The sequence below is a fragment of the Legionella impletisoli genome (assembly GCF_900639875.1).
Classification (GTDB): domain Bacteria; phylum Pseudomonadota; class Gammaproteobacteria; order Legionellales; family Legionellaceae; genus Legionella_A; species Legionella_A impletisoli.
On the sequence record NZ_CAAAIA010000005.1, the window covers coordinates 2,501 to 117,843 of the forward strand.

Below are 115,343 nucleotides of genomic sequence, written 5' to 3' on the forward strand. Positions count from 1 at the left end.
TATTGCGTTAGCGCGTAAATGGCGACCACGTAAGTTTTGTCAACTGGTTGGCCAAGAGCATGTCAACAAGGCACTGATCAAATCGCTGGCTGCACAGCGCGTGCATCACGCTTATCTCTTTACTGGAACACGTGGCGTAGGTAAAACCAGTGTTGCGCGTCTACTTGCAAAATCATTAAATTGCGAACAAGGTGTCACCCCCGAACCTTGTCTAAGTTGCGATGCTTGCGTTTCGATTGAACAAGGTCGTTTTCTAGATTTAATTGAAATTGATGGCGCATCGAAAACCCGCGTTGAAGATACGCGCGAGGTGCTTGAAAACGTACAATATTCACCAACGAATGCACGCTACAAGATTTATCTCATTGATGAAGTGCATATGCTTTCCCAGCATAGCTTCAATGCATTGTTGAAAACATTGGAAGAACCGCCTCCCCACGTAAAATTTTTACTAGCCACCACCGACCCCCAAAAGTTACCCATTACTGTCTTATCACGCTGCTTACAGTTTCATCTTAAACCCATTCAAGCTGAAATAATCATGAGCCAGTTGCATCACATCTTAAATGAAGAGCAACTTGCTTTTGAGGAAGCGGCCATTGCTATTTTGGCGAAAGCTGCCCACGGCAGCATGCGTGATGCGTTGAGTCTTCTAGATCAAGTCATTGCCTGCAGCGATCAGACAATAAAAGCCGATGATGTTAAAAGCATCTTAGGCTATACCCGTCAAGATTATGCACTTTCGCTATTACAAGCCTTAGCAAATGCGGATTTGTCCCACATACTCACTCTCAGTCAACACATCGCAGCAGAGGGCGGAAACTTTCAATACGTGCTTGAAGAAATGATGGATGCCTTGCATCAAATCTCCATCACCAAGCAGTTGGGAAGTAATCATCCTTTCCTTGCTCCAAACCAGGAAATTATTGAGCTTAGCCAAAACATTTCGACTGAAGATGCGCATTTGTTTTATCAAATTGCTTTAAAAGGGCTTGAGGAAATTCATTTTGCCCCAACAACGGCCATTGGCTTTGAAATGACTTTATTGCGTATGCATGCTTTTCAGCCTGCCACGCCAGTGAAGCGACCAGCATTGGTTCATGAAACCGGTTCTATTAGAGCACCATCGCACGATAAACCCATTACATTACCTGATGAAAAACCCCATTCTAAACCCAATGGTCAAACTGAACTCACACCCGATGAGGTTTCGCCGCCAGCTATTTCCGTTCATACAACGCAGGCATCTGTACCAAGCATTACTCCACCCGTAAATCAATCAATATTGACTGATCCTCGCGGTGATGAGCCAACCAACTGGTCGCTTATGCTCGGTCACATGAAATTAACTGGTTTGGCATTAAGCGCGGCAGAGCATGCAGAGTTTAGCCAAAAAGAAGGAGGGCTTGTGATTTTGAAAGTCGCAAACGGCCATCTTTCCTTGTTTACCCCAACTGTCATTCGTCGTATCGAGAAAGAATTAAGTGATCATTATAAAGAGCCTATAAAATTGAAGCTAAACTCTGACGATAAGGTGGCTTCATCGCCCGCGCAACAGAAAAAAGTGGCTCAGGAAAAACAAAAGAGCGAGGCCGAGCAGGCGTTACAAACTGATCCATTTTTCCAAGCCCTGCAGCAAGAATTTTCTGGAGAGCTGGTCAAAGATTCTATTTCATCCTTAATAGAGGATCTATAATACATGAGTACGCACGTCGTTTGTGATCATTATTTGGACAATAATCTGAATGATGATAATATGCTCCGATTCTAATAAACAACGAGAGGATCAACATGGATATTAATCAAAACTTAAACAACCTGATGAAAGAAGCGCAAAAAATGCAACAGCGCATGCAAGAAGCCCAACAACAATTGAGTCAGTTGATTGTTACTGGGGAATCAGGTGGGGGTATGGTCAAAATCAAAATGAATGGTCGTCATGAGCCTGTGGAAGTCAAAATTAACCCTTCTATTTTAGAAGAAGTAGAAATGGTTGAAGATTTGGTGCTGGCTGCCTTTAATGATGCCGTACGAAAAGTGGAAAAAGCATCTAAAGAAAAAATTAGTCAATTAACTGCCGGTTTAAATATTCCAACCGACTTGATGCAAGGTGGCCAAACAGGCGAGAAAGAATAAGTATCTATGGATGCATTATCTCGTTTAATTGAGGCGCTACGGTGTTTACCGGGCGTCGGCCCTAAATCGGCTCAGCGCATGGCGTTTCATTTGCTGCAACATCATCGCCAAAAAGGACAGCATTTGGCGATGTGCCTGGAGGATGCCATGCAAAACATTGGCCATTGCATCCGTTGCAACAATTATACCGCATTAGAGATTTGCAACATCTGCCAGAACAAAGAGCGCGATCCATTAACACTATGCGTTGTTGAAAGCCCAGCAGATGTTGTAGCGATTGAACAATGCTGTGCCTATAATGGTTATTATTTTGTCTTAATGAATAAAATATCACCCTTAGATGGCATTGGTCCAGAAGACATCGGCCTGCCGAAACTCGAGGCGTTGATTCTGAAAGAACCGATTAAAGAGGTGATATTGGCTTTAAGTCCTTCAATCGAGGGACAAACCACTCTCTATTTTATCCAGGAATTGCTTCGCCCCCATGCTGTGAATATCAGTCAATTGGCCCACGGAATTCCCTCTGGCGGAGAACTTGAGTACTTAGACAGTAATACCATCGGCAGCGCGCTTCGAAACCGCGCGAAATTAACCTCCACTGCCTAATAAAACGTGAGAAAAACGGTGAATTTTAAACTTAAATTAAGTTTTCTAATTGGCTGCCTATTGATAAGCCACGTTGCCATGGCTTCGTTTAATAAAAATCTTTGGCCAAAATGGGAGGTGACAAATCCCGTGTCGCACAAAGTGATTTCGCATGAAGAATGGCAAACGTTTTTGAACCAGCATGTGACAACCAATCAAGAAGGGATTAACTTAATTGATTATCCCAGCTTAAATGAAGAAGACCGGATGCTTTTAAAGCAATATATTACCCGAATGTCTGGCATTAATATTCATGATTATAATCGCCGGGAACAACTCGCTTATTGGCTTAACCTTTATAATGCCTTAACCGTTCAAACCATTGCCAGCTATTATCCCGTCGAAAGCATCCAAGAAATCAACATTTCACCAGGACTTTTTAGTATCGGCCCCTGGGGCGCTAATTTGATTACAATTGACGGAATTCAGATGACGCTGGAAGATATTCACAATCGCATCATCCGACCAATTTGGAACGATCCACGTACGCATTATGCGTTAAACAATGGCAGCATTGGCGCGGCCAATATTTGCAAACACGCATTTCAAGGGGCAACGCTTGATCAACAACTCAATCAAGCGGCCATCGAGTACATCAATTCACTTCGGGGTGTACAAGTTATTGAGGGGAAACTCATTGTCTCTAAAGTATATGAGTGGTTTTCTGAAGACTTCGGGGGCACCGAAAAAGACATCCTATATCATCTTAAGCAATTTGCTAACCCGTCTTTGCGCCAGAAATTAAACACCATTGAAGAAGTCAACACCTATAATTACAATTGGCACTTAAACACTACCGTGGATATCGCTTAAAGTCTTTAGGTCATGGATTCCAACTGTTCAAACAACTGTTCGATCTGGTCGTTTGGCTTAATTTCTTCATTGCCATATAGCGTAATAATGCGCAGTAACGCTTCGCGGTTTCTTCTGCCAGGCGTTAGTGTTTTACTAAGATTTAAATCATGTTTATAAGGTTGCGTTCTGATGTGACGTTCTTCAAGTACTGCTCTTAAAGCATTCATCACACAGGTTATGGCTTCATAGACATGCTTAATCGCCTCTCGTTCGCTTTCTTTTAACTCGGGGAGCCACTCAAATTGCCCACCATTTTTCACCAGAATTAGCGTCCATATAAAATAATTGCTGTCTTTATTACTAAAATAACCATAAAGATCCAGACACTCGGTGGTAGACATACTTTGATATAAGTGCATGATGTATTGATAAAGCGCATCCAGTGGTTGTTGTTGTGGATTTTGCTTCATGAGCTTAAGTTGCAAATTCATGATTGCATCAATTAAGCGATTAGGGTTAAACCAAAATTTATACGCACGAAAGAGTTCGTGCAATTGGTTTAAACTGACTTTAGATTCAATCAAGGTTGCCTTGATCTTCCAGGTTTTAATTGCGTTTAAAATAAGATCATGGCAATTTCTATCGGCTTTTATTTCAATCCCATAAGGAAGCAAGTCATCATGCACTAAATAATCCTGATGACTAGGGAAACCCCTATGAATTAATACCTGCGATAATGTTTGATAGAAGGATTCAATAAAATCATATAATAACGTCAATCGTGTTTTCACTGAAATCAGTTTTTCTGGATGAAGACTCTGTTCAAACAAATTCTCTGGGTGTAATTTATAAAATAAAATAGCGTGAATCAAATCAATATAATCCGATTTCGCAAACGCTTGAGACAGTGCCGTGAGTTGGTTATCATTTAAACTATTTAATTGCGCCAAAAGCTCTTGCAAATTTAATCCTGCTTGCTCATTGGCAAAATGAACCAACGCTTCTAGCCATTGTGTACGATTTTTTGCTGCAATAACAGGAGTCAAGGTGGTTTTTATTTCATCATGAGCCACATTGGCGGGGAGGGAATTGCGACTTGAAAATAAATCCACCCATAATTGATATTTTTGCTGCAACTCCGCAGCCAATGATGCTTCGGTAGATGATTTAATAGGTCCAAAAAAGCGCGTGCTCAGTGTTTGAATTTCAGTAAACAGATCCTGCCAAGTAATCAGAAGAACATCCCCAGTTGGCACACTTTTCTTTATGCTCTCTGCATCAATTATTGTAAGAAATTCTCCATATTGCTTCGAGAGTTGGCTACAAATCTTAGTCGCTTCTGTTCCAGGATCTTCGGATGCAAGCAAAAGTCGAAGTTGGCATTCTAGCCGTTTAATCTCAAACCGCTTTTGAGCTTTTTGACGATTTAAATCACTGACAGCCCAATCTAAATTCAACACGTCCATGTCAGCTTCCTTTTTTAACGCACGTCCTAATAGACAGGATAAACGCTTAAGCCCTGTGGTGTAAACTAGCTCGTATATTTGACCAACATTAATTCTCCCTTGTCATCCAAAATTACAAAATAGAAGACCATGTTTAGAATTCATATGCCTACCGACTACACGCTGCGACTTATTCCTAAGAGTTCCACACCTACTTAACCCGCTTATCTGAGCCATTCTTCAAAACTACTTGACCTGGTTTATCCGGGCCATCCTCCACAACTGCTTAACCCGCTTATCCAGGTCTTCCTCCACAACTCCTTAACCCGCTTATCCGGGCCATCCTCCACAACTGCTTAACCCGCTTATCCGGGCCATCCTCCACAACTGCTTAACCCGCTTATCCGGGTCATCCTCCACAACTGCTTAACTCGCTTGTCCGGGCCATCCTCCACAACTACTTGACCCGGCTTGTCCGGGTCATCTCTAATAAATCAATTAGCCAGAGCCTGCCAATTTTTGTAATCCAGAGCCAGATACAGTGCATCATAATGTCCATTAGATGGCCTGGACAAGCCAGGCCAAGTAGGTCTGTGAATATACTGAATTACAGTGTAGGCATCAAAGCTACTTGTTCTGCTATTTAACACTAGACCACACTCAAATTGTTCACTATCCTGGAGAGCGTAATGAAACGTTTATTAACTCAACTATTCGTGTGGCACTCTCTGGGACAGCCCGGGGAACGCAGGTAGGTCGTGAGTTTCGTCTTTGGGAGAAGTACTGGTAAAGAGTTTGCTAACTCTTCGGCTTACGCTAAACTTAAGATAAACGTGGAGGAAACAATGGCAAATCGTAAACCATCTGTCCCAATGACAAAACCCACTTCATACCTACCCTTCGATGTCTTTTTAAGTCGAATGGTGAAAGACCAAAAGTTAAATCCTGAGCTACTCAGCGAGGCTTTAGGGGTAGAAACGGCAAACCGTATTCTTGATAATGCCAATAACTGGATGGGAAAGCCAAGTTTGGGTCGTGGTACGGCTGTGGTGTTGCAAGGGCAATTGCATTCTTATGCCGGGGCAATCGATGATGTCAAAGCAAGGATAGCCAAACATTGGGAAAAAGTACTTGCACACCAGCAACCATTAACTCCAACGCCCGCTCCTAAACTAAGCCCCAAAGAAGAGCCTACGCTTAAGCATTGGCCCCCAAAACCAGGACGTTAACGCTTTTTGCTGTTTTTAATCATGCGCACACTTTTGATGGTGTTTTCCCCTACCTTTAAAATTTCAATTTGATATTGTTCAATACGCAAGCAACAATCCGCAGGCGGAATATACCCTAAGTATTCAATAATGGCGCCACTTAGTGTGCGTGGGCCTAACGACGGAAAATTCCAGCTTTGCAAGCGATTCAAGTTTCGAACAGTGAGGCTTGCGTCCACAATCACTGAGCCATCTTCTTGGGGGATGATGTCTTTGCTTAATGCGGCAATATCGGTTGTAAATTCACCCACCACTTCTTCTAAAATGTCTTCCATGGTGACCAACCCTTGCAAATCGCCGTACTCATCCACCACAAAACAACTGCGTCGCTTCATCTTTCGAAAATTTAATATTTGTACGTTCAATGGGGTGGCTTCTGGAATAAAATAAGGAGATTCTGCAATGTTGAGTAAATTCTCCATATCGAGTTGCTCTTCAAGCATGAGATTAAGCACGTTTCGTAAATGAACTAGGCCGACTAAGTTATCAATCGTATCACGATACAAGGGTAGGCGCGTATGTTGGGCTGTTTCCAGCTGATGAAGCAACTCATGCCAGGGTTGTTCCAGATCAATTCCGACGATATCGGATTTAGGCACCATAATGTCTTCAACGCGCGCTTGCTCTAAATCGAGCAAACTGATCAACATACTTTTATGCTCTGTGGGCATGAGCCCACCTGCTTCATGGACAACGGAACGAAGCTCTTCCCCAGAGAGCGCTTCTTTCTGAGCTCTATCAATTGAAATACCGCAGAGACGTAAAATCCCGTTGGCAATCCAGCTCGTTAATCGAACTAAAGGAGAAAAAATTTTTTGTAAAATCATGAGTGGGAAAGAACACGCAAAAGCTACCTGCTGTGGATAAAGAGCTGCTAAGGTTTTGGGGGTCATCTCTGAGATAACCAAGATGATTAACGTCAAAAAAATAGCCGCTATCGCAACCCCAGCATCGCCATAAAGACGCTGCCCTATCAACGTGGCAATCATAGAGGCCACAATATTAGCAAGGGTGTTACCAATTAGAATGACACTTAGTAACCTATCTGGCCGGGATAAAAGCTGATTAACTCGGATAGCGCTTTTATGATTTTGCTTGACCAAGTGTCTTAACCGATAGCGATTTAAAGACATCATACCAATCTCAGAGCCTGAGAAAAAACCTGAAATAAAAATCAAAGCCAGCAAGACGATAGAAAGAGTCAGTAAAGAGGTTTGCACTGCTTATCCTTAAATTAATCATTCAAAAAGAGCTTATCATAGCTTGAAACGACTGCAAGATTAATCAACTTAATTAGTCTCAACAGGAAGGATGCTCGAAAATCCCAGAAGTGAAAATTTGACTGTTTATGAAACCAGTTAAATTCGCTTAAAGTTGACATCGTTTAAAAAACATTTAAAAATCGCTGCTGGAAATATAAGGCGTACTCAGGGAAGACCATGAAACCAACCGCGGGTGCGGGCTTATCTGCATCACTTAAGATAGGCTCATATCGACACTCCATATTATCTTTTTCAGGCAAGGAAGCGATGAATGAACCTTATTCATTTAAGCTTCGATTAGAAAGTAACACCCTGCTGACAGCGGAAGCGGTGCTTGGACAAGGTTGTCAGCTTGAATTGGCCTATCAAAAGTTAGACCCAAGCGAAACCGACTGGCCTACCTTTCGCATCATTCCAGGAATCATCACGAAGCATCTCGTGCTAAACCCTTACCAAGATTCCTTTCTTGTTGAAATTGAAATCCGCGCGAGACTTTATTTACTCACCTTATCCGGTTGTCCGCGTGTTTACCTCGACCAAACGGCAAAAGACATCGCCACCTTAATCTTACTGCAACATGGCTATCAAGCCTCGCTATTGCAATTTCATGATAATAATCAGAAAAATCACTTAAGAATTTATCCGCACTGGGTGCAAGCAGAAGGCGAAAGCGATTTAGCGTTTTTAGAGCGTGTTTTAGCAAGAGAGGGGATTTCTTATGCTTGGTCGAATGTTCAGACTGAACAAGAGCAATTAGATTTTTACGATTGCTGGTATCTACATCCTGGGAGTTCCTCTTGTTTTACCCTGGCTGAAACGGATGGATTAACTTCGTTACGCATGGACGCGCTCTACCATCTGAGGCTATGCCAAACGCCGACCTCAGTCCGCGTAGAATATCGAGACGTCGATTATCAAAACCCCGATAAAATCTTAAAAGCCAAAGCAGGAACAGGCCATCATCGTGTTAACGTACTAGGATACGGTGCAGAATCGCTTGACCATTTACAAGAAGCGGCTCTTCACCATTTAGAACGCATCACCATGAACGAGACGACCTTTACAGCCAAAACGCTTAACCCAGCCATTTTATGCGGGCAAGTGTTTTCAATTAAGCATTTACCGAATTGGATAAAAGAAAATGCGTTTCTGCTTTTATCCGTTGAACATACCTTTGAAGAAGGTTTTTATTCGAATCAACTCACGTTTATCCCCAAACACACGCAAATTCGCCCCAATGTAAAACGCCAAAATGCAGGGCAAATCATTCATACAGCTGTAATTCACAGCGAGGATGATGCGCCAGGGTTAGATAGCATCGGTCAATATCATTACTACACGCACGTGCATGAGGCAAACACCCCTACCAAACCCATTCAAAAAGCGCTTAGGCTAGTCCCTTATGGAGGAAAAGGAGCGACGCATCCCATTGGCATGCACTTTCCTTTGCAAAGACAGGCTGAAGTGCTGGTGATGTATCTTCATAACGACTTTAATCAGCCTATTTTACAAAATAGCCCTTCGAATGGCTTAAACCATGCCCCCGTTACTTCTGATAACGCTTGGAGTACTATAATTAAAACCGCCTGGGGGCAATACCTAGAATTTGTTGATCAAATAGGTCAAGAAAGAATCACCTTAGCCAATGCAGCTCGTCGCAACCGTTTATCTTTTAACACGCAGCGAGATAAACAACACATTCTATTAGCCTGCGATCGCGGGTCGATTTCTCTTGAAGCCAAAACCCAACAAACCATTCAATCGCAAGAAATGACAGCGACTATTGGAAAAGAATTGGTAATACAAACCAATCAAAAAGCTCATTTCACCGCCAACGATATCCACTTACAGGCTGAATCCTATCAGCTTTCCTGCCAAACACTTTCTTTTGAATCAAAGCGCCATCTTGAGCTCAGCGGGCAAACCATGCAATTAATGAGCGAAGGTGATATTACCTTAAATGCCTCAGGCGATCGTTTCCAATTTAATTTGCCTAACGGTGATTTAGTCTTAGAAGCGGATGAGATCGCATTAAAAGCACGTGGGGCCCTTTATCTAACCACACCAACGGCTGGAATAACCCTTTCTAATGCAGGCATTATCATGCATGGAAATGGCATTCAATTTAGCGGCACACCGGTGTTCAATGCCCCCATTGCAGACACGTCAACTCAAGTCCCCCCCCTCATTACGCCACCGCTTCCAAACCCGCCCATATTAAAGCCCGTTCGACAATTTACGTTTCAAAAAGCAAAAGTCATTTACCCCCCTAATTGGGAAAAGCCCTTTTATCAAAGTGACGAAACCGCCTACATTGAGGTGGATGTAAAAGGGTTTACTGGTGATGAATCCATTAAAGCGACGATTGTGAGCTATCATCATTCGGATTCATTAAAACCCTTGCCTTTAAATCCGAAACTAGTAGCAATTAAGAGCAAAGAAGTCGATACCATTCAATATTCCCTAGGAGATAAGGCTTTATACCCTTTCGAAGAACAATTCAGAGAAACCCCGGGAACTGCCACCTTGAAAATTCCTTATCCATTAAATAATCTCCTTGCCCAATCGCAAACTAAAGCCTCTAAGCCTTACTATGTCCGCATCGACGTTGGCGATGTGCAAGGACAATTCTATTCGAATGCGCTCGTACTCCTAAATCAGGCTACCTTGACCATCATTCATGATAAAAAGAGGCCTTATCATGAAAAACATGCCATTCTCACTGTTTTTCGAAGCTTACCGGGCTGTGTGAAAGCACACCCCCAATGCCCACTGCTGGGTGAGTCGCGTTTTTACACGGATCCTACGGAAGTAGATCGCTTGCCTATTGGAACTCAAAACTCCGTTAAGCTTAAAGAAAAAGGACGTTATCAGGAGTTGTTAAGTCAAGATTTTACAATGCCTTTACCTGAACAACGGTTTGAAGTGTCAGAGCGTTCAAATGCCGACACCACCCTCGTGAGACTCATGCCGCCCATGATTATCGATTTACGCGATGCAACGCTTCAAGGAAATGAGGTGGTATTTCATTCCGAATCCCCTAACGCACGAGTTGATTTAACGGAAGAAGAAATCAACTACATCAAGGCCAACGGTAATAATTTAACCGTATTCATTCATGGGTATAATGTTGAGTTTGGCCGCTTTAGTAAACACCTTGAAGCCATTCGAGAGCAAACGAAGATAACGAGCTTACCCCTTAATTTCATGGTCGCACCGGAACAGGTGATTGACTACAGCGAGGTCGATGCCACCATTTATCGCGATGAAGCGTTCATTAAGCGCCAGTTTCAAGACGATGAATCCCAGCATACATTACCTTTTGTCCAAGAACCTTCATTCAATGGCGAGGGGGTTTGTGAATGGGTCGTTCATTTCGAAAACAACTTAAATCGCGCAGCCGGTTTTGATGGCGTAGATTATCAGAAATTCACGCGCTGCTTATTCATCATTTGGCCAGGAAATCCTGATTCGCCTATGGATTATATTCATGCGGTTTACGAATCGGCCCGTATGGGCCCTATTGTGGCCAAGGTGTTTAAATCACTTAAAACGCATATCGAAGGTTTGAAGTTACATGTCATCGCCCATTCTCAAGGCAATGGGGTGTTATTGCATGCTCTCGAACACTTAGGAGAAACCGGACATCCAGGGGTTGATCATGCGATATTTTGGCAAGCAGCCATTCCAAATGACGCGTTATCCGATAGAGGGGTTGGTAATGCGCCTCCTAATCGTGAAGCCATCGCCAAAGCTCAGGAAAAAAATCTCTGGTATTGCCCTTACGCGCATCAAGGTGCCTCGTTGATTACGGTGTTGCATTCTCAAAATGATAATATCCTTGGGCCATTATTACGACAAGAAGAACAACCCAAAGGGATCTCTTTAAAAGAAGTTTGGGGGCGCAAACCTAAAAAAGAACTTCAATTTGCCCTACTTATCGAAGCACTTGGTTTAAAAAGCCTTTATTTGGTTGCCATCTGGTTAGATACCCCAGTCTCTTCTTTATTTGACCAACAGTTAATTCATCATTACTGGAATCGATGGCGAGCAAAAAACCCCCAATTCAAAGTCCGGCCCGAGGGGCCATGGATGATGTGCGCAGCAACTCTAGAGGAACAGTACCAGTTGCTCAAGTTACACCAAGCTGATGTATTAAGTCATGCTTATCGAAAGCTCGTGAAAGAAGGAATAACCAAAGTCCACGCCCTGCTCAAAGAGCGTTTTGGCTCGCTTTCTGTCTTAGAACGAAGCGGGTATGTTCTTATCTCAGGATTAGATGCCTATAAACCTTTGTATAACGCTTTATTTGAACTCGTAAACCGATACGATAAACAATTAGACACAGAACCGAGTTTTCTCGATCGCATCACACGATGTCTAGAAACGCATCATGAACCGTTTAAGCATCTGTTTACTTTATTTCAAACCTCCGTTTTATTGACTGGTGTGGGGACAAAACCCGCTTTGGGGTATGAGGGGCCGGATTTTGCAGATAAATTTATTGATCAGCTAAAGCAGAATAAAAAATTAAAACATCAAGATACAACTAAATGGTTATGGCATCATTCCGATATGAAAATACCAAGTAACAAGGTTATAAAAAACATTTATAAAAAATGGATAATTAATTCGAAAAAAGGAATTCAAGCTTTTGGAACCTATTAACGCTAAGCGACCCGATCGCATTACAATAAAATTAGCCTCTGTTTTCATTTTTATACTGTGTGTCTTTTTATGGAATATATTTTTTGAGGGTAAATCCACGTACAGCGGCACCACCATGCTCTCCGTCTCGTCCGATGGCCGCTACGTAATTTCGGCGCATTACGGCCGTTATTTGATTCTTTGGGACATTGCAACGCAAACGAAAACCATTCTTAATCGCAAGTGTAATATTTATAGTCCCTTTTTTATTCCAGAAAGCCACCAATTTATATGGCAAAACGCCAAAACGAATGATGTGGTGTTGCAAGATGTGCAGGGCCATGTGATTAAAACCTTTAACCCTGGGTTTCAAGTCTATGGTCATTTGATAAATCATGCACTCACTCATTACGTGGCTTCTACAATCAACTGGGAATTACATCATTTTAACCAGGGAAAAGAGCGAATCATTCGGCCGGATACCGACGGAGAAACGGCAACAGCGCAACTGTTAAGATTATCTTTAGTTGAACCCTATTTTTTAAGCTCAGGGAACGGTGACGAGGATAGCGCCTATCCAATTAATATTGGAACTATGCAAAGCGATGTTAAACCCGACATACCTAAGTCCATTGATTACTCATTATTGGATGGTGTGGTGTTATGGGATTTAGAAACGGGCAAACCAATTAAAAAATTTGTAGGAAACTCTGGTAAAACCTTATCGACCATTAGCCCTAATAGACAATATATTATTGCAGTAGATGAAAGCATTTTTACCAACCTTTGGGACAGCAAAACCGGAAAACGATTATTCAATTTAGAAGATCCAGTGAATCCCAATATGCAATGCTGGGGAAATCAACAATGTCTGAAAGAATTGGCTGAGGACATTAAAAACAGTAAACCACTGCCTAAAGACTTTTACTCCCACCCCTGGGCCAATGGTCCACGTTCAGTGGCTGTGAAATTCATCGATGAGCAAGGGCACTTCATCCGTTTTATTAATTCGGTGAACTATGGGATCCTTTATCACGTTTCGTCGCCTAAGATTTTAGAGTTTTTGGATTTCGGCAAAAACCCACAGCCTCATACCTTCAGCGTGTTTGAAAACGCCAATACTATTGCCACAGCGCCCAAGGCCAATATTTTAGTCATGGGGCAAACCACGGTGGGAGACGGGGATAATATTGGGAATGGCTCGGGCATTATTGTTTATCGCTTTGATGAACAAACGAAGCGACTGATTCGCCTTTGGGCGCCTGATGGGCCAAAGGATCATTGGCGGGTGGTAAACCCTGAGAATGATTATGAGGGGTAAAGGCTATAAAAAATAACCCCTGCGATGATGATCGCAGGGGTCTGGCATGTCTCGTATTACACCCTTTGAATTAAGCTAATTGCGCGGCCCTTCTTCCTTAGAAACTTCTTCTTGGACCGTGTGTTCTGCACGAATCGATTTTTCAAAAACATGAACCGCTTTCAACGCTTCTGAGGCTTCTGGCTTGAAAAAGGCGTGTACTTTTCCAAACGTCACCATCTTAAGCAATGCATTGCCGACTTCTTTTAAGAAATTAACAAACAACACACCCAATCTTGGTTCTTGTGCTAAAACATCCCTTTTATCTGCAACGGCTTTTTGACAAGCATCGATAAATTCTGCTTCGTCCATTAAACCCGTTTTAAAATTTTCAATGTGTTGTTCCAGTGCGCTGGTTAGCGCAAGCACCGCCGGCTCAAAACTTGCTTTATAAGTATGTTTGGCAAATAAACTTCCTAATTTACGATTTAGTTCGTTATATGCATGTTCAATTTTAGTCACAGCATGATCAAACGCGTCTATTCTTCGTTGGCGATTCATTTCAGTTTGCTTAGAAGCTTCCCTATTTAGAGCAATAATACACTCAAGATTTTCTTTCGCAAGTTTAACCGCATGCTCTTGCGCCTCTTTTTGGGCTTCTAGTTGTGGAATAAGAACGTCTTTGATTTTATTATATAAGCATCGGGCTCCGTATTTCGAATTATCCACTTCCAAATCCCCATGCTGATATTTGAAGCTACCCATAACCTCGAGATAATGGCTCATCGCTTCTTCTAACGTTGATATCGCACGAGCATACTGCTGCTCTTGACTCAACTGTTCAGAAATTTTGATTGATTTACGTAACTCTTTTTTGAGTGTATTCAATATTTCTAAGGATGTAGACATAATTAACCTCGATTGGATTTGCATTAAAACAAGTACGCTTGAGATTTATATTTAAACATAGTGATTAATTAATGTCAATTGGTTTATTTTTTGAACTCATTTTTTACCCTTGTTCCGTGGAATTTTCTCCTGCATACTGAGTGATTCTGTAGTAAGTGATAATTAAAAAGGAGTTTAATGATGCGTCTTACCTCAAGCATTCTTGCACTAAGTCTTATGTCTTTAACGAAACTTGGGTTTGCAAATGAAGCAGATACCGTGCGAGTCATTGTCAAATACAAAAACCCCAAGGCTGCATTAGCCGTTGTTAAAAAACCGATACGACAAGCCGCCACACTACCGATTACTGAAGCTCAACCAATGGCCGGTGGCGCTTATGTTTTAACCCTAGACGCTAAGCCTTTAAAAAAATTAGGCATCGTACAAGCTCAAAATGCAACCACGTGGGCTATAAAACGCCTGCAACAAGATCCAAATGTTCTTTATGCCGTGGAAGATCGCAAAGGCTATTTCAAACCCCTGCCGCCTCTTTCTGAAGATCCTATCGCACCACGTTTATCCCATGAAATCCAATGGGATGAATTTGCTCGCCCAGGAGGAATTATGTTGGAATCTGCTCCTGGCAAATACGATGGCGCCTGGTCTTATACGACTGGTGACTCATCGCCCTCAGTGGTGGTTGCCGTATTAGATACAGGCGTCGAAGATCACCCAAGCTTAACGGATAATTTATTAAAAACGTCAAAAGGAAAAATTTTTGGCTGGAATTTTGCCGGAAATAATGATGACCTATCCGATGAAACGGAATCCTACCATGGAACCCACGTATCCGGAACCATTGCAGGCTATGGCGATACCATCAAAGGGATGGGTGAGCATTTAAAAATTCTAACGGTGAAAATTCCCGATGAATCGGGGATGTTTTATGAAAGCGCTGTGGTGAATGCGATGCGTTGGGCCGTAGGGGATCACATCCCAGGAGTGCCTGATAATCCTTATCCTGCAAACGTGTTAAATATGAGCTTTGGGGTAGATGAGCGGCCAGGCAAAGAAGTCGATCATTGCGATGAAGCCTTACAAGAGGCCATCTTTTACGTTCGAAAACAAGGTGCTGTGCTAGTCGCTGCAGCAGGAAACGATAACCGCTGGGAACATTTCAATGCGCCTGCGGTGTGTAATGGTACCATCAAAGTGGCCGCAACTGGCCCTGAAGGTCTACGAGCCTATTATTCAAACTTTGGCCCCTCAGTAACTTTAGCCGCACCAGGAGGCGATTTAAGCAGCCGTCATCAGGAAGATGGCATTCTCTCAACGGTTAAACCAGGAGCGGGATATAAAGGCTCGGGTTTTGATTTCTATCAAGGAACCAGCATGGCCTCCCCTCATGTAGCTGGAGTAGCGGGTTTAATTTATGCAGTCAGCAATGATCATATTTCCCCACAGCGCGTGGAGCAAATCCTTTATGCCACCACGCATGAATTTGGCGAATCCAAAGATCCCAAGCGCTCTTGTGTCGGTGAAGTTCCTTGTGGACATGGCATTCTAGACGCTGAATATGCAGTAAAAGCCGCTTACATGCACTACGATGAGTTATTATCCGCCCCAAGTCTAAAGAAAATGGACTCTTTGACCACGCCTAGTCCGTGGATTCTTTTAAGCAACATCAAAACATTAGGTCCTGCCTCGTCATTTCCTTATGTCAAACAAGATAAAGACGGCAAGATCTACGCATTTTCTGGATATCAAACCTTTCAATTAGATGAGAATGCTTATCAATACTGTGAAGTAATTGGTTATGATGGCGTGGGGTGTTATCGCTAAAGCTTCTGCGCATCAAATATTGCGGACAGGAAACGCATCTAATAGCAAAAAGATCGACTGGATGCACTGTGTAAAGCAGAGCAGGTAGGCAAAAAAAGCGTGTAATGTTCAAAAACCAGATGCGTTTGACCTGTGTTGCGGGGCATTTCATGCCCCTAATTGGCTAATAATCTATACTTGTTATTAGAGCGCCCTATTACGCTTTAAAGTCGAATCGGATTTTCCAAAAAGTCTATGGTATACTTCACGCACATCCTAATTTGCGTTTTTTTTCGTCATTAGATTACGAGTGAGAACATGTTTGAAAATTTAACTGAACGCTTAACCAGAACGTTTAAAAATTTAAGCGGCCAAGGACGTTTGACCGAAGAGAATATGCAGCAAGCACTTCGTGAAGTCCGTTTGTCTTTAATTGAAGCGGATGTAGCCTTGCCGGTTATTAAAAAATTTATTGACGACGTCAAACAAAAAGCCTTAGGTCAAGAAGTCATGACCAGCTTAAAACCAGATCAAGCGCTGGTAAAAATCGTTAATGACGAGCTAACGCACGTCATGGGTGATACCAAAGCGGATCTGAATTTTAAGACTCAACCTCCTGCTGTTTTTTTAATGGCCGGTTTACAAGGCTCGGGTAAAACAACCAGCACTGCTAAATTAGCCCGTTATCTTAAAGATACTGAGAAGAAAAAAGTAATGATGGCGAGTACGGACGTTTATCGCCCCGCAGCCATTCATCAGTTGAAATTGCTCGCCGACCAGCTTGATGTAGCCTTTTTTCCAGCCGAAACGCATGAAAACCCCGTAGAAATTGCCAAAAAAGCGCTGGAAGCTGCCAAAAAACAATATATTGACGTGCTCTTGGTTGATACCGCGGGTCGACTACACATTGATGACGAGATGATGACTGAAATCAAATCGTTGCATAAAGCGGTTAATCCCATTGAAACCCTATTCGTCGTCGACAGCATGACTGGCCAGGATGCAGCCATCACAGCGCAGGCCTTTAATGATGCCTTACCGTTAACGGGTGTTATCTTAACCAAAATTGATGGCGATGCCCGAGGCGGTGCTGCCCTATCGGTACGTTACATTACCGGCCAGCCCATTAAATTCATGGGAAGCGGTGAAAAAATTGATGCCCTAGAACCCTTTCACCCTGAGCGCGTTGCCTCTCGCATCCTAGGAATGGGCGATATTTTATCGCTCATTGAAGACGTTCAGCGCAAGACAGATAAAGCCGCCAGCGAAAAGCTAGCCAAAAAAATCAAAAAAGGGAAAAGCTTTGATTTAGAAGATTTTAAAAATCAACTGTTGCAAATGAATAACATGGGGGGCATATCCGGCTTAATGAGCAAACTCCCTGGCATGAGCCAAATGCCGCCACAAATAGCGGCTCAAGCGAATGAAAAAGCACTGGCTCAAACCATTGCCATTATTAACTCCATGACCATGAAAGAGCGACGCATCCCTAAATTGATTGTCGGCTCTAGAAAAAAGCGGATTGCAATGGGATCGGGAACGCAAATTCAAGACGTAAACCGTTTATTAAAACAGTTTACTCAAATGCAAAAAATGATGAAAAAATTTACAAAGCCCGGCGCCATGAAACAAATGATGCGCGGGTTAGGAAATATGCCCGGCATGAAAGGGATGTTTCCGGATGAATTTAAGTAGGCCGCAGAGATTTAGTAGCGCCTTTATTAAAAAGGTTTGATGCAAAAATCTACCAGGACACGAGAATTACGAAAAAAGTAATATTTACACTTCCAATACTAAGTTAATTTTCGTACAATACACGGCATTTTTACGTAACCACTCTAAAAGCAGAGGAAAATAATGGTCGTTATACGTTTATCACGAGCTGGTGCAAAAAAGCGCCCTTTTTACCACATTGTTGTAACGGACAGTCGTAGACGTCGTGACAGTAACTACATTGAGCGCATTGGTTATTACAACCCAGTTGCTCGCGGTGCCGAAGTCAAGCTTCATCTTGAGCTTGAAAAACTGGAGCAGTGGATAAAAAACGGTGCTAAGCTATCTGATCGCGTGGATTCTTTAGTCAAAGAAGCCGCTAAAGAGAGCCGTGCAGCCGCTTAAAATGAGTCAAGCCAACGATTGGGTGATTGTTGGGCGCTTTGGGCGTCCTCACGGGATTAAAGGGCTTATTACAGTCAACTCATTTACTGAGCCTCGTGAAAATATATTACGATACACCGATTGGCACGGATTCATCAATGGACAATGGCAACCTTTACCATTAACTCAAGTTGAAATGCAGAATAAATGCATTCTGGCGCGTGTTGAAGGGTATGCAGAGCGAGAACAAGTTGCTTCGTTAACCAACGTCGATATTGGCGTACGAAGCGAAGCCTTGCCAGTACTTCCGCCAGGAGAATATTACTGGCATCAGTTAATAGGACTTAACGTTGTTAACAGCCAAGGGCTTCATTTAGGCTTGGTGACTGAAATTATGCCGACCGGATCGAATGATGTGTTGGTTGTGGTCGGCCAAAAACGCCACTTGATTCCGTACTTGCCAGAACGAGTCATTCTAAATGTGGATGAGCAAAACCGCGTGATTACGGTAGAGTGGGATGAGGATTTTTAAACGATGATGCACTTTGGCATCATCAGCATACTGCCAGACATGTTTTCCTGTCTACAGTATGGAATAACTGGTCGGGCTCTTGAGCAAGGTTTGGTGCACCTGGCGTGCTACAACCCAAGAGACTGGGCAAATAAGCCGTATCGTCAAATTGATGATAAGCCTTATGGCGGCGGCCCAGGTATGGTCATGATGTATGAACCGCTAGCAAAAACCATACAGCACGCTCATACCAAACTTCCGGCTAATTGTCGGACGATATATTTAAGCCCGCAGGGCAAGACCCTGGCGCAGCATGAGTTAAATCAAATTGCAGAACGCCAAGAGTCTTTACTGTTTATTGCTGGACGCTACGAAGGGATCGATGAGCGAATCATAACTCAGTACATAGATGAAGAATGGTCGCTCGGTGATTTTGTTTTAAGTGGCGGGGAACTGGCCGCGATGGTATATATCGATGCCATTACCCGCTTATTGCCAGGAAGCCTGGGACATAACGAGTCTGCTGCACAAGACTCCTTTATGAATGGACTGCTGGATTATCCGCACTTCACCAGGCCCGCTGAGATTTGCGGCATGAAAGTGCCGGAAGTATTACTCAGTGGAAACCATCGCGATATTGAGCGCTGGCGAAGAAAACAGGCTTTAGGAAAAACATGGCTTAAACGGCCAGATTTGTTAAACCAGTTGCAATTAAGTACCACGGACCAAGCGTTACTTGATGAATTTAGAAGCGAACACGGTGAATTCTGAAGGATTCATTTGAAGCCATAAGTAACACCGATTTTAGGAGTGACCATGACAAATATTATTGATGAACTCAATGCTCTGCAAATGCAAGGCAAAGAAATCCCTGAGTTTAATCCAGGGGATACCGTGCTTGTGCAAGTTAAGGTTAAAGAGGGGAACCGCGAGCGTTTACAGGCTTTCGAAGGCATTGTGATTGCAAAGCGTAACCGCGGCTTAAATTCTGCGTTTACCGTTCGAAAAATATCTCACAACGTGGGGGTAGAACGTGTCTTCCAAACTTATAGCCCTGTAGTGGCTAGTATTACGGTTAAACGCCGTGGTGACGTACGTCGTGCTAAGTTATATTACTTACGTAACTTGGCAGGCCGTGCTGCACGTATTAAAGAGAAGTTAGCGGCTAAGAAAGACTAATAGCGATGCAGCTCATCGTGTCTAAGTTCACAACACCAATCGGCGTGTTGACTATTATTCACGATGAGCAACACATTCATCAGTCTTATTTCTGTAATGACGTTATACCAGAGCCATACCGCTCTGACATAAACCCATCCGATACCGTTCATCACATCGATGGCACTTCGACGCCTTATACCGTAAAAATCGCTACAGAACTCTCACACTATTTTGAAAATCCCAACCATCGTTTTCAATTACGGCTTAAACCGCAAGGAACGAATTATCAAAAACAGGTATGGAATAGCTTACTAGTGATCCCTTCTGGTAGAACGATGACTTATGGCGAATTGGCTCATAAATTACAAACCAGCCCCCGGGCCATTGGCCAAGCCTGCAAAAAAAATCCTCTCACTTTATTCATTCCTTGTCATCGTGTCATTGGAAAAACCAATATAGGCGGCTACATGGGCCGGCAAGATGCCTTGAGCTATAAACACGCCTTATTAACACATGAAGGGTTAATATTCTAATTAAGCTTTATCCTCAAACTTACATACCCTCACACCTACACCCGGCTCGATCCCCACAAACCTACGTTCCTGTCTCTTCGACACATCGTTGAAAACCCAGTCCAACGCTACTCTTCAACATTCCATGACTTATCCACGGAATCCAGTACTGTGCTAAAACACTGGACCCCGCTGTCGAGCCGCGGGGCGTAGGCAGAGATGCTATCAAAAGACAGGACTTATTCGAGGTATCCACCTACACACCTCCGACTTACTCTAACCCCCACCAACCTACCCCGACTTACTCTAACCCTCACCAACCTACCCCGACTTGCTCTAACCCCCACCAACCTACCCCGACTTACTCTAACCCCCACCAACCTACCCCGACTTACTCTAACCCCCACCAACCTACCCCGACTTGCTCTAACCCTCACCAACCTACCCCGACTTGTTCGGGGTATCTACAAGCACCTAGTAACAGCGTGTCGAAACTTGCAGTCAAAGCCAATACATGATCAAGTCCTGGACTCACTAAAGAATTCTTAATAGAAGTCGATACTCATTACAATAACAAGAATAACTGGAGTGGATATGAACAATCGGGTGATTATTCTCGTTTTAGCCTTATTGCCCTTAGGAAGTGCATTTGCAAGTTGCGATATCACTCGTTTTCGCTGGGAATGTGATATCCCCGTCCAGGTTAAACCCAAATCAAGCGCACATTCTTTAATTTATTGTGGAAATATTCCTTTATATGTGACAAAACCCCAGTATGAACTCATAGCCCGTTATCAGCGTGCGAACATTAATATGATTTTGACTGTAAATGGAGAGTACATCGATAGTCCTTGTGTCCCCGCAGGCCGATATGGTCCACAATACTTCTAGGGTCTGCCTCTAATTCGATAAAGGCACGAAGGAACTCAAAACTAAGGCTTCAATTCCTTGATTTTTTAGAATAGTTTGGGCATTAAAAATAATGTGTGGCGCTTGAAATTGAATAAAACCCTGATGAAGACTTAATTGTGAGGCATTATTTTGAATGACGAGATGCTGCTGTGAGGTTAAGGTCAGCTGATGACCAGAATTTATCTCAGCGGCATGAGCATGTAAGGTGATCCCGCAGCCTTCTATTGCCATGATAGGGCTTATAAATTCGATTGTCTTCGTACTACTTAAGGCAACTAGACCTTCCATACACTGAGCTAACCAATCCTGCTCGGCTTGCATGGTGATTCGTTTTGCATTGAATGTAAAAGTTTTAAGCGTTGTAAAACTCATATCCGTTTTCGCATTCAATAAAGCGGTTTCACTTTGTAATGTTACATTAGCCCCAGAATGTAACATCATCTCGTTCATGGCTTCCAAGTCTAAACCGCCTAAGCTTTTGGCCAGAACGCTCTCCTCTTCACCCTGTTTTGTCATCCATAGACCATGTTGCTTATCCTGAGTATATAGGGCGCATTGCTGCGTTTGCTCGGTATCCACAAACGCCATGGTTGCACCAGAAGAATTGCGAATTAGTGATTGGGTACGGTTTGCTTCTGTAACTGGGGAACGTTGTTTGGGATCGGGTAACACCCCCATAATAATGGGTTTATCTAATCGATTATAAAGACATGCCAGTACCACACGCGCTCCAGGTTTCAAAGGAAAATGCATGCCAGAATGCGCTCCAGCAACTGGCTGCAATTGTCGAACTGGATGGCTAATCAACGGTGTATGGTCTAACGAATCAAGCAAGCGTTTAACCCGGTATCGTCCTTGTTCATCAAGCAATGTTTGGTTTTTATTGTCGCCATAGATTTCTGCTAAGGTTAAGGATGGTAAGGCAACCATTATAGATTGCATTAATCCCGGCGGTGGCTCACCATGAATTTCATGTTGCCAAGGCATCACCGTGTCCGGTTGAGGCAGAAGATAGTTGCGCTCTGATGTAATTAAATAGGCGGTGGTTTTAGCAGGGTGCGAGAAATTAGACTCTGAACCATCCATACTCGCACATACATTGAGGACACGAAACGAACGGTTTAAAATTGGTGCAGGATGATTTGTGATCATGACACGATCACCCGCCTGAAGCGCTAAACCAACAACTTCAGTTTTTACCCATTCTCGTTGCCAATCGAGCTGATGTTGCAATTGGTTTGCATAACGCACACAGTCTTCTTGACTCTCAAACCCGATTGGATAATTTAAATGAAGCGAGCCATGCCCAACAATAGAAGTCTGATTGGTTGTTTGATGATGAAATACCACATCTGGGTTTCCTTCTTGGCTGCCTTTCAAGCAAATCATTTCGGGAAGTTTGACTTGCCAATAACGAATGGAAGTCATGGTGTTTTTGCTATTGACCAAGCCATTTCCTGGATTAAAGACAAGCTCATGGCATTCTTCATGATACGCATCATTCGTAAAGTGTAAGCGGGCTTCATGCTGGTCGTGACGATAATAAAAAACGATCCCATGCATCATGCAAACATGCAGTAAAAAATCATAATCACTTACATCTCCTTGGACGGTGTAGGGCAATCGGTATTCAAGATTTTTCAGATTAAACTTTGCTTTAATATGATTGGTTTTACAAATAGCTTGTAGAATTTCAACTGGACTTTGATCTATAAATACAGCATGGTTAGCCGCATGCCTTAAGCGATGAAGCGAAGAGGCTAGTTGAAGTTTAAAATGCGCTTCACCACGATCGCTCACCTCCTGTTCTAAGCTCACCAACTCCCCATGATAAACCGCGGAAGTATCAACCACATGAACCGTACAGTTTCGAAAATGACGAATGTCCAAGAAAGAGTGGGTTACACCGGTCAAAATAATGGTATAAGGAGAATTTAAGCCTAAATGAATCATCTGCATCGATTGGCAAAGCAAAATATGACCATTAAGACCTTCCACCTTCACTGGCGAGCGTGCTTGCTGCATGCTTTATTCCATTTAGAGAGGACTTTTAGGGGATTTGATATTAAAAAATTCATTACTGAAATACAAGGGTCTTTACTTCATCGGTACTGCGCTAAAACACTGAGCCACTCGGTCAAGCCATGCGGCGTAGGCTTAAGATGTGTTAATGAGACAGGCATAAAGCAAGGCAAGTAGGCTAAAAAAGCGTGTAATGTTCAAAAAATTAGATGCATTTGCCCAATATTGAACCCTAAGAAAACTTGCTATTGTGCCCATTCAACCGCAAAATAACATGCAATTGCCATTTTTCTCCGCTCTGAATAGGAACACCAGTCACGATGGATTCTCTCCAAGACAAAGAATATGCTTTGGAAATACGGCAGCTTTATAAAACCTACGCAAATGGCATCGAAGCGTTAAAAGGGATTGATTTAACCGTTAAATCTGGCGATTTTTTTGCCTTACTCGGCGCCAATGGCGCTGGAAAATCAACCACCATCGGTTTAATTGCGACGTTGTTAACCAAAACCGCCGGGACCATTCGAATTAATGGCTATAATCTTGATACTCAAACTGAACAAGCCAAATCGTGTTTGGGGCTAGTGCCCCAAGAATTTAATTTAAATATTTTTGAAACGTGTGAACAAATCTTATTAAATCAGGCCGGCTACTACGGGATTACAAGACAAGAAGCCACCCCTATAGCTGAATCGCTTTTGCGTCAATTGGGTTTGTGGGAAAAAAGAAAGTCCATCGTACGGCATTTATCAGGTGGTATGAAACGACGATTAATGATTGCTCGCGCACTCATTCATAAACCTAAGGTCCTGATTTTAGATGAGCCAACGGCGGGTGTAGACATTGAAATTCGACGAAGCATGTGGGACTTTTTAACCCAGAAAAATGCGGAAGGTACTACGATTATTTTAACCACCCATTATCTTGAAGAAGCCGAGCAATTATGTAAAAACATTGCCATCATTGCTCAGGGAGAAATTATTGCTAATACGTCGATGAGTGCGTTATTACAAAGTCTTCATCATCAAACATTTGTATTCAATACCCTTGAACCCTTTGACGAATTGCCCACCCTAGCGTCTTTTGATGCGCTTAAACTGGGTAATGACACATTCGAGCTTCGAATGGATAATCGATATTCGTTAAACGATGTGTTCACCGTATTGTCAGAACACGGGCTTAAAATACGAAGTATGCGCAATAAAACCAATCGACTAGAAGAATTATTTTTGGATCTGATTAAACATGATCATCAATAAGCAAGCCATCGCAGTATATACCCTAGTGCGGCGTGAAATGGTTCGTATGTTTCGCATTGCATCCCAGGTGTTTTTACCCCCGGTAATCACAACTTTATTGTACTTTTTAATTTTTGGAGCCGTCATCGGTGATCGAATTGGACCGATTGAAGAAGTAAGTTATTCGCTATTTATTGCTCCAGGATTAATCATGATGTCGGTCATTACGAACGCTTATGCCAATGTGTCTAACTCGCTTTTTAGTATCCGATTTCAAAAAAACATTGAAGAGATGCTCATTAGCCCTATGCATTATAGTTTGCTGTTATTAGGGTTTACCCTGGGTGGGATCTTGCGTGGCATGATTGTGGCATTGCTCGTTTATATAGTTTCATTTTTTTTTGTTGATTTGGATTTCTACCATCTACCCTTAACTCTGCTGGTTGTGATCTTGGTTTCTGGATTATTTTCTTTAGCTGGTTTCACCAATGCCATGTTGGCTCGCAATTTTGACGACGTAGCCATTGTCCCCACGTTTATCCTAGCTCCATTAACCTATTTAGGTGGCGTATTTTATGGGGTGGGTATGTTGTCTCCTTTTTGGCAAAAACTCACTTATTTAAATCCAATTTTTTATATGGTTAACGCGTTACGTACCGTTATGATTGGCACAGAGGAAGTGAGTTTATTTACAGCCTTAGGCATTATTGGTGCTTTAATAATTGGATTGATGTTATTAAATTTAGTGCTATTGAAAAAAGGGGTAGGAATTAGAGATTAAAAAAAATAGACAGCAGAATTGAATCAGTCCTAGTAGCCTAGGTGGATGCCTCTGGAATGCTTTAGGCTTCTTAGTTTTACTAAGCTTGCACACCACATTCTCTATCTGGCTTCCAATTTGATAATGTTGGCTGTTCAATTTCTTGCTGCCTATCTGTTCTTAATAATAGTTTATCTTGCTTTGTGATTCCACCTTCAACGTCTCTTTTTTTGCAAAGTTTGTGTTAAGTTTGGGAGGCATGTTTAATGCGCGTGTTATTTTTTTATAAAACCAATGGCTTTTAAGCGCTCTTCCAAATTTGGATGCGTTGAAAACGCGTTGTTGAATGATTTGACGGGGTCCAAATCAGACGGGTCGAAGAGATAAGAAGCTTGACGCAATTGCTCATGTGCGGTTTGACCGTATGCTTCGGCATATTCTTCTGCATTTTCTTGATGGTCCTGATTAATTTTAATTAATGCCCGGGCCATCGGCTCATTATCACGCATTAACTCCACCGAGCCAGAATCGGCCATGTATTCACGGGTACGACTTAAAAAGAGTGCTAATACGACCGTAATAAGAGGCAAAATGTATCTTAATGCGATAATCACAAATACCAGACGATTATCCTGTCGTCGATTATTTCGATTGAAAATCACTGAGTAAAATAATAGATCGATGACAATCAGTAAAATATTACTTAATACAACAACCATTAACGTTAATTTAATATCATGATGGCGAATATGGCTTAATTCATGGGCCATAACCGCTTGCATTTCCGCTCTATCAAGCTTCTCCATAAGCCCACGCGTAATAGCTACCATCGCCGACTTCTCACTATACCCGCTTGCAAAGGCATTCATGTAATTCGCTTCAATCAGATACACTTTAGGCATATAACGAAGTCCAGCAGAGACTTTCATTTCTTCGACCACATTATACAATTGTTTTTCTTTTAACGTGGTGGCGGTATCTGGTGTAATTTCGCGCGATTCGGTTCCTAATAGCATAATGCGATCATACATGGCATAGGTAATTAAAAGAGAAATGGCGCCTATCCCTGCCATAATTAAGGTGGCGTATGGGATAAAACGAAAGGTAATTAGAGCGAAAAGGCATTGACTAATCGAAGCGTTAGGGTACTCCGCTTGGAGAATAAACACATCAGCGATTAAGCCCACTCCGATATAAATAGCCAAAAACGTTAAAATCACATAGCGCGTTTTACGCTCATTTTTTCGAAGCGCTTCTCGCCAATCGGCTGTCGTTGCATGATAATCCGATAAACCCATGGTTTAGCCTGCAAAGTTATAGTTTAACGGTATAATCTTCCCGAGCTTGGATTTGATCTTCTGGTAATGACCAATAGGTAAAATCTTTATCCAGTTTTGAGGGGAAAATACTCACCACCATGGATTCAAAAAATGATTTTTTCTTAGCATTATATCGCTCCAGGCTGTCGTTATAGGCCTGTTTTGCATAGGATAATTTATTCTCCGTATTGACAATCTCTTCTTGGAGTTGAATTACGTTTTGACTGGCTTTTAAATCTGGGTATTGTTCAAAAACCACATTCAAACCCGAAGCTATGCGTGAGATCCCTTCTTCAGCAGCAATTCGTTCCTTTTCATTCCCTGCTTCTTTAGCCGCCTCAGCTTTATTACGCAGTGCCACTACGTCTTTGAGCGTGGTTTTTTCATAATCCATGTATTTTTTCACGGACTCAATTAAAGATTGAAACACCTTAAACCGGCGATCCAACTGAATATCAATCTGGCGTTTGTTATTATTAATGGCCTCAATTAAAGAAATGAGCTTGTTATAGACACCAATAATCCAGAAAAATATAAGAACAACGATAATTAATACTGCGATTAGAAAGGTACTCATGATTATATTTCCTTAAGATATTATAAGTTAAGTAATAAACCTAAAGCATTGAAAATGCAAACAAATAAGACATTTGATTTTAACCTGACATTCTTCGATTTTGACCGTGAAGCTTTGACCGCAGTATCCTCATTACGTCTACCTACTGCGACTTTCACCGCAGTATCCTCATTACGCCTACCTACTGCGGCTTTGACCGCAGTATCAACCGATCTTGATAGCTTCTAGCATGGATGCTGTGCTTAAAGCACAGCACGTAGGTTGTACGGTAAAAACCAACTTCACTACGTCTACCTACTGCGACTTTCACCGTAGTATCCTCACTACGCCTACCTACTGCGGCTTTGACCGCAGTATCCTCACTACGCCTACGTACTGCGGCTTTGACCGCAGTATCCACCGACCTTGATGACTTCTAGCATGGATGCTGTGCTTAAAGCACAGCACGTAGGTTGTACGATAAAAACCAACTTCACTACGTCTACCTACTGCGGCTTTGACCGTAGTATCCTCATTACGCCTACCTACTGCGGCTTTGACCGTAGTATCCTCATTACGCCTACCTACTGCGGCTTTGACCGTAGTATCCACCGATCTTCATCGGTAGTACGTGAGCGTTAGCTTAGTAAAGGGCGTAAAAATTGACCCGTATAGGACTCAGCACAGGACGCCACTTCTTCAGGCGTGCCGGTAGCGATAATTTCGCCTCCCTTACTGCCTCCTTCAGGGCCTAAATCGATAATCCAATCCGCTGTTTTGATCACATCAAGGTTGTGTTCGATGATTAAAATGGTATTTCCTTGATCACGTAAACGAGTCAGTACCTTTAACAATTGTTTTGTATCATGAAAATGTAGTCCGGTAGTAGGCTCATCCAAAATATACAAGGTGCTTCCCGTTCCTCGTTTAGATAATTCACGGGCTAATTTAATGCGTTGTGCCTCACCCCCGGATAAGGTGGTCGCACTCTGACCTAAGGAAATGTATGATAAACCCACATCGATTAACGTTTGGCACTTTCGCGCAACTATTGGGATGGCATCAAAAAATTCGCGCGCTTCTTCAACAGTCATTTGCAGCACTTCGTGAATGGTTTTTCCTTTATAGTGAATATCAAGCGTTTCACGATTGTAGCGCTTTCCTTTACAAACATCACAAGTCACGTAAATATCAGGTAAAAAGTGCATTTCGACTTTAATTAATCCATCGCCTTGGCACGCCTCACAACGCCCACCCCGAACGTTAAAACTAAACCGTCCTGGTTGATATCCTCGCGCTCTTGCCTCTGGCGTATTAGCAAAGAGCTCGCGAATTGGTGTAAAAATCCCAGTATACGTTGCTGGATTTGAACGAGGTGTTCGTCCAATTGGGCTTTGGTCAATATCGATGACCTTATCGCATAATCCAAGTCCCGATATTTCTTGGACTTCACCGACCTTTTGCATACTGGCTCGATTCAATTGATTGGCTGCTAAAGGATATAACGTGTCATTGATTAGACTTGATTTTCCTGAGCCAGACACCCCCGTGACACAGGTCATAACCCCTAGAGGTATCGTCACGTCAACTTGGTTTAAATTGTTGCAAGATACCCCTTTGAGTTGAATCACTTTTTCCGGATCTATCGCAATCCGTTGTTTAGGCACTTCAATGCATAACTTACCAGACAAATATTGTCCAGTTAAAGAACGCTCTTTTTCCATGATCTCGCTAGGTGTCCCAGATGCAACCACTTCACCACCATGCACACCAGCCCCAGGGCCAATATCTAAAACGAAATCTGCTGTTCGGATCGCGTCTTCATCATGCTCTACCACGATCACGGTATTCCCTAAATCACGAAGTCTCGTTAACGTTTTGAGTAAGCGATCGTTGTCTCTTTGATGCAGTCCAATCGAAGGCTCATCCAAAATATACATCACCCCAACCAATCCCGATCCAATTTGACTGGCCAATCGAATTCGTTGTGCTTCACCACCTGAAAGCGTTTCAGCACTGCGCGCTAGGGTTAAATAATCAAGCCCCACATTAACCAAAAAACCTAAACGCTCGACGATTTCTTTATTAATTTTTGCAGCGATTTCTCCGCGACTTCCTGGAAGGGTTAACGCGTTAAAAAATTCATGCGCATTTTCAATGGATAAAGCGGTGATTTCAGGCAAACTTTTTTCGGCGATGAACACATTTCTCGCCTCGACCCGCAAGCGCGAACCATGACAAGAGGGGCAAGGACGAGCGGATAAATATTTCGCCAATTCTTCACGAACCATGTCCGAATCCGAATCGCGATATCTTCGTTGCATGTTGGGGATAATGCCTTCAAACGCATGGCTTTTCTGAACAAAACCACCCCGAGGACTTTGATAATTAAATTCGATCACTTCTTTCCCGCTTCCATAAAGTACGAGCGAACGGATGGTGTCGGGCAAGTCACAAAAAGGCGTAGCGACTGAAAAATCATAGTGCTTGGCCAAGGATTCAAGCATCGTGAAATAATACGTTGTTTTCTTATCCCAGCCCCTAACAGCACCATCAGCAAGGCTTATCGTTTCATCATGAACCACACGTTTTGGATCAAAAAACTGATCAACGCCTAACCCATCACACGAAGGACATGCCCCCATCGGGTTATTGAAAGAAAACAGTCGCGGCTCAAGTTCACTTAAACTGTACCCACACTCGGAACAGGCAAATTTCGACGAAAAAACTAACTCATCAAACTCGCTATCAACACCTGCAAGAACAGCCAATCCATCGGCAAGATTTAGTGCGTTTTCGAATGACTCACTTAAACGTTGTGATAAATCGTCTCTCACTTTAAAGCGATCAATCACGACCTCAATGGTGTGTTTTTTTCTTAGTTCAAGCTTAGGTGGATCGTCTAACTCATAAAGATCTCCATCAATTCTAGCGCGCACATACCCTTTTGCTTGAAGCTGTTGAAATAATTGAACAAACTCGCCTTTTCGTTCACGAACGACCGGCGCTAAAATCATCGCTTTACTCTCTTTGGGCAACGCCAAAACCTGATCCACCATTTGACTGATGGTTTGCGCATTTAAACTCCCACCATGAGTGGGACAACGTGGATCGCCAACACGGGCATACAAAAGCCTGAGATAATCATAAATTTCAGTTATAGTACCAACGGTTGAACGTGGGTTATGTGAAGTTGCTTTTTGTTCAATGGAGATGGCAGGGGATAGCCCTTCAATGGAATCAACATCTGGCTTTTCCATCATAGAGAGAAATTGACGAGCATAGGCAGAAAGTGACTCTACATACCGTCTTTGCCCTTCAGCATATAAGGTATCAAAAGCGAGTGAAGACTTACCTGATCCCGAAAGGCCTGTTATCACAATAAGCTTATCCCGAGGTAAGTCAATATTGAGATTTTTCAAATTATGCGTTCTTACCCCTTTAATACTAATCATGACTGACTCACTCGATCTGACTTAAAAAAACACAGATTATATCTCTGCTATACTAATTAAACAAACAATGAAGCAACGCTAACTCTTATTAGTGTATACAATAAAGGAATAAATGATGAGTCGCCGAACAATTTTAAGTTTGTTTCTTGTTGTTCCTCTATTATGTTCTTCTTTAAGTTATGCAAATGATCCTGGGGTGAGCGATTGGACTCAAAAGACGTTACTTGAAACCTTAGCCATTGATTACACTGACAATGAAGATTTATATCAGCGAATGCGGCCAAATTATACCTACAATGCCTGGAATGCTTTAGGTGACTTTTTGCAAAACTACATACAGATTGTCCAAGCCAATAAGCTTGTTTTACATCCAAAAGCCATTGGCCCTGCTACCATTTTAGAGTCTGGCGTAGTGAGCAAAAGTAATTTTTTTGCAGGAATTCCTTATTGGCGAGTTCATCAACTCATACGCATTCCCGAATTGAATTTAACCATAGATTTTACGGTCTTAGTAATTGCCAATGCGCAAGGCAAATATATTATTCCCACCATTAATATGGCTCTTCAATAGCGAACATGAGCCGTAATTAATTCACGTTAATTATCCACAATTTCTGTGGATATCTCTGTGAATGGCCTGGCAGTTATTAAATAGTCAATGTTATACTTGCTCTCATGGGTCATTGTATAGAACAGAATCATGCGGCAATTTCTTTCTTTCATTTTAGCCTCAACGCTTGTCTTGTTGGTCTCACAAGTCCAAGCCGCTGAGCTCAATAACATTAAGCAGCTTGAGCAAGAAATCAGTGACGCGGTCATTACCACAAAAATCACGGCACAATTTACAAAAAGCAAAAATCTTAATCCCTTGAAACTATCCGTTTCTACCGATCATGGCGTTGTAACGTTGAGTGGCCATGTTAAAAATAAAGAAGCCTTTGTTTCTGCTCTTCGCATCGCCAAAACAACGAAAGGCGTTAAAAGCGTCGATACGGAAAATTTAGACATTAAACGCGTCAATACGGCTTTTACAGACGCATACATTACGGCCAAGGTTGAAGCTGCTGTTTTAAAAGCGAAGGTGTTGGACGATGAATCCATTCCTTTGGTTGGTATTAATGCTACTACGGATAATGGCGTAGTGACCCTAACTGGCACGGTGAAAAGTGATAAATCCATCGCTGCGATTTTAAAACGAGTGAGTGCCATTAAAGGCGTTAAAAAAATCATTTCAAACTTAAGCGTTAATGAAACCACTGAGAACAAAACGTGAAATCGCTCACAAGGTTTAAATTTTTTTTATGGATTTTTGGACGCTTAAACGTGCCGATGATAGGGTATACTAGGCCCCGATTGGTTCATTTATCTGATACTGAAATCGTCGTTAAGCTCCCTTTAAAGAGGCGCACTAAAAATCATCTTCATTCCATGTATTTTGGTGCGCTAGCCGTAGGGGCTGATATTGCTGGAGGGTTACATGGTTTTTATCATGCAAAGTCCGCTAACGTCAATGCATCCTTAGTCTTTAAATCTTTTCAAGCCAATTTTTTAAGTCGTCCTGAATCCGATGTTTATTTTGTCAGCACCATGGGAGAAACGGTCAAAGCCATGATTCAAGAATCCATCAAATCAGGCGAGCGAATTAATAAGCCCATTAAGGTAACCGCTTTTACGAATTATACCCATCCTACAGAGGCTCAAGAAGTTGCCCATTTTGTGCTTGAGCTTTCTTTGAAAGTCATTCAGTAACCACGAAAACCCGCCCAAGCAATATGGGAAAAGCAATTGACAAAGCTCACCAGGCATTCTAATTTAAAAATAATGTACGTGTAGCGCTGACTAGTAGTACTAACCGCTTTTTTGCGAATGCTAACTCATGATTGATCTTAAAATTAACACGCAACCTGACGACGAAACCTGCGGACCAACCTGCTTACATGCTATATATCAATACCTTGGTCTAAAGATTACTCTAGAGCAAGTTATTGCGGATGTTGAACGCTCTTTATCGGGGGGTACTCTTGCTCCTTTGCTTGGAAAGCATGCGCTAGCCAAAGGATTTGATACAACCATCTACATTAATAATTTAGATGTATTTGACCCTACGTGGTTTAAAAATGACGAGGCACGAAGCGATATTCTTATCTCAAAACTTGATGCCCAAATGAAACATAAATGGGATAAAGGCATTATCCAATCCAGTATCGCCTATCAACAATTTTTGGAAATGGGCGGAAAGGTCCGCTTTACCACCATCAATGTGAATTTACTCAAAGAATATTTTTCACAAAACATTCCCATTTTAACAGGATTAAGCGCCACCTACTTATACCGAAGCCCAAGAGAAATTTATACTACCGATGGAGTAGCGCATTATGATGATGTACGTGGAACTCCTTGCGGTCATTTTGTGGTGCTTTGCGGCTATGATGAAAGCAAACGCCATATCATTGTGGCCGATCCACACCGTGAAAATCCCTTGTCTCATAATAATTATTACAAAGTAAGTAGCAATCGTTTAATTAATGCTATTATGCTCGGCGTTCTAACCTATGATGCCAATTTACTAATAATCCAACCCAAAGGTGATAATAACTATGCAAACCGTGTTGGTAACTGATGACCCCCAGAGTTGGGAATTCATGGGGCCTTCCACTCCTGTTGTTCATGCATTCGACTATTTATCCAATGAAGAATATTATCAAAATAAATCCATGCGGATTATTAATCTTTGCAAGTCTTACAATTATCAAACGATTGGTTATTACGTTTCGTTATTAGCGCATGCTCGTGATCATAAAACCATTCCCTCTGTATTAAATATCCAAGATGTTTTAAGCACGAGTCTTAGCAAACAGATCTCGCAAGAAATAGATGAGGAAATTCAGCATAGCCTACAAAATATTAAAGCAAAAGAATTCGTCTTTAGTCTTTATTTTGGGCAAAACATGGCAAAAAGACACGCGGCTTTAGCCAAAAAGCTGCATGGTCTTTTTCCTTTGCCCTTGATTCGATTTGAATTAGAAAAGAAAAAACATTGGTGCATTAAAAAAGTTACACCGTTATCCATGGCTGACGTGCCACTTAATCATTATGATTTTATGCGTGAATCCGCTGAAGCATATTTTGCTAAAAAGCGTTTTCATCAATGGCGAAGAAAACAACGGTATCATGATTTAGCGATTCTAGTTGACCCAACAGAAGAAAATGCCCCTTCCAATCAAAAAGCCATAGAAGCCTTTGTTGGCATCGGTGAGTCGATGGGGCTCAATATTGATATCATTGATAAAAATGACAGCAAATCTATCGCAGAGTATGACGCGCTCTTCATTCGAGCAACCACCGCCGTGGATCATTACACCTATCGTTTTGCCCGTCGCGCTGCTCAGGAAAACCTGGTGGTCATCGATGATCCCCAGTCCATCGTCAAATGCACCAACAAGGTATATTTAGCTGAGCTCATGCGCAGCCATCAAATCTTAACGCCAGAAACCTTATTTATCAGCAAGTATGATACGGTGTTGCCCAACATAAAATTTCCCTGTGTATTAAAAAAACCCGATAGTGCATTCTCACACGGAGTAATTAAAATCGAAGATGAAAAATCTTTACAAAAATCCCTAGCACAATTTTTAAAAACCTCCGATCTTATTTTAATTCAGCCTTTTATTCCAACAAAATTTGATTGGCGTATTGGAGTACTGGATAATCAGCCTTTGTATGCCTGTCGATATTATATGGCGAAAGATCATTGGCAGATTTATAATTGGAACTCCACAAAAGAAGACGTTGAAGGAGAGTTTGATACCGTTCCTTTGGACAAAGTCCCTGAAGGCGTTATCAAAACCGCCTTGAAAGCCACCAAGCTGATAGGTGATAGCTTGTACGGTGTCGATATTAAAAGCGTCAAAGACAAGCATTACGTTATTGAAGTCAATGATAACCCTAATATTGACTTTGGTGTGGAAGATCAAGTCATGGGTGAAGCTTTATACCAGAAAATTATGAGTGTATTTTTACAGCGTATTCGCAGGAAACATGGTTATGTCTAGTTATCCTATTTTTTCCGTCTTAGGCATCGAAATTGAATACATGCTTGTCGACCGAGATACTTTAGCCGTACAACCCAAAAGTGATGCCATTCTTCATATGCTTGCAGGGGAATTAGTCAATGAGGTCCCCCTAGGAGAAATTGCAGCCAGCAATGAATTGGTCATGCATGTACTTGAATTAAAAAATTATGGCCCCAAAGCCCCCAAGACCCCTATTGCCGAGCAGTTTCAACAAACGATTTTAGAGTTGCAGCCGCGCCTGCAAGAACTCAATTTGCAGTTTTTACCGACCGGAGCACATCCTTGGATGGATCCTCTATTAGAAACACATCGTTGGCCCCATGGGGATAAGAGCATCTATCAGCAATACGATGAAATTTTTAATTGCCAAGGTCATGGTTGGGCGAATTTACAAAGCATGCATGTGAACCTGCCCTTTTCAAACGATGAAGAATTTGCTCAATTACACAACGCAGTACGTCTGTTGTTGCCTTTGATCCCGGCTTTAGCGGCAAGCACACCTTTTCTAGATGGCAAACCTACCGGCTTACTTGATTCAAGACTTGATTTTTATGGTCGCAATCAACAGCGGATCCCCTCCATCAGCGGGCAAATCATTCCCGAATTCATTACCTCAAAAGCACAATATGAAAAAGAAATCTTAAATCCGATGTATGCCGATATTCGAGCGTTTGATCCCAATGGCATTTTACAATATGAATGGCTAAATTCCCGTGGCGCTATTGCAAAATTTGAAAGCATGGCCGTAGAAATTCGTATCATTGACTCACAAGAGTGCGTTTATGCTGATATTGCCATTGCTCATGCCATTCATGCCATTTTAAACCATTGGCATCAAAACTCAGCACTCTATTTAGAAAACATTTGTCCAAGCGAGCCTTTAAAGGCTGTTTATGATGCCAGCATGAAATATGGCTTAGCGGTGGAAGTTGATGATTCGAGGTTATTAGAGCAATGGCAATTGCCTCCTCGCCGCATGAGTTTACGAGAAGTCTGGACTTTACTCATTGAGCGCATCAGCAGTGAGCTCAATTCAAACAGTCAACTTGCATTAGAACATATTTTGAGCCATGGTAATCTTAGTGAGCGAATTTTACGCGCCTGTCAAAATAACTATAATCGCGACACATTAAAACAGGTCTATCGCCAACTGGGCAATTGCCTAATTGAGAATAAGTTGTTTAAAGCGTAAAGCGATTTTAAGCAGGCAGAATTAAAATGAAATCCACCGTTTTGGTATTAAGCTCTGAGCATGGAGGCAATGAGGTTCCAGAACCTTATCAACACCTTTTTGCCGATCATGAAGATATTTTAGAAACCCATCTTGCGTGGGATATTGGCGCATTAGGGATTGCCAATCATCTCCATTCCGTATTGGATTGCGATTATTTCAAAACAACAATTACACGCTTATTGATTGATTGTAATCGCAGTTTAAAGCACCCCAAATGTTTTTCAAAGTTCACAAAATCATTGCCCAAAACCCAAAAAAACCAGATTATTGAGGCCTATTATCATCCTTATCGCGATCGAGTCAGCGGAGCCATACAACATCATATAGACAAAGGAAATCAAGTTTTACATTTATCCATTCATACTTTTACCCCTGAGTTAGCTGGGGTTACCCGCAAAGCAGCCATTGCTCTACTCTATGATTCAAAACGACATGGCGAAAAAGAAGTGTGCCGTATTTGGCAAAACTTAATGTTTAATCACTCACCTCCTTATCGCATACGACTCAACTACCCCTATACCGGCTCAAGCGATGGGTTTACTGCAGCGCTTCGTAAAAAACATTTAGAAAATGATTACTTAGGCATTGAAGTGGAATGCAATCAGGCGTTGGTGAATGATGATGATTCCTTGAAAGCTCTTTATTCTACCTTAAGTGATAGCATCACCCAGTTAATGAAAATCATATGACCGCAAAAAATTGTTCAAAACAAGAACAAAACAGGCTGGTTCCAGTATATAATTAATTAAGCCCCCTGCGTAATTTAATGGAGCCAAGATGTGTAAGTTATCGCAACTGGAAGGCATCGGCGTCAAATTCATCGCGTTACTGCATGAAGCTGGAATTGAAGATCAAGATCAATTGTTAGAAGCGTGCAGTCAACCCAATGAACGGCAACAATTGGCTAAAGCCACTGGGATAAACTCGAAACTTATTTTAAAATGGACTCAACAGGCTGATTTATCAAGAATTAATGGAATAGGTGAAGAGTATGCCGAACTGTTAATTCATTGTGGCGTGGGCTCTGTACAACAACTATCATTATGTAACCCTGAAAAGCTCATGGCACTCATGCAAGAATACAATGAGCAGACCAAACTGGTTCGGGCGCTACCTGGGAAGACTAGCATTGAAGACTGGATAGAACAAGCAAAAACAATCCCTGTTAAGCTAGAACCTTAGCGGCCTTTTTTCTGACAATCAACACACAGTCCGTAAATATTAAGGGAATGATCCGTCATTTTAAATTGCGCGCGTTCTGCTATCATGGCTTGTCGCTTTTCAATAATTTCATCGAGAAACTCCTCAACTCGCCCACATTTAACACAAACCAAGTGATCATGATGCTCACCCTGGCTTAATTCATAGACCGAATACCCACCCTCAAAATTATGTCGATGAACAAGGCCTGCACTTTCAAACTGACTTAACACACGATACACTGTAGCCAGGCCAACGTCTTCTCCCATGTCCAATAACGCTTTATAAATCTCTTCCGCACTCACATGGTGATCACGAAACTGCTCAAGGATTTGCAATACTTTTAACCGAGGCATTGTAATTTTTAACCCAACCTCTTTGAGCTGTTGACTTTCTTCCACCGTAACTCCCGATATGAACTGAGTAAATCACAAGGCAAGGATTGATTGGAAAGACTCAGATGAATTTATCAATATTGCGTGGTATTATGGCCGGATTTTACCAAACAGGCAAAAAAAATGCGAATAAGAAACATTCTCATCTTTCTCATAACTTTTCTTTTACTCTCAGGTTGTGCGTCTTACGATTTTCAAAAACGTGCTGTACAACAAGGAAATTTGTTACCCGACTCGAAAATTGAGCGTTTAAAAATTGGCATGAGTAAGCAAGACGTTGCCATCTTAATGGGAACCAGTCTATTGAGCCCCGTATTTAATACCAATCGCTGGGATTATGCCTACACTTGGCGAAAAGGAAACGTAGCAAACGAAGTGCGAAATATCAGTTTATACTTTAAAAACGATAGGCTGGTTCGTATTGAATACAACCCAAGGTAAATCCGACATTTCGCACCACAGTATTTTTTAGATAAAAAGACACCCGTGCGGGATGTCGGGTAAATTAAATCAATTTTTGAATTAGCATGGCGAGGCCGAGAACAATACTCGTTAAACCGATCACAATTTTTAAATGAACGACCCGACTAATTTTTACCACGTAGGTGGCTGGTAAAACAGCCAAACCGCCACCAATCAACATCGAGACAGCCAAAGTCCAATTGATGTGAACTCTGGAAAATAAAAAAAACGTAGCAAAACCAACCAAACTAACCACCCCTTCGGCTAAAGCCGTAATGCTGACCGATTGCTTGTTTAAAATACCGGATAATATTTGACCACTGGTTAGGATTGGCCCATAACCACCTCCAGACATGCCTTTATTAAAACCAGCTACTAGGCTTACAAAACCAAGTTTTCGCCATGAAAACAAAATGGGCGAACGCCTAAGGATAACGATAACACCAAGTAGAACAATTAATACCCCGATGTATAACTCCAGGAGTTTAACGGGCATAAAGACAGCCACCCCAACACCGACGACAATGCCTATAAGCCCTAATAAAATCGTGGTGCTAACGATTTTTAAAATCAAAGGCTCAGTAAAAGAAACATTTTCAAACCAATGATGAAAAAAAGCGGCGGATAAACCAAATAGGCAGGACAAAAGCAACACAGGAGGAATAATGTCTAAAGGTTGATACTCTAAAAGAATGAGAACGGGGGTTATCATGCCAAACCCCATGCCAGCATAAATATCTAAAAATTCCAATAAAAAACTAATGATGATGATATCAAAGGCAAGAAATTCCAGCATCGAAGTTCCGTAGCGTTTTTTTTCTTTGGAGGAGTAATTAGTATAGACCTACTTCTTAATGTGTCTAGAGAAATTATTTGAAGCGTTGAACTTCTTATAGTTACCAATTAAATTGACGGATGCGTGTCATCATGGCTTAGAGATCCCATGGCTTCGATTCTTTGAATCTGTGTTGCATCAAGAGCTGACAAAATAGGATTCATCTCATTTTTCCGCTCAGATTGATAATCAGCGCACAATATATCCTCTAAGTCATCAAAATGAGTTCTCACGCATTGCGATAGCGCATCAATGGCGTTTTCTTCCCCTAAGTAATCTAGTAAAAATAGGGCTTGATATACTCGTTTTGGATCATCATGGGATAACGTTAAGCTAGGCTCAGGAGCATAATATTTCCCAACCAAAAAAGCAGTCAAACCAACGGCCATTGCGATCGCTGCAAGAGGAAGAAAAACACAAGAGGCTAAAGCAAGACCCGCTCCAAATCCTGCCATAGCACTCACCGCAACGGTATAAGAGAAATAAATGACTGGTAACAACACACTAAGCAAAGCAGAGCCAACGGCGGGTAATGAAAGACTTATCATAAGACAAAGTGATGTAACCAGGATATCCGAAACAACTAAACAAAATGCGCATAAAATCCAGTAGGGAATAAAACCCATTGCAATCAACAATGCGCCTACTAAGCTGTTTAATCCTAGGTTTAAAGGCTTTTTATAAAGTTGCGTCAACGATTGCATCTCTTGATAATTAACCTGACGTTGGCGCTTATGGGTTAAAACAATCGCTCGAAGTGATTTAGAAATTGGATAGAGCTGATTGCGATATCCCCTTAATTCAGAGGGTTCAAACGAATCAAGATGTTCAGTCAAAAGCATTAAGAGATTTCGCCGACAATCCAAAATATACGTTGAAAAATACGAAGCATTTTCTTCAGGAATCAATGACAGCGCTTCTATGTAGGTTTTTAAAGATCGCTTAATGTCATTTTGTTGCGCCGCTTTTTTAGCCGAAGCCATGAGTACTTTTATGGCATTTTCTCGTGAACCAACATCGGTAGGCCGCACGTTTTGTGCGGTAAAAAGACCCCAATTCAATGTCATGGCCATAAACTACATTCCCAACAAAAAAATTGAGCGGATTCTATCATGCCGGATGATAATGGTCAATTTGTTTTCAATAAGATTGACTATTGTTCGAAATAATTCGAAAAAGTAAGCAATCTATTCTATATTTTTAATAAAGGACTATTCATTTTATAAGGAAATTATCATGGACCTGCTCTTTTTAATTATCTTAATTCTTATTTTAATTGCAGTTTTACCCGCATGGCCATATAGCCGAGGCTGGGGCTATTATCCGACGGGTGGTATAGGATTATTACTTCTGATTTTAATTATTGTGATGCTTGTTTGATCAAAAGACCAAGAAATTTGAACAATTTTAGATCATCCACTATACTTTATACTGTAGAGCATGAACACCACTTTTGATGAATGTGGTTTGTTCGCTCTCAGCAAAAGCCACCAATGCGTGGCTTTTGTCATTTTGGCAACTGGATGTTAATGGAGCGGGTCTTGCCGGTAGAACTGCGTGAGTTGGTGGTACACATCTGGATACTGTTTAGCAAGAACTTTTGGGTTTTCAAAAAAATACTCTGACAACACCGCAAAAAACTCACCGGGCGAAGTCGCAGCGTATGAGTCGATTGGTCCAGGACTCGTTAGCAAACCCTCACAAAAATCATGATATGCATGGGTGAATGCGTCTGCCCATTGTTTAATGGACATGTTTTTATGAAGCGGTGGCAGGCCATTGGCTTGCCCATTGAGCATATCCAGTTTGTGAGCCAACTCATGAATAACGACATTTCTTGTTTCAAAACGGTGATCAAATTGTGCATCTTGCCAAGATAGGACAACCGGTCCACGCTCCCATGACTCGCCACTTAAACTGGTTTTACTCTCGTGAACAACCCCACATTCATCGACTTCCATTTGTTCTTTAGCAAACGCACCGGGATAAATAACGATAGACACCCATCCTTCATACCACTCTAAACCGAGTTTTAAAATCAAAAGGCAGGCTTGCAATGCGATGATGAGCTTCATAGGTGTTGTCACCTCAATGCCAACCCCTTCAAGGGACTTATAATGAAGAAATAATATAGCAAGATGTTTTAGTTGTTTTTGTTCATCCTGGTTTAATCGTTTTAACAAAGGCAAACGTTGAAATGCTGCTTGCCACTGATAGTCGGTGACGTTGGAGCGATGAATAATTCGTTCATGATGCCATTGTTTAATCCATTTAAAAATCACAAACGTTATAATTCCTCTTCTGGAGCTAAAAGAGAAACGGAGTCTCCTGAGCTAACATTTTGCAACTTGAGCACTTCCTCTCTAGGAATATATATTTTAATTTTAGTGCCATCAAAGGTTTCTAGATACATAATAAGGGGATTAATTAGCACCGTCTGGGTGCTTGGTGGCGTGATTTGAGCATAAGCCATGTTAGCTATCCATAATAAAACGGCCATAACCGTCACTTGAACTCTCATAGATCGTCTCCTTGATCTGTTCTATCTAATATTAGCCCGTATTCTCTGAGCTGTCATTTTAAGAACTTCCACTTGCATAGGTAAACGCATCTAATAGCATTAAAGAAAACAGAATGTCTACGTTCCTCGCTTTATTTAAGATTGATCCTACCTCCTTCTGATCCTGCTCGAATACAATTTCCCTATACGGCATGATTTTTCCGAATTATTAAAATATTTGAAATATAGTAGTTAAACTAATCGTAAAAATTGATTATTTATTGAAATAGAAAAATTAACCACATTTATTAACCATTTCTTTGTTGAATTTTCGTTGGTTGAAAGGGTATGGCAGAGGAGTAAAGAAAACCCTCATTTAAATTACTTGGGAAAAGGGAAAAGCTCAAAAACCATCCATCAGGGAAATCATTCGGCTTATTGTTTTCACTTAGACGAGAACTTCTTCAAAGGTTTCGAAAATAATAATTATGTGTCAATTTGATGGTAAAATAAAATTACTGTATGGATCACTAGCAGGTTATTGCATAGAAAGCTATGACTCTATAAAATCCGCTTATCAGATAAGCGGGATGGAACAAACGCTTTTCATCAGAACACACATATGGAATAAGAGTACAGATGAAAAAAAACACTAGAAAATGGTTTTATCTAGGAGCTATAGCAGGGTTCTCCACAGCATTCATTAGCTTTATCATGTTAATGACTCACCATCACCAAACAAATGAAGGGATTAATTATCATGGATTGCCAGTTAATATCCAATCCCAATAATACCCAAAAACTTTTATCATTTGCACTTGGCATTATTATGGGCTTGGGTCTCTGGGTTTTATTATTTTTTATCCTATTGATTCTAAACTAATAAATGAAATTCTTTAGTATTTTTGGAATATAAGTTCACTCGCAGACTAAATGGAAAAAAACAAGGAGTATCTGTGAAAAAATTGTTGTAACTGGAATTTTATTATCTTCATTCGCACAGTGTTATGCTGGAATAAATGCTACTACCGCTCATAGTAGAGCCAATTGTATGAATAATGAATCTATTACTTGGTATTTATGATGGTTGGTGGGATTATTAAAGATTAATAGGATTTTTAACATGAAAAAAAGTAATTTAGCGTTGTTATTTTTAATGAGCACTAGTGCATGCTTTGCACAAGATAAAACATATACAAGTAGAGAAGATTTGAATGAGCAAATAAATCAATACTTAAACTCTCAAAATTTACCTTTACCGAATTCTGGAATTCAGATTATTCCTGTAGCAGAGCTAAGCGGTTCAATCGAAGATGAAGATAAAGAAATTAAAATGCTTAAAGAGCAAAAGAAAAATGGATTTATTAAAGTAGATAATCCTAGAGCTAAAGAGCTAATGGAATTTCGCCACACTGCATCACATCAAATTCAGAAAAACTCTGATAACTACTTAGCTCAAGGTACTCATTTAAGAAAATCAATCCATGAGCTTAATATGGGATATACATTTTTAGGCGTTCCTGAGTCTCTTATGACACATAACCTAGGTGTTGCACCTTATGGTGCTTATCATGAAAATGGATGGGATGGTGCTATACAGTTTTTTGAAAACAAAGAAATTGGCACGTGTGCATTTGCTGAACATAGCATTAAGCTCAGCAGGGGAGGGGTCCGTTTGGCTAAGGAAGCTGTGACATTTGAAATTAATGATAAGCCAACTTTGATACATGTTAAGGGTAACTATGCATCTGGTTACGTATATAACATCCAATGGTATGATAATGATTTTGCTCGCTCAATAGAATGCGCCCATAAAAATTATCAGCCTTCAATTACAAACAATGTGATTGGCTTGGCTAGAAATATAGATAGTAATTCTTAGTTTGAGTGTTCTTTCGTAAAAAAACCTAAAGTCAAACTTTTTTAGAAAAAGAAAATTTACCACAAGGATGTGGGTAAACGCTGTTTTCATTCCAACAAAGTTATTTGCTATTTCAGATCAATAACTTTAATGATCTTACCTCGATTAGCCGTGCATCTTGTTTAAGAGATATAATCTCATCAGCAAGGAGTAAAAATGGTAAGAAATGTCTATACAAAAGAGTTCAAAATTAAAGCTATTGAATTGTTAGAGCAAAGCGATAAGACTTTAAGACAAGTGGCAAGAGAGCTAGGTGTAGCAGAAAATAATCTCTATAATTGGCATAAAAATTACAGAATCAACCAAGAAAATGCTTTTCCGAATCACCCAAAGCTCAATGAAAAAGACTTGGAATTGAGACGATTAAAAGCGCGCATTGCTGAACTTGAAGAAGAGCGAGAAATCTTAAAAAAGGCAGCAGCGTTTTTCGCCAGGGAAGGCCGGCGAAATACGCGTTAATTAAAGAGCAGAAATAAGGACACCCGTTTGCGAAAAATTATACCATATTTGAACTGCAATGACCAACTGTGATTGGTGTCTGTGATTGGTGTCTAATAAAATTACAATGCGCCATAAATGCCTCTTAGGCCATAGTATAAAATAAAATATTGAGTTTTATATATAGATTTACACCAGAATCATAGGATTATAAATCCCCTGTTGTGCTATTTTTGCTAACTTTGCTTTACATTGTTGAAATTATGGATCCATCTAATCGCATTAAATAAAACAAAATGTCTACCTTCCTCGCTTTATGCGAGGAATCCAGCTCCAAACTTCATTCAAGCTTGACGGTTTGCCTACATAAAGCAGGACAAGTAGGCAAAACATGCATGTAATGTTCAAAACATTAGATGCGTTTTCCCTGCTTTCCTTTGGCAGTGGTTTTGAAATTATGGATCAATGTTGTTATTATTCGCCGCTTTGACTGAAAAAAGCTCAAACTTCAATTCACTTTCTGGCTGATTGAGTAAAATAAAACCTAGAGAGGTACCATGAGACCATCCATTCGTTTGGAAGACACCGTTGATATAACCTATGGCCGCTTGGTTGCTCGTAATCTTCCTATTCGTCATGTATTACAATTAAGTGGTTCGATGAAGCTTGAAACCGCTCAATCTCTTATCCGTGCTTTACCAAACGCCAGCGTTGTATTACTGGACCCAAGTACTACAGTGGATTTGGCTGTTGCTATTGCGAGTGCCATGCCACTTCAAGGTTTACTCATGCTAGAACCAGGAGTATCTGTCGAGGTCGCAAGAGGTATTGCAAAAACATTGCCTACAGATCGAGCCGTTGGAATCGATTCCCAAACTCCATTCTCTATTGCAGAAGCAATTGTATCCTCTTTATCCAAGGGTACTGTGCTTCTAGACCCTGATTTGTCAGAAGAAAACCTCATAACCTTGGTGGAAAAGTTAAATCCCAATGCCGAGCTCTATCTCTCTGCAAAAACTCCATGTGAGAAGGCTGATTTAATGATAAAGCATTTACCTCAGGGATGCTCGCTTTTACTATCCGAACATATTAATCTTGAAACAGCCATACGAGTTGCAAGCCTGATAAAAACAGGTAGAGGTATTCGAATTTCAGAAGAATTTTCTTGGGGTTTTTCAAAAATCCTGTCCATTGCAAAATCATTACCGGAGGGATGTTGGTTGGCGCTCCCTAACACGCTGCTGCCAAAGCAAATCACAGCACTTCGCGAAGAGCCTTCTATTCAATGCTTGATTAACACGTCAGAAACGGCTGAGAGCCCCTCAGTCTATGCTGCGCGTTTAACTCAGTTTGGCTTGCTCAGTAAGTCAGGAAGTAGTGTCCAGCTTGCTTCAAACTCTAATTTATGCCACCCCACTCTGTAAAACCAGCAGACAACCCATGAATTAGGCGGCAATCGAGTTCTCAAACGATATGGATTAATCGACAGCCACAAAAAACAGCCCGTCAATATTATATCATTACATCATCCGGTAGACGGCTCAATAGCTCTCTTACCAAATATAAAGGTAATCCCATGACTGAATAAAAACAGCCGTCAATTCGATAAATAAATTGACCAATATAGCTTTGAATTCCATAGGCTCCGGCTTTATCTTTGTAATCTTCCAGCGCAAGGTATCGATGAATTTCAGCATCAGACATACGAGCAAAGTAGACGGTCGTGATGTTGATCTCGAGCTCTTGATGCTCAAAATATTTAATCCCAACACTAGTCATTACCTCATGACTTCGGCCTGAATAGTGTTTCAGCATGGAGAATGCATCCTCGTAATTTCGAGGCTTGCCTAAAATAACACCATCACAAACCACCTCCGTGTCTGCGCATAATATGGGCATTGGTGGCAGATTATCCGTTACCATTTTATCCCAAGCAGCGCTTAATTTTTCATTTGTTATTCTCATGGAATAGTGTTTCGGAGGTTCATTAGGCAAAACTACTTCAGGGGTATCTATGGATAATACTTCAAACTCCACGCCCATTTGTTTCAACAATTCGCGGCGTCTAGGACTTTTAGAAGCAAGATAAATTTTCATAAGGATCGGATGGTTTATTAGTTTTTCATTTAAATTTAACATAGGGGTTAAAGAAGCATATCATAGTTGATACATTTTGAGTTTTGTTCATTTAACGGTATTATTTCATTTAAAATAAAACGCTTAAACGATTGGATCATCATGAAGACTATTAAAAAGGATTTTATCGGGTTATCGCTTCTTTTAATCTGCACACACGCTATGGCCTATGAACCCTGGCCTACCAAATCGTACACTCAAGTCATTACGGTTAGCGGAGGAGTAGCTTGGGCAACTCCAGGTAAAGACCGTACCATTTATGCTCAAAATTCCGTCATTACCTATGATGTGAACCCCAAAACCCAAACGATGCCAGCAGGCGAGCTTTTTCTTGGGCTGCAATGGCCTTTCAATGATTGCATTAACAATCAACTCGGCATTGCCTTTGGGGGAGCAGGAAACGTAACGCTTGATGGCACAATTAATGCATTTGGCGTACCTACGGGATCACGCTATGAATATCAAGTGGGGCATGGTTTTGTTTCCGCTCGCGGTAAAATGATTCTTAATCCTAAACTCTTTTTTATTCAACCTTATCTTACTGGCTCCGTAGGAGCAGGATTTAATCATACCTTCGGCTTTCGAACGTATCCACTGGTTGATCCAACCGTAGCGACCCAGTGGTTTCGCAATTATACCGATTCGTTTGTCCTGACATATACCGTTGGCGCCGGACTTGAGAAGCAAATCGATAATAACTGGAGCATTGGGGTCAGCTATGAATTCGCAAATTGGGGGGAAAACGGCCTAGGGAGAGCATTTACTTCCCCCTGGACTTATGAAGGACCACAATTTACCAATTTATATGCGCATAACTTGTTATTCAGTTTGAGTTATTTTTGTTGAAATAAAAACACCGTAAACCAAAATTTAAGCGGTATATTCATCTAACACTGGCTTAGAAATAGATGGTCTATAATAAACCATACAATACCAGTGAAATGAACTACTGCTATGCGAAAGCCCAATGATGAGATACCTACCGAAAATATTTTTTTACTCCTTGAACGCTATCTGACTACTCCTGGTGAGTCCTTGAAAGAACACCTTAATAATTTATCTCATGATCTCGCAAATCAGGCTTACCAGGAAGCAGAAAGGCTCTATCCAGATAAAAATAAAATTGGCGCGGATGAGTATATGCCCATTTTGCGCGAAATGATTCAAAAGCAAGCACAGGAAGCGTATGAGTATTCCACACGACTCATCCAAAATGAGCAGGTAACAGACGAGGATCCGGAATACCTCTTTAAAGTCACTGAAAAACAAAAAGAGGTCGTTAAAACCCTCTATGAAGAATTAATGCGTGAAAAGCGCAGACGACCGGATGGTTTGATTTTTGCCTATCACGGCTATATTGAGCGCAGAAAGCCCTTAAATCCATCCCTTTCTCGTTCTCAATTCGATTATTGCGATGAGCAGGATGCGGTTATATATGACCGCAATGCAGCCTTATATCAAAAAGCAAGGCACTTGCATGAGCGGGGCCATCCAGAAGCTGCGGATGTTTTGTTTTCAGTAAGTCATGATATTAAAGCGGTATGTAATGAACATAAAAGCTTCTTCAAAAATAAACCAGATGTGATAACTCAGATCGCGACGATTTTAGATACGGCTAAGAATGAAGACGCAATAAAACAGCACCGCGGGGCTAAAAAAATGATTGTAAATTTTCTCTTGGCCATGAGTGTGGTGGGACTAATTTACCTCTCTGCCACCACCAAGACACGAGGCACGTTTTGGTATCGTCCAGCAACCGATAGTGAAAGCAAAGTCGAAGAATTTGCTGAAAAACTTAATGAAAAGAATCAAGCCAAACACTAACTTCTTTTAAAGTAAATGGGTGAGATCCTCATATTATTCAATAATCACTGCTTTCATCGCGCTTTTTATTGGATTCGCCGCATTAGAACTTTATTTTCAGTTAAGCTATATTAATAATGAGCGGCTTACATTTTCCATAATTGATAAGGATAACATTATGAAATTAAAGTTTATGATAAGTTCTGTTGCTTTGGGATTACTGTTAGGAACTTCTCTAGTGAATGCTGACGATGTAGCACCACAAGATAATCAATCACAGATCACACTAAAGACGGAAAGTGGACAAGAGCTCAAATGCGTAGTCGCACCTGAGCATAAAGAAATTGTTAAAAATCTTAAGAAGGGGGAAAAACTGACATTACTCAGCTGGGGAAGTTTTTAATGACTAGAAATTAAACTCTGTAGTATCGCTTTCCATTAACGGAATATTAAGAGTATTTGCGGGATCTTTTTTTGCATTTGCTGAACCCGTTTTTCCCCAAAATGTAAAACAACAATATGTAGAAATTTTCGATGGTTTTCTGATTTGTGGTGCTAAATCACCAGACATATCTTCAGATACTTGCCCACTTTCCATCGCCTCCATTTCTATAGAGTTTGTATCTTTTAAAATTTTATTTCGAGCATGCTGTTGAAATTTATAATGTTCAAACGTCATTGAGGAGGCTAGTTTTAAAGCGAGTGGGATCGCTAAATACAAAAAACCTCCTAAGTCGACTTTCTTTGCATCCTTTAAATCGCCAGATACACCCAAAATCATTAAAATAAAGAAAGCCACACCTAAAGTCATATAAGAGGCATCGGTAAGATAGCCCATTAAGTGTTTATTACAATCTCCTAAATAGGAGTCTGTAGATAAAAATATTCCTAAATTCCCTAATCCTAAAGTAGCGCCAGCAATAGAAGCATAATAACCATGTTCATATGCACGCTTAGATTGATCCGGTGTTGATGATACCGCTTTAATGGTGAAATATAACATATTTGCGGCTTTAAGATCAGGAGTGATTAGTTTTGCGTGCTGAATAAGATAACTAACCTTACTTGATGGATTTTCTTCAACAAGTAATATTTCATGACGGCGCATTTTTTTTACAATAAATGCTGCCCATTTATCTTCTTTTCCCGCCGATACCGCTCCAATTACTGAACCAAACAGCCCGAATACTGTCATACCAATTCGATTAGCCAAAAGGTTATTGATTAACGGTTTCAACATAAAATTATATAGTTGTAATCCAGTAACAAACCCTGTTTGTGCGCCATTTATATTAGGAGCAATTCTTGTAACTTTGTTTGGCGTAGGATTTTCATCGGCCTCTAATTGCTTTAAGTATTTGCCTGTCTGGTAAGAAGCAACGCTACCATAAATGCAAAATCCTAATTCAGCTAAGAGCATTAAAGTCATGGAAGCGGAATTTTCAAAAGTCTCAGCATCTACTTCATAAAAAACACTGATAGCATCACTCATCACATAAAACATCGACAACTGATAAAACCCAGCGGCAGTCATCCTAACCGCATTGTGCTCTACCGATTTTTTAAATACGCTCGCAACCGCGGAACCTACTTTGGATGCAGCAGAGCTGATTTTTGAATAAGAATTAGTTATAAAGTTAGGTAGGGTAAAAGCCATCGAGGACTCCTTGTTTCCTGTTTAAATTCCAAACTTTCTTTTTACAACGCTCAAAGAACCACATTATACCCCAAAGAGAACAATAAATCACCATCTTGCTATTATTTTCTTAAAGAAGCGAATTATTAAGTCACAAAAAATCGCTTCTGACCATGATACGTATTAAAAATTCAACAACGTAATGAAAACCTGCCTAACCTGATATATAGTTTAAAGATAAGACATTTATTTTAAAAATTGGCTAAATTTAGGGCTAGCCGAGTAAGCACTAGGAAATGGACTACCGATGAAAGGCATGATTTTTACACAGTTTTTAACGTATGTTGAACAAACATTCTCCTATGAAATGGTAGACCGAATTATTTGTCAATCGCATTTAAAATCGAAAGGAGCGTATACTTCAATTGGAACCTATGATCCAGAAGAGTTGATGAAGTTAGTGCACGCGTTAAGCCTTGCGACTGGTACAACTGAAGAACAAATTATCAAAATGTACGGGGAATATTTATTTGGATATTTTATTGAAAAATACCCGACCTTTATTAAGAAAACAAACACCTTTGAATTTTTGTGCCAGGTAGAATCACATATCCATCACGCAGTTAAGAAATATTACCCTGACTCTGAACTGCCATCGATTCAATGTACACTAAAATCCCCTGACGTGCTTATTTTAAATTACTCCTCCTCTAGGCCATTAGCTGATTTAGCTGAAGGGTTAATTCGAGGCTGCATTCGCTTTCATAATCAACCTATCGAGATTACCCGCGAAGATTTATCCTCTGAAAAAACAAAAGCTCGCTTCATTTTAACTGAAAGGAAGCAGATATGACGGATGAAGATCTTTTACGCCGCCGGCTAGAACGAGAATTACTTGCTAGAAAGGAAGCGGAAGCCATTAGTGAAGAAAAAATATCAGAGCTGTATCAATTAAATCGCCAGTTAGAAAAAACCCTTGAAAAGCAAAAAAAAATAAGTGCACAACTACAAAAACGCACCCGTCAATTAGAACGTAAAAGCATTAAGCTCGCAGAGGAACACAAAGGACGAAACATTTTGCAAAATATTTTGGAAAGCTCCATTGAGTACTCCATTATATCCGTTGATCTAAAAGGTAAAATATTACTATGGAATGAAGGTGCGCGTTTGAATTATGGCTACACTGCGTCTGAAATTCTTAATAAAAATATCCGTAAGCTCCACCTCCCTAAAGACGTTCAAAGAGGAAATGTGAAATCATTTTTTGATACGGCCTATAAGGAAGGAAAAGCTGAGCGAATTTTTGAACGAGTTCGTAAAGATGGCTCCATTTTTACTGCATCTGTTACGATGACGATACGATCCAATAAGGATGGAGCACCCGTTGGTTATGTGATTATTTCCAAAGACATTACCAAAGCTAAAGAAATAGAAGAGCGACTTAAAAAATCAAATGAGGAACTTGAACAATTTGCATACATTGTCTCACATGATTTAAAAGCACCTTTACGAGCCATCATGCAACTAAGCTCATGGATTGAAGAAGATAACCAAGATAACCTGGATAATGATTCAAAAAAAAATCTTCAACTCCTTCACGAACGAGCGGATCGAATGTCTAAGTTAATTGACGGCATCTTACAATATTCACGCGCGGGCCGCATGAATTTAGAAATCAGTGAAGTAGATGTCAAACTCTTATTGGAAGAAATCATTGAAACCATTGATCCCAACAAACAATTCGTGCTTCAACTACCGCAATCTCTGCCAGTATTTAACACAGCACTTATTCCACTGAGCCAAGTGTTTTCAAACTTAATCAGCAATGCATTAAAACATCATCATCGTAAAAAAGGTCATTTGGTCGTAGGTGCCCATGAGGCAGGTGATTATTATGAGTTTTTTGTCAAAGATGATGGCCCAGGGATCAAAAATCAAGACTTAGAAAAAATTTTTAAGCTATTTCAGACGTTAACCCCTCAAAACGGTACGGAATCCACAGGAATTGGGCTTAGTATTGTAAAAAAAATCGTTGAATCTCAAAACGGGGTTGTTAAAGTAAAATCAGAATTAGGAAAAGGGTCTTGTTTTAGTTTTACTTGGCCAAAAACCCCACATCCTATGAGTGAATCGAGCAAATAAGTTATAAAAATTGATATATAATGAATAACATACGCTTAGCCCAATCTATGGAGAGAAAACATGGCTACCGAAGCTTTCAATGTGGATATTTTTTATGTTGAAGATGATGATGTAGATATTCAAGCGGTTAGACGTAAATTTCATCAAATAAATAACCATTTAAAAATTGATGCAGCCACAGATGGAAAAACCGCTTTAGATAAGTTGCATGGGCGAGGAGGGAGGGAAAAAATTATTCCGAAGGTTATTTTATTAGACCTCAATATGCCCAAAATGAATGGCATCGAATTTCTTAAAGCGTTGCGCCAAGACTTTAGGGATGCCAAGGTTTTTGTGCTAACAGGCGCCTTCAACACAGAAGAAAAATTAGCACTTCGCCCATTAAAGGTATCTGGATGCATTATAAAACCCCTTGAGCATGCGGATGCACTCAATATTTTATGGTGTGTCAATTCTGATCCCCAATCCGCCACACTGCTCTTTTAATTTAATGTAAGTCACAAGCGCCTCCTTAAGCCCATCTCATTTGCTATAATTAATGCTAGAAGAGGTAAAATGGATGGGTGTACCATGTCAAAATCTATGCGAAAACAAGATTTTGCTCAGGAAAAAAACTCATCTACCATTCCTGAGCCGAGATCCAATTGGTACCTTGCTGCGATGGAGCATCTGGTAAAAGTCGTACAAGATTTGTCCCAGGCTCAAGATATGGAAACGATAACCCACATAGTACGCCATGCCGCACGTGAGTTAACTGACGCCGATGGGGCCACCTTTATCTTAAAAGATGGCGACCATTGTTACTACGTTGAAGAAAATGCCATTAGCCCTTTATGGAAAGGAAAACGCTTTCCCTTAAATGCATGCATTAGCGGATGGGTTATGTTGAATGGAAAAAAAGCCGTCATTCGCGATATCTATGAAGACCCCCGAATACCCCAAGATGCTTATCGACCAACCTTTGTGAAAAGCCTTGTTATGGTGCCTGTAAGGCGTGATAACCCTTTAGCAGCCATTGGTAATTATTGGGCTAAAAAACGCACCCCGACCAATGAAGAAATTACTATTTTACAAGCGCTTGCGGATACGACTTCGGTAGCCATTGAAAACGTAAAACTCTTTGATGATTTAAAAACCCAGATCGCTATTGTACAAGACCGTGAAGCAAGGATCCGAAGTCAACACAAAACACTCGAAATCTTTACCCGAGCTCTTGCTCATGATCTTAAAGAACCGGTACGAACCATCAATGCCTTTGCAGATGTTATTCGCCAAGAGCAACCGCTATCAGGCAACATGGCGGATTATTTCAAGTTTATTTTTGAAGCCAGCGAGCGAATGATCGTTTTAATTGAGAACGTGTTTTACTATCTCCAATTAGAAAAGAAAAAACGGATATTGAAAAAAGAGTGCGATATGAATCAACTCTTTCAGGATGCAAGCATAGCGCTTGAGCCACAAATTAACGCATGCCATGCCACGGTGACCTCTGAGAATCTTCCTTATGTAAAAGCAAATCCTGAGTTACTCGAACGATTATTAAAAAACTTATTGGATAATGCCATCCACCATAATGTAGATGCTCCAAAAATTCATTTGTCTGCAAAAAAGAACAAAGAATCCTGGATGTTTTGTATAAAAGACAATGGCATTGGCATAGAAACCAAAAATATCGATAAGATCTTTCTTCCTTTTAAGCGCGTGAATGCAACGTTTCAAGGCACTGGTTTAGGCTTAGCCATGTGTAAACGAATTGTAGAACTTCATGGGGGTAAAATTTGGTGTGAGTCCGACTTAGGTAAGGGTACAATGTTTTGTTTTACTTTGCCCAATAAATCGCTCAAAAAAAAGTCCCCAAAAAAGAAAACTATTCCCGTAGAGCAATTTATACCAGACCAGCAGCCACGTTTAGCCAATGTGTTAATCGTAGACGACCTCGTTTCGGATATGGAGCTGATTCGGATTATGATGAATCGTGCACGCATACAATGTAATCTCTTTCAAGCCAAAAGCGTCAAAGAAGCGCTTGGTTTGCTACGAAGAAAAAAAAGAGAAAACGATCGGGTGGATTTAGTCTTACTGGACATCAACATGCCCGATATGGATGGATTTGAAGCGTTAGAACTCATTCGCAGCGATAAAAATTTGAAAAAAACAGCAATTGTTATGTGTACGGGATCCACCTATCAAGACGATATTGAAAAAGCTTCCCAACTGGGTGCATCAGGTTATCTGGTAAAACCACTCCAGCGAGAAAGCCTTGAAGAAGCCATTGAACATATTCCTCATCTTAAGCTTTGTGAAACACCTGATGGATTTCTCATTCAACGCTCCTTTTGATGCCATGAATGGATGACGAGCGAAGATTATATAGCTAGTCTTCAGGAAAAATTATTTGGCTAACTTACCATCGCGTTACACGGGCTAAAGGCCTTAAATGATCAGGGAAGCATTACCTTAACGACTGGAATCTTCAACCGTGATTTTGTAGCAAACGGGGACAGCAGCTGCCATGGTGAATAGTGCAGTCGAAGGCTTTGTGCAAGCCGCAGCTTTAGAGATGCCTCGCGGAATAAGAATGAATGCCGTATCGCCAGCATTATTAGAAGAGTCTGCCAAAGCTTACTCTGAACGATGCCCAGGATTTGAGCCAGTCTCGTCAAAAAAAGTAGCGAGAGCCTATCGTAAAAGCATCTACGGGATTCAAACAGGACAAATCTTCTTTGTTGACTGAGATTTAGCCTATTTCACTCCCATTAAAGCAAAGCGCATGTTCAACAATCTCATGGCGTTTTTGTTCCACGTGATTTTGTTTTCGCTTTGAAAAAAATCCACCAGCTAAATAGGCAGATGAGGCGGTGGTAGAACCTGAGCTAACGCCTAAAAGAAAGGCCGAAGATAAGCCAACCGTTGATAAAATGGCTGCGCCAATGGCTGGTATAACGAGACCTGTAATGGCAATGGCTAACACGGCTAGGCTCATGAGTAAAAGAGCACAAGCTATCGTTTTTAACAAAGGGCTTGTCATAACCTGCATGAAAAAACTTAGACTTAAAGGTTCGATTAAAAAATGCTTATTGAGTTGTTGCTCTATCGTTTTTTTAAATGGTTGACTGTTATCATTTGTTAATGTGGGAAGCGTTGATAATGCATAAATATAGGCACTATAGGATACCGAGTAAATAAACATAAAATTTGAACAAGCCGTAATTAATGCTTGTTTATTTTTTTCAGATAGATCAAACGATTGCTTGTACACTTGCAACGCCTTTTTCCGATAAGTAGCTTCTTTTAAATCTTCAGCGAGTCTTAAAAAAGACACGGCTATTTCATTAACTTTTTTATCTGGACGAAATTGAACTGAGGCCAATTCATGATGGCTCATCAAGGAAGCACTATATTGGCTTGCAAACTCTGTTAATTTAAGAAAAGAAAAGGCCGCCACAAACGTTGCTGCATCCGAGTTTTCAAAACTATGTGCTGAGGATAGTTCTTTCGTGGCCAAAATGGCTGCTTGAATTGCAAACTCTTCAGGCTTTGCGTTTTGTTTTGCACACTTATAAGATAACTGCGTTAAAAGTTGAATAACAGTAGGGCTAATCATGAATATTTTCCTTTTGTCGACTGATGATGATTCCTGCTTGAATATTAAATGCTGAGAAGTTTATCGATGGTAGGAAAAGAAGAGGCCGGAAGTTCATTCGTTTCCAGCCTCTAGGGGTTGCGAGGTCAGTAGCTATGTTAAGCCACGTTCCTTTTCTTTGGACATTCCGTTCCATCGGATTGTTCTATTCATCTTTTTGGGATGATTTGAATCAGGTTTGTACTGATTCAAGGTCCATTGTAACGATTGCCCCCAAATTGTCAACACTTAATTTCGAATTGAAACCAATGATTTCAAATTCATTCATAAATTGCATTATTAATATCATTTTGATACCATCTGTTAATTATTTTCCTAAATTGGACTCACCTGAGCATGGAAAAAAACGACTTGTCTAAACAGTTTGCAAACCGCCTGCATGATGCATTAATCTCTGCGGGATTTCATTCTAAGCGCTCAACCTCTGGGGTTGATATTCACAGTCTGGCAGAAATCACTGGCTATTCCTCTCAAATTTGTCGTAAATACCTTCGCGGCGAAGCCATTCCTGAGCCTTCCAAACTGATTGAAATAGCTAAGTATTTAAACACTTCACCCGGTTGGTTGTTATTTGGTGATCCTAAGAAGGATGACGCCTCATCTGAGCAATTAACCGTTCGTAAAGCCTTATTGCATTATATTTTCACAAAAGCCAATGCGCTTTATCTCACTTCGGATTCACCCAATGAAGTAGCTCATTTTTTGATGGACTTAATTCTTGATGTCAGCCAAATTGAAGCCAGTGAAGAACAAACAAAAAAAATCATTGATATAGCGCTTGCTTCTGCCAAGCACTTTCAGGGTAGTTGAATCACAAACGCTCATATCAACCGCCCAAGAGTTCGACCCTAATTCAGTTTATTTTATAACCCTCTTGATCTGTTGCGCCCCTTTACTGTCACGACGCTCTAGGGGATCTCATTCATTTCAGCCAAGCTTACCCTATCTTGGTTTGATTAAAGAATGGTATGATCATACTTTTAGTCAAGGCCCTTTTTGCTATGTTACTGCATTATATTTTTATTCTTGGGATCTGTGTGGAAGCTATTACTGGCGCGATTGCTGCAGGGCGTAAAAAGATGGATTTTTTTGGGGTAATGGTGATTGCCAGCATCACGGGTCTTGGTGGTGGTACGGTTCGTGATGTCTTATTTGATACGCATCCCTTAACCTGGGTAGCTAATCCACAATATCTTTTGTATACGTCAGCTACGGCACTGGCAACTATTTTTATTGCTCATTCACTCGTTCGCATCATGAAATTATTTTTAATTCTGGATGCTCTAGGCTTATCAGCTTTTGTCATTATTGGCTCGCAAAAAATACTCAATTACGGGCTTTCTCCTTCGGCTGCCATAATCGGTGGCATGATTACAGGCATTTGTGGTGGCATGTTGCGCGATATTTTATGCAATGATATTCCTTTAGTTTTACGCAAAGAATTATATGCTATCGTCGCTCTCGCAGGTGGAATTCTATATATCACATTGCATTATTTTCAGGTTCCTTTAACCATTAACGTATTCGTGACCCTGGTATTTATTTTTACAACTCGGTTATTGGCCATTTTTTTCCATATTGAAGTGCCCAAATTTGATTACGCACGAAGCTTAAGAAAAGGACGCCGAAGGAAGATAGTCTGATTTTCCTGTGGATTTAAGCGCAGATCCTATGATCTCATAGGCTGATTTGATTAAGTCCATTGTATAATTTATAGTTTCCTTAGGGATTCTATTTTTTATATGACGATAAGGAAATGAAATCATGGCGAAAGATAATGGATTAGACCACCTTCCTGTCTCTTTACGAAGAAGCTCAGGATGGCTGCTTGCTCTTGGTGTTTTATTTGTTATTTTGGGATGCATTGGGCTAGGAATGGTTGTGGGACTCACACTAGTCAGTGTCTTTTTCCTCGGAATTTTATTGCTAATAGCCGGCTTCTCTCAGTTAGTGGATGTATTTAAAAGTAAAGATTGGCATGGATCGTTATGGCATGCTTTGATTGCCGTACTTTATCTAATCGGTGGGGGCGTCATTCTTTATCAGCCTCTTCTTGCTTCAACTATTATTACTGCGATCATCGCGTCCGTGTTAATTATCATTGGCGTCATTCGACTCATAATGGCCTTTTCACTGCGAGGCTCAAGCGGATGGGGTTGGATGTTGTTTGCTGGAATAGTGGCCATTTTATTAGGGGTACTTATCTTAGCCCAATGGCCATGGAGCGGATTATGGGTTATCGGTGTTTTTATTTCAGTTGAACTTATTGTCAACGGATGGTCCTATATCTTTATTGCCTTAGCAATTCGGAAATAAGAATCAACTATAAAAAAAGCCTGGTTTAACCAGGCTTTTTTATTTAACTTTGCTGTTGATAACGCCTTACACTACTCATAATTTCTTCAAAAGCCGCATCAGGACCTTCCCAGCCATCCACTTTGACCCATTTACCCTCTTCTAAATCTTTATAGTGCTTAAAAAAGTGCTCAATGGATAACAACAAAGGCTGAGGTAATTCGTTATAGCTTTGGATGGGATCATACATTTTACTTAATTTACTAACAGGCACTGCTAGCACCTTCGCATCCACACCCGACTCGTCTGTCATTTTAAGCATACCAATAGGACGACAACGAATCACCGAGCCACTAATCAACGGCATAGGCGTGACGACTAATACATCCACAGGATCCCCATCATCCGATAATGTTGCTGGAACATACCCATAGTTGGTTGGATAAAACATAGCCGTTGTCATAAACCGATCAACGAATAAAGCACCCGTTTCTTTATCCACCTCATACTTCACCGGCTCTCCATGCATTGGAATTTCGATGATAACGTTAATTTCATTGGGTACGTCACGGCCGCTACCAATTTCCATTAAACCCATATAAACCACCTGTACTGAATTCAAAGACGACGTATTATGCGCAATTTGCGAAGAAAAGGCAAAAAGGATAACTCAGCAAATAGCGAAATTAAGCCTATCCTCTTTGTTTATCATAAAATGTAAACAGATCTGTGCCCACCGCAGTTTTTTTAAAGAGATAGGTGTATAATTAATGTCTATTGAGCGATTAACAAAACCGCTAATGAACCTTAAGGACAACTATACATGAGCTGCTTGTTTTGTAACATTGTAAATGGAGAATTGAATACGGACAAAGTTTATGAGGATGAGCGTCTACTGGCGTTTCGTGACATCAATCCTAAAGCTCCGACTCATATCTTAATTATCCCGAAAAAACATATTGAAACGATCAACGATGCCACATCAGAAGATGAGTCGTTACTAGGACATATGGTACTTACAGCGAAGCAGATCGCAGCCAAGGAAAAGTTAACCCAAGGCTATCGGCTGGTGTTTAATGTTAATTCTGGTGGTGGGCAAGAAGTCTACCATATTCACTTACATTTATTAGGTGGTCGGCAGATGACCTGGCCTCCAGGATAATTTATGCTAAGCAGATGGATAGGTGTTTGATGAAGTCTGCATATATCTAAAAAATGATTCATTAATCTTGAAAGGTATTTTGAATGCAAGAGTTATATAAAGAGATATTGGTTCAGATTGGAGAAGACATTGAACGTGAGGGTCTTCGTGACACACCACAACGGGCAGCAAATGCGCTTCGGTATCTAACCAAAGGGTATAATGAAGACTTAAACGAAATCATCAATAACGCGCTCTTTGAGTCTGACATGAGTGAGATGGTAATCGTCAAAGACATTGAAATGTACTCCATGTGCGAGCACCATTTATTACCCTTTTTAGGCAAATGTCATGTGGGTTATTTACCCAATGGTAAAGTACTAGGATTATCGAAATTAGCCCGAATTGTGGATTATTTTGCTCGTCGATTACAAATCCAAGAGCGTTTAACCAGTGAAATTGCCAATTGTATTGCCGAAATCACAGAAGCTCGAGGAGTTGCAGTGGTGGTTGAAGCAAGACACATGTGCATGATGATGCGAGGTGTTGAAAAGCAAAACTCGGTCATGACGACGTCCGTGATGCTTGGCGAGATGAGAAATAATCCCAGCAGTCGCATGGAGTTTTTAAATTTAATTCGATAATCCTAGAAAATCCAGTGGCACTTGTAGCAAGCATCGTGTGTGGAAGATTCAATGCGGTATACTTCTGCAGCAGTAGGTAACTGCGATTTCTAGAATAGGGTTGAGATAAGAGAAGTCGAGCATTGCTCGACTTCTTTCACCTTTGAAACAGATTATTCCTCATCAGAAACTTGAGGTTGCTCTTCTTCTGCTTTGGCAGGCTGTTCTTCTTTTGTCGAATCTTTGGAAGTCTGCTCTTGTTTTTCAGGTTGTGGTTTATCCTTCCATTCCAGTTTGACTCGACCTTGCTTATCAACACCTGCAACAAATACTTCAATTTCTTGGCCTTCTTTCAACACGTCCTCAACTTTTTGTGAACGATCAGCGCAGATTTGAGAAATATGTAGCAAGCCATCTTTGCCAGGCAACAAATTGATAAACGCGCCAAAATCAACGATTTTACTCACTTTACCGTGGTAAGTTTGCCCCACTTCAACTTCGGCAACTAAAGCCTTAATCTGACGCTCTGCCTCTTCTAAGGCCTCAGCATTGGGTGAAAACAATTGAATCACGCCAGAGTCATCAATATCAATAGAAACGCCCGTGCTTTCAACTAAGCTTTTGATGGTAGCGCCACCTTTGCCAATGATGGTGCGAACTTTATCTTCAGCCACTTTCATACTGACAATTCTTGGAGCATGTTGCGATAACTCATCACGGTGTTCAGCTAAGGCATTATTCATCACACCTAAAATATGTTTTCTACCTTCCAAGGCTTGATCCAGCGCATGTTCCATAATTTCTTTGGTAATGCCTCGAATTTTAATATCCATTTGCAACGCGGTAACGCCTTTTTCCGTTCCGGCCACTTTGAAATCCATGTCACCAAGATGATCTTCATCGCCCAAGATATCCGTTAGAACCGCGTAGCGATCTTTATCCTTAATCAGCCCCATAGCAACACCCGCTACTGGCGCTTTTAAAGGAACTCCAGCATCCATTAACGCTAAGCTTGTACCACAAACCGTAGCCATTGAACTTGAGCCATTGGATTCCGTAATATCAGAAACGACGCGTAAAACATAAGGAAATTCGCTAGCATTAGGAATCACCGCCGCTAATCCGCGACGAGCCAGACGACCATGACCAATTTCCCGTCGCTTAGGACTTCCAATCATACCTGTCTCGCCCACAGAGTATGGGGGAAAATTGTAATGCAGCATAAACCGTTCTTTCACTTCACCTTCGAGGCGATCAAGCGTTTGGGCATCGCGTTCGCTGCCTAAGGTAGCGGCTACAATAGCTTGTGTTTCACCTCGGGTAAATAGCGCTGAGCCATGTACACGGTCTAAGAAACTCGTGCGAATGGAGATAGGACGAACGGTTTTTTGGTCTCGACCATCAATTCGTGGTTCACCATCTAAAATTCGGTTACGAACAATATTTTTCTCAAGCGTACTTAAGTGCTTTTGAATTGCCTCTTCATTCCACGTTTCATTTTCTTCAACCAGCGTATCAATCACTTTTTGGCGAATATTTGAGAGCGTTTGGTAACGCATCTGTTTATCCTTGATAAGATAAGCCTCTGCAAGCTCATCCTGGCTTAATGCTTGAATACGTGATTTTAATTGCTCATCGCCTTCAGGTGCTTTCCAATCCCAACTAGATTTTCCGCCTTCTTCAGCCAATTCTTTAATGGCTTTAATAACCGACTGCATCATTTCGTGGCCATAAAGCACCGCGCCCAGCATCACTTCCTCGCTTAATTCATGCGCTTCTGACTCCACCATTAAAATGGCGTCTTCGGTACCTGCCACAATCAAGTCGAGCTGTGAGTGCTCGAGTGCTTTGTAGCCGGGATTTAAAAGGTATATGCCATCTTTGTAACCGACACGAGCGGCACCAATTGGCCCATCAAATGGAATACCTGAAAGAGCAAGTGCAGCTGATGCGCCAATCATAGAAATGATATCTGCAGGCACATCAGGATTTAAAGACATGACGGTTGCAATGATTTGAACTTCGTTATAAAAATCATCTGGGAATAGAGGTCGTAGCGGACGATCAATTAAGCGCGACGTTAACGTTTCCGATTCACTAGGACGACCTTCGCGCTTATTAAACCCACCTGGAATTTTTCCAGCAGCGTATGTTTTTTCCTGGTAATTGACGGTTAATGGAAAAAAATTATTTTTCTCGGCACCGTCTTTTTTTCCAACAACGGTTACCAGAACTTGTGTACCATTCATGCTGGCAAATACAGCACCGTCAGCTTGTCTTGCAATTTCACCGGTTTCCAGTACTAAGGTGTTTTCACCAAATTTAATTTCTTTTCTTATTTTAGCCACGTGTGTTCCTCTTTGAATTTTTGTTCGATATGCAAGTCAGGAATATAAATCATTTATTGTCCAAGCGATTTTAAAAAACGTGCTATGGGATCTCTCACGCGTTTTTTAAAATTGCTTAGTCAATAACGATGTTCCAATTCAGGCCTAAGCATAACGACAGTTAAAAAAAAAGCGCAGAAATCCGCGCTTTCAAGGGCAAAAAAAATGGTTGACGTCTGAGATGGGGTGTAGCTGTTTGATTACCACAATTGATTCATCTAATGCTCGATTGTATTGGCCATTAAATTTAATACCAAACAACCATTGTACCACCGTACTCATGACGTAAACGATCAATATGAATCCCGTAAGCCAAGCTTTTTAATCAAGGTAGAATAACGCTCAGCATCGTTTCTTTTTAAATACTTCAATAACTTACGGCGCTTATTCACTAAAGCTTGCAAACCACGACGAGAATGAAAATCTTTTTTGTGTGTTTTAAAGTGCTCAGTCAAGTAATTAATACGGCTAGTCATGATGGATACTTGAACTTCTGAAGAGCCGGTGTCTTGATCAGCTCGTTTGAATTCATTAATGATATCGGTTTTTTGTGCGCTCGTTAGCGACATTGTTTGCTCCTGAAATTAGCTAAGTCTATCTTCAAAATGATGCATTCTACCAAGGGAACGTACTTGACACAAGTACTAATCCAGCCTCGCTTAAAAAAGCTTGGAAAAAGAAATCAACCGTTTTGCTCGCAACTGTTGCGCCTGATCAAATTCTCCTAAACCAATAAATCCTAATTCGTGATGATACAACCGAAATAGTGCTGCGTCAGATCGTTGACTATACGCTATGGGCTTTCCTTGCCTTAAAGCGATCACGTCATCGTCGGTCAATTCAATCTTAGGCAAAAACTCAACGGCGCGATCAATGGGCAATAAGTATGTAAGTAATTCTTCTGCCTCACACTGAGTTAATTCGTCTAACGTATGCATTTTATCTTCTTCAAACCCACTCGTATAGGTTCGATGCAGTGACACGACATGGGCACCAACTCCAAGTTCATCGCCAATATCTTCCACGAGATTACGAATGTATGTTCCTTTACTGCACCGCACCGTAAGATTGAATAACGTGCCATCAAACGCGTTTAAATTCAATGCATGAATCGTAATATCACGCGCTTTTCGCTCCACTTCCTTACCGGCGCGTGCCAGCCGATACAACGGAACGCCTTGATGTTTTAGAGCGGAAAACATCGAGGGAACTTGTTTAAGGCGACCCTTAAACTTCAAAAGAACGTCTAAAAGCTCAGGTTGAGTCACGGAAAATTGCTCGCATACAGCTAAAACTTCTCCTGTGGCATCAGCCGTTGAAGTTTTTACGCCTAACTGGCCAACCACTACATACTCTTTATCGGCATTGAGTAAATATTGTGAAAACTTTGCGGCTTCGCCAAAGCAAATTGGTAGCATGCCTGTCGCTAAAGGATCAAGACTCCCAGTATGCCCAGCCTTTTTAGCGTTATATAAATGCTTTACTTTTTGCAGAATGTAATTCGAGGTGCATCCTTCAGGTTTATTCAGCAGTAAAATTCCATGAACCGCTCTTTTATTCGCTCTGCTCATCGTCTTTTGGTGTGTTTGCCTCATCAATTAATCGGCTAAGGTGTTTGCCATATTCAATGGATTCATCAAACACAAAATGAAGCTCCGGCACGACGCGAAGTTTCATATTTTTAGCAATCTGGCTTCGCAAATAGCCAGAGGCTGCATTTAATACTTCAGCCGCTACACTTGGATCATCCAAAAGCACCGTAAAGTAAATTTTGGCATGACTTAAATCTTTTGATACCTTAGCACCCGATAAGGTAATAAACCCCTTTAATCTCGGATCTGAAATCTCGCGTTGAATAATTGGGGCAAGGATACGAAGCATCGTTTCTGCGATTCTATCCGTTCGTTTAAATTCTTTGCTCATAGGATTCTCTCCATATTTTGGAGAATATTAAACTCGTTGAGCCGCAAAGCTAAAAGCGTTACGGAGTGAACATTTAGAATAAAGCTTTATCCGTAAACATTTGCATGCGGCTCTCATAGACATTCCTAGCTCATCACCGGTTTAATTTCCACCGTTTCATAGACTTCAATCAAGTCACCCTCTTTGACGTCGTTATAATTTTTCACGCCAATACCACATTCCATGCCTTGACGGACTTCTAAAACATCATCTTTAAAGCGTCGCAAAGACTCAAGTGTGCCTTCGTAAATTACCACGTTATTGCGTAATACACGGATAGGATTGTTGCGTTTAATAACGCCTTCAACCACCATACATCCGGCAATTGCTCCAAGCTTAGGCGAACGGAACACATCGCGCACTTCAGCAACGCCAATAATTTCTTCTTTGAATTGTGGTTCAAGCATTCCAGTTAGAGCACCTTTCACTTGATCCACAATATCATAGATCACGCTGAAGTATTGTAGTGCAACTGCTTCGTTTTCAGCTAATCGTTTTGCACTTGCATCAGCCCTAACATTAAACCCGATGAGCAAGGCATTCGATGCGATGGCCAAATGAACATCAGACTCCGTAATTCCACCAACACCACTGGCAACAATTTTAACGCCTACTTCATCGGTGGAAAGCTTAACTAAGGCATCGGAAATGGCTTCTACTGAACCTTGTGTATCCGCTTTAAGCACAACATTTAAAACCTTTGTTTCACCTGCTGCCATGGTGTCCATAATGCCTTCCAATGAAGCCTTTTGGCGTCTGGCTAATTTCACATCACGGAATTTTCCTTGACGGAATAAAGCCACTTCTCGTGCGCGTTTTTCATCAGGAACCACGATCGCCTCATCCCCTGCGTGAGGAATAGCTGATAACCCTAAGACCTCGACAGGAATAGAAGGTCCAGCACTATCCACCATGGTGCCATTATCACTAATGAGGGCTCGTACCTTACCGTATTGCAATCCAGCAAGTAAAATATCGCCTTTATGCAACGTTCCATTTTGTACCAGTACCGTTGCAACCGGACCTCGGCCTTTATCGAGTTTCGACTCGATCACAACGCCTTTGGCTGCACCATCGGTATGGGCTTGCAGTTCTAATACTTCCGCTTGAAGCAAAATAGAATCCAGAAGATCTTCGATGCCTAGTCCCGTTTTAGCCGAGATATTGATATACATCGTATCACCACCCCAAGATTCAGGGATCACTTCATGAGCAGATAGCTCATTCATCACACGTTCAGGATCAACACCTGGTTTATCCATCTTATTGATAGCAACAATTAAAGGGACATTGGCGGCTTTAGCATGATGGATCGCTTCAATCGTTTGCGGTTTAACGCCATCATCAGCGGCCACAATCAAAATCACGATATCGGTCGCTTGCGCGCCACGAGCTCTCATGGCGGTAAATGCAGCATGGCCAGGGGTATCTAAGAAAGTGATCTCCCCTTTCGGTGTGGTCACATGATAGGCACCAATGTGTTGAGTAATACCTCCTGCTTCTCCAGCAGCCACCTTTGTGCGACGAATATAATCCAAAAGAGAGGTTTTTCCATGGTCTACGTGCCCCATAATGGTCACAACCGGTGCTCGTGTCACGTTCTCACTACCGTGACTGACAACATCTCCTAATGACTGTTCAATTTCATCTTCTTTTAATGGCTTAGCAATATGGCCCATTTCTTCAACCACAATGATGGCGGTTTCTTGGTCAATCACTTGGTTGATGGTCGCCATTGCTCCGAGCCCCATCATCACTTTAATTACTTCTGCGGCTTTAACGGACATACGTTTTGCCAAATCAGCCACCGTTATGGTTTCAGGAATAGTAACTTCCCGAATGACAGGCGCTGTAGGCTTAGCAAAGCCATGCGTTAACGCCTCTTCCGCTTCGCGATATTTCTCAGACTTCTCATTCGACTTACGCTTTTTGCCTTTATGGCGTTTGCCATGTGCAAAAATATCGCGTTCTTGCTCTTCAACATCAGGATGATATTTACCTTTTTTCTTTCCACGTTTGAATTCATCACGTTCTCCCTCGCGCTCTTCTTTAGGAAATGATTTGCGCTTGGCTGCTCGTTCAGCTTTCTTCTCTTCAGAGGGCTGCTCTTCCACTTCGGCTGCGGCTTGTTCTGTTGGCTCAGCTGCTTCAGTCTGAGCGGCTTCCTCTTTTGTCTCTTCGGTTTCTTCGGTTGCTAACTCAGTCTCTTCTTTGATTTCTGCATTAGACTCTTCAACCTCTACTTCTGATGCTGCTTCTTGCTCAGGATGTTCGCCTGCGAGCTCTGCCACTTCAGATGCTTCGGTACTAATAGGAGCAACTTCTTCTACTTCATCCAGAGTTTCATCTGGTTGCACTTCAGGTTGCTCAAGAAGAGAGCGCTTGACGTACGTTCGTTTTTTACGAACTTCAATATTGACTGTTTTACCACTATGAGCATCATTACCTAGCGTCACTTGCGAAACACTTTTTCTTCGTAACGTAATACGCTCGGGCGATGGGCGAGCTTCTCGAGCACCGCCTTTCAAGTGATTGAGTAAAATACGCTTTTGCTCTTCATTGACTGTCTGCTGATCATCAGTAATAGACAATCCAGCTTCCTGCAACTGGTTTAATAAGCGCTCAACTGGTATCCCAACAACTTGAGCTAATTGTTTAACCGTCACATCCGCCATAATTTAATCCTCTTCCAGCTATCTCAAGACAGAATGCGCGCTTTATCTTATAACGTCATCATGATCTTGAGAGGCATATCAATTTAGTGTTCATCGTTTTAATAAAGCATTAAGCTTCATCAGACTGAAACCACGGTTCACGCGCTTTCATAATTAAGGCACCGGCTTTCTCTTCAGTCATGCCTTTAATTTCAAGAAGTTCATCAACGGACTGTTCAGCCAGATCATCCATTGTTTTAACCCCTAATTTGGCAAGCTCATTGGCAAGCTCATCCGTCATTCCCTCCATGGTTAATAAACTTTCGTCAACTTCCCCAGCATCGCTTGAAGTCAGCGCTTGGGTTAACAACGTATCGTTTGCTCGATTTCGAAGTTCTTCCACAATTTCTTCATCAAATTCTTCAATTGCCAGCAATTCATCTTTTGGAACATAGGCTATCTCTTCTAAAGAAGAAAACCCATGAGCAAGAAGTAAACTAGCAATTTCTTCATCAATTTCCAGCGCGGTCGTAAAGAGCTTCACTATCTTTGAAGACTCTTCCTGGCTTTTATCTTCAAATTCTTCAACCGTCATTACATTGAGCGTCCAACCAGTTAACTGGCTAGCAAGACGAACATTTTGACCATTACGCCCGATTGCTTGAGATAATTGTTCTTTTTGTACGGCCAAATCCATGGTGTGGGAATCTTCATCAACTACAATTGATGTAATTTCTGCTGGCGCCATCGCGTTTATAACGAGCTGGGCTGGATTATCATCCCAAAGCACGATGTCAACACGTTCCCCGCCTAACTCACTGGAGACAGCTTGAACACGAGCACCGCGCATACCGACACACGCGCCAATGGGATCAATGCGTCCATCGTTGGTCTTTACAGCAATTTTAGCACGGCTTCCAGGTTCGCGCGCAGCGGCTTTAATTTCAATTACGTTCTCGCCAATTTCAGGCACCTCGATGCGGAACAATTCAATCAGCATTTCATTGCGAGTACGGCTTACCAGCAATTGTGGACCACGCGATTGTTCTACGATGTCATAAAGATACGCGCGTACGCGATCATTGGTTCGAAACATCTCTTGTGGCAGCATTTCACAACGTGGCATAAACGCTTCCGCTTTTCCGCCAAGATCAATAATCACGTTGTCGCGAGTGACCTTTTTAACCATGCCATAAACGAGCTGGCCAAGCTTACTTTTAAATTGATCCACGACAAGCTTACGCTCGGCTTCGCGGACTTTTTGCATAATGACCTGACGAGCCGTTTGCGCGGCAATACGGCCAAATTCAATGGATTGCATAGGCTCTTCGATGCGATCACCTTCTTCGGCATCGGGTTTGCGTTCACGCGCTTCTTCTACAGTGAGTTGACGCTCTGGAAATTCAATTTCCTCTTCTGGAAGGACTTCCCAATATCGAAAGGTTTCATATTCGCCAGTTCTTGGATCCAAATGAACTCGTACACCCAACTCCATCCCTGAAAGCTTTCTCGTTGCAGACTCCAATGCCGCCTGAATTGCTTCCAGAACCACTTCTTTGCTTACGCCTTTTTCATTCGATAACGCTTCAGCAACTAATAACAATTCTTTGCTCATTATTCGCCTCACTAGACTGTCAAATATGCTTTCACAATATTAGAAATAAGAAACTCCTGCTGATCATCACCGACTTGCAAGCGCAAGACGTCATCTTCAGCAGAAATAATTTTGCCGGTGAACTTACGTTTTCCCGCAACCGGCTTAGAGAGTTTGATCGAGACTTCTTGCCCTGCAAACATAGAATACTGCCAGCTGTAAAAAAGAGGCCGAGGAATACCTGGAGAAGATATTTCAAGACGATAATTTCCTGAAATGGGGTCTTCTACATCAAGCAATGAACTCACTTGTCGACTTACGCGCTCACAATCATCAATCCCAATACCGTCTTCATGATCGATATAAATTCGCAGCAACGAGTGCTTGCCTTGGGCAAGATATTCACATCCCCAGAATCGGTAACCCATGTCTTCGATGACAGGCGCCAGAAGCTGTTCAAGTTCGTTTTGTAGCATAGACCTCTCTTGACATAACGGACAGCAGACAACTGTACTTACGTATATCTAATTATTAAACCTAGAAATCTTCAGTTTTAAACACTTACAATGATCCGCATCGACCTTTGGCGAATTCTAGATAATAAAAAACCCCATAAGCGGGGTTTAATATAAATAATTGGTAGCGGGGGCAGGATTTGAACCTACGACCTTCGGGTTATGAGCCCGACGAGCTACCAGGCTGCTCCACCCCGCATCAATTGTGGCTAATTATAAGCACTTGTTATGGAGATATCAAGCCTTCATAACAAATAAATTCTTTAATCTTGCAATATGTTATGAAAATGCATTCATACAGGCAGCAACCAATGCTCCTGGAAAAATGCCAAAATATAATAATGAGAGACAGTTCACCGAAAATATAAGCTTTGTTATGGGAGTTATCTGAATCGCGCTTTGCTCTTCGGCATCTTCAAAGTACATCACTTTAATAAGACGCAGATAATAAAAGGCCCCAATCACAGCAAAAGCCAATCCAACGACAGCAACCCAAGTCAATTGTACATCCACCAATGCCTTAAGTACTAATAATTTAGTAAAAAAACCAACGGTAGGGGGAACACCAGCCATAGAAAATAGGATGATCATCATAAGAAATGCAAGCCATGGGCTGCGTTTGTTAAGTCCTTTTAAATCGCTTATCTGTTCTACCTCAAGTCCAGAACGAGACATCAATACAATTAAGCCAAATGCACCCACAGACATCAAAGAATAAATTAATACGTAATAGAGTGCTGCAGCGTAACCAGCCGGCGAAGCAGCTAGAACACCAAAAAGTGCATAACCCATATGAGAAATGGCTGAATACGCAAAAAGGCGTTTTAGGTTACTTTGAGCGATGGCCAGCAAATTCCCTATACCCGTTGAGAAAAGTGCCATGATTAACAATAGATGTTGCCATTGAGGAGCAACATCTACTAGACCTAATGTTAATAATCGAAGAGCCATACCAACGGCAGCAATTTTGGGTGCGGCACTGATAAATAGCGTGACGGAAGTTGGGGCGCCTTGATAGACATCTGGAGCCCACATATGAAAAGGCGCTGCTGCAAGCTTAAATCCAATCCCCGCAACAATGAACACTAAAGCAAACGAAAGCAAGCCACTTTGCTCTTGCCAGTTTGTGGAGATAGCTTTAGCAACCGCTGCTAAATCCAGCTCACCTGTTGCGCCAAAGACCAATGAGATCCCATACAATAGCATCCCAGAAGCAATCGCTCCCATGACAAAATATTTCATCGCTGCTTCAGAAGCATCACTATTCGTTCTACGAATTGCTGTCATGGCATAAAGCGGTAATGATAGTAATTCCAAGCCGAGATAAACGGTTAACATGGAGTGGGCGGACACCAATATCATCATACCTAAGGTTGAAAACAACCCAAGCACATAATAATCGCCCGAGGGCATATTTCGTTCTTCAAGGTAATCCTTAGAATACCAAAAACAGAGAAAGACCGAGATTGCGATGAATAGTTTCATGAGTTGAGCGATATCATCGCTGATAAATAAACCATTAAAAATGATGGCTTGATATTGATTAAAGAGTAAAAAACTACAAAAACCGGACAAAACCAAACCAATCAAAGCACAGTACCAAGCAATTGCTGTTTTGTGTTGACGAAAAAATAACTCGCCAACCAAGGCAATGCACGCCGTGACGAGAATAATCATCTCCGGTAATGCCACATGAATATTATTAAGTATCTCGGTCATGTTACTAAACCTTACGTACATTTATTGAAGAAGTTAAAGTTTTGATTTATCCGCCTGAGCCAGCGTATAACTTACGGTATGGTGAACATACTCTAGCATGGGTTTAGGATAAACTCCCATTCCAACCACCATCAGTGCCAATAAAACATAAGCACTGAGTTCAAAGCCAGAGAGGTCTTTAAGCTCAGCAACTCGCTCATTCGCAATAGGTCCATATATCACTCGTTTATACATCCAAAGGGTATAAGCTGCACCAATTATTAAAGTAGTTGCGGCCCAAAAAGCCATCCAAAAACCCGCTTTCATGCTGCCTAAGATCACCATGAACTCTCCAACAAATCCAGATGTTCCAGGTAACCCCGCATTAGCCATGGCAAATAACATAAAAAAGGAGGCAAAGACTGGCATCGTATTCACAATGCCACCAAAATCTTTAATTTGACGCGTGTGCATGCGATCATAAACGTAGCCAACACCAGCAAACATGGCACTGGACACAAACGCGTGTGAAATCATGACCACAATAGCACCTTCTAACACTAACCCAGCGCTGCGTAAGCTGGCATGCTCAGCAATTGCGAAAATCGCAAAGCATCCTAAGGTCACAAAACCCATATGCGAAATCGAAGAATAAGCAATGAGTCGTTTCATGTCTTGCTGAATAATAGCGACTAACCCAATATAAACCACTGCAATCAAGGATAAGACAACCATGAACATCGCATAATGATTACACGCATCTGGAACGATAGGGAGTGCAAATCGAATAAATCCATAAGCGCCTAATTTCAATAATACAGCAGCTAACACGATGGATCCGCCAGCAGGCGCTTCCGTGTGTGCATCAGGCAACCAAGTATGAACTGGGAACATCGGAATTTTAATAGCAAAACCCAGAAAAAACGCGATAAAGATAAGCGTTTGAGCAGTCATACCCAGTTTGACTGCATACAATGTTTCAATCTTAAATGTACCCGCTAAATATCCAAGATATAAGAATGAAGCCAGCATGAGCACTGAGCCCAAAAAGGTATATAAAAAGAATTTTATAGCTGCATAGACGCGGTTATCGGAACCCCAAACACCGATAATCAAATACATCGGAATAAGTGTCGCTTCCCAAAAGATATAAAATAAAATAGCATCCAGGGATGCAAAAACTCCGACTAAAAATCCTTGCATAATTAAAAAGGCAGCCAAATATTGACCAACGCGTTTTTTAATGCTGTCCCATGTGGCAAGAATCACGATTAGATTCGTGAATACGGTAAGTACAATGAGTAGCAACGACAAACCATCAATACCTAAGCTGTAGTTAATACCAAGCGCAGGCATCCAAGCCGATTCATCAACGTATTGCATGCCAATCGTATTTAGATCAAATCCTGTTACCAAAGGAATGCAAATCAAGAGCGTCAAAATAACGGTAAATAAAGCCAAATATCTCGAGGTATTGGGGCTTTTATCATCTCCGGTTAAAAATACAAAAACACCGCCAATAATCGGCAACCAAATTAATAGATTGAGCAAATGATGCATACCCTTACCTTATGTTCTGCCTGCGTGCTTCAGGACGTTAAAACAAAGCCTACAATAGACTCAAACGCCCCTTAACCCAGTAATAACCAGCATAGAAAACCAAGTATACCTAAAACCATTACGGTGATGTAATGATACAAATATCCGCTTTGAATCCCTCTCGTACGAAGAGCCAGCCATTTTACAGAATTGGCCGTTCCGTTTACCACCACTCCATCGATTAGCGTTCGGTCACCAACCCGATACAACGTGCGTCCTAAAGCTTTTGAACCTCGGACAAAGACTAAATCATTGAATGCATCAAATCCGTATTTATCTCGCAAGATCCGATAAGGTAATGAAAATTTGCGGGTTAAATAGCCTGGGATGCCTGGGGCGACAATATAGCAGATCCAAGTGATAACAATACCCAAGATCGTTAACCAGAATACAGGGGATGTAACTGAGTGAATCATGCTTTCAAACGGAGAAACCACTTCTTTACCAAGCTCAGCAAGTACATCAAACTTCGGTAGTACAAAAATCGACTCGCTAAGCAGCGTAGGTTCATTAAAAAGCATCGGCATATATAGAATGTACCCCAATATAACAGATGGAATAGCTAAAGCCACCAGAGGAACCCAAACAACCCAGGGCGACTCATGCACATGGTTATAGGTTTTATCATCCATTCTTGGCTTACCATGAAAGGTCATGAAAAAGGCTCGAAACGTATATAAAGCCGTTACCATAGCACCTACTGCAACGCAGAAATAAGCATAGGCACTGCCTGGAATAGTCGATAACTGCACCGCTTCAATGATGGTGTCTTTCGAATAAAAGCCCGCAAATGGTGGAATAGCGCATAAAGCAAGCCCACCGATAAGAAACGTAACGTACGTAATTGGCATTTTTCGCCATAAACCACCCATTTTACGCATGTCTTGTTCATGGTGCATACCAATAATAACTGAGCCAGCTGCCAAGAATAATAAAGCCTTAAAGCAAGCATGTGTGAGTAAATGGAAAATGCCCGCGCTAAATGCTGAAGCGCCCATCGCTGCCATCATATAACCTAATTGCGACAACGTAGAGTAGGCAATGACTCGCTTAATATCATTCATGACAATACCGAGAATTCCAGTAAATAACGCGCCTGTCGCGCCAATCACGAGCACAACACTGAGTGCCGTAGGGGAGAACTCAATCAAGGGGGAAATCCGAGCCACCATAAAGACGCCTGCAGTCACCATAGTTGCTGCATGGATCAAGGCAGAGATTGGAGTAGGACCTTCCATAGATTCGGGTAACCATACATGCAATGGGATTTGAGCGGATTTTCCCATGGCACCTACAAAAAGCAACAAGCAAATCACAGTAACTAAAGACCAGCTATGGCCAGAAAATAGGATAATGGATTCACCTGCTAAACTTTGAGCGCTTCGAAATACAGTTTCATAATGAAGACTCCCAGCATAGGCAAGAACAAGACCAATGCCCAATACGAATCCAAAATCGCCGACCCGGTTAACTAGGAATGCTTTTAGGCTGCCTTGAAGGGCTGACTCCTTTTGATACCAAAAGCCGATAAGCAAATAGGAGACCAATCCTACACCTTCCCATCCAAAAAAGAGCTGGAGAAAGTTATTGCCTGTTACGAGCATCAGCATCATAAAGGTAAATAATGAAATGTAGCTAAAAAAACGCTGGTACCCGTCATCATCGGCCATGTAACCAATACTGTAAATATGTACAAGCAACGAAACAAAGGTCACAATCACCATCATGACCGAAGTGAGTGGATCAATTAAGAGCCCAATATAGAAAGCATAAGGAAATATATCACCGCCATTAGCCCAGGTATAAAGATTTTCATCTAATACCGGAACTGAGCCAGATAAAATCATCGTTGCCACGTAAAGAGAAAAAAAGAGCGATATCGCCAAGCCGGCTATAGTGACCGAATGTGCTCCAACCCGACCAATCTGGTGACGAAAGAAACCTGCAATAATGCTTCCAACAAGGGGAGATAAAATAACAATTAAACAACACTGTAAAATGCTCACGCTGTTACCCCTTTAAATGATTCATCAAGTTGACGTCTATGTTACCGCGGTTTCGGTAAAGCAGCACAACGATCGCTAAGCCAATTGCTGCTTCAGCAGCAGCGACCGTTAAAATAAAGAATACAAATACTTCGCCAGCTTTTTGTCCATAATAATGGGCAAAAGCAACAAAGTTGGTATTAACTGCTAGCAACATTAATTCAATACAAACAAGAAGTAAAATCACATTTCTGCGATTCATCACAATGCCCATAAGGCTAAGCCCGAATAATAGGGCACTAAGCGTCAGATAGTTTGTAACCGGTATCATGCGGTATTCCTCTGGTTGTATGGCTACTCATTAATAAATTAAATACGTCGAAACAAGACTTCACCTAATGTATATGAAACGCTTATTTTTCAGGCTTCATACTGACTAATCGGACCCTATCTTCTCTTCGGGTCATAATCTGTCGCACAATATCTTGTTGTTTTGAGCGGTGTGGTCTTCGATGAGCCAACGTAATGGCGGCAATGATCGATACCAGCAATATCGCTGCAGCTAACTCAAACGCCAACACATAATCGGTGTAGAGAACTAAGCCAAGACTTTCCGTATTAGAGATTGGTTGTTTAGGGGTCACGCCTAATGGGACAAAGCTCTCGTCAACAATTTCAACCGCTCGCTGAGATAGTTGTACGGACGATTTAAATGAGTCGCTGGGAATAGCGACCAGTAAAAGTCCTGTAAGTAAAGCCACGATGATTAACCCAAACGGTAAGTAGCGAAGTATATGTGTACGCATGGATTCCACATCAATATTTAGCATCATGATCACAAATAAAAATAAAGTCATGACCGCTCCGACATACACCAGCACTAAGATAAGCGCTAAAAATTCTGCATGGACCATGATCCAAAGCACGCTACTTGCAAAAAACGTTAACACCAAAAACAACACACAGCGAACTGGATTGTTTTGGGTCACAACCATAAATGCAGATAGGACAGCTATTGCTGCAAATACATAGAAGATCACGTGTGGTAATAAGTCTTGCATTTTGTACCCCGTTAACGATATTTGCGATCGGCCGCCCTATCAGCTGCCAGTTTAGGTTCCATTAAATCACCCACTGCCAAGAGCTTTTCTTTGGTCATAATATTCTGACCACGCTCGCTGATATGATAATGCTGGATGGGTGTGACAACAATCGAATCAACTGGACAGGATTCTTCGCATAAACCACAATTGATGCATTTGAACATATCAATGTCATAGCGCGTCGTACGCCGTGATCCATCATCCCTGGGAGCAGACTCGATGGTGATGGCCAGCGCGGGGCAGACGGCCTCGCAGAGTTTGCATGCAATACAGCGCTCCTCGCCATTTGGATAACGACGCAGTGCGAGTAACCCGCGAAATCTAGGTGAAATCGGGGTTTGCTCTTCGGGAAACTGAACCGTAATTTTCTTTTTAAAGAAATATTTTAAAGTAAGCTTCAACCCCATGAGTAAATCAATGAGCGTGTAGCTACGAAGATAATGTTTAAAGTATCGATATAGTTTATTCATTGGACGGCTCTTTATGATTCGTCAAAACCAAGGCTTCAGTTCTGTTACAACCATCAACGCTGTAACAATAACCCAGACAATTGTAAGGGGAATAAGGACCTTCCAGCCTAACCGCATTAATTGATCATAACGGTAACGGGGAAAGGTTGCTCTAATCCATAAGTATACAAATAAGAAAAATGTTATCTTTAACAATAACCAGGCAAACCCGGGAACAAAAAAGAAAATGTCATCTAATACCGGCACATTTTCAAAAGGAGATAACCAACCTCCCATGAAGAGTATCGCCATCATGGTTGAAATTAGAATCATGCTCGCATATTCAGCTAAGAAGAACAGCGCGAATCCAATTGCCGAATATTCCACATGAAACCCTGCGACGATTTCAGATTCGCCTTCAGCTAAATCAAAAGGTGCTCGGTTTGTTTCTGCAATCCCTGCTATCCAGAAGACCATAAATAAGGGAAGAAGTGGTAAAAACCACCAATGCCAAAAACCACCGCGCTGAGAGTTTACAATCTCAGTTAAATTCATGCTGTTTGCAGCAAGCAACACTCCCACAAAGGCAAAACCCATGGCAATTTCATAGGAAACGGTTTGTGCAGCACTGCGTAAAGCACCCATCATGGCATATTTAGAGTTCGAGGCCCAACCTGCAATAATCACCCCGTAGACCCCAAGCGAACTTAACGCAAAAAGATAAAGCACGCCGGCGTTAATGTTGGCAAGAACAACGCCTTGCTCAAAAGGAATAACAGCCCACCCCGCCAGCGCAGGAACCAAGGAAAACAAAGGCGCAATCACAAATAAATATTTGTTTGAGCGGGTAGGAACAATGATTTCCTTATGAATGAGTTTAATCAAGTCAGCAAAAGGCTGTAACAAGCCGCGAAAACCAACGCGGTTAGGCCCGATACGAACTTGAATGTAACCGATTACTTTTCGCTCCGCATAAGTCAGGTAAGCGACGCTAATCAGCAGCGGAACAATAATGACAACGATTTTAATAATGATCCAAAGCAATATGCCAATGTCTTGTAGCATGATCTTACCTATTTAACGCTTAATATTGATTGCAGCAAACGCGTAGCCAAGATCAACTGTTTCAGGCATAGCATTTGCCACCCATACAACTTCTGGAGGCATTCGATGATCGCGTTTAAGCGGCAATGTTATCTCAATATCGCCTTGAGATACAGTCGCAGTTTCACCCAATTTCAATCGTTCTGCAGTATTAGGATTAACTCGAATACAGGCTGTTTCTGCAGCAGCACATATTTGAAGCGCTTCGGCATGCCGAACAATGGGATCAATCCGATACAATGGCCACTCCCCAACGCGCACCAAATTCCGGTTGCCGTTTGCAGGTAGCGATTCTGGATAGTAAAGGGTGTATCGGTTTTCCTGCATCATGTCCGCTTTGGTTTTGATTTCATATAAAATTTCTTCTGTAGAAACGTAATCAAATCCATTAATCTTCAACAGATTGCCTAAGACACGAAGAATTTTCCAAGCAGGTCGCGCTTCACCGTGCGGCGCCATAGAGCCCTTAAATGTTTGCCAAACACGATTCACGTTGATAAACGTTCCTGAGGTCTCCGTAAATGGAGCCATTGGCAAAATCACATCCGCGTAGTCTTGTAACGATTCTGTTTGAAAAGCAGTCAGCACCACGACAAATTCAGCCGCTAACATCGACTGTCTAGCGATAGCAGGACTAGCAAAATCGTAAGATGGTTCTGCCCCTAATAGAAAATAGGCTTTGAGCTTGGCAGACAAGGCAGACTGCACATCCAAACCGATTGGATCAACCGATTTACCAGCGGCTTGCCGATGCGGAAGCATGCCAGCCAAAGATGCCCCAGCGCTGTTCGCACCCACAGTCAAGCGCAAGCATTTAGCGCCAGAATGCATTTCAATTAATGCGACCAGCGTTCGAATAAGAGCTGCTTCAGGATGATTTTCACAAAGCGCCCCCGTTACAATCGCCGCCCTTTCTTTCTTTAATGCGGCAGCAATGCGTTGGCTTACCTCATCCGGCTCTAAACCAAGCAATAATTTCTGTGCCGCTTCAGGTAAATCACTCGATTTTTTGATGAGTGCCTGTGCAATCAGGGCAAGCTGTAGTGGCATATCGTAGGGAGCAACGATGAGTTTTTCTGCTACATCAAAGTGAAAATCAAAGTCTACCGGATTCAAGGCATAAATTGTTCCACCGTTACGAAATGCTTTTCGAACGCGCAACCCTGCCAAAGGAACTTCTCGATGAATGTTGCAACCAACCAGGAAAATACTCTCCTGATTTTCAATCTCACTATAGTTTAAAGAGCTTGTTGGAATGGTCGCTAGATTTTCTTGATCACGAAAATCCGTTTGCTGTAAACGGTAATCTAGATTTTGAACACCTAACTCTCGCATCATTTTTTGTAAAAGATATAATTCTTCCAAAGTAGAGGAGGGGGAAGCAAACGCAGCAACTTGTTCTGGACCATGCTGTTTAATAACGCGGCTTAGTCCATCCGCAGCAAACATTAAGGCGGTTTCCCAATCAACCGTTTCCCACTGACCGTCGCGTTTAATCATAGGCTTACTGCAACGCGCTTTGCTCTTCATACCAAGATAACTAAATCGATCACGATCAGAAAGCCATGTTTCATTAATGGATTCATTTTCTTTGGGTACGACTCGCATTAATTCATCGCGACGAACATGGATATGAATGTTCGAGCCCAAACAATCATGCGGTGCAATGCCATCGTGTTGAATCAACTCCCAAGGTCTTGCGGTAAACCGATACGGTTTTGAGGTGAGCGCACCCACAGGACATAAATCAATAATATTACCGGATACCTCTGAAGTCATGCTATGTTGAACGTAGGTGCCAATTTCGACGTCTTCGCCACGCCCGGTTGCTCCGAGCTCACGAAGTCCCGCCACTTCATCTCCAAAACGAACGCAACGGGTGCAATGAATGCAACGCGTCATTTCCGTAGCGATGAGTGGCCCAAGGTTTTCGTCGTTAACCGCACGTTTACTTTCTTCATACTCAGAAGCGTCGCGTCCAAAGCCCATCGAAACATCTTGCAACTCACACTCGCCACCTTGATCGCAAATTGGGCAATCCAGCGGGTGATTGATTAATAAAAATTCCATGACCGCTTTTTGCGAACGAACAGCTTCTTCAGATTTAGTAAATACTTTCATGCCATTGGTAATCGGGGTGGCGCAGGCAGGAACTGGCTTACGGCCATTTTCTACCTCAACCAGGCACATGCGACAATTTGCCGCAACCGATAATTTTTTATGGTAGCAAAAACGAGGGATATGGATCCCTGCCTCATCGGCTACTTCAATAATCATTTTGCCATTATCAGCTTCTAATGTTTTTCCGTCGATTTCAATCGTGGCCATTGTCTAACCTTCTGTATCAAACCTTATTAACGATCTCTTGTATGCCGAGGCGTCTTAGGATTAAGGCTGGTTCGTGTTTACGCCTTACCGGTTACGCTCGATTTTTTATGTTTGACGAAATAGTCAAACTCGCTGTAAAAATGCTTCACAAAGCTTTGCACAGGCCATGCTGCTGCCTCACCAAGAGCACAGATTGTACGGCCTTCAATTTTGTTGGCCACATTAACGAGCTTTTCAACATCCCCTTGTTCGGCATGACCTTCTTTAATCCGATGCAACAACCGCACCATCCAGCCCGTTCCCTCGCGACAAGGCGTGCACTGTCCACAAGATTCTTCCATGTAGAACTCAGAAATTCTATACAGCGCATCTACCATACACGTTGTCTCGTCCATAATAATCACAGCACCAGAACCAAGACCTGAGCCCGCTTTTTGAATGCTGTCATAGTCCATATCGAGTTTCATCATCACGTCGCCGGGCAAAACATTCATGGACGTTCCACCAGGAATTACGGCTTTTAAGCGACGACCTTCTCGCACACCACCTGCTAATTCCAGCAACGTTTTAAATGGGGTACCTAAAGGAATTTCAAAATTTGCGGGCTTAGTTACATGCCCACTCACACTAAAGCACTTGGTTCCACCATTATTCGGCTTTCCAAGCTTAAGAAACCAATCGCCGCCCTTTTCCATAATTACGGGAACGGAAGCAAATGTTTCCGTATTATTAATCGTGGTCGGCTTGCCATATAATCCATAATTCGCAGGGAACGGCGGTTTAAAACGTGGCATACCCTTTTTGCCCTCAAGCGAGTTGAGCAATGCCGTTTCTTCACCGCAGATGTATGCGCCTGCACCGAGGTGATTGTAAAGATCAAAACTAAATCCAGAACCGAGAATATTTTTTCCTAAATAGCCTTCGTTGTAGGCTTCTTTTAACGCCGTTTCCATTCGCTCAAAAGGTTCCCAGAACTCGCCACGGATGTAGTTATAGCCAACCGTAGAACCCATGGTATACCCAGCAATAATCATACCTTCAATCAACTGATGAGGGTTGTATCTTAAAATGTCACGATCTTTACAGGTTCCTGGCTCTCCTTCATCGGAATTACAAACAACGTATTTTTGCACAGGAGCATCTCGATTCATAAAGCTCCACTTAAGTCCGGTTGGGAATCCTGCTCCACCACGCCCACGTAAGGCTGACGTTTTAAGTTCTTCAATAATGGTATGAGGTGGCGTTTTTTCAGTAAGAATTTTGCGCAAAGCGCTGTAGCCACCAACGCTCAAATAAGTCGAAAGTGACCAAGGTTCTGGCAAATGTAAGGTTCGATAACAAACTTGATTCAACTCAACCATGGGAATCACCTATCGTTAAATCTTTAGATGGATGGACTCGCTGTTTCATGAATACTGCTCCAGAACGGAATCAATTTTTTCAGGAGTCAATTTCTCGTGATAATCTTTGTCTACTTGCATCATGGGTGCATTAACACAGGCACCTAAACACTCCACAGCGCGCAAGGTAAATCGACCATCTTGTGTGGTTTGTCCTAACTTAATACCAAGCTTTTTCTCAAGATGCGTCACCACACCAGCTGAATCACACAGTTTACATGAAATGTTGGTGCATATATTAACCACATGACGCCCAACAGGTTTTTGCTCATACATGGTATAGAACGTAGCCACTTCGTAAACAGCGATGGCTGGCATCTCGAGGTATTCCGCAACGGCATCCATTAATTCTTGTGTTAAGAATCCGTGCTCTTCTTGAACGATACGTAGCGCACTCATTACAGCGGATTGCTTTTCCTGAGCGGGATATTTAGCTATCCACTCATCAATCTCATGTATGCGCTCTTTGCTGATATACTGATGAAGTAATTTTGCTGAACTCTCAGTCATAATCGGTTACCTATATTTATTTGTCTGGATTGATCGTTAGCGATCAATTTCTCCAAACACAATGTCTTGACTGGCGAGAATTGCGACCCCATCTGCCAGCATGTGCCCTTTTGTCATTTCATCATAGCTTGATAGATGCGCAAATCCAGGCGCTCTGATTTTCATACGGTAAGGTTTATTTGCCCCATCCGAAATCAAGTAAATCCCAAACTCACCTTTTGGTGCTTCAACGGCACTATAGACTTCTCCTCTGGGCAAGGAAAACCCCTCAGTGAAGAGTTTAAAATGATGAATCAACGCTTCCATATCGTGTTTCATCACACGTCGAGGTGGTGGTGTGATTTTATTATCTTCAATCTTAATTGGTCCAGGATTGTTGCGTAACCATTCGATACATTGACGAATGATGCGGTTAGATTGTCGCATTTCCTCAACACGGACTAAATAACGGTCATAACAGTCGCCCGTTTTACCCACCGGAATGTCAAAATCAACTTGGTCATAGGCGGCATAGGGTTCTTTCTTTCGCAGATCCCAGACAATACCAGATCCCCGCAACATCGGCCCAGTAAATCCCCATTGCAGCGCATCTTCAGGTGAGACAACTCCAATATCAACCGTTCTCTGTTTCCATATTCGATTATCTGTTAAGAGCGTTTCGTATTCATCTACACGAGTAGGAAATCGTTCAGTAAACGCCCATAAAAAGTCAAGAAGGCTTCCTTCACGATCTTCATTCATCTTTTCAACTTCGCGCTCAGTATGCCAGCGCGAGGGCTTGTATTTTGGCATACTATCGGGCAAATCACGCGCAACGCCCCCAGGACGGTAATACGTTGCATGCATTCGAGCACCCGATACCGCTTCATAACAATCAAAAAGCGCTTCCCGCTCTCTAAAACAATAGAGAAATACCGTCATTGCACCGATATCAAGCGCAATAGCGCCGAGCCAAAGTAAATGATTTAAAATACGAGTCACTTCATCAAACATGGTGCGAATGTATTGAGCTCGTATTGGAGCTTCGACGCCAAGTAATTTCTCGAGCGCACGTACATACGCGTGCTCGTTACACATCATGGATACATAATCCAGACGGTCCATATAACCAATGCTTTGAATATAAGGCTTCGTTTCAGCGAGCTTTTCGGTAGCACGATGAAGCAACCCAATGTGCGGATCAGCGCGAACGATCGTCTCGCCATCCAACTCCATCACCAACCGCAAAACCCCGTGTGCTGCAGGATGCTGAGGGCCAAAATTAAGGGTATAGTTTTGTAACTCAATCATTTCTCACCCCTGGAGTCTTCAAAAAGGTAACGATTATCCTGTCGAATGACTTTAGGAACAAGTGTTCGTGGTTCAATATCCACAGGTTCATAAATCACTTTTTGCAGACTGGCGTCATAACGCATTTCAACATATCCGCTCAGTGGAAAATCTTTACGGAAAGGATGGCCTACAAATCCGTAATCGGTAAGAATGCGTCTTAGATCAGGATGCCCATCAAATAAAATGCCATACAAATCATATGCTTCGCGCTCAAACCAATTAGCACCTTTCCATAGATCATGAACGGAGGGAACAATTGGATTGCTTTCCTCAACAAATGCTTTAACACGCAAACGATGATTTCTTTTTGTTGATAGCAAATGATATACCACAGCAAAACGAGGCTTATCCCATGCATAGGCCCGGGGTTCTTGCCGCTCAACGCCTCGAGAAAATCCGCTTTCTGTCGCTTGTTCAGTTTCCCAATCATAGACCCCGTATTTCAAGTAATCGACAGCGCATAAGTCGATGAGCTGATCAAATTGAAAGGCACTGTGATCGCGCAGGTTTTTCAGCACATTTTTTAAAATGGCGACTTCACATTCCACGGTGACTTCGCCATACGCGACTTCTACGGATAAAAAAGAACCCGCAAGTTCGGAATGTAGACGTTCTGATAAATGTACGTAATTTGTCATCTGATCTTACCTTGGTATGTTCAGAGCGGTTAACTCGGCCTTTAAGACGAGCTGAGATCACCGGATTCAACTAGGGGATCCTAGCGGTTCAAATGTCAGGCCTCAATAATCGCCTTACGCTTAATTTTATTTTGTAATTGAATTATTCCATAGAGTAGCGCTTCAGCCGTGGGAGGACATCCAGGCACATAAACATCAACCGGAACAATGCGATCGCAACCTCGAACCACTGAATAGGAATAATGATAATAACCACCTCCATTCGCGCAAGAACCCATTGAAATAACCCATCGGGGCTCTGGCATTTGATCATAAACTTTTCGAAGTGCTGGAGCCATTTTATTGCAAAGTGTTCCTGCCACAATCATCACGTCAGATTGCCGTGGACTAGGACGAAAGATAATGCCGAAACGGTCCAAATCATACCGAGCAGCACCCACATGCATCATCTCAACGGCACAGCAAGCCAAACCAAAGGTCATAGGCCACATTGAACCGCTTTGGGCCCAGCCCACTAATTTTTCGACGGAAGTGGTTAAAAACCCTTGCTGTTGAAGTGATTGTTCTGGTTTTACTCCCATTCCAATGCTCCTCGTTTCCACTCGTAAATAAATCCGATGACCAATAACCCTAAAAAGATCATCATTGCCGTAAAGCCAAACCAGCCGATTTTACGAAGTGCTAACGCCCAGGGGAAGAAAAAAGCGGTTTCCAAATCAAAAATAATAAAGAGAAGAGCGACCAAGTAAAAGCGAACATCAAAAGGAATGCGTGACGTTTCAAATGCCTCAAACCCGCACTCATAAGGCGAATTTTTTTCCGGATCGGGATTGTGCTTTGACAGAAGTGACCCTGCACCAAGCATAACAAAACCCAGCGCCAAACCAATTACAATAAAGACGAGAATAGGTAAATATTCTGATAGCGTCATATTTTTTTGCTCATAATATGGTGCCGAAGGCCGGACTCGAACCGGCACGGCTTTCGCCACCGCCCCCTCAAGACGGCGTGTCTACCAATTCCACCACTTCGGCATAAATCTTAAAGTTTATTATTCACCATCAACCGGGACCGGGATTTTGCTCACTGGCACAGTTGTTTGCTGAGGTAACAATTGTTGTTCGGCCTTCTTGTACTCAGACGATACCATAGCAGACAGTGACAAACTTGTTACAAAGAATGTTAAGGCTAAGAACCCTGTCAACTTAAACAAGAAACTGCCAGTGCCTTGGCTGCCAAAAACGGTATTTGAAGCGCCTGAGCCAAAGGCGGCGCCAATGTCAGCGCCTTTTCCGTGCTGAATCAACACTAAGCCAATGATAGCCATCGCCACCAGCACATGAATGAGTAATACTAATTGATACATTTTACAATTTCCACAAACTGCTGCGCATTTAAGGACGCTCCACCAACCAAACCGCCATCCACATCTGGCATTTCAAAGAGCGACCGCGCATTATTGTCGTTAACACTACCACCATAAAGGATCGTTAGTTCTTCTGCGACATCCGCATCAAACCTAGCCACCTCTGCACGAATAAACGCATGCGCATTCTGTGCTTGTTCTGGGGTAGCGGTTTGACCAGTTCCTATAGCCCATACGGGCTCATAAGCCACTATACACTGGCGAAACGATCCATTACTCTGCTCTGCCACTGCGTGCAGTTGGCGAGCGAGCACCTCTTCTGTCATTCCCGTTTCACGCTCTTTTAGGGTCTCCCCTACGCAAAGAACCGGTATCATACCATGTTCTTTTACATGGTGGAATTTTTCTGCAACAAATTTTTCATCTTCGTTAAAAAGGTGACGTCGCTCTGAATGGCCCACCAGCACATACCGGCAATGATAATCCTTTAGCATTGGACCAGAGAGCTCGCCAGTATACGCTCCATTATCTGCAGGATATACATTTTGTGCGCCGTATTTTACCAGACTATTAGCCAAATGCTCGCTGGTTACAGGTAAATATATCGACGGTGGAAACACAGCACAACATTCTTGCAACGAAGCTGGAATAATTGTAAGAATACCCTGTAGCAATTCAGTAATGCGTTTGCGATCGCCATTCATTTTCCAATTGCCCATCACCATTTTTTGTCTCATAGCCCCTTTGCCTCGTGTACTATGGTAATCATGACATTACCGTATAGATTTTCGCGGATATTTAAATAGTTAACCTCATAGACCAGCGTAATATGCTTCTATGCAAACAGACTACATCACTAAATGACTTAACCCAATCATTACTTTAGGTGGCGAAAAAAAATTATCACAGCGCGGTTGTGCTTTGCTCAATGCTCATGATGTCCTGGCTTAGTTGCTCAGCCTGTTTTTGGACTAAACCTTGATCACGTCCTTCAACCATCACCCGTAAAACAGGCTCTGTTCCTGAAGGTCGTAAGAGCACACGGCCCTCGCCATGTAACATTTTGTTCAAACTCTCAACGCATGCTAACACTTTAGGATCCGACGCCAGCTTCTGAGCATTGGAGGTTTTTAGATTAATTAAGCTTTGAGGCAACAAGGTTATGCCTTCACAAAGTGAAGCCAATGATTCACCATGCTTAACCATCATGGTTAAAACTTGTAATGCCGCGATGATTCCATCTCCAGTCGTAGTTTTGTCTAAACATACAATGTGACCTGAAGATTCTCCACCGATTTTCCAGTCTTTTTTCTTAAGGGTTTCTAAAACGTAACGGTCTCCAACCTTACTTCGTACAAAGGGGATATCGAGATCTGCCAGCGCTTTTTCCAGGCCATAGTTCGACATTAAAGTTCCAACAACACCTCCATGCAATAATCCTTTTTGCAAGCGATCTTTTGCGATTAAATAGAGGATTTGATCGCCAGTAACCAACTGGCCATTAGCATCTACTAAGAGAACGCGATCACCATCGCCATCTAAGGCAATACCAAGATTAGCGCCTAGTTCGATTACTTTTTGTTGTAAAGCTTCTGGAGACGTCGAACCACAACCCTTATTAATATTAAACCCATCTGGCTTATCCCCTATGGCAATCACATCTGCACCAAGTTCAGCAAACACATTGGGTGCAATGTGATAGGTCGCACCATTCGCGCAATCCACCACAATCTTTAAACCTGAAAGCCGTGTTAATGAGGGAATAGTTGATTTGCAAAATTCAATGTAGCGACCAGGAGCATCATCGACCCGAGCTGCTTTACCGAGGTTTCCTGAGGAAACCGTTTCAAGGCCTTTTTGCATTTCTGCTTCAATTTCTAGCTCTAAACTATCGGGCAACTTGCTTCCATCAGCCGAAAAAAACTTGATTCCATTATCTTCGAAAGGGTTATGTGATGCGCTGATGACAATACCAGCATTGGCACGCAACGTCTGAGTCAAATAAGCAATCGCCGGTGTTGGCATGGGACCTAAGAGGCGAACATCCACGCCGGCAGCCGAAAGTCCTGCCTCAAGTGCTGACTCAAGCATATAGCCTGATACGCGAGTATCCTTCCCTATGATCACTTTTTTTCGTTGCCCATTGGCTAACACACGGCCCACAGCCCAGCCAAGTTTTAAAATAAATTCTGGATTAATATGACTGGCGCCTACTCTTCCTCTAATTCCATCGGTTCCAAAAAATTTTCTTTGACTCATCATTTCGTCTCTTCTTCGCAAAGCGCCTGCATGACTTCCAGTGCTTGTCTAGTTTCTTCAACATCATGGGTTCTGATTATAGCCATACCTTGCAACGCTGCAAATAGCATCATGACTATGCCACCCGTTATCCGCTCATGCACTTCTTTCTGTAACAACACCCCGAGCGTGCTTTTCCGTGAAACGCCTAATAAAAGCGGCAACTGATGGCAGCGAAATGCATGAAAGTGCTTAATCAGCATGAGATTATGCTGCACAGTTTTACCAAAACCAAAGCCTGGGTCAAGAATAAGACGTTCTTTTTGAATCCCCGCCTGTTCACAAGCACTAATTCGTTCTTGGAAGAAATAATTGATTTCATCGATAACCGAATGGTCATAACGAGGATGATTTTGCATGGTTTTAGGCTTTCCTTGCATATGCATAAGACATACCGGAACATCTAATTTAGCGGCGGTTTCTAAGGCTCCTTCACTTCGCAATGCAAAAATATCATTGATCATCGTCGCGCCTGCGCATACTGCTTCGATCATGACCAAAGGTTTATAAGTATCGATTGAAATCGGGGTGTCGGTTTCAGCTCGCAATTGTTCCAAGACGGGAATTACCCGATCCAACTCTTCTGTAGCAGAAATCGGACAAGCACCAGGTTTTGATGATTCCCCTCCAATATCGATAAGATTTGCTCCTTGGCGAATTAGTTCTCTGGCTTTTTGAACGGCTAAATCAGGTTTTAAATAGCGACCACCATCTGAGAAAGAATCTGGAGTAACGTTAACAATACCCATAATGAAGGGTTTTTTGAAGGATCTGGAGGAAGGGATTAAATCATCAAGCATGGATATATTACTCAGTATTATTGCTATTGTGCTCTTTGATAGCTAAAAAAGCGTGTTTTAACGAAGTTGTTTTTAAATGAATGGAACGCTTAAAAATCGCTCGCCCCGATTAACCAGGGCAGGGCAAGCTTAGAGTATCATTTGTTTAATTGTAAGGTTCGCTCGCTGGACCCTCGCTTGGTTTTTCGGATTTTATCTTAGGTTTTGTGCTTTTGTCAGGAGTCATACCGTCATCACCGTCCTTATCAGGTGTCTTCAGCGCCTCCCAATCTTCTGGCGGAGAGGGATGTTTACCAGACATAATTTCATCGATTTGCTTCACATCAATGGTTTCATATTTGATAAGGCCTTCAGCCATTAAATGCAGCTTATCAATATGTTCAGTGATGATGGTTTTCGCTTTTTGGTAGTTACGATTAATAATTGTTCGAACCTCTTCATCGATTTGACGCGCTGTTTCATCTGAGATTTCTTTGTTTTGACTGACAGAACGTCCCAAAAAGACTTCGCCTTCTTCTTGACCAAAGGTTAAGGGACCAAGTCCAGAAAGCCCCCAACTGGTCACCATTTTACGAGCGATTTCTGTGGCGCGCATAATATCATTTGATGCGCCCGTTGTGACGCTGTCTTCCCCAAAGATTATCTCTTCTGCGAGTCGACCACCAAATAAGCTGGCTAGCTGACTTTCCAACCGTCGCTTGCTGTGACTGTAGCGATCGATCTCGGGTAAAAACATAGTGACCCCAAGCGCGCGACCACGCGGTATAATGGTCACTTTATATACCGGATCATGTTCTGGGACTAGCAAGCCCACTAACGCATGGCCGGCCTCATGATATGCGGTTAGTTTTTTCTCGTTCTCATCCATGACCATAGAACGGCGCTCAGCACCCATCATGATCTTATCCTTCGCTTTATCGAGTTCAAGCATACCTACTTTACGTTTATTTGCTCTTGCGGCAAACAGAGCTGCCTCATTTACTAAGTTAGCGAGATCCGCACCCGAAAACCCTGGGGTACCGCGAGCAATGGGCAATATTTTCACAGAACTTTCGACCGGTACTTTACTTAAATGCACTTTAAGAATTTGTTCTCGTCCACGAATATCTGGTAAGGGGACAACGACTTGGCGGTCAAACCGACCTGGTCGTAGTAACGCGGGATCCAACACATCTGGGCGGTTGGTTGCAGCGATTACAATAACGCCTTCATTGCCTTCAAATCCATCCATTTCCACTAAAAGCTGATTCAACGTTTGTTCGCGCTCGTCATGCCCCCCGCCTAATCCTGCCCCCCGGTGTCGTCCAACGGCATCGATTTCATCAATAAAGATAATACATGGAGCTTGTTTTTTAGCTTGCTCGAACATATCGCGAACTCTTGAGGCCCCCACACCAACAAACATTTCAACGAAATCCGAACCAGAGATAGTAAAAAAGGGAACCTTCGCTTCTCCTGCTACGGCTCGAGCCAACAACGTTTTACCTGTTCCAGGCGACCCCACCAACAACACACCACGTGGAATTCGTCCACCTAATTTTTGAAATTTACTGGGATCACGAAGAAAATCCACGAGCTCTTTGACTTCTTCTTTGGCTTCTTCAACACCCGCAACATCAGCAAACGTCACTTTGACTTGATCTTCACCCAGCAAACGAGCACGTGAACGACCAAATGACATGGCACCACGGCCCCCGCCCCCTTGCATTTGACGCATAAAAAAGATCCAAACGCCGATTAAAAGCAACATAGGGAACCAATTTATAAATAAGTGCAAAAGGAAGCTTTCTTGTTGTTTTTCCTGGCCCGTAACTTCCACTTTATTTTTTAATAGCTCGCCCAATAACGCAGAATCTTGTATGGGCATATACGTTACAAAACGTTGATTATTTTTCGTGGTGCCCTTGATCACTTTGTTATCTTCAATAGTGACTGAGCTTACCATGCCTTGATCAATTTCTTTGAGAAATTGGCTATAGGCAATTTTTTCCGTCGTCACATGACGCGGGCCAAAATTACTGAACACCGAAACCAATACGATGGCGATGATCAGCCACAAAAATAAATTTTTTACCATGTCGTTCAAAGCATTAACCTCATTAAGGACGAATTATACGACGTGAGAACATCTAACTTACTATAAATTATAGTCCTTAGCCAGCAAATAAGTTTCACGCGAGCGGGAACGAGAAGCCTTAGGCTTTCGAACCACCACGCGTTTGAATTTTGATTTTGCCTGCCGCACCATCTCTTCAAATCCACTGCCGTGGAATATTTTTAGTAACATTGCACCACCAGGTTTTAACATCTGATCGCTAAAATCAAACGCAAGTTCCGCAAGATACATTGCTCGCGGAATATCAATCGCAACCGTACCGCTCATATTAGGAGCCATGTCCGATAACACCAAATCCACACCTCGCTCGGGTATGAGAGCCAGCAATTGATTTAAAACAACCTCCTCACGAAAATCGCCTGTGATTTGAGTCACACCAGGAAGTGCATCCATCGGCAAGATATCCAATGCAATGACCGTTCCAGTGTGTTTCAATTGTTCAACCGCATATTGCGACCAGCCACCTGGAGCCGCTCCTAAATCAACAACCGTCATTCCGGGTTTGATGAGCTGCTCTTTTTCATCGATTTCCTTTAACTTATACACTGCACGGCTACGATAACCCTCAGCTTGAGCTTTTTTTACATAGACATCATCAAAATGTTCTTGCAGCCATCGTTTGCTGCTTTTCGAGCGAGGCATAATATACGCTTATGTGATAAATAAGTTAATGATACTGAAATATGCTATCTTTTCCCAGCAATACGTGCAATAATTTACCATTTTTTTACGTAGAACACTGAATTGCTGTGACACATTCCACATCAATGGGATGATTCCTGTGACTTATTAGGATTTTTATGGATACATCATTTAAACAATCATTAAAAGCCAAAGCCCATCATTTAAAGCCCGTGGTCATGGTTGGTGCCAAAGGACTGACGGAAGCTGTTCTTGAAGAAACAAATAACGCATTACTTGCACACGAGCTGATAAAAGTCAAAATCAGTGGGGCGGAGAAAGAAGATAAAGTAAACATCGCTCATCAAATGGCGAATCAATTGCAAGCAGAAATGATTCAATTAATTGGTAATACCGCTATCCTTTATCGTAAAAATGAAGACTAATCATTAAATTTCATAAGGATTTGTATCGTTAATGACTTAGTGAATCATTCTGCCCCCCCATCATCCCATTCACTCTAAGGACACTAAACGTTGTTGACCTGGCTCTAAGCCATTTAAAGACCAACGGTCAATGCGGTGTCGAATGAGTCGAAGGGTTGGGAATCCAATCGCTGCGGTCATTTTGCGAATTTGGTGGTTCTTTCCTTCTTCTAAAATCATTTCTAACCAGCTTGTGGGTATGGAGCGGCGAAAACGCACAGGCGGGTTACGGGTCCAAATCTCAGGCGCTTCAATCCGTTTGACTTTGGCAGGTAAAAATTGAAGGTTTTGAATTTTTAATCCCTTGCGCAAGGGAAACAAGTCTTGTTCCGAAGGGATCCCCTCCACTTGAACCCAATAATATTTTTTTTTATTGAATCGCGGGTGGCTTAAACGATGCTGTAAAGCACCATCATTTGTTAAGAGTAAAAGGCCTTCGCTGTTTTTATCTAATCGTCCAGCGGCATAAAATCCTGGCATTTGGATAAAATCAGCGAGCGTTTTTTCTTCTGGGCTGCCTGTGAATTGGCAAACGACCCCATAAGGTTTATTAAATAACAACAGTTGACTCATTCAAACTCACCTCTTCATGACTACAAACCACCAGGGCATGGTCTTGCCGATGATGCCTCCTCTACCATGGTATCTTCGCAGATTAAATTAAAGATTAACGCCCTTAACTTCATGACAATATCTAATTGGCTTGTTCGTGAACACATTCCAGCAAAAAACTTTACCTGCATGATACAACAATGGACAAGAAACGCTGAGTATCTCAAAATTGCCGTGTTTATGCACAGTTTTGTCTATCTTAAATAAAATTCGGAGCCAAAATCCGCGCATAAAGCGTGGAACGTATACATTTTGATTTAAATGCTATTTGATGCGTTTAACCTGACCTCCTCTTTTTTGTTGTTCTTTTGCTCAAAGTAGGTTATCCTTGCCCAAAAACCAACGTGGATTTTATGCCAAAGCTACAAGTCACGCAGATAGAACATTTAAAAGACTTAGCTCTTTGTTATATTCAAGGTGAACCGCTTGAAGTCATCAAAGTTCGTCTCCAAGCCGAAAGCTCGAAATCTAAACTCTCGTGTAAAGAATTATATAAATCCGTCGCAGTTAAACAGTTAAACGATCCTTACCTCATTGCTTTTCTTAAAAGCCTTAACATCCACAAATCAACCACAGGTGAAGCAGGGGCTTTTGAAACCTTCCTGATTAACTCCAATAATTTTTATGATTTATTAGTCAATCTTAATTATGCCGGTTATCATCACATTGCCTACTTACTAAAGCTGATTAATCATACTCACCCCCCAAGAAATTGGGGATTAATGTTTTCATTAACATCGCTCTTCGCTGCAGGTTTTATCACCCTTTTTCATTTCAAAAAGGACTATTTTGATAAGGTGTTCCAATGGGCATCAGCTGGGCTGCACTGGTTTGGCAAAACGTTTTCTATCTTAAAAAATATCCCTTTGCTCGGTATGATTTATAATGGCCTAGACCTACTCGGCAGCTGGTTCGTAATGGCGTTTCGAAAAACCCAACCTGGAAGTCATAGAGTTTATAACCTATTGTTTAAAACCGTACAATCGAGTTTCACCATCACAGCGTATGGGCTTATGTTTATGGCAGGAGGCGCGCTTGCCTTTCCCATAGCGATATTGTTTATTCTCGGTGCTGCAACCGATGTCTTTAAAAGTCTTTATATTCTTTATAAAAACTATCGCGATCTCAGTAATTTAACAAAGCCTGAAGAAGATGCTCCTTGGCAACATCTCGCAGAGTATGAACGAGCGAAAAACCGCATGCAAAGCACGCTTCGTTCCGTATGGGTAAAACTTGGGATAGCCTTGCTGATTACCGCGGCCGTGGTTATCTGGTGTCTTTCTCCTCCCAGTATTATTCTTTCAGCCGTTTGCTGTGCATTTATCAGTTTATTAACGCTTTCGAGCTTTTCGTTTTCCAATGTAATTAAACACACCTATGCACAAAAGCTACAACAATCCATTGCTAATTTGGCTCCATCAACTGATCTTGAATTGTATCCTTCCATGCAACGAGGTTTTTCAAACCGTGAAGCAGAGCTTAATCGGCGTGACACGGAACTCCGTCAACTTGAAGACAAGTTAAATCAAAAAGAATGGGAGCTTGAGATTCGAGAGAAAGCCATCGCCGATACCCTCGCTGCTTTAAAACCAACGGCACCTGCAAATGCTGGGTCGCCGCTTCAAGTTTTTTCCTTATTCCCTAGCTCGAGCACTGCCTCTCAAAGTTCTCATCCTATTGAAAGTGCAGCTATAGGAGCATCCCCGAGCCAATGATTTTTTTTACATATTTTTTTCTAGAACACTCTGGAAAAACCCTATACCATTTCTAACTTAGTTCAACCGTTATGGATAGCCATGCCACTCATTTTATTTTGGATAACACTCACTTTTTCTACCTTAAGCGTTGCTGCTCCTTCTTGGATTTATGAAATTCAGTTCACACATCCTATCAATAACAAAGCGATGGCGTTTCATCAAGCCTTACAACAAGTGGTTGATCGCCTAACACCTGGGCCAAATGACCATGAAAATCCCATCATCAATGCTTCAAATCCCAAAGACTACATTGAGACGATACACATCAAGACTAACACGCTCACCTTGCGTTTTAATCCTAAAGCTATACACGCTTTAATGAATCAAGCAGGACAACAACCTTGGTTAGAGAATCGACCTAAAATTAAAACCTGGGTATGCCGTGCTATCAAATCGGAATTGAATTGTCTTGATGCTAAAAAAGACCTGGATGTGTTTTCAGCTCTGACTAAAGCCGCTAAAGAAAAAGGGTTAGAGCTTGAATTTCAATCCACTCATCATCTAGACAAATTACGAACCACGAATAATTCGACATTAAGCGACCTTGAATCATTCATTATGCTGTTCAAGAATCAAAAACCTGAGACGGTTTTGTTGATAAAACTATATCGCTCTCATTTAGAAGAGGAGACGCTCGAAGATTGGCGCATCTTTTATCAAGGTACTTATTCACCTTATATGACTCAACCCTTGAGTCGCTTGCCCAAAAACGTAGGAAAAAAATCATTAGCTGAAATCAGTCATTATTTATTCGCACAAGGGGAAGAAGTTGCAAAACCTATGCATGCAGTTGATATACGCATTAGCAATATCCAAACAGCCAAAGCGTATAAAAAGGTTTCACATTATTTAAAGCAGATCCCAGGTGTTAAGCATACACGACTTAACAGCGTGACAGAGGATGCGGTATTATATACACTTGATATAACCATCCCAACTGAGCTTTTGGAAATGCGGTTGGCACAAAAATATGCTTCTTTACCCAGCCTGGATGGGGAAGAAGAAATAATTAACTTTCGATTAAAAACATGATCTTACGAAATATACCAAACGCTCTAACCATTACTCGTTTGATTCTGATCATTCCGTTTTTGATCTTTTTGTTTCAACAACAATATGAAATCGCATTATATATTTTTTTTATTGCTGGAATCACAGACGGCTTGGATGGGTGGTTAGCACGACATTTTCATTGGCAAAGCGCTTTTGGGTCTTTTATTGATCCCTTAGCGGATAAGCTTCTCATCGCGTCGAGCTTTGTCTCGATTGCATTGATAGGCAAATTGCCTTGGTGGTTAGTGGTGTTGGTGTTTGCAAGAGATCTTACCATTTCTTTAGGCGTAATTGCCTGGTATTGGTTTATTCAACGAAAGCTTGATTTCGAACCCACTCGACTTAGCAAGCTCAATACGGTATTACAGCTGACTTTGGTCGTCTTATGTCTTTTTAATCTGGCGTATTTTGAAATTATACCCTATCTAACGGATTGTTTAATTATCCTGACTGCTTTTACAACGACTGTGAGTTTCATAGATTATGTATGGACTTGGAGTAAAAAAGCGTTATCCGAGACCCATCCTGTCAAATGAATAAACAACTCGCCCTTGCCATTCAATTGAATGATGAAGCAACACTATCTGACTTTTGTTGGAAGGGAAATCCTTTATTAGAACAACAGCTCTCTTGTTTTTTAAGTCAAACTGGAGAGCGCTTTCTCTATCTTTGGGGGAGCAATGGTTCAGGAAAATCGCATCTTTTGCAAGCCTGTTGCCAAGGGATTCAAAGTACCGAATCAGCCATTTATTTGCCGCTGAATATACTTCATGAAATGGGGCCCGAACTATTAGACGGACTTGAAGAGCAAGATTTAATTGCGCTGGATGACATCCATGCGATTGCAGGCCTAGCTGAGTGGGAAGAAGCGATTTTTCACTTATATAACCGCGTGCGTGATAAAGAAAAGCCAAGGCTTATCATTAGCGGCTCGGTTGCGCCTAAACAGTTATCTATTCAATTGCCTGATTTAGAGTCCCGTTTAAGCTGGGGACTTGTGGTTCATTTAAATGAATTGAATGAACAAGATAAAATCGACACGCTTAGATTACTGGCTAAAAAAAGAGGCTTTGATCTCTCAATTGGGGTTGTTCAGTTTTTATTAAATCGCTGCGCGAGAAACATGCATGATCTGCAAGGGCTTTTAAATAAACTCGATGAAGCCTCTTTGAGGGCACAAAGAAAAATTACCATCCCTTTCGTAAAAGAAATTTTGGGTATTTGAATTTTGCTTAAGTCCTGTCAATCGTGAGCATCTGGGAATGAAGATAGCCCAAATTATTTTCTGATCGTGACCGAGTGAGACGAGGCCTAAATAATCCATTAGAATGATAAAGGCCCTCTTTTTGCTCAGATTCAGCCAGTCCTTTTTTCTCAGATCTGGCCAGTCTATCAGGAGCATCAAACGGTTGTACTTTCGGAAGCTTCGGCAGTTTTTCTTCTAGTACATCCAGTTTCTGAAGTTGTTTTGCTACTTCATTTTCATCTGAAAACTGTTCAATTTTTTCTTTGTTTAAACCAAACCAGTCAGAAACTAAATTTTCGACGCCTGGCTTTTCTAAATACCAATAGAGACTAAAGGCTGCCAAACCTGCCAAAACACTTAAAATTAGAATGGGAGGGAAGGTTACCGCAGCGGAAACTCCCATCAATCCTGCAATAGCAATACCAAGAGATTGTCCGGTAAAAAAGCCGCCGCTAAAAAACAAGACGCCGGTTAGAACGCCTACTACAGATTTCGTGGTGTTTATGACGGGATTATTAAGTGATCGTTGATATTCTTCTCGCGCCCCTTGCAAGGCCTCGTAACGCCCACGAAGCATCCTTATCATCATTCGCATTTCATCTAATTCTTCTGCCGTTTTTGCTTTATGAAAATGACTGTCGATATATTTACGAAGTTTTTTTATTTCGGCTGTTTGTTCTAATAAAACATCCAACAGTTTCGGGGTTTGTTTAAATTTGACGCCAAGATTGTCTGAAATCCCCGCCAAATCAAATCCGTAAAATACGGCAACAGATAAGATGGAAAAGACTACCCCTGCACCAATCAAAAAAAGAGGTGAAATGGCTGGAAGCAAGCCAAACAAGGAGGCAACACCATCAAAGCCTTCACAAATAGCCAATAAGGTACCAGCGATTGCCAAACCAAAAAAAGTTGCTTTGCGATACCAAGGTTGCTTGGGTTGGGGCGTCAACGGTTCGTGGGAGAATGATTGTCTTAAATCTTGTAATAAGGACGTAAAAAAGGACTCGATTAAAAACCGTGTGCTTTTATCACTCGGAATCGTTTGATTTAGCCAAGTGATTAATTCACGTCTCTCTACCGCTTCAGGATTCTTCTGCCAGCGTAATAAGGTTTCATCCTGTATTAAACCCGTCATTTGGCTTAACAACGCTTGTGATTTAGGGCTCAGAGATAATGTAGTATGCATTCGTCGAGTCTTATGCTTAAAGTTTAGGCATAATATACAGTAAAATACTTAAGAATAGATTAAATAGCGCTGAGAGAAATATTAATAAACGCCACTATTAAGCACGTTAGCACAATCAAGAGGAAACGATACCAGCTTCTTTGAGGTCATCTTCCTCGCAAAGCTCGTCTAGTTCATTGGCTTTGGGTTCAGTATACCTTACTCCTGTTAGCCGAATTAAATAAGGTGCGGTAAGCCACATGACTACAGCAATGCCTAAGGTCGCTAAGCCAATATAGGAAAATACTTCGGTATAAATATAAAGTGAACCAACCCCAGATTGAAGATTTTCTGGCAACGCGGTGAATGAAGCGACGTAAGCACCGACAAAGCCTGCAATGGCTGGCGTAAGAAAAAACATCCCCATCACAAAGCCCGTAATATGCACCGGAACCAACTCAGCCACCATGGCCACGCCTAGCGCGGAAACCATCAATTCTCCAACACTTTGAAAAAAATAACTCGCAATCAACCACCAAGAAGAAACCATTCCAAATTCGTTATGAAAAAACCTTGGGAAATAAAGAACCAAAAAGCTTAATCCACATAACGTCATACCAGCTGCAAATTTATAAGGCATTGGGAAAAGAATATTCTTGTGATGTAAGGTTTCATAAAGTTTTGCCAATAAGGGACTCATAAAAATAATCCAAATTGGATTTAAAGCTTGAAAGCTTTGCGGATCAATCGTCACCCCCAAAAGAGTCGGGTAAACATTATTGACGGCAAATAAATTAAGAGAAGTGGGCATCTGTTGATATAAAACAAAGAAAATAATCGCTTCAAACATTAAGACGAGGGCAACCGTCATACGTAAAACGACTGTTTTCTTTTCTCGTCGCATATACATAAGATACACCATCATCACGAAAGCAATAATCACCCAAAGAATATTTTTAGCAATCATGACGTGCTGCAACAGATAAGCTGAAAGGTAGGTTGCAAAAATAATTCCTGCTATAACCATGCCCCATTGCACTATTGAGATTGATTTTTGATCTGCATACGTGCTTATAGAAGCAATATGGCCTCGTTGATACCAGTAATTTATTAATCCAAAAAGCAAGCCTATGAAACTTAAAAAATACGCATAAGGATACCCGTATGCGGTAGAAATGCTTGGCCCAATAAATAAGGCAATCGTTGAGCCTAGATTGACCGCCATATAATAGAGGGTAAAACCGCCGTGCAATCTTGGATCATGTTCTTTGTAGCATTTGGATAACAAATTAGAAGGGTTCGCTTTGAATAAGCCATTGCCTACGCAAATAAGCCCTAAGGCTTCAAACACATATTCACGGCTGGCTAATGAAAGTGCTAAATAACCGGCAGATAAGGTAAATAATCCTAGAATAATGGTGCGTTTTGTTCCGAGGATTTTATCCCCTAGATAGCCACCCAAAGCCACCATTCCATACACGAGAGCAGAAAAAGCACCAAAGGTATAATAAGCCGTTTGATCGTCGTAACCTAGAAATCGAATGAAATATAAGGTCAGAATGCCCTGCACGGTGTAAAAACCGAACCGCTCCCAAATTTCGAGCATGAAAATCATATAAAACGCGCGGGGTTGATTCCGAAACAAAGCAAGCATTTGTTTCCCTTATAAAAAGGAGCGGTCACTACAACTTATAATATTTTTTTTCAAACTACAAGGAGATGCGTCGATTGTGAACAGTTTATTGAACGTAAGTCACCACTAAAACCTATCTAGTGTAAGGTTGGACTGCTAGTGTTACCATGCTCAATTGGATGGGTCGTTTTGACGGAAAGAAGTTCAGCGCTTGAAAAAAATCTTAAGCCTGCATGTTCACCAATTTCCGGCATACTATGAGAGTCAGAACCCCCTTTTTGAACAAGAGCCTCACTATGACTTTCAACACTAGGCTGAACAACTCGTTCTAAATTAACTTCTAGCGCTTCTTTTTTAGCATCCGTTGCATCACTTGTTGATTTAAATTGCTGGGCTATCCAGGAGCCTAGTCGTTTGATTAATGGAATTCCGATTCTTCCTGTAACATATAAAAACCCCGCTGAGGCAACCGCAGCGATTATGCCAAAGCCTATTGGTGGTGCTAAAAAACTAACGGTAATGCCAATAATCGCTAGTACGGATAAACTAATACTCACCACTTTATCCATGAACGCAGTAGAATTTAATTTATGCAGTTTTCGGTCTAAATACGCTTGATGTCCTTTTAAATGGATCATCTTGTTTTTTTCCTCATCCAGCTCCTGCAATAACGGCTGTATCTCTTGAATAAGCTTAGAGAATTCTGAATCATTTTGTGCTTCAAATGCCGATTCAAGCTGATGATATTTACTTAAAATGTCTTTATTTATAGCGTTTATTAACAGTGCTTGAGCTTCTATCTTCGATTGGACTTTAGCCTGCAATTCTTGTATTTCCATACGCTGGTAAAGCAAATTGGCCAATCCAATAATACCCGCGCCTAAACCGAGAAATGCTGCACCAATGCTAAACCCTGGAGCAATAACAGGAAAACAAACAACCGCGATACCAATAGTCAACAACACCGCAGACAATGCCCAGCGAGCATTTTTGGATATGGAAAAATTCACTGGTTCATTGGTCACCCATGCTTTTAAATATTCAACTGGAATTCGGATAAAATTGAGTGCTGAAAATCCCAGAGCGCCTAGGTGCAGCGCACTCGATAACGCCTCAGTAGAGTGGGTGTGATCAGGATGGTCGAAATTCACTTCATAACCCACAAAATGGGTTACTTTCTCGCCACTTTCTGCGGCTATCTCTCCATATTTTGCAATAGTCGAAACGTGTGACAGGATAGAAGGCTTCTTCTCAGGAGCTTTTCCACCCGTGATGGGCAATGAGACTAGTCGCGCTAATTTTTTAAGCGTTTCGATATCTTCCGGCTGCAACCTGTTCAGCATGGATATAGTCTCAAAATCTGGTTGTTTTATAGAAGTCATGTTCAAAATCCTTCTGCCTTTACTATAAAATACCAAAAAAAGATTAAGGAAACCTGATCTCATTCAAGACTTACACAAAATTTCAAAGTTTAACCATTTCTGAAGTAAATTACGGACTGTAGTCTTGCCTTACCCGGTATAAGTCATCTATATTTTATTCCATTCAGTTCTTTAAATTAGTGAATTTTATGGCCAAAAAAGCTCTTTACTTAGCTGGTGGCGGAGCAAGAGGCGCTTATCAAGCAGGTGTTTTAAAAGCAATAGCTCAAATTTTACAAGTTAAAACCATTCCATTTGACATGGTCAGCGGTGTGAGCATTGGTAGCATAAATGCGTCAATCCTTGCGCAACATGCCGACGATTTTCCAATGGCGGTAGAAAAACTTGAGATGCTTTGGCGAGACATTCACTGCAATAATATATTTAATACCAGCAACTATGAACTGGGTAAATCGGTATTTAGAAACATCAGCCATTTACTAATTCGGCAGCGAAAAACAGGCTATTTGCTGAATACGGATCCGCTTCATGAATTTATTAATGCCAATATTGATTTTGAACGGATTAAAGCGAATATTCATCAAAACGTACTGAAAACCATGGAAGTTATCAGCAACTGTTATGAGACGCAGCAAACCATTTCTTTTTATCAACATCATGGTAAAGAATTTGAAGACTGGCATTACCCACGCCATATCAGCGAGCGGGTTGAAATGGATATGGAACATATTCTTGCCTCAAGTGCTCTTCCTTTATTCTTCCCTGCTGTAAAAATCAATGGATTTCATTATGGCGATGGTAGCATGGGCTTAGTATCGCCTTTGCGCGGAGCGGTTCGTTTCGATGTTGAAAAAATTATGATCTTAGGAACAAGGCAATTACCTGCTTTTGCAGAGCCTGAACAATTAAAAAATGGCGATGTTGGTTTTGCTCATATTTTAGGAAATATGTTAAACGGACTATTCTTAGATAACCTAGATCGCGACATTGAAATGCTTAATCGCATGAATGATATTGCACGTCTACTTTCCATGTGGAAAAAACGCTACTCTCCCTGGCGACCGATTGAAACGCTTCACATGCGCCCAAGCATCAACATTGCAGCCATTGCGCAGGCGAACTACACCGCTATGCCTGCCGTGCTACGTTTACTCTTAAATGTACTGGGAGCAAAAAGCCATTCTGGAGATTTATTGAGCTTTTTATTATTTGAAAAAGAATTCACCGGTGAATTAATTGATCTCGGCTATCATGATACCTTAGCTTCTGAGGCTGTGGTCACGGCTTTTTTTGAGTGAAGCGAGTACCGGTTGAACCTCTGGTTGAATTCCAAACCAAATAAAAAAGGATTCTGCAGCCTGTTCAACTAACATCCCAAGGCCATCCACTGCATGACATCCTTCTTTTTTAGCAGCCTGAACAAAAGATGTGTCTTCACCAAGTTGATAAGCCAAATCATAACAAAAAGGTTTTGCTTTCCAGATGGATTTCGGAATCGGTAAGGGTTCATCCAGAAGACTGGCTGAGGTGGCGTTGATGAGTAAATCATAGGTAAAACCAATCTCCTCTGACTTTCTAGATCTCACAGTCAATTCGTGGGAAGCCTCGGAATTAAAATCAGAGCTTAAATTTAACGCATCATAATCAAGGATCGTTAAGTTTGGGAATCGAGTTTTTAACTGTTCGGCTTTTCTCTGAGTCCGATTGACTAGAGTAACGTGCGGCGTTTGGGATAATAAGGCAGGAATTACCCCAGATGCTGCTCCTCCTGCGCCCAAAACTAAAATAGATTGAGTTCGAACATCAAGATAACGTTGTAAATCGCGAAGTAAGCCTATTCCATCTGTGTTATCCCCATGAAGTTTACCTCCGCTCATCCATAGGGTGTTGACTGCCTGCGCCTTCTTAGCCCGCTCTGTAAGCTGCTGGCAAAGCGAAAACGCTTCGAATTTATACGGTAAGGTAATATTTAATCCTTTCCCACCATTTTTAAAAAAATCGTGGGCTTGTTGCTCAAATTCGTCAGGAAGAATCAATCGCTTTTCATAAATAATGGTTTGTCCGGTTTGAGCAGCAAACTGTTGATGAATAATTGGAGAAAGGCTATGGGCAATGGGATTACCCATCACCGCAAATCTATCCGTCATGTCACACCTCTTTATATCAAGCTTTTGCTCACCAATTCTTGCAAATCTCTTGAGAGCTTATTTTTTGCAAGCGTTTGCAGTTCTTCTTGCATTAACGCTTGCCTCGGTTTATCTAAGCGTTGCCAACGCGTGAATGGGGTGGCTAACCGCGCTGCAACTTGTGGATTGTATTTATCCAGAGTTAACAATACCTCACTTAAAAAAGCATATCCGCTTCCATCTTCAGCATGGAAATGACGATAATTTGAGGAACAAAATGCACCGAGTAAGGCGCGTACTTTATTAGGATTTTTGATATTAAAGGCCGAATGACTCATCAGTTGGCGCACCTCTGTAAGCGTTCCAGGCAATTCGCAAAGCGCAAGCGCTGTAAACCATTTATCCAGTACCAAATCGTTGGTTTTCCATTGTTGGTAAAACGCTTCTATCGCTTGCAAACGATAGTCATCAAACGTGCAGTTAACCAAAAGATTAAAGCTTGCAATCTGATCCGTCATCGTGCGAGCTTTTGTAAATTGTTCCTGGCAGAGATTCAACGCCTCTTTTTCATCGGCTTTCATCATCAACCACAAGCATAAATTTCTTAATTTTCTACGACCATAAGCATTTGACTCCATAGCATGCTCTTCTTGCTGCCATAAAACTTGATACAATCTTTCGGCCTTATCAAAAAGATGACGACCAAGTGTTGCACGATAATCATCGCGCACAGATTCTAATAAGCTGACATTGACTAACGTTAAATGGGTCGCGATGTCTTCAAATCCAGGAGGAGAGATAACCTCTGCTTTTAAAGCAGGATCAAGGCTTTCATCTAAAAGGAGGTGCTGATAGGCGTTTAGCAATGATTCTGGTAGCATCCATGAAGATTTTTCATCCTGATAATGCTTTGTTAAGCAATTTATAGTAAGCCTTTGAGCGGCATCCCATTTTGCAACCCCATTGGATTCATAACGCAGTAAATCGGTAAGCTCGGTCTCATTGCGTTCATCGTGTAAAGTAACTGGTGCTGAGAAATCACGTAACAAAGATACCAATGGTTTTTCATTTAATCCTTCAAATTCAAACACTTGTGATGCTTCTTTTAATTCAAGCACATCCGTTTGAAGCGGAAGCGCTTGACCATTAGAATCGAACAAAGCAACCCGGATCGGGATATGAAACGGTTTTTTCTCTTGGCTTTCTGGTGTCGGCCGACAGGTTTGGTCTATTTGTAAACGGAGTGTACCTGCATCATAGCTGCTCTTGACCTTCACTTCAGGCGTTCCTGCTTGGCTGTACCATAACTTAAACTGGGTCAAATCGACTTCATTGGCATCTTCCATTGCCGCCACAAAATCATCAATAGTCACAGCCTGACCATCATGGCGTTTAAAATATAAATCCATGCCTCGTCGAAAGCCTTCATCACCGAGAAGAGTATGTTGCATGCGAATCACTTCTGCACCTTTGTTATATACGGTTGCGGTATAAAAGTTATTAATTTCCTGATAGGACTCGGGGCGAACGGGATGCGCCATGGCTCCGGCATCTTCAGGAAATTGGGCATTTCGTAACATTTTGACATCTAAAATTCGATTGACCTCTCGTGAATTCATGTCGCGTGAAAATTCCTGGTCACGAAATACCGTAAGCCCTTCTTTTAAACTTAATTGAAACCAATCACGGCAGGTCACTCGGTTTCCAGTCCAGTTATGAAAATATTCATGACCAACGACGCCTTCGATATCCAAGTAATCGGAATCAGTTGCCGTATCGGGTCTGGCTAAGATATATTTCGAATTAAAGATATTTAAGCCTTTATTTTCCATAGCGCCCATGTTGAAGTCGCTGACTGCCACAATCATGAAAATATCAAGATCATACTCGCGGCCATATTTTTCTTCATCCCAACGCATGGCTCGTTTTAAAGACTCCATGGCATGCTGGCACTTATCTTCATTCCCAGGCTCGACATAAATTCTTAAATCAACGGTTCGACCCGAAGCGGTTTTAAACGTATCCTGAACACACGCTAAATCTCCTGCTACCAAAGCAAAAAGATAAGCGGGCTTTTTAAAAGGATCTTGCCATAATGCCCAGTGGCGTTGCTCACCATGGCTTCCGACCTCAATTAAATTTCCGTTCGATAATAAAACCGGATATTTTTCTTTGTCAGCAATGATTTTGGTTGTAAACACGGACAAAACATCGGGCCGATCGGGGAAAAACATGATGCGCCGAAACCCCTGTGCCTCACATTGCGTACAAAAAAGATGATTGGTGCGATATAAGCCCGAAAGTTCGGTATTGTCTTGTGGTCGGATGCGCGTTTCAATGTGCAAAGTAAATGCATCGGGGCAATCATGAATGTATAAGTCCCCATCTTTCAGCTCATAATCGCCTTCACTGAGCATTTCATCGCCCATTTTTAGCTGAATGAGTTCTAGCTCATCACCGTACAAATGCAAAGGCCCCGGATTTTCCCGTTCAAACACCATTTGACTCTGTACTCGCGCCTCATCATCATAAAGGTCAAATTCCAAATACACTTGCTGTAATTTAAAAGGATAGGGTCGGTAATCTTTGCGGTGGATGGTTGAGTTAGGCATAGTGAATACTCCGATTTCCTGCAGACGGTTTTTTATGTTTTAATTTATTCATTAATAATTAAATTTTTAAAAAAGCATGACCGTGTGATTTATTCTATAATCAAAATAAAGGCATGAGTTTCTCTCTTTTGCCACCAAAATGCAAAAATAATCACAAGGGATTGATTAATACCAGAAATACTTAAAGTTAAACTTTAGATTGACGATAGATCTCGTAAGGCTCAAGGGAGAGGAATGTTATGAATACACAAGAGTTTTTAGCCAGTTACACGCGCCGCTTTGAAGAAAATAAAGAAGAAGATTTGTCTTTGGATGAATATTTGGAGCTCTGCCGTAACGATCCATCTGCTTATGCCAACCCTGCTGAACGTCTTTTAATGGCCATTGGCGAGCCGGAAATGGTAGACACTCGCCATGATCCTGTTTTGTCTCGCATCTTTTCCAATAAGGTCATTCCCCGCTATGAAGTATTTAATGAATTTTATGGCATGGAAGAGCCCATTGAACAGATTGTTGGTTTTTTAAAGCATGCCGCACAAGGACTCGAAGAAACGAAACAAGTCCTTTATCTCTTAGGTCCAGTCGGTGGCGGTAAGTCATCCTTAGCTGAAAAATTAAAAGATTTAATGCAAAAAGTGCCGTTTTATGCCATAAAAGGCTCCCCCGTTTTTGACTCTCCCTTATCGTTATTTGATGCTGAAGAAGACGCTGAGTTACTACAAGAGCGCTACAACATTCCAAAACGCTGTTTGCGCTATGTTCTCTCTCCATGGGCAATCAAACGCTTGCACGAATTTAACGGCGACATTAACCAATTCCGAGTGGTTAAAATTAGACCATCTAGAATGAAACAAATTGCTGTGGCCAAAACCGAACCTGGTGATGAAAACAACCAAGACATTTCATCCTTAGTCGGTAAAGTGGATATTCGTAAGCTTGAAGAATTTTCACAAGACGATGCCGATGCCTACAGTTACTCCGGGGGCTTATGCCGCGCGAACCGAGGATTACTCGAATTTGTAGAAATGTTTAAAGCGCCGATTAAGGTGCTGCACCCTCTGTTAACTGCAACCCAAGAAGGAAATTACAACCCCACCGAAGGATTGTCTGCTATTCCATTTGAAGGCATTATTCTTGCCCACTCAAACGAAGCAGAATGGCAAACGTTTCGCAATAATAAAAACAATGAAGCATTCATTGATCGCATCAACATCGTTAAAGTCCCTTATTGCTTAAGAGTCTCTGAAGAAGTCAAAATTTACAAAAAATTAATTGAAAACAGTTCGCTTCATAACGCGCCCTGTGCTCCAGGAACGCTGGATATGTTGGCGCAGTTTTCCGTCTTAACTCGCTTGAAAGAGCCGCAAAACTCGAGTCTTTATTCAAAACTTCGTGTGTATAATGGTGAAAGCCTGAAAGATACCGATCCTAAAGCTAAATCCTATCAAGAGTATCGCGATTTTGCAGGGGTTGATGAAGGTATGAGTGGCATTTCAACTCGCTTCGCGTTCAAAATACTCTCAAAAGTGTTCAATTTTGACCATAGTGAAGTCGCTGCGAACCCAGTCCATCTGTTGTATGTCTTAGAGCGCCAAATTGAACAAGAACAATTACCCCAAGAGCTTCACGAAAAATATCTAACCTACATTAAAGAATTCTTATCACCTAAATACGTCGAATTCATTGGAAAAGAAATTCAAACGGCCTATCTCGAATCATACTCTGAGTATGGTCAGAATATATTTGATCGATACATCACGTATGCAGACTTCTGGATTCAAGATCAAGATTATCGTGATCCAGATACCGGTGAAATTTTTGACCGTTGTGCATTGAACTTAGAATTAGAAAAAATTGAAAAACCCGCTGGCATTTCTAATCCCAAAGATTTTCGTAACGAAGTGGTGAATTTCGTATTGCGGGCTCGGGCTAATAATCATGGAAATAATCCTCGATGGAACAGTTATGAAAAACTTCGTTCCGTCATTGAGAAAAAAATGTTTACCAATACTGAAGATTTATTACCTGTGATTTCATTTAATGCAAAAGCTTCGGAAGAAGACAAGAAAAAACATGAAGAATTTATTGCTCGAATGGTGGACAAAGGATACACCCCAAGACAAGTCCGTCTGTTATCGGAATGGTATTTACGCGTGCGTAAATCTCAATAATCTGGAACGAGTGGAGCTGGTTTATGAGCCAACTGATTGACCGAAGACAAAATGCTGGTAAAAAAAGCACCGTCAATCGGCAACGTTTTCTACGGCGTTACAAAAGCCAGATTAAACGCGCTGTATCCGATGCAGTTGGACGACGAAGCATCACGGAGATTGATCAGGGTGAGCAAATTACCATTCCTGCAAAAGACATTTCAGAGCCTCGCTTTTCACCAGCTAAAGGGGGTCGAGTGGAGCGCGTCTTACCCGGTAATGATGAATTTGTTACCGGCGATAAAATTAAACGACCTGGAGGCCAGGGTCAATCCGGTGGTGGAGGTGAGGCTAGTGATCAAGGGGAAGGGGAAGATGATTTTGTGTTTCAGTTATCCCGTGAGGAATTCTTAGAGTTGTATTTTGAAGACCTAGAATTACCTGATCTGATTCGTAAAGAATTAGCTCGCATCAATACGTTTAAACATGTCCGAGCAGGATTTACTACCAGTGGAACACCCACCAACATTAATGTATTGCGCTCCATGAAACAAGCCACAGGTCGACGAGTAGCGCTTGCATCAAACTATAAGCGACAATTGAAAGAAGCAGAGGAAGAACTAAAAGCGCTTTTAAATGCCTCTAATCCTGACCAAGTAGAGGTGAATCGCTTAACCCGTGATGTGGAGTTTCTAAAAAAGAAAGTCAGCGCCGTACCATTTATTGACACCATTGATCTGCGCTATAACAAACACACCAAAGTATTAACCCCATCCACTCAGGCAGTGATGTTTTGTGTCATGGACGTATCAGGCTCTATGGATGAACCCAAAAAAGACATTGCTAAGCGCTTTTTTATTTTGCTTTATCTCTTTTTGACCCGAAATTATGAAAAAATTGAACTAGTGTTTATCCGTCATCATACGTCGGCTAAAGAAGTAAGCGAAGAAGATTTTTTTTACTCGCGTGAAACGGGTGGAACGGTCGTTTCTAGTGCATTGGAGTTACTGCATGACATTATCGACAAGCGCTACAGTCCAGCGGCTTGGAATATTTATGTAGCACAAGCATCCGATGGCGACAACTGGAACGCAGATTCCCCTTATTGTCTGGAGTTATTGCAAGAAAAGATTATGCCTTTACTGCAATATTTTGCCTACATTGAAATCATGCCTAGGCACCATCAAAGCTTATGGGAAGTCTATCAACAAGTGGGTAAAAAATATTCTAATTTTGCTATGGAAAATATTGATAACGCAGCCGATATTTACCCCGTCTTTCGCGAACTTTTTAAAAGGAAAACGGTATGAGCAAAAAGCCGTTATCAACAGGGGCTGAATGGACCTTTGAATTATTACAAGACTACGACAGAGAAATTGGCCGTATCGCAAAAGATTTCGGACTAGATACTTACCCGAATCAAATTGAGGTGATTACCGCTGAGCAGATGATGGATAGCTATGCCTCCGTTGGCATGCCCATTGGTTATCATCACTGGTCTTTTGGAAAACGTTTTGTGGGCGTTGAAAAGAGTTATCAGCGCGGTGAAATGGGCTTAGCTTATGAATTAGTCATTAACTCCAACCCTTGCATTGCTTATCTCATGGAAGAAAATACCATGGCGATGCAAGCTTTGGTGATAGCGCATGCGTGTTATGGGCATAATTCTTTCTTTAAAAATAATTATTTATTTAAAATGTGGACGTCACCCGATGCCATTATAGATTATCTGGTGTTTGCAAGAAATTACATTAGCGAATGTGAAGAACGCTATGGAATCGATCAAGTCGAATCCACTTTAGATGCTTGCCATGCGTTAATGAATTATGGAGTTGATCGTTATAAACACCCCCCAACCCTGTCTATTCAAGAAGAAAAAATACGCCAGCAGAATCGTGAAATGTATTTGCAATCCCAGATCAATGAATTATGGCGGACCATTCCGAAAGGTAAAGATCAAGAGCAACGCCGCTCAAAGAGACGTTTTCCTGAAGAGCCACAAGAAAACATTCTTTATTTCATTGAGAAAAATGCACCTTTGTTAGAACCTTGGCAGCGCGAAATTGTCCGTATTGTTCGAAAAATTGCACAATATTTTTATCCTCAAGGCCAAACCAAAGTCATGAATGAAGGTTGGGCCTGCTTTTGGCATCATACCCTCATAAATGCCTTATATGACGAAGGGTTAGTAACCGACGAATTTATGATTGAAATTTTGCAAAATCATACGAATGTGATTATGCAACCTCCATACAATAGCCCTTATTTTAGCGGCATTAACCCTTACACGCTAGGGTATCACATGATGCAAGATATTAAGCGCATTTGTGAGTCGCCGACGGATGAAGATAAAAAATGGTTTCCCCATCTTGCGAACACCGACTGGTTAACCACGCTCGATAACGCCATGCGCAATTTCAAAGATGAAAGCTTTGTGGCTCAGTTTTTATCACCTAGGCTTATACGAGAATTGAAGCTATTTCATATTGTGGATGATGATATTCATCCCGAGTTGGTTGTGAATGCGATTCATGATGAAGACGGGTATCAAAAAATTCGTGAAGCCCTGTCCAAACAATATAATCTAAGTGCTTTTGAACCGGATATTCAAGTTTACTCCGTTGATTTGGAAGGCGATCGCCAATTGACGTTACATTACACTCAACAAAACCGAATTCCACTTGCCACATCAGCTAATGAAGTCTTAAAACATTTGCATACACTTTGGAAATTTCCTGTATCCTTAAAAACTGTGAATATGGAAGGCCAAGTTTTATCCGAGTCGTTGTGCCCTCCTCCTAAGGTGCACAACAAATCAGATCCAGGTAATGTTTAACCTAAAATGGATTAACGCGCCCCCAGTTCAATAGCAAACGCTAATCCTAATTTTGTGAAGTTAGACATGTGGTCTGTACTTAATAAATCCATGGTATCTAAAGCCGAATGAATATAGGGATTATGTGCTTCAAAACTTGTTTCACAAGGAAATGCAGCCGGTACTCCTTCTACATTCCAGGAAGCGTGATCGCTACAACCATAGCCACAACGTGAATATTTTACTGGCACGTTGATGTAGGTTGTTATTAATTCGCTCACAAAATCACTGAGCGATGGATCCGTATAATCTTTAAAAACCCACATGGTTTTATCATTGGGATCATTACGAAAACCAGTCATATCAAACTGAATCGCTGCAAATACTGGGATGTTTTGATCTTTAAACGCTTGTACCACGGCCTGAGAACCAACTAATCCTTGTTCCTCTGCTGCGTACCAAATGATGTAAATGGGACGTTTTAAAGCCAGTTTAGAAGATAAAAGCACTCTGGCAACTTCCATAATGCTTGCTGAGCCACTGCCATCATCGCCAGCACCTGGCATGCGTTGACGCTCTGTTTTGCCTAATGTATCCATATGAGCACCGATGACAATCCCTGGCTTTGACAAATCATGACCGATAACCGTTACGACTGAAGGCTGAATAAACCATCCTCCCGTGGTTACAAAATAGGAATCGACGTCCTTGCGACCATATTCGATAGCCATTTGATCAAACGATTGTTTCAGCCACTGAGCCGTTTGAACACCATTATTCAAAACAGCGGAGCGATTGGTGTAAGAAGTTAGGTGAATCAACGTGTCTTCAATACGTTTATCCTCCACAAGAGCCAACGCGTTTTGTACCTCGGAATGATGCTGAAGGGAGTAGCGGATCGGTTCTTTAAGCGCCGCTTTGGGTTTAGGTTTTAAAAGCAGCAATTTGGCTTTCAGCAAACGTTCCTCTTTTGATTGCGCTTCTAATTTTTTCGTAACGTTCACAAAACGCCCACAACGTGCTTTATCGGCTGCTATGCGAATATCATCCAGCTGATTAAAGGGGACTTCAATGATTTTAAAGGCATGAGTTTCAGCTATAACCTTATAGGGCATTGTTAAGGTCTTAGCAAGGCAACTTGGCACTTGAAGCTGTTGCGTCGTTGGTTCAGGCATAGCGATTGCTGCGGTTGTTATCAACCATCCTGCTAATAAATACAGCGTAAATGTTTGTCTCATGAGAAATCCTTAATTGCTTTCAATTTAAAAACTTAGGGCCATTGGGTAATAGACTCTAAGAAGATGGCTTAAGTTTTTAGTAAACCACATCTATTTGGCCTGACCAAATGATTTAACAATTTAAATCACAAAGGTTATTGATAATCATTTTCATTCGTTATAAAGTACCAATTCTTTTTTTTGGCCCAGTCTGGTGTTTTTATGACCTTAAATAAAAAATTATTAAAAAAATTGCCTTATCAATTATCCCTTTTACTTTTAACCGCTGGTGCAAGTTTAATCCTTGGGTTTTTAAGTTTTGGCGGCATGTATGCGCTCTTCCCCTTTTTATCACTTGCCTTCGCAGCGTTTGGACTTTCGGTTGCCTATGAAGGTGAGATTTATCTACAAAACATTAAGGGCGCTTTAAATAAACTATTTAAAGCTGATTTTTTAAAACACCAGATTGCAAGACAATATTTACTTCTTCACTTTCCAGACACCACTGCCGAAGATTGTCCACAATTTTTTAAAGATTACGAAGCGCAACTTCATTTGCTGAATCAATTTGGTGATAAACGTCTGGACAAACAAAGTCGCAAACAGAAAAAACAAATCGCTAAGACCCTAAAAGACATGGAAAAATGGTTTTCAGCACAGTTTTTTGCAAAACAAGAGGATGCTACTGCGGCAACAGATTATGACCTTGAGTTAAGAAATTGGCTGGCAAAACATGCGCAATCTGAATGGCGAGCAACGTTTATTCGTCGAAACTATTGGTTTCAGGGTGTAAAAGCATTCAGCGCTTTCGCCGGGATATTCATGGGTCTTGGAACGACGTATCTCTTAGTCGAAGCCTTTAGCGCCATTCCTTTGCTGGCATTTATTCCTTTTGCAGCCTGGCCGCTGATGATTGTTCCTATGGCCATTGTCGCAGGCGCTGCGTATGGGCTTTTAACATACAATGCCATCACGGATATGATTAGCAACAACACCCTCGGCCAATGGTATAACAAAATTCGGGATGATTTTAAAAAAGGATTCACTGTCAAAAACGTGTTCATGGCCATGACAACCACCTTACTCGTTGCCATGGCCATTGCCTTAACCATTTGTACTGCCGGCACCTGGTGGACAGTCGTGAAAGAAGCGAGGCCGCTTTTTAATTGGATGGGGAAGTTGCCTGGATTTATCATGGGCGTGATAAATCCTATTATCACTGGATTATCTGCTGTGGTATTTAATTTACAAAATACCAGTGAGACCTTAGAGCTGATTGATGGGGCGATTTCACATCACGACCATCATCACTCATCCAGTGACTCCAAGTCAGGATTTTTAAACACCATTCAACGCGCGTTCGCTAATTTGCGTCAGCGTGAAAATTGGGGGCAATTGTTGAACCCCTTCCGATTGCTATTAAAACTAACGTTCACGCCCTTAAGAATTCTATTATTTATAGGTCATTTAGTTGGAATCGCCGTGACGGCCGATCGCGTTCCCGGCATCCCACAAACGCTATCGGCTTTATTTGGTCTAATTAGCGAAGGATTCGAGGATGCGCATTATTTTATCCCCCATGCCCATCACCATCATCATGGTGAGGCACAGACCAAAGATTTGTTGGATGCTCGACTTGGTGCTGAGCACAGTCACAGCCATGATAATGACTTGCCCACGCGGTTTTTAAAGTTGTTGTTTTCACCGTTGATCATGCTCGCAGCTGCCTGGGATTGTGCTGCAAGCCAATTCAACAAAGATCCTCGAAAGCCCATGAGCTTTGCCAGTGCCTGGAATAAGCAAAGAGGAATTCCTATGGAGCAAACCGTTACGCTAAAAACCGATTCAGTTAAGCCTTCATCAGCTTGGCAAAAAGCTCACGTATTACATCGAATTGAGCGCCAAAAACAAAAAGAAAGCAAAGAACACGACAAGCTTTCAGCATTACAACAAGAAATACGTGATGAAAAACCAGAACAAGTGATTTCCATATTGGGTCAAAGACAAAAACATGGTTTCTTTGCTCATCAGGAAAATAAGGCATTTTTAGAAGCGTTACCCGAGCGTGTTGCAGGCCCTTCTCTTGCTGGATAAATTTCCTCTAGGCCGTGGCTCTATCTCCCGGCCAAAAAGGATTCCACCTATGGGTGGACAGGATTCCCTCTACACATGTCTTCTACTTTGTTACAAGACTTCTACTACCTGGCCCGACTGGTTCGGGCCATCTAATGAGTTGTGTGTTTAGGAGATGGCCCGAACCAGTCGGGCCAGGTAGGGGGAAGACGAGCCAAGCAGGGGGAAGACGGACCAAGTAGGGTAAGACGGACCAAGCAGGTAGAAGACGGACCAAGCAGGAAGAAGACGGACCAAGTAGGGGAAGACGGGCCAAGCAGGGGGAAGACGGACCAAGCAGGAGGAAGACGGACCAAGTAGGGAAAGACGGGCCAAGTAGGGGAAGACTGGTCAGGTAAGGGAAAATTGGGCCATGACAGAGCCAGCTGAGCTTAGGTAGGAGCTAGTTGGCCCAGGTAGGCAGTAGTAGAGGGGTCAAGTGGGTGGAAATTTAATCCAGTAAATTTTTTAATCCTTCTAAATGCGAACGCGCGATTGCTTTTGATTTTTTTTCATCGCGAGACCCAGTTCTTCCATACCACTCAAGATAATCTTGTGGCAATTCGTCGAGAAACCGGCTGGGCAAGCAATCTTGTAATTCGCCTGCACGGCGACGTTGTCTAGCTAACGTAAGGCAAAGAGCCTTTTGTGCGCGCGTAATCCCAACGTAAGCCAAACGCCTTTCCTCTTCAATCTGATCGTGCTCGATGCTTTCGCGGTGGGGCAGTAGCTCCTCTTCCATGCCTACCAAATAAACATAGGGGAATTCGAGTCCTTTTGATGCGTGCAACGTCATCAGTTGTAATTGCTCACGGCTTCCCTCATCCGATTGTTCAAGAATATCAATTAAAATCAACTTATTAATCACATCGCTTAGCGTCTGTTCTTCCTTCTTATCCAGTAAACGGCCAACCCAGTCTAATAGTTCCAGCACATTTTCCATGCGTTTTTGAGCTTTAATCGGCGCATCACTTTGTTCGTATAAGTACGCCTCATATCCAATCTCCTCAACCATTTCCCGCAATACGTCAATGACAGGCTCTGACTCACATCGGCGTTTAACGCGGTCTAGCCAGGATTTAAATGTTTGTAAAGCGGTGCGAGATTTATCCTGAATATGCTGACTCAATGCCAAATGATCACAACAAACATATAAACTTTGACCTTTCATTTGAGCATAATGGCCAAGTGCCGATAACGTTGTTTCACCAATACCACGTTTAGGGGTGTTAATGACCCTTAAAAAAGCCGCATCATCTGCTTCATTACATAAAAGTTTTAGATAAGCAAAAATATCTTTAATTTCGCTTCGAGCAAACCAAGACTGGCCGCCACTAATATGATAAGGAACACTATGATGCCTCAAGACTTTTTCAAATTGCCGGGCTTGATGATTACCACGATACAAAATAGCGTAATCGCCAAACGAAGTACCATGGCGAAGCTTATGACTAATCATATCCATAACCACCTGTTCGGCCTCATGCTGCTCATCGCGGCAACAAAGGACTCTTATTAACTCCCCGTGCCCTAATTCACTCCATAATTTTTTTTCAAATAAATGTGGATTATGGCTGATGAGATGGTTGGCTGCATTAAGAATACGCCCCGTTGAACGATAGTTTTGTTCAAGTTTAATGACTTTAAGTTCTGGAAAATCCGCTTGCAATTGTGCTAAATTTTCAGGACGAGCGCCACGCCAAGCATAAATGGATTGATCATCGTCACCAACAACGGTAAAGCTCGCCCGCCCCCCAACCAACAAGCGAACGAGCTCATACTGGCAAGTATTGGAGTCTTGATATTCATCAATTAGTAAATGGCGGATCTTGTTTTGCCAATGCTCTAAAGTATTAGGATGATTTTTAAATAGTTGCACCGGTAAGCGAATTAAATCATCGAAATCAACGGCATTGTAGGCTTGCAAGGTTTTTTGGTAGTCGATGTATAGTCGTGAAGCCTCCATTAAAACAGGATTATCTAACGAACTCGGTACGACCTCTGGTCCAAGCAAATCGTTTTTCCAACGGGAAATTTGATATTGAATGGATAAAATCTCTTCTTTCTGATTGGCTTTTGCTGTTGGCAATAAGCTTTTAATCACGCCAAAGCAATCTTCTTGGTCAAAAATGGTGAATCCTTTTTTTAATCCACACAATAAAGGATCGCGTTTTAAAATGCTAAGTCCTAAGGTATGAAACGTCGCTACTTTTAAACCGCGGCGTGTCGAGGAAGAAAGTGTGGCTGCAACGCGCTCACGCATTTCATTCGCCGCTTTGTTCGTAAAGGTGACGGCAAAAATACTCTTAGCCGCATAACCACATTCTTCAATTAAATAAGCAATTTTTCGAGTAATGACGCGTGTTTTGCCACTGCCTGCCCCTGCCAGCACCAGCAAAGGGCCATCGATGTATTTAACCGCAGCAGTTTGTTGGGGATTAAGCATGGTTCTAACCTACAAAAATTGGCGATTATGACAGGACTTTAACCAAAGCTGAACTAAAGACTTCATACTCATCGTTTACGGACGAACTATAGCCTTGCTCAATTTATAACTTAAAACGGCAAACTGGAACGAAAAGGGCCAGGCAAAAACCGCAGATTATGACCGCGCGAAGTATATATCAGATTAAAAAGTGAAACTCTGGTTTTGAGCTATCTGATTTAATCTTTCTTGGAAAAATTATGGTAGAATTTTATCTTTTGGTTTTGCTTATTATTATGAAAGAATCGGATACCCTACAGCGGTTTATGTTTGAGCATGCAAATATTCGTGGTGAGATAGCTCATCTTGATGAAACATATCGAATCATCATGGCTCAACACCCCTATCCAGAAGATGTTCGAACGTTACTTGGAGAAGCGCTCATTTCTTGTGTATTGCTGGCAGGGAGCATTAAATTTGAAGGAGAAATCAGTTTGCAGTTTCATGGCGATCATCGTCTCCCCCTGCTCATTATTCAATGCGATAACCAACTGAATGTTCGAGGATTTGCAAAATATCAAGAGTCCGAAGATAAAGAAGCGATTGATTATTATGCAGCGTTTTTAGCTGGAAAAATGGTACTAACCATCAATCAGTATAACAATACCAAAGCGTATCAAAGCGTTGTTCCAATTGACTCTGCCTCCATGAGTGAAAATATCATGCATTATTTTGCTCAATCAGAACAGATTTCAACACGCGTTTGGCTTACCGTTAAAGACAATAAGGCTGCCGGCATGCTATTGCAGCTCATGCCTGGCCAAGATACACAACAACGCGAACAATTTTGGGAATACGCCGTTC

104 protein-coding genes, 2 tRNA genes, 1 other RNA gene and 1 pseudogene (2 of these 108 running past the window's edge) are annotated in these 115,343 nt (G+C 41.7%); 54 read left to right on the top strand and 54 right to left on the bottom strand.

Annotated elements, in window-relative coordinates; genetic code table 11:
• The 4 genes from dnaX to E1O41_RS06230 all read left to right on the top strand — a co-directional run.
• Positions 1-1,696 carry the 3' portion of a DNA polymerase III subunit gamma/tau gene (gene dnaX, locus E1O41_RS06215; protein WP_131776462.1) on the top strand. Its footprint begins 8 nt before the window's first position, so only the last 1,696 of its 1,704 coding nucleotides appear in the window; the start codon falls outside the window, past its left edge; it ends in the stop codon at positions 1,694-1,696.
• A gap of 95 nt (positions 1,697-1,791) precedes the next feature.
• Positions 1,792-2,136, top strand: coding sequence for a YbaB/EbfC family nucleoid-associated protein (locus E1O41_RS06220; RefSeq protein WP_131776463.1), 345 nt, complete (start codon positions 1,792-1,794; stop codon positions 2,134-2,136).
• Positions 2,137-2,142: 6 nt separating this feature from the next.
• Positions 2,143-2,742, top strand: coding sequence for a recombination mediator RecR (gene recR / locus E1O41_RS06225; protein WP_131776464.1), 600 nt, complete (start codon positions 2,143-2,145; stop codon positions 2,740-2,742).
• 78 nt (positions 2,743-2,820) lie between these two features.
• Positions 2,821-3,594: a DUF547 domain-containing protein gene (locus E1O41_RS06230; RefSeq protein WP_131776632.1), complete on the top strand. Its 774-nt coding sequence runs from the start codon at positions 2,821-2,823 to the stop codon at positions 3,592-3,594.
• A 5-nt stretch (positions 3,595-3,599) separates the two neighbouring features.
• Here E1O41_RS06230 and E1O41_RS06235 read toward each other — a convergent pair whose 3' ends face one another.
• On the bottom strand, positions 3,600-5,042 hold the full coding sequence (locus E1O41_RS06235) for a hypothetical protein (RefSeq protein ID WP_131776465.1): 1,443 nt from the start codon (positions 5,040-5,042) through the stop codon (positions 3,600-3,602).
• 824 nt (positions 5,043-5,866) lie between these two features.
• Here E1O41_RS06235 and E1O41_RS06240 point away from each other — a divergent pair.
• Entirely contained in the window at positions 5,867-6,250 is a 384-nt protein-coding gene (locus E1O41_RS06240) for a hypothetical protein (protein ID WP_131776466.1), read from the top strand.
• Here the strand turns inward: E1O41_RS06240 and E1O41_RS06245 are convergent.
• The gene (locus E1O41_RS06245; RefSeq protein WP_131776467.1) at positions 6,247-7,509 is read right to left on the bottom strand and encodes an HlyC/CorC family transporter; all 1,263 of its coding nucleotides are present in this window, start codon (positions 7,507-7,509) and stop codon (positions 6,247-6,249) included. The genes E1O41_RS06240 and E1O41_RS06245 overlap by 4 nt on opposite strands.
• Before the next feature lie 219 nt (positions 7,510-7,728).
• Between E1O41_RS06245 and E1O41_RS06250 the strand changes: the two genes are divergently transcribed.
• Positions 7,729-12,219, top strand: a complete 4,491-nt coding sequence (locus E1O41_RS06250; protein WP_131776468.1) for a contractile injection system protein, VgrG/Pvc8 family — start codon at positions 7,729-7,731, stop codon at positions 12,217-12,219.
• Complete coding sequence (locus E1O41_RS06255; RefSeq protein WP_131776469.1) at positions 12,206-13,519, top strand: hypothetical protein; 1,314 nt, start codon at positions 12,206-12,208, stop codon at positions 13,517-13,519. The genes E1O41_RS06250 and E1O41_RS06255 overlap by 14 nt, the downstream gene beginning before the upstream one ends.
• Before the next feature lie 75 nt (positions 13,520-13,594).
• On the opposite strand, the gene E1O41_RS06260 is transcribed toward E1O41_RS06255, so the two are convergent.
• Complete coding sequence (locus E1O41_RS06260; RefSeq protein WP_131776470.1) at positions 13,595-14,407, bottom strand: hypothetical protein; 813 nt, start codon at positions 14,405-14,407, stop codon at positions 13,595-13,597.
• Between the two features lie 180 nt (positions 14,408-14,587).
• On the opposite strand from E1O41_RS06260, the gene E1O41_RS06265 reads away from it, so the two are divergent.
• The 8 genes from E1O41_RS06265 to E1O41_RS06300 all read left to right on the top strand — a co-directional run bounded on the left by E1O41_RS06265 (position 14,588) and on the right by E1O41_RS06300 (position 21,379).
• Positions 14,588-16,228 (top strand): S8 family serine peptidase, encoded by a 1,641-nt coding sequence (locus E1O41_RS06265; protein ID WP_131776633.1) that lies wholly within the window; start codon positions 14,588-14,590, stop codon positions 16,226-16,228.
• 297 nt (positions 16,229-16,525) lie between these two features.
• On the top strand, positions 16,526-17,902 hold the full coding sequence (gene ffh / locus E1O41_RS06270) for a signal recognition particle protein (protein WP_131776471.1): 1,377 nt from the start codon (positions 16,526-16,528) through the stop codon (positions 17,900-17,902).
• A 162-nt stretch (positions 17,903-18,064) separates the two neighbouring features.
• A complete protein-coding gene (gene rpsP / locus E1O41_RS06275) occupies positions 18,065-18,325 on the top strand; it encodes a 30S ribosomal protein S16 (RefSeq protein ID WP_131776472.1) in 261 nt (86 codons plus the stop codon).
• A 1-nt stretch (position 18,326) separates the two neighbouring features.
• Positions 18,327-18,836, top strand: coding sequence for a ribosome maturation factor RimM (gene rimM, locus E1O41_RS06280; protein WP_131776473.1), 510 nt, complete (start codon positions 18,327-18,329; stop codon positions 18,834-18,836).
• Between the two features lie 3 nt (positions 18,837-18,839).
• Complete coding sequence (trmD, locus tag E1O41_RS06285; protein ID WP_131776474.1) at positions 18,840-19,586, top strand: tRNA (guanosine(37)-N1)-methyltransferase TrmD; 747 nt, start codon at positions 18,840-18,842, stop codon at positions 19,584-19,586.
• A 45-nt stretch (positions 19,587-19,631) separates the two neighbouring features.
• A complete protein-coding gene (gene rplS, locus E1O41_RS06290) occupies positions 19,632-19,994 on the top strand; it encodes a 50S ribosomal protein L19 (protein ID WP_131776475.1) in 363 nt (120 codons plus the stop codon).
• A 128-nt stretch (positions 19,995-20,122) separates the two neighbouring features.
• The gene (locus tag E1O41_RS06295) at positions 20,123-20,509 is read left to right on the top strand and encodes a methylated-DNA--[protein]-cysteine S-methyltransferase (RefSeq protein WP_373288398.1); all 387 of its coding nucleotides are present in this window, start codon (positions 20,123-20,125) and stop codon (positions 20,507-20,509) included.
• Between the two features lie 573 nt (positions 20,510-21,082).
• Positions 21,083-21,379: a hypothetical protein gene (locus E1O41_RS06300; RefSeq protein WP_131776477.1), complete on the top strand. Its 297-nt coding sequence runs from the start codon at positions 21,083-21,085 to the stop codon at positions 21,377-21,379.
• 9 nt (positions 21,380-21,388) lie between these two features.
• Here the strand turns inward: E1O41_RS06300 and E1O41_RS06305 are convergent, their stop codons facing one another.
• Positions 21,389-23,425 carry a contractile injection system protein, VgrG/Pvc8 family gene (locus E1O41_RS06305; RefSeq protein ID WP_131776478.1) on the bottom strand — a complete coding sequence of 679 codons (2,037 nt, stop codon included), beginning with the start codon at positions 23,423-23,425 and terminating at the stop codon, positions 21,389-21,391.
• 317 nt (positions 23,426-23,742) lie between these two features.
• Here E1O41_RS06305 and E1O41_RS06310 point away from each other — a divergent pair, with 317 nt between their 5' ends.
• A complete protein-coding gene (locus E1O41_RS06310) occupies positions 23,743-24,681 on the top strand; it encodes an ABC transporter ATP-binding protein (RefSeq protein WP_131776479.1) in 939 nt (312 codons plus the stop codon).
• A complete protein-coding gene (locus E1O41_RS06315) occupies positions 24,668-25,441 on the top strand; it encodes an ABC transporter permease (RefSeq protein WP_131776480.1) in 774 nt (257 codons plus the stop codon). Before E1O41_RS06310 ends, E1O41_RS06315 begins: the two co-directional genes overlap by 14 nt.
• 3 nt (positions 25,442-25,444) lie before the next feature.
• On the opposite strand, the gene ssrS is transcribed toward E1O41_RS06315, so the two are convergent.
• From ssrS to uvrA, 4 genes are all read right to left on the bottom strand, one after another.
• Positions 25,445-25,595, bottom strand: a non-coding RNA gene (ssrS, locus tag E1O41_RS06320) — 6S RNA.
• A gap of 100 nt (positions 25,596-25,695) precedes the next feature.
• Complete coding sequence (htpX, locus tag E1O41_RS06325) at positions 25,696-26,718, bottom strand: zinc metalloprotease HtpX (RefSeq protein ID WP_131776481.1); 1,023 nt, start codon at positions 26,716-26,718, stop codon at positions 25,696-25,698.
• Positions 26,719-26,734: 16 nt separating this feature from the next.
• A complete protein-coding gene (locus tag E1O41_RS06330; RefSeq protein ID WP_131776482.1) occupies positions 26,735-27,316 on the bottom strand; it encodes a LemA family protein in 582 nt (193 codons plus the stop codon).
• 617 nt (positions 27,317-27,933) lie between these two features.
• Positions 27,934-30,750, bottom strand: a complete 2,817-nt coding sequence (uvrA, locus tag E1O41_RS06335) for an excinuclease ABC subunit UvrA (protein WP_131776483.1) — start codon at positions 30,748-30,750, stop codon at positions 27,934-27,936.
• Positions 30,751-30,865: 115 nt separating this feature from the next.
• Between uvrA and E1O41_RS06340 the strand changes: the two genes are divergently transcribed.
• From E1O41_RS06340 to E1O41_RS06375, 8 genes are all read left to right on the top strand, one after another.
• Positions 30,866-31,321: a DotI/IcmL/TraM family protein gene (locus E1O41_RS06340; RefSeq protein ID WP_131776484.1), complete on the top strand. Its 456-nt coding sequence runs from the start codon at positions 30,866-30,868 to the stop codon at positions 31,319-31,321.
• 129 nt (positions 31,322-31,450) lie between these two features.
• Positions 31,451-32,023, top strand: a complete 573-nt coding sequence (locus E1O41_RS06345) for a BON domain-containing protein (RefSeq protein ID WP_131776485.1) — start codon at positions 31,451-31,453, stop codon at positions 32,021-32,023.
• Complete coding sequence (locus tag E1O41_RS06350) at positions 32,020-32,499, top strand: DUF4442 domain-containing protein (protein WP_131776486.1); 480 nt, start codon at positions 32,020-32,022, stop codon at positions 32,497-32,499. Before E1O41_RS06345 ends, E1O41_RS06350 begins: the two co-directional genes overlap by 4 nt.
• 127 nt (positions 32,500-32,626) lie before the next feature.
• Complete coding sequence (locus E1O41_RS06355) at positions 32,627-33,370, top strand: C39 family peptidase (RefSeq protein WP_131776487.1); 744 nt, start codon at positions 32,627-32,629, stop codon at positions 33,368-33,370.
• Complete coding sequence (locus E1O41_RS06360; protein ID WP_131776488.1) at positions 33,348-34,802, top strand: RimK family protein; 1,455 nt, start codon at positions 33,348-33,350, stop codon at positions 34,800-34,802. The genes E1O41_RS06355 and E1O41_RS06360 overlap by 23 nt, the downstream gene beginning before the upstream one ends.
• Positions 34,795-36,015, top strand: coding sequence for a carboxylate-amine ligase (locus E1O41_RS06365; protein ID WP_131776489.1), 1,221 nt, complete (start codon positions 34,795-34,797; stop codon positions 36,013-36,015). The genes E1O41_RS06360 and E1O41_RS06365 overlap by 8 nt, the downstream gene beginning before the upstream one ends.
• Positions 36,016-36,041: 26 nt before the next feature.
• Positions 36,042-36,746, top strand: coding sequence for an N-formylglutamate amidohydrolase (locus E1O41_RS06370; RefSeq protein ID WP_131776490.1), 705 nt, complete (start codon positions 36,042-36,044; stop codon positions 36,744-36,746).
• An 88-nt stretch (positions 36,747-36,834) separates the two neighbouring features.
• Positions 36,835-37,239, top strand: coding sequence for a DUF4332 domain-containing protein (locus tag E1O41_RS06375; RefSeq protein ID WP_131776491.1), 405 nt, complete (start codon positions 36,835-36,837; stop codon positions 37,237-37,239).
• Here the strand turns inward: E1O41_RS06375 and fur are convergent.
• Positions 37,236-37,658 (bottom strand): ferric iron uptake transcriptional regulator, encoded by a 423-nt coding sequence (fur, locus tag E1O41_RS06380; RefSeq protein WP_131776492.1) that lies wholly within the window; start codon positions 37,656-37,658, stop codon positions 37,236-37,238. The two genes, E1O41_RS06375 and fur, sit on opposite strands and share 4 nt — an antisense overlap.
• 117 nt (positions 37,659-37,775) lie before the next feature.
• On the opposite strand from fur, the gene E1O41_RS06385 reads away from it, so the two are divergent.
• Positions 37,776-38,093, top strand: a complete 318-nt coding sequence (locus E1O41_RS06385; protein ID WP_131776493.1) for an outer membrane protein assembly factor BamE — start codon at positions 37,776-37,778, stop codon at positions 38,091-38,093.
• A 64-nt stretch (positions 38,094-38,157) separates the two neighbouring features.
• Here the strand turns inward: E1O41_RS06385 and E1O41_RS06390 are convergent, their stop codons facing one another.
• Entirely contained in the window at positions 38,158-38,910 is a 753-nt protein-coding gene (locus tag E1O41_RS06390; RefSeq protein WP_131776494.1) for a sulfite exporter TauE/SafE family protein, read from the bottom strand.
• A gap of 107 nt (positions 38,911-39,017) precedes the next feature.
• Positions 39,018-40,022 carry a hypothetical protein gene (locus E1O41_RS06395; RefSeq protein ID WP_131776495.1) on the bottom strand — a complete coding sequence of 335 codons (1,005 nt, stop codon included), beginning with the start codon at positions 40,020-40,022 and terminating at the stop codon, positions 39,018-39,020.
• 163 nt (positions 40,023-40,185) lie between these two features.
• Between E1O41_RS06395 and E1O41_RS06400 the strand changes: the two genes are divergently transcribed.
• The gene (locus tag E1O41_RS06400) at positions 40,186-40,329 is read left to right on the top strand and encodes a DUF3309 family protein (RefSeq protein WP_131776496.1); all 144 of its coding nucleotides are present in this window, start codon (positions 40,186-40,188) and stop codon (positions 40,327-40,329) included.
• A gap of 146 nt (positions 40,330-40,475) precedes the next feature.
• On the opposite strand, the gene E1O41_RS06405 is transcribed toward E1O41_RS06400, so the two are convergent.
• Together E1O41_RS06405 and E1O41_RS06410 are read right to left on the bottom strand one after the other, a co-directional pair.
• A complete protein-coding gene (locus E1O41_RS06405) occupies positions 40,476-41,231 on the bottom strand; it encodes a M90 family metallopeptidase (protein WP_229669336.1) in 756 nt (251 codons plus the stop codon).
• A gap of 5 nt (positions 41,232-41,236) precedes the next feature.
• Entirely contained in the window at positions 41,237-41,470 is a 234-nt protein-coding gene (locus tag E1O41_RS06410; RefSeq protein WP_131776497.1) for a hypothetical protein, read from the bottom strand.
• A gap of 1,102 nt (positions 41,471-42,572) precedes the next feature.
• On the opposite strand from E1O41_RS06410, the gene E1O41_RS06415 reads away from it, so the two are divergent.
• From E1O41_RS06415 to E1O41_RS06425, 3 genes are all read left to right on the top strand, one after another.
• Positions 42,573-43,331: a hypothetical protein gene (locus E1O41_RS06415; protein WP_131776498.1), complete on the top strand. Its 759-nt coding sequence runs from the start codon at positions 42,573-42,575 to the stop codon at positions 43,329-43,331.
• 195 nt (positions 43,332-43,526) lie between these two features.
• Entirely contained in the window at positions 43,527-43,829 is a 303-nt protein-coding gene (locus tag E1O41_RS06420; protein ID WP_131776499.1) for a transposase, read from the top strand.
• A gap of 536 nt (positions 43,830-44,365) precedes the next feature.
• On the top strand, positions 44,366-45,232 hold the full coding sequence (locus E1O41_RS06425) for a hypothetical protein (protein ID WP_131776500.1): 867 nt from the start codon (positions 44,366-44,368) through the stop codon (positions 45,230-45,232).
• 88 nt (positions 45,233-45,320) lie between these two features.
• Here E1O41_RS06425 and E1O41_RS06430 read toward each other — a convergent pair whose 3' ends face one another.
• Entirely contained in the window at positions 45,321-45,905 is a 585-nt protein-coding gene (locus tag E1O41_RS06430) for a Maf family protein (RefSeq protein WP_165481139.1), read from the bottom strand.
• 141 nt (positions 45,906-46,046) lie between these two features.
• On the opposite strand from E1O41_RS06430, the gene E1O41_RS06435 reads away from it, so the two are divergent.
• From E1O41_RS06435 to E1O41_RS06445, 3 genes are all read left to right on the top strand, one after another.
• A complete protein-coding gene (locus E1O41_RS06435; protein WP_131776502.1) occupies positions 46,047-46,790 on the top strand; it encodes an outer membrane protein in 744 nt (247 codons plus the stop codon).
• A gap of 108 nt (positions 46,791-46,898) precedes the next feature.
• Complete coding sequence (locus E1O41_RS06440; protein ID WP_131776503.1) at positions 46,899-47,768, top strand: LacI family DNA-binding transcriptional regulator; 870 nt, start codon at positions 46,899-46,901, stop codon at positions 47,766-47,768.
• A gap of 157 nt (positions 47,769-47,925) precedes the next feature.
• Positions 47,926-48,150: a hypothetical protein gene (locus tag E1O41_RS06445; protein WP_131776504.1), complete on the top strand. Its 225-nt coding sequence runs from the start codon at positions 47,926-47,928 to the stop codon at positions 48,148-48,150.
• 3 nt (positions 48,151-48,153) lie between these two features.
• Here E1O41_RS06445 and E1O41_RS06450 read toward each other — a convergent pair whose 3' ends face one another.
• Positions 48,154-49,404 (bottom strand): hypothetical protein, encoded by a 1,251-nt coding sequence (locus tag E1O41_RS06450; protein WP_131776505.1) that lies wholly within the window; start codon positions 49,402-49,404, stop codon positions 48,154-48,156.
• A 286-nt stretch (positions 49,405-49,690) separates the two neighbouring features.
• On the opposite strand from E1O41_RS06450, the gene E1O41_RS06455 reads away from it, so the two are divergent.
• The 5 genes from E1O41_RS06455 to E1O41_RS06475 all read left to right on the top strand — a co-directional run bounded on the left by E1O41_RS06455 (position 49,691) and on the right by E1O41_RS06475 (position 54,259).
• Positions 49,691-50,236 carry a heme NO-binding domain-containing protein gene (locus tag E1O41_RS06455; protein ID WP_131776506.1) on the top strand — a complete coding sequence of 182 codons (546 nt, stop codon included), beginning with the start codon at positions 49,691-49,693 and terminating at the stop codon, positions 50,234-50,236.
• The gene (locus tag E1O41_RS06460) at positions 50,233-51,525 is read left to right on the top strand and encodes a sensor histidine kinase (RefSeq protein ID WP_131776507.1); all 1,293 of its coding nucleotides are present in this window, start codon (positions 50,233-50,235) and stop codon (positions 51,523-51,525) included. The genes E1O41_RS06455 and E1O41_RS06460 overlap by 4 nt, the downstream gene beginning before the upstream one ends.
• A gap of 60 nt (positions 51,526-51,585) precedes the next feature.
• Positions 51,586-52,011: a response regulator gene (locus tag E1O41_RS06465; RefSeq protein ID WP_131776508.1), complete on the top strand. Its 426-nt coding sequence runs from the start codon at positions 51,586-51,588 to the stop codon at positions 52,009-52,011.
• Positions 52,012-52,095: 84 nt separating this feature from the next.
• Complete coding sequence (locus E1O41_RS06470) at positions 52,096-53,865, top strand: ATP-binding protein (RefSeq protein WP_229669337.1); 1,770 nt, start codon at positions 52,096-52,098, stop codon at positions 53,863-53,865.
• Between the two features lie 172 nt (positions 53,866-54,037).
• A complete protein-coding gene (locus tag E1O41_RS06475) occupies positions 54,038-54,259 on the top strand; it encodes a Rossmann-fold NAD(P)-binding domain-containing protein (RefSeq protein ID WP_131776510.1) in 222 nt (73 codons plus the stop codon).
• A gap of 3 nt (positions 54,260-54,262) precedes the next feature.
• Here the strand turns inward: E1O41_RS06475 and E1O41_RS06480 are convergent, their stop codons facing one another.
• Positions 54,263-55,129, bottom strand: a complete 867-nt coding sequence (locus E1O41_RS06480) for a hypothetical protein (protein ID WP_131776511.1) — start codon at positions 55,127-55,129, stop codon at positions 54,263-54,265.
• A gap of 375 nt (positions 55,130-55,504) precedes the next feature.
• Here E1O41_RS06480 and E1O41_RS06485 point away from each other — a divergent pair, with 375 nt between their 5' ends.
• From E1O41_RS06485 to E1O41_RS06495, 3 genes are all read left to right on the top strand, one after another.
• Entirely contained in the window at positions 55,505-55,978 is a 474-nt protein-coding gene (locus E1O41_RS06485; protein ID WP_131776512.1) for a helix-turn-helix domain-containing protein, read from the top strand.
• A gap of 191 nt (positions 55,979-56,169) precedes the next feature.
• Entirely contained in the window at positions 56,170-56,811 is a 642-nt protein-coding gene (locus E1O41_RS06490; protein ID WP_131776635.1) for a trimeric intracellular cation channel family protein, read from the top strand.
• Between the two features lie 121 nt (positions 56,812-56,932).
• The gene (locus E1O41_RS06495) at positions 56,933-57,484 is read left to right on the top strand and encodes an HdeD family acid-resistance protein (RefSeq protein ID WP_131776513.1); all 552 of its coding nucleotides are present in this window, start codon (positions 56,933-56,935) and stop codon (positions 57,482-57,484) included.
• A 43-nt stretch (positions 57,485-57,527) separates the two neighbouring features.
• On the opposite strand, the gene ppa is transcribed toward E1O41_RS06495, so the two are convergent.
• Positions 57,528-58,061, bottom strand: coding sequence for an inorganic diphosphatase (gene ppa, locus E1O41_RS06500; protein ID WP_131776514.1), 534 nt, complete (start codon positions 58,059-58,061; stop codon positions 57,528-57,530).
• Between the two features lie 225 nt (positions 58,062-58,286).
• Between ppa and E1O41_RS06505 the strand changes: the two genes are divergently transcribed.
• Positions 58,287-58,625, top strand: a complete 339-nt coding sequence (locus E1O41_RS06505) for a histidine triad nucleotide-binding protein (RefSeq protein ID WP_131776515.1) — start codon at positions 58,287-58,289, stop codon at positions 58,623-58,625.
• Positions 58,626-58,708: 83 nt separating this feature from the next.
• Positions 58,709-59,248, top strand: a complete 540-nt coding sequence (gene folE / locus E1O41_RS06510) for a GTP cyclohydrolase I FolE (protein WP_131776516.1) — start codon at positions 58,709-58,711, stop codon at positions 59,246-59,248.
• A gap of 241 nt (positions 59,249-59,489) precedes the next feature.
• Here folE and pnp read toward each other — a convergent pair.
• The 29 genes and pseudogenes from pnp to rlmE form a co-directional block, all read right to left on the bottom strand.
• Positions 59,490-61,575: pseudogene (gene pnp / locus E1O41_RS06515) on the bottom strand (polyribonucleotide nucleotidyltransferase); the annotation flags it as partial.
• Positions 61,576-61,907: 332 nt separating this feature from the next.
• On the bottom strand, positions 61,908-62,183 hold the full coding sequence (gene rpsO / locus E1O41_RS06520) for a 30S ribosomal protein S15 (RefSeq protein WP_131776518.1): 276 nt from the start codon (positions 62,181-62,183) through the stop codon (positions 61,908-61,910).
• Between the two features lie 90 nt (positions 62,184-62,273).
• Positions 62,274-63,185 carry a tRNA pseudouridine(55) synthase TruB gene (gene truB / locus E1O41_RS06525; RefSeq protein WP_131776519.1) on the bottom strand — a complete coding sequence of 304 codons (912 nt, stop codon included), beginning with the start codon at positions 63,183-63,185 and terminating at the stop codon, positions 62,274-62,276.
• Positions 63,169-63,537 (bottom strand): 30S ribosome-binding factor RbfA, encoded by a 369-nt coding sequence (gene rbfA, locus E1O41_RS06530; protein ID WP_131776520.1) that lies wholly within the window; start codon positions 63,535-63,537, stop codon positions 63,169-63,171. The genes truB and rbfA overlap by 17 nt, the downstream gene beginning before the upstream one ends.
• A 125-nt stretch (positions 63,538-63,662) precedes the next feature.
• Positions 63,663-66,251, bottom strand: a complete 2,589-nt coding sequence (gene infB / locus E1O41_RS06535) for a translation initiation factor IF-2 (protein WP_131776521.1) — start codon at positions 66,249-66,251, stop codon at positions 63,663-63,665.
• A gap of 109 nt (positions 66,252-66,360) precedes the next feature.
• The gene (gene nusA / locus E1O41_RS06540) at positions 66,361-67,845 is read right to left on the bottom strand and encodes a transcription termination factor NusA (protein ID WP_131776522.1); all 1,485 of its coding nucleotides are present in this window, start codon (positions 67,843-67,845) and stop codon (positions 66,361-66,363) included.
• A gap of 11 nt (positions 67,846-67,856) precedes the next feature.
• Positions 67,857-68,300, bottom strand: coding sequence for a ribosome maturation factor RimP (gene rimP, locus E1O41_RS06545; protein ID WP_131776523.1), 444 nt, complete (start codon positions 68,298-68,300; stop codon positions 67,857-67,859).
• A 161-nt stretch (positions 68,301-68,461) separates the two neighbouring features.
• A tRNA-Met gene (locus tag E1O41_RS06550) sits at positions 68,462-68,538 on the bottom strand.
• A gap of 80 nt (positions 68,539-68,618) precedes the next feature.
• A complete protein-coding gene (gene nuoN / locus E1O41_RS06555) occupies positions 68,619-70,058 on the bottom strand; it encodes an NADH-quinone oxidoreductase subunit NuoN (protein WP_131776524.1) in 1,440 nt (479 codons plus the stop codon).
• Positions 70,059-70,091: 33 nt separating this feature from the next.
• Positions 70,092-71,597 (bottom strand): complex I subunit 4 family protein, encoded by a 1,506-nt coding sequence (locus tag E1O41_RS06560; RefSeq protein WP_131776525.1) that lies wholly within the window; start codon positions 71,595-71,597, stop codon positions 70,092-70,094.
• Positions 71,598-71,668: 71 nt separating this feature from the next.
• Positions 71,669-73,642, bottom strand: a complete 1,974-nt coding sequence (nuoL, locus tag E1O41_RS06565) for an NADH-quinone oxidoreductase subunit L (RefSeq protein WP_131776526.1) — start codon at positions 73,640-73,642, stop codon at positions 71,669-71,671.
• A gap of 4 nt (positions 73,643-73,646) precedes the next feature.
• The gene (gene nuoK / locus E1O41_RS06570; protein ID WP_131776527.1) at positions 73,647-73,952 is read right to left on the bottom strand and encodes an NADH-quinone oxidoreductase subunit NuoK; all 306 of its coding nucleotides are present in this window, start codon (positions 73,950-73,952) and stop codon (positions 73,647-73,649) included.
• Positions 73,953-74,034: 82 nt separating this feature from the next.
• Positions 74,035-74,682, bottom strand: coding sequence for an NADH-quinone oxidoreductase subunit J (locus tag E1O41_RS06575; RefSeq protein WP_131776528.1), 648 nt, complete (start codon positions 74,680-74,682; stop codon positions 74,035-74,037).
• Positions 74,683-74,693: 11 nt separating this feature from the next.
• Entirely contained in the window at positions 74,694-75,194 is a 501-nt protein-coding gene (nuoI, locus tag E1O41_RS06580) for an NADH-quinone oxidoreductase subunit NuoI (RefSeq protein ID WP_131776529.1), read from the bottom strand.
• A 21-nt stretch (positions 75,195-75,215) separates the two neighbouring features.
• The gene (nuoH, locus tag E1O41_RS06585; protein ID WP_131776530.1) at positions 75,216-76,238 is read right to left on the bottom strand and encodes an NADH-quinone oxidoreductase subunit NuoH; all 1,023 of its coding nucleotides are present in this window, start codon (positions 76,236-76,238) and stop codon (positions 75,216-75,218) included.
• A 12-nt stretch (positions 76,239-76,250) separates the two neighbouring features.
• Positions 76,251-78,605, bottom strand: coding sequence for an NADH-quinone oxidoreductase subunit NuoG (gene nuoG, locus E1O41_RS06590; protein ID WP_131776531.1), 2,355 nt, complete (start codon positions 78,603-78,605; stop codon positions 76,251-76,253).
• A gap of 77 nt (positions 78,606-78,682) precedes the next feature.
• The gene (nuoF, locus tag E1O41_RS06595; protein WP_131776532.1) at positions 78,683-79,966 is read right to left on the bottom strand and encodes an NADH-quinone oxidoreductase subunit NuoF; all 1,284 of its coding nucleotides are present in this window, start codon (positions 79,964-79,966) and stop codon (positions 78,683-78,685) included.
• Between the two features lie 45 nt (positions 79,967-80,011).
• Complete coding sequence (gene nuoE, locus E1O41_RS06600) at positions 80,012-80,515, bottom strand: NADH-quinone oxidoreductase subunit NuoE (RefSeq protein WP_131776533.1); 504 nt, start codon at positions 80,513-80,515, stop codon at positions 80,012-80,014.
• Between the two features lie 36 nt (positions 80,516-80,551).
• Positions 80,552-81,805 carry an NADH-quinone oxidoreductase subunit D gene (locus E1O41_RS06605; protein ID WP_131776534.1) on the bottom strand — a complete coding sequence of 418 codons (1,254 nt, stop codon included), beginning with the start codon at positions 81,803-81,805 and terminating at the stop codon, positions 80,552-80,554.
• A complete protein-coding gene (locus E1O41_RS06610; protein WP_131776535.1) occupies positions 81,802-82,485 on the bottom strand; it encodes an NADH-quinone oxidoreductase subunit C in 684 nt (227 codons plus the stop codon). Before E1O41_RS06610 ends, E1O41_RS06605 begins: the two co-directional genes overlap by 4 nt.
• Positions 82,486-82,580: 95 nt before the next feature.
• Complete coding sequence (locus tag E1O41_RS06615) at positions 82,581-83,066, bottom strand: NuoB/complex I 20 kDa subunit family protein (RefSeq protein WP_131776536.1); 486 nt, start codon at positions 83,064-83,066, stop codon at positions 82,581-82,583.
• Positions 83,057-83,416, bottom strand: a complete 360-nt coding sequence (locus tag E1O41_RS06620) for an NADH-quinone oxidoreductase subunit A (RefSeq protein WP_131776636.1) — start codon at positions 83,414-83,416, stop codon at positions 83,057-83,059. Before E1O41_RS06620 ends, E1O41_RS06615 begins: the two co-directional genes overlap by 10 nt.
• 18 nt (positions 83,417-83,434) lie before the next feature.
• Positions 83,435-83,519, bottom strand: a tRNA-Leu gene (locus tag E1O41_RS06625).
• 17 nt (positions 83,520-83,536) lie between these two features.
• Positions 83,537-83,851 (bottom strand): preprotein translocase subunit SecG, encoded by a 315-nt coding sequence (gene secG / locus E1O41_RS06630; RefSeq protein ID WP_131776537.1) that lies wholly within the window; start codon positions 83,849-83,851, stop codon positions 83,537-83,539.
• Positions 83,839-84,588, bottom strand: coding sequence for a triose-phosphate isomerase (tpiA, locus tag E1O41_RS06635; RefSeq protein WP_131776538.1), 750 nt, complete (start codon positions 84,586-84,588; stop codon positions 83,839-83,841). The genes secG and tpiA overlap by 13 nt, the downstream gene beginning before the upstream one ends.
• 166 nt (positions 84,589-84,754) lie before the next feature.
• Positions 84,755-86,110 carry a phosphoglucosamine mutase gene (gene glmM / locus E1O41_RS06640; protein ID WP_131776637.1) on the bottom strand — a complete coding sequence of 452 codons (1,356 nt, stop codon included), beginning with the start codon at positions 86,108-86,110 and terminating at the stop codon, positions 84,755-84,757.
• Entirely contained in the window at positions 86,110-86,949 is an 840-nt protein-coding gene (gene folP / locus E1O41_RS06645) for a dihydropteroate synthase (protein WP_229669338.1), read from the bottom strand. The genes glmM and folP overlap by 1 nt, the downstream gene beginning before the upstream one ends.
• Before the next feature lie 145 nt (positions 86,950-87,094).
• Positions 87,095-89,026, bottom strand: a complete 1,932-nt coding sequence (gene ftsH / locus E1O41_RS06650) for an ATP-dependent zinc metalloprotease FtsH (RefSeq protein WP_165481143.1) — start codon at positions 89,024-89,026, stop codon at positions 87,095-87,097.
• Between the two features lie 60 nt (positions 89,027-89,086).
• Complete coding sequence (gene rlmE, locus E1O41_RS06655; protein ID WP_131776540.1) at positions 89,087-89,707, bottom strand: 23S rRNA (uridine(2552)-2'-O)-methyltransferase RlmE; 621 nt, start codon at positions 89,705-89,707, stop codon at positions 89,087-89,089.
• Between the two features lie 158 nt (positions 89,708-89,865).
• Here rlmE and yhbY point away from each other — a divergent pair, with 158 nt between their 5' ends.
• Positions 89,866-90,132: a ribosome assembly RNA-binding protein YhbY gene (gene yhbY, locus E1O41_RS06660; RefSeq protein WP_131776541.1), complete on the top strand. Its 267-nt coding sequence runs from the start codon at positions 89,866-89,868 to the stop codon at positions 90,130-90,132.
• 69 nt (positions 90,133-90,201) lie between these two features.
• Here the strand turns inward: yhbY and E1O41_RS06665 are convergent, their stop codons facing one another.
• A complete protein-coding gene (locus E1O41_RS06665) occupies positions 90,202-90,744 on the bottom strand; it encodes a pseudouridine synthase (RefSeq protein ID WP_131776542.1) in 543 nt (180 codons plus the stop codon).
• 392 nt (positions 90,745-91,136) lie between these two features.
• Here E1O41_RS06665 and E1O41_RS06670 point away from each other — a divergent pair, with 392 nt between their 5' ends.
• The 4 genes from E1O41_RS06670 to hda all read left to right on the top strand — a co-directional run bounded on the left by E1O41_RS06670 (position 91,137) and on the right by hda (position 94,818).
• Entirely contained in the window at positions 91,137-92,498 is a 1,362-nt protein-coding gene (locus E1O41_RS06670; protein ID WP_131776543.1) for a hypothetical protein, read from the top strand.
• Positions 92,499-92,579: 81 nt separating this feature from the next.
• Positions 92,580-93,572 (top strand): DUF2066 domain-containing protein, encoded by a 993-nt coding sequence (locus tag E1O41_RS06675; protein WP_131776544.1) that lies wholly within the window; start codon positions 92,580-92,582, stop codon positions 93,570-93,572.
• Positions 93,569-94,129, top strand: a complete 561-nt coding sequence (locus E1O41_RS06680; RefSeq protein WP_131776545.1) for a CDP-alcohol phosphatidyltransferase family protein — start codon at positions 93,569-93,571, stop codon at positions 94,127-94,129. Before E1O41_RS06675 ends, E1O41_RS06680 begins: the two co-directional genes overlap by 4 nt.
• Complete coding sequence (gene hda, locus E1O41_RS06685; RefSeq protein ID WP_131776546.1) at positions 94,126-94,818, top strand: DnaA regulatory inactivator Hda; 693 nt, start codon at positions 94,126-94,128, stop codon at positions 94,816-94,818. The genes E1O41_RS06680 and hda overlap by 4 nt, the downstream gene beginning before the upstream one ends.
• A 7-nt stretch (positions 94,819-94,825) precedes the next feature.
• Here the strand turns inward: hda and E1O41_RS06690 are convergent, their stop codons facing one another.
• The 3 genes from E1O41_RS06690 to E1O41_RS06700 all read right to left on the bottom strand — a co-directional run bounded on the left by E1O41_RS06690 (position 94,826) and on the right by E1O41_RS06700 (position 99,022).
• Complete coding sequence (locus E1O41_RS06690) at positions 94,826-96,028, bottom strand: hypothetical protein (protein ID WP_131776547.1); 1,203 nt, start codon at positions 96,026-96,028, stop codon at positions 94,826-94,828.
• 115 nt (positions 96,029-96,143) lie between these two features.
• On the bottom strand, positions 96,144-97,661 hold the full coding sequence (locus E1O41_RS06695) for an oligopeptide:H+ symporter (protein WP_131776548.1): 1,518 nt from the start codon (positions 97,659-97,661) through the stop codon (positions 96,144-96,146).
• A 116-nt stretch (positions 97,662-97,777) separates the two neighbouring features.
• Positions 97,778-99,022: a hypothetical protein gene (locus E1O41_RS06700; RefSeq protein ID WP_131776549.1), complete on the bottom strand. Its 1,245-nt coding sequence runs from the start codon at positions 99,020-99,022 to the stop codon at positions 97,778-97,780.
• Positions 99,023-99,210: 188 nt separating this feature from the next.
• On the opposite strand from E1O41_RS06700, the gene E1O41_RS06705 reads away from it, so the two are divergent.
• Positions 99,211-100,320, top strand: coding sequence for a patatin-like phospholipase family protein (locus E1O41_RS06705; RefSeq protein WP_131776550.1), 1,110 nt, complete (start codon positions 99,211-99,213; stop codon positions 100,318-100,320).
• Here the strand turns inward: E1O41_RS06705 and aroE are convergent.
• Complete coding sequence (aroE, locus tag E1O41_RS06710) at positions 100,282-101,169, bottom strand: shikimate dehydrogenase (RefSeq protein WP_131776551.1); 888 nt, start codon at positions 101,167-101,169, stop codon at positions 100,282-100,284. The two genes, E1O41_RS06705 and aroE, sit on opposite strands and share 39 nt — an antisense overlap.
• An 11-nt stretch (positions 101,170-101,180) precedes the next feature.
• Positions 101,181-103,760, bottom strand: coding sequence for an aminopeptidase N (gene pepN / locus E1O41_RS06715; protein WP_131776552.1), 2,580 nt, complete (start codon positions 103,758-103,760; stop codon positions 101,181-101,183).
• Positions 103,761-103,999: 239 nt separating this feature from the next.
• Here pepN and E1O41_RS06720 point away from each other — a divergent pair, with 239 nt between their 5' ends.
• From E1O41_RS06720 to E1O41_RS06730, 3 genes are read left to right on the top strand one after another with little or no spacing between them, the layout of a single operon-like run.
• Positions 104,000-105,931 (top strand): PrkA family serine protein kinase, encoded by a 1,932-nt coding sequence (locus tag E1O41_RS06720; protein WP_131776553.1) that lies wholly within the window; start codon positions 104,000-104,002, stop codon positions 105,929-105,931.
• Positions 105,932-105,954: 23 nt separating this feature from the next.
• A complete protein-coding gene (locus tag E1O41_RS06725) occupies positions 105,955-107,220 on the top strand; it encodes a YeaH/YhbH family protein (protein WP_131776554.1) in 1,266 nt (421 codons plus the stop codon).
• Positions 107,217-108,746: a SpoVR family protein gene (locus E1O41_RS06730; protein WP_131776555.1), complete on the top strand. Its 1,530-nt coding sequence runs from the start codon at positions 107,217-107,219 to the stop codon at positions 108,744-108,746. Before E1O41_RS06725 ends, E1O41_RS06730 begins: the two co-directional genes overlap by 4 nt.
• Before the next feature lie 11 nt (positions 108,747-108,757).
• Here E1O41_RS06730 and lapA read toward each other — a convergent pair whose 3' ends face one another.
• Positions 108,758-109,963: an aminopeptidase LapA gene (lapA, locus tag E1O41_RS06735; RefSeq protein WP_131776556.1), complete on the bottom strand. Its 1,206-nt coding sequence runs from the start codon at positions 109,961-109,963 to the stop codon at positions 108,758-108,760.
• Between the two features lie 201 nt (positions 109,964-110,164).
• On the opposite strand from lapA, the gene E1O41_RS06740 reads away from it, so the two are divergent.
• Positions 110,165-112,036: a hypothetical protein gene (locus E1O41_RS06740; RefSeq protein WP_131776557.1), complete on the top strand. Its 1,872-nt coding sequence runs from the start codon at positions 110,165-110,167 to the stop codon at positions 112,034-112,036.
• Positions 112,037-112,505: 469 nt separating this feature from the next.
• Here E1O41_RS06740 and E1O41_RS06745 read toward each other — a convergent pair whose 3' ends face one another.
• Positions 112,506-114,500, bottom strand: coding sequence for a UvrD-helicase domain-containing protein (locus E1O41_RS06745; RefSeq protein ID WP_131776558.1), 1,995 nt, complete (start codon positions 114,498-114,500; stop codon positions 112,506-112,508).
• Positions 114,501-114,775: 275 nt separating this feature from the next.
• Between E1O41_RS06745 and hslO the strand changes: the two genes are divergently transcribed.
• Positions 114,776-115,343 carry the 5' portion of an Hsp33 family molecular chaperone HslO gene (gene hslO, locus E1O41_RS06750; protein WP_131776639.1) on the top strand. 284 nt of this gene lie beyond the right edge of the window, so 568 of the gene's 852 nt are visible here — the first part of the coding sequence; it begins with the start codon at positions 114,776-114,778; the stop codon falls past the right edge of the window.

Excerpts from the sequence above, each read along its gene's own strand:
- E1O41_RS06220 (WP_131776463.1), top strand. The coding sequence starts at position 1,792 with ATGGATATTAATCAAAACTTAAACAACCTGATGAAAGAAGCGCAAAAA.
- recR (WP_131776464.1), top strand. The coding sequence starts at position 2,143 with ATGGATGCATTATCTCGTTTAATTGAGGCGCTACGGTGTTTACCGGGC.
- E1O41_RS06230 (WP_131776632.1), top strand. The coding sequence starts at position 2,821 with ATGGCTTCGTTTAATAAAAATCTTTGGCCAAAATGGGAGGTGACAAAT.
- E1O41_RS06235 (WP_131776465.1), bottom strand. The coding sequence starts at position 5,042 with ATGGACGTGTTGAATTTAGATTGGGCTGTCAGTGATTTAAATCGTCAA.
- E1O41_RS06240 (WP_131776466.1), top strand. The coding sequence starts at position 5,867 with ATGGCAAATCGTAAACCATCTGTCCCAATGACAAAACCCACTTCATAC.
- E1O41_RS06250 (WP_131776468.1), top strand. The coding sequence starts at position 7,729 with ATGAAACCAACCGCGGGTGCGGGCTTATCTGCATCACTTAAGATAGGC.
- E1O41_RS06260 (WP_131776470.1), bottom strand. The coding sequence starts at position 14,407 with ATGTCTACATCCTTAGAAATATTGAATACACTCAAAAAAGAGTTACGT.
- E1O41_RS06265 (WP_131776633.1), top strand. The coding sequence starts at position 14,588 with ATGCGTCTTACCTCAAGCATTCTTGCACTAAGTCTTATGTCTTTAACG.
- ffh (WP_131776471.1), top strand. The coding sequence starts at position 16,526 with ATGTTTGAAAATTTAACTGAACGCTTAACCAGAACGTTTAAAAATTTA.
- rpsP (WP_131776472.1), top strand. The coding sequence starts at position 18,065 with ATGGTCGTTATACGTTTATCACGAGCTGGTGCAAAAAAGCGCCCTTTT.
- rimM (WP_131776473.1), top strand. The coding sequence starts at position 18,327 with ATGAGTCAAGCCAACGATTGGGTGATTGTTGGGCGCTTTGGGCGTCCT.
- trmD (WP_131776474.1), top strand. The coding sequence starts at position 18,840 with ATGATGCACTTTGGCATCATCAGCATACTGCCAGACATGTTTTCCTGT.
- rplS (WP_131776475.1), top strand. The coding sequence starts at position 19,632 with ATGACAAATATTATTGATGAACTCAATGCTCTGCAAATGCAAGGCAAA.
- E1O41_RS06300 (WP_131776477.1), top strand. The coding sequence starts at position 21,083 with ATGAACAATCGGGTGATTATTCTCGTTTTAGCCTTATTGCCCTTAGGA.
- E1O41_RS06305 (WP_131776478.1), bottom strand. The coding sequence starts at position 23,425 with ATGCAGCAAGCACGCTCGCCAGTGAAGGTGGAAGGTCTTAATGGTCAT.
- E1O41_RS06310 (WP_131776479.1), top strand. The coding sequence starts at position 23,743 with ATGGATTCTCTCCAAGACAAAGAATATGCTTTGGAAATACGGCAGCTT.
- E1O41_RS06315 (WP_131776480.1), top strand. The coding sequence starts at position 24,668 with ATGATCATCAATAAGCAAGCCATCGCAGTATATACCCTAGTGCGGCGT.
- htpX (WP_131776481.1), bottom strand. The coding sequence starts at position 26,718 with ATGGGTTTATCGGATTATCATGCAACGACAGCCGATTGGCGAGAAGCG.
- E1O41_RS06330 (WP_131776482.1), bottom strand. The coding sequence starts at position 27,316 with ATGAGTACCTTTCTAATCGCAGTATTAATTATCGTTGTTCTTATATTT.
- uvrA (WP_131776483.1), bottom strand. The coding sequence starts at position 30,750 with ATGATTAGTATTAAAGGGGTAAGAACGCATAATTTGAAAAATCTCAAT.
- E1O41_RS06340 (WP_131776484.1), top strand. The coding sequence starts at position 30,866 with ATGAGTCGCCGAACAATTTTAAGTTTGTTTCTTGTTGTTCCTCTATTA.
- E1O41_RS06345 (WP_131776485.1), top strand. The coding sequence starts at position 31,451 with ATGCGGCAATTTCTTTCTTTCATTTTAGCCTCAACGCTTGTCTTGTTG.
- E1O41_RS06355 (WP_131776487.1), top strand. The coding sequence starts at position 32,627 with ATGATTGATCTTAAAATTAACACGCAACCTGACGACGAAACCTGCGGA.
- E1O41_RS06360 (WP_131776488.1), top strand. The coding sequence starts at position 33,348 with ATGCAAACCGTGTTGGTAACTGATGACCCCCAGAGTTGGGAATTCATG.
- E1O41_RS06365 (WP_131776489.1), top strand. The coding sequence starts at position 34,795 with ATGTCTAGTTATCCTATTTTTTCCGTCTTAGGCATCGAAATTGAATAC.
- E1O41_RS06370 (WP_131776490.1), top strand. The coding sequence starts at position 36,042 with ATGAAATCCACCGTTTTGGTATTAAGCTCTGAGCATGGAGGCAATGAG.
- E1O41_RS06375 (WP_131776491.1), top strand. The coding sequence starts at position 36,835 with ATGTGTAAGTTATCGCAACTGGAAGGCATCGGCGTCAAATTCATCGCG.
- E1O41_RS06385 (WP_131776493.1), top strand. The coding sequence starts at position 37,776 with ATGCGAATAAGAAACATTCTCATCTTTCTCATAACTTTTCTTTTACTC.
- E1O41_RS06390 (WP_131776494.1), bottom strand. The coding sequence starts at position 38,910 with ATGCTGGAATTTCTTGCCTTTGATATCATCATCATTAGTTTTTTATTG.
- E1O41_RS06395 (WP_131776495.1), bottom strand. The coding sequence starts at position 40,022 with ATGGCCATGACATTGAATTGGGGTCTTTTTACCGCACAAAACGTGCGG.
- E1O41_RS06400 (WP_131776496.1), top strand. The coding sequence starts at position 40,186 with ATGGACCTGCTCTTTTTAATTATCTTAATTCTTATTTTAATTGCAGTT.
- E1O41_RS06410 (WP_131776497.1), bottom strand. The coding sequence starts at position 41,470 with ATGAGAGTTCAAGTGACGGTTATGGCCGTTTTATTATGGATAGCTAAC.
- E1O41_RS06415 (WP_131776498.1), top strand. The coding sequence starts at position 42,573 with ATGAAAAAAAGTAATTTAGCGTTGTTATTTTTAATGAGCACTAGTGCA.
- E1O41_RS06420 (WP_131776499.1), top strand. The coding sequence starts at position 43,527 with ATGGTAAGAAATGTCTATACAAAAGAGTTCAAAATTAAAGCTATTGAA.
- E1O41_RS06425 (WP_131776500.1), top strand. The coding sequence starts at position 44,366 with ATGAGACCATCCATTCGTTTGGAAGACACCGTTGATATAACCTATGGC.
- E1O41_RS06430 (WP_165481139.1), bottom strand. The coding sequence starts at position 45,905 with ATGAAAATTTATCTTGCTTCTAAAAGTCCTAGACGCCGCGAATTGTTG.
- E1O41_RS06435 (WP_131776502.1), top strand. The coding sequence starts at position 46,047 with ATGAAGACTATTAAAAAGGATTTTATCGGGTTATCGCTTCTTTTAATC.
- E1O41_RS06440 (WP_131776503.1), top strand. The coding sequence starts at position 46,899 with ATGCGAAAGCCCAATGATGAGATACCTACCGAAAATATTTTTTTACTC.
- E1O41_RS06445 (WP_131776504.1), top strand. The coding sequence starts at position 47,926 with ATGAAATTAAAGTTTATGATAAGTTCTGTTGCTTTGGGATTACTGTTA.
- E1O41_RS06450 (WP_131776505.1), bottom strand. The coding sequence starts at position 49,404 with ATGGCTTTTACCCTACCTAACTTTATAACTAATTCTTATTCAAAAATC.
- E1O41_RS06455 (WP_131776506.1), top strand. The coding sequence starts at position 49,691 with ATGAAAGGCATGATTTTTACACAGTTTTTAACGTATGTTGAACAAACA.
- E1O41_RS06460 (WP_131776507.1), top strand. The coding sequence starts at position 50,233 with ATGACGGATGAAGATCTTTTACGCCGCCGGCTAGAACGAGAATTACTT.
- E1O41_RS06465 (WP_131776508.1), top strand. The coding sequence starts at position 51,586 with ATGGCTACCGAAGCTTTCAATGTGGATATTTTTTATGTTGAAGATGAT.
- E1O41_RS06470 (WP_229669337.1), top strand. The coding sequence starts at position 52,096 with ATGTCAAAATCTATGCGAAAACAAGATTTTGCTCAGGAAAAAAACTCA.
- E1O41_RS06475 (WP_131776510.1), top strand. The coding sequence starts at position 54,038 with ATGGTGAATAGTGCAGTCGAAGGCTTTGTGCAAGCCGCAGCTTTAGAG.
- E1O41_RS06480 (WP_131776511.1), bottom strand. The coding sequence starts at position 55,129 with ATGATTAGCCCTACTGTTATTCAACTTTTAACGCAGTTATCTTATAAG.
- E1O41_RS06485 (WP_131776512.1), top strand. The coding sequence starts at position 55,505 with ATGGAAAAAAACGACTTGTCTAAACAGTTTGCAAACCGCCTGCATGAT.
- E1O41_RS06490 (WP_131776635.1), top strand. The coding sequence starts at position 56,170 with ATGTTACTGCATTATATTTTTATTCTTGGGATCTGTGTGGAAGCTATT.
- E1O41_RS06495 (WP_131776513.1), top strand. The coding sequence starts at position 56,933 with ATGGCGAAAGATAATGGATTAGACCACCTTCCTGTCTCTTTACGAAGA.
- ppa (WP_131776514.1), bottom strand. The coding sequence starts at position 58,061 with ATGGGTTTAATGGAAATTGGTAGCGGCCGTGACGTACCCAATGAAATT.
- E1O41_RS06505 (WP_131776515.1), top strand. The coding sequence starts at position 58,287 with ATGAGCTGCTTGTTTTGTAACATTGTAAATGGAGAATTGAATACGGAC.
- folE (WP_131776516.1), top strand. The coding sequence starts at position 58,709 with ATGCAAGAGTTATATAAAGAGATATTGGTTCAGATTGGAGAAGACATT.
- rpsO (WP_131776518.1), bottom strand. The coding sequence starts at position 62,183 with ATGTCGCTAACGAGCGCACAAAAAACCGATATCATTAATGAATTCAAA.
- truB (WP_131776519.1), bottom strand. The coding sequence starts at position 63,185 with ATGAGCAGAGCGAATAAAAGAGCGGTTCATGGAATTTTACTGCTGAAT.
- rbfA (WP_131776520.1), bottom strand. The coding sequence starts at position 63,537 with ATGAGCAAAGAATTTAAACGAACGGATAGAATCGCAGAAACGATGCTT.
- infB (WP_131776521.1), bottom strand. The coding sequence starts at position 66,251 with ATGGCGGATGTGACGGTTAAACAATTAGCTCAAGTTGTTGGGATACCA.
- nusA (WP_131776522.1), bottom strand. The coding sequence starts at position 67,845 with ATGAGCAAAGAATTGTTATTAGTTGCTGAAGCGTTATCGAATGAAAAA.
- rimP (WP_131776523.1), bottom strand. The coding sequence starts at position 68,300 with ATGCTACAAAACGAACTTGAACAGCTTCTGGCGCCTGTCATCGAAGAC.
- nuoN (WP_131776524.1), bottom strand. The coding sequence starts at position 70,058 with ATGACCGAGATACTTAATAATATTCATGTGGCATTACCGGAGATGATT.
- E1O41_RS06560 (WP_131776525.1), bottom strand. The coding sequence starts at position 71,597 with ATGCATCATTTGCTCAATCTATTAATTTGGTTGCCGATTATTGGCGGT.
- nuoK (WP_131776527.1), bottom strand. The coding sequence starts at position 73,952 with ATGATACCGGTTACAAACTATCTGACGCTTAGTGCCCTATTATTCGGG.
- E1O41_RS06575 (WP_131776528.1), bottom strand. The coding sequence starts at position 74,682 with ATGCAAGACTTATTACCACACGTGATCTTCTATGTATTTGCAGCAATA.
- nuoI (WP_131776529.1), bottom strand. The coding sequence starts at position 75,194 with ATGAATAAACTATATCGATACTTTAAACATTATCTTCGTAGCTACACG.
- nuoH (WP_131776530.1), bottom strand. The coding sequence starts at position 76,238 with ATGCTACAAGACATTGGCATATTGCTTTGGATCATTATTAAAATCGTT.
- nuoG (WP_131776531.1), bottom strand. The coding sequence starts at position 78,605 with ATGGCCACGATTGAAATCGACGGAAAAACATTAGAAGCTGATAATGGC.
- nuoF (WP_131776532.1), bottom strand. The coding sequence starts at position 79,966 with ATGGTTGAGTTGAATCAAGTTTGTTATCGAACCTTACATTTGCCAGAA.
- nuoE (WP_131776533.1), bottom strand. The coding sequence starts at position 80,515 with ATGACTGAGAGTTCAGCAAAATTACTTCATCAGTATATCAGCAAAGAG.
- E1O41_RS06605 (WP_131776534.1), bottom strand. The coding sequence starts at position 81,805 with ATGATTGAGTTACAAAACTATACCCTTAATTTTGGCCCTCAGCATCCT.
- E1O41_RS06610 (WP_131776535.1), bottom strand. The coding sequence starts at position 82,485 with ATGACAAATTACGTACATTTATCAGAACGTCTACATTCCGAACTTGCG.
- E1O41_RS06615 (WP_131776536.1), bottom strand. The coding sequence starts at position 83,066 with ATGGGAGTAAAACCAGAACAATCACTTCAACAGCAAGGGTTTTTAACC.
- E1O41_RS06620 (WP_131776636.1), bottom strand. The coding sequence starts at position 83,416 with ATGACGCTATCAGAATATTTACCTATTCTCGTCTTTATTGTAATTGGT.
- secG (WP_131776537.1), bottom strand. The coding sequence starts at position 83,851 with ATGTATCAATTAGTATTACTCATTCATGTGCTGGTGGCGATGGCTATC.
- tpiA (WP_131776538.1), bottom strand. The coding sequence starts at position 84,588 with ATGAGACAAAAAATGGTGATGGGCAATTGGAAAATGAATGGCGATCGC.
- glmM (WP_131776637.1), bottom strand. The coding sequence starts at position 86,110 with ATGAGTCAAAGAAAATTTTTTGGAACCGATGGAATTAGAGGAAGAGTA.
- folP (WP_229669338.1), bottom strand. The coding sequence starts at position 86,949 with ATGCTTGATGATTTAATCCCTTCCTCCAGATCCTTCAAAAAACCCTTC.
- ftsH (WP_165481143.1), bottom strand. The coding sequence starts at position 89,026 with ATGGTAAAAAATTTATTTTTGTGGCTGATCATCGCCATCGTATTGGTT.
- rlmE (WP_131776540.1), bottom strand. The coding sequence starts at position 89,707 with ATGCCTCGCTCGAAAAGCAGCAAACGATGGCTGCAAGAACATTTTGAT.
- yhbY (WP_131776541.1), top strand. The coding sequence starts at position 89,866 with ATGGATACATCATTTAAACAATCATTAAAAGCCAAAGCCCATCATTTA.
- E1O41_RS06665 (WP_131776542.1), bottom strand. The coding sequence starts at position 90,744 with ATGAGTCAACTGTTGTTATTTAATAAACCTTATGGGGTCGTTTGCCAA.
- E1O41_RS06670 (WP_131776543.1), top strand. The coding sequence starts at position 91,137 with ATGCCAAAGCTACAAGTCACGCAGATAGAACATTTAAAAGACTTAGCT.
- E1O41_RS06675 (WP_131776544.1), top strand. The coding sequence starts at position 92,580 with ATGCCACTCATTTTATTTTGGATAACACTCACTTTTTCTACCTTAAGC.
- E1O41_RS06680 (WP_131776545.1), top strand. The coding sequence starts at position 93,569 with ATGATCTTACGAAATATACCAAACGCTCTAACCATTACTCGTTTGATT.
- hda (WP_131776546.1), top strand. The coding sequence starts at position 94,126 with ATGAATAAACAACTCGCCCTTGCCATTCAATTGAATGATGAAGCAACA.
- E1O41_RS06690 (WP_131776547.1), bottom strand. The coding sequence starts at position 96,028 with ATGCATACTACATTATCTCTGAGCCCTAAATCACAAGCGTTGTTAAGC.
- E1O41_RS06695 (WP_131776548.1), bottom strand. The coding sequence starts at position 97,661 with ATGCTTGCTTTGTTTCGGAATCAACCCCGCGCGTTTTATATGATTTTC.
- E1O41_RS06700 (WP_131776549.1), bottom strand. The coding sequence starts at position 99,022 with ATGACTTCTATAAAACAACCAGATTTTGAGACTATATCCATGCTGAAC.
- E1O41_RS06705 (WP_131776550.1), top strand. The coding sequence starts at position 99,211 with ATGGCCAAAAAAGCTCTTTACTTAGCTGGTGGCGGAGCAAGAGGCGCT.
- aroE (WP_131776551.1), bottom strand. The coding sequence starts at position 101,169 with ATGACGGATAGATTTGCGGTGATGGGTAATCCCATTGCCCATAGCCTT.
- pepN (WP_131776552.1), bottom strand. The coding sequence starts at position 103,760 with ATGCCTAACTCAACCATCCACCGCAAAGATTACCGACCCTATCCTTTT.
- E1O41_RS06720 (WP_131776553.1), top strand. The coding sequence starts at position 104,000 with ATGAATACACAAGAGTTTTTAGCCAGTTACACGCGCCGCTTTGAAGAA.
- E1O41_RS06725 (WP_131776554.1), top strand. The coding sequence starts at position 105,955 with ATGAGCCAACTGATTGACCGAAGACAAAATGCTGGTAAAAAAAGCACC.
- E1O41_RS06730 (WP_131776555.1), top strand. The coding sequence starts at position 107,217 with ATGAGCAAAAAGCCGTTATCAACAGGGGCTGAATGGACCTTTGAATTA.
- lapA (WP_131776556.1), bottom strand. The coding sequence starts at position 109,963 with ATGAGACAAACATTTACGCTGTATTTATTAGCAGGATGGTTGATAACA.
- E1O41_RS06740 (WP_131776557.1), top strand. The coding sequence starts at position 110,165 with ATGACCTTAAATAAAAAATTATTAAAAAAATTGCCTTATCAATTATCC.
- E1O41_RS06745 (WP_131776558.1), bottom strand. The coding sequence starts at position 114,500 with ATGCTTAATCCCCAACAAACTGCTGCGGTTAAATACATCGATGGCCCT.